This window comes from Terrabacter sp. NPDC080008 (assembly GCF_040702505.1).
In the GTDB taxonomy this organism is placed as follows: domain Bacteria; phylum Actinomycetota; class Actinomycetes; order Actinomycetales; family Dermatophilaceae; genus Terrabacter.
This window is the reverse complement of record NZ_JBFBLC010000003.1, coordinates 417,696-504,204: the sequence shown is the minus strand read 5'-3', so window position 1 is coordinate 504,204 and position 86,509 is coordinate 417,696. Positions and strand designations below refer to the sequence as shown.

The 86,509-nt window shown below is 71.7% G+C and carries 77 protein-coding genes (1 of these 77 running past the window's edge); 25 read left to right on the top strand and 52 right to left on the bottom strand.

Annotated features, from left to right (window positions below):
- Positions 1-85: 85 nt before the first annotated feature.
- Positions 86-874 (bottom strand): 4-hydroxy-tetrahydrodipicolinate reductase, encoded by a 789-nt coding sequence (gene dapB, locus AB0316_RS12500; protein WP_366273335.1) that lies wholly within the window; start codon positions 872-874, stop codon positions 86-88.
- A gap of 139 nt (positions 875-1,013) precedes the next feature.
- Between dapB and AB0316_RS12495 the strand changes: the two genes are divergently transcribed.
- The 4 genes from AB0316_RS12495 (at position 1,014) to AB0316_RS12480 (ending at position 5,958) form a co-directional block, all read left to right on the top strand.
- Positions 1,014-2,612 (top strand): FG-GAP-like repeat-containing protein, encoded by a 1,599-nt coding sequence (locus AB0316_RS12495; RefSeq protein ID WP_366273334.1) that lies wholly within the window; start codon positions 1,014-1,016, stop codon positions 2,610-2,612.
- Between the two features lie 89 nt (positions 2,613-2,701).
- The gene (locus tag AB0316_RS12490) at positions 2,702-3,547 is read left to right on the top strand and encodes a polysaccharide deacetylase family protein (RefSeq protein WP_366273333.1); all 846 of its coding nucleotides are present in this window, start codon (positions 2,702-2,704) and stop codon (positions 3,545-3,547) included.
- On the top strand, positions 3,544-4,824 hold the full coding sequence (locus AB0316_RS12485; RefSeq protein ID WP_366273332.1) for a hypothetical protein: 1,281 nt from the start codon (positions 3,544-3,546) through the stop codon (positions 4,822-4,824). Before AB0316_RS12490 ends, AB0316_RS12485 begins: the two co-directional genes overlap by 4 nt.
- 57 nt (positions 4,825-4,881) lie before the next feature.
- On the top strand, positions 4,882-5,958 hold the full coding sequence (locus tag AB0316_RS12480; RefSeq protein WP_366273331.1) for a cytochrome c oxidase assembly protein: 1,077 nt from the start codon (positions 4,882-4,884) through the stop codon (positions 5,956-5,958).
- 104 nt (positions 5,959-6,062) lie between these two features.
- Here the strand turns inward: AB0316_RS12480 and AB0316_RS12475 are convergent, their stop codons facing one another.
- Both AB0316_RS12475 and rpsO read right to left on the bottom strand, forming a co-directional pair.
- Positions 6,063-8,303 (bottom strand): polyribonucleotide nucleotidyltransferase, encoded by a 2,241-nt coding sequence (locus AB0316_RS12475; RefSeq protein WP_366273330.1) that lies wholly within the window; start codon positions 8,301-8,303, stop codon positions 6,063-6,065.
- A 174-nt stretch (positions 8,304-8,477) separates the two neighbouring features.
- Positions 8,478-8,747 (bottom strand): 30S ribosomal protein S15, encoded by a 270-nt coding sequence (rpsO, locus tag AB0316_RS12470; protein WP_020142650.1) that lies wholly within the window; start codon positions 8,745-8,747, stop codon positions 8,478-8,480.
- A 238-nt stretch (positions 8,748-8,985) separates the two neighbouring features.
- On the opposite strand from rpsO, the gene AB0316_RS12465 reads away from it, so the two are divergent.
- Positions 8,986-9,144, top strand: coding sequence for a DUF6131 family protein (locus AB0316_RS12465; protein ID WP_366273329.1), 159 nt, complete (start codon positions 8,986-8,988; stop codon positions 9,142-9,144).
- Between the two features lie 161 nt (positions 9,145-9,305).
- Here AB0316_RS12465 and lpdA read toward each other — a convergent pair whose 3' ends face one another.
- Entirely contained in the window at positions 9,306-10,703 is a 1,398-nt protein-coding gene (gene lpdA, locus AB0316_RS12460; RefSeq protein WP_366273328.1) for a dihydrolipoyl dehydrogenase, read from the bottom strand.
- 196 nt (positions 10,704-10,899) lie between these two features.
- Between lpdA and AB0316_RS12455 the strand changes: the two genes are divergently transcribed.
- Complete coding sequence (locus AB0316_RS12455; RefSeq protein WP_366273327.1) at positions 10,900-11,211, top strand: DUF3311 domain-containing protein; 312 nt, start codon at positions 10,900-10,902, stop codon at positions 11,209-11,211.
- Positions 11,208-12,884: a monocarboxylate uptake permease MctP gene (gene mctP, locus AB0316_RS12450; RefSeq protein WP_366273326.1), complete on the top strand. Its 1,677-nt coding sequence runs from the start codon at positions 11,208-11,210 to the stop codon at positions 12,882-12,884. The genes AB0316_RS12455 and mctP overlap by 4 nt, the downstream gene beginning before the upstream one ends.
- A 233-nt stretch (positions 12,885-13,117) precedes the next feature.
- Here mctP and AB0316_RS12445 read toward each other — a convergent pair whose 3' ends face one another.
- From AB0316_RS12445 to AB0316_RS12410, 8 genes are all read right to left on the bottom strand, one after another.
- The gene (locus AB0316_RS12445) at positions 13,118-14,254 is read right to left on the bottom strand and encodes an FUSC family protein (RefSeq protein ID WP_366273325.1); all 1,137 of its coding nucleotides are present in this window, start codon (positions 14,252-14,254) and stop codon (positions 13,118-13,120) included.
- A 69-nt stretch (positions 14,255-14,323) separates the two neighbouring features.
- Positions 14,324-16,354 carry a penicillin-binding protein 2 gene (gene mrdA / locus AB0316_RS12440; RefSeq protein ID WP_366273324.1) on the bottom strand — a complete coding sequence of 677 codons (2,031 nt, stop codon included), beginning with the start codon at positions 16,352-16,354 and terminating at the stop codon, positions 14,324-14,326.
- On the bottom strand, positions 16,351-16,851 hold the full coding sequence (locus AB0316_RS12435) for a rod shape-determining protein MreD (protein ID WP_366273323.1): 501 nt from the start codon (positions 16,849-16,851) through the stop codon (positions 16,351-16,353). Before AB0316_RS12435 ends, mrdA begins: the two co-directional genes overlap by 4 nt.
- On the bottom strand, positions 16,848-17,684 hold the full coding sequence (mreC, locus tag AB0316_RS12430) for a rod shape-determining protein MreC (RefSeq protein ID WP_366273322.1): 837 nt from the start codon (positions 17,682-17,684) through the stop codon (positions 16,848-16,850). Before mreC ends, AB0316_RS12435 begins: the two co-directional genes overlap by 4 nt.
- Before the next feature lie 4 nt (positions 17,685-17,688).
- Positions 17,689-18,723 carry a rod shape-determining protein gene (locus tag AB0316_RS12425; RefSeq protein ID WP_366273321.1) on the bottom strand — a complete coding sequence of 345 codons (1,035 nt, stop codon included), beginning with the start codon at positions 18,721-18,723 and terminating at the stop codon, positions 17,689-17,691.
- A gap of 18 nt (positions 18,724-18,741) precedes the next feature.
- On the bottom strand, positions 18,742-19,170 hold the full coding sequence (gene ndk / locus AB0316_RS12420; protein WP_366273320.1) for a nucleoside-diphosphate kinase: 429 nt from the start codon (positions 19,168-19,170) through the stop codon (positions 18,742-18,744).
- 20 nt (positions 19,171-19,190) lie between these two features.
- Positions 19,191-19,586 (bottom strand): DUF4233 domain-containing protein, encoded by a 396-nt coding sequence (locus AB0316_RS12415; RefSeq protein ID WP_366273319.1) that lies wholly within the window; start codon positions 19,584-19,586, stop codon positions 19,191-19,193.
- A 13-nt stretch (positions 19,587-19,599) separates the two neighbouring features.
- Positions 19,600-20,046 carry a hypothetical protein gene (locus AB0316_RS12410; RefSeq protein ID WP_366273318.1) on the bottom strand — a complete coding sequence of 149 codons (447 nt, stop codon included), beginning with the start codon at positions 20,044-20,046 and terminating at the stop codon, positions 19,600-19,602.
- Between the two features lie 277 nt (positions 20,047-20,323).
- On the opposite strand from AB0316_RS12410, the gene AB0316_RS12405 reads away from it, so the two are divergent.
- Positions 20,324-21,247 (top strand): TIGR03560 family F420-dependent LLM class oxidoreductase, encoded by a 924-nt coding sequence (locus tag AB0316_RS12405; protein ID WP_366273317.1) that lies wholly within the window; start codon positions 20,324-20,326, stop codon positions 21,245-21,247.
- Between the two features lie 75 nt (positions 21,248-21,322).
- On the opposite strand, the gene AB0316_RS12400 is transcribed toward AB0316_RS12405, so the two are convergent.
- The 3 genes from AB0316_RS12400 to ileS are packed head-to-tail and all read right to left on the bottom strand — an operon-like array spanning position 21,323 to position 26,576.
- Positions 21,323-22,714, bottom strand: coding sequence for a folylpolyglutamate synthase/dihydrofolate synthase family protein (locus AB0316_RS12400; RefSeq protein ID WP_366273316.1), 1,392 nt, complete (start codon positions 22,712-22,714; stop codon positions 21,323-21,325).
- Complete coding sequence (locus tag AB0316_RS12395) at positions 22,711-23,298, bottom strand: GNAT family N-acetyltransferase (protein WP_366273315.1); 588 nt, start codon at positions 23,296-23,298, stop codon at positions 22,711-22,713. Before AB0316_RS12395 ends, AB0316_RS12400 begins: the two co-directional genes overlap by 4 nt.
- Entirely contained in the window at positions 23,295-26,576 is a 3,282-nt protein-coding gene (ileS, locus tag AB0316_RS12390; protein WP_366273314.1) for an isoleucine--tRNA ligase, read from the bottom strand. Before ileS ends, AB0316_RS12395 begins: the two co-directional genes overlap by 4 nt.
- 358 nt (positions 26,577-26,934) lie before the next feature.
- Here ileS and AB0316_RS12385 point away from each other — a divergent pair, with 358 nt between their 5' ends.
- Entirely contained in the window at positions 26,935-27,477 is a 543-nt protein-coding gene (locus AB0316_RS12385) for an NUDIX hydrolase family protein (RefSeq protein WP_366273313.1), read from the top strand.
- A 62-nt stretch (positions 27,478-27,539) separates the two neighbouring features.
- Here the strand turns inward: AB0316_RS12385 and AB0316_RS12380 are convergent, their stop codons facing one another.
- The 10 genes from AB0316_RS12380 to AB0316_RS12335 form a co-directional block, all read right to left on the bottom strand.
- Positions 27,540-29,531, bottom strand: coding sequence for a TIGR03960 family B12-binding radical SAM protein (locus tag AB0316_RS12380; RefSeq protein WP_366273312.1), 1,992 nt, complete (start codon positions 29,529-29,531; stop codon positions 27,540-27,542).
- 40 nt (positions 29,532-29,571) lie between these two features.
- Complete coding sequence (locus AB0316_RS12375) at positions 29,572-31,434, bottom strand: AMP-dependent synthetase/ligase (RefSeq protein ID WP_366273311.1); 1,863 nt, start codon at positions 31,432-31,434, stop codon at positions 29,572-29,574.
- Between the two features lie 180 nt (positions 31,435-31,614).
- Complete coding sequence (gene rodA, locus AB0316_RS12370; protein WP_366273310.1) at positions 31,615-32,796, bottom strand: rod shape-determining protein RodA; 1,182 nt, start codon at positions 32,794-32,796, stop codon at positions 31,615-31,617.
- 13 nt (positions 32,797-32,809) lie between these two features.
- On the bottom strand, positions 32,810-33,781 hold the full coding sequence (locus tag AB0316_RS12365) for a bifunctional riboflavin kinase/FAD synthetase (protein WP_366273309.1): 972 nt from the start codon (positions 33,779-33,781) through the stop codon (positions 32,810-32,812).
- A 56-nt stretch (positions 33,782-33,837) separates the two neighbouring features.
- Entirely contained in the window at positions 33,838-34,782 is a 945-nt protein-coding gene (gene truB / locus AB0316_RS12360; RefSeq protein ID WP_366273308.1) for a tRNA pseudouridine(55) synthase TruB, read from the bottom strand.
- Positions 34,779-35,270 (bottom strand): 30S ribosome-binding factor RbfA, encoded by a 492-nt coding sequence (gene rbfA / locus AB0316_RS12355; protein ID WP_366273307.1) that lies wholly within the window; start codon positions 35,268-35,270, stop codon positions 34,779-34,781. Before rbfA ends, truB begins: the two co-directional genes overlap by 4 nt.
- Positions 35,271-35,445: 175 nt before the next feature.
- Complete coding sequence (infB, locus tag AB0316_RS12350; protein WP_366273306.1) at positions 35,446-38,343, bottom strand: translation initiation factor IF-2; 2,898 nt, start codon at positions 38,341-38,343, stop codon at positions 35,446-35,448.
- Positions 38,344-38,445: 102 nt separating this feature from the next.
- Positions 38,446-38,784: a YlxR family protein gene (locus AB0316_RS12345; protein ID WP_366273348.1), complete on the bottom strand. Its 339-nt coding sequence runs from the start codon at positions 38,782-38,784 to the stop codon at positions 38,446-38,448.
- A 104-nt stretch (positions 38,785-38,888) separates the two neighbouring features.
- Complete coding sequence (gene nusA / locus AB0316_RS12340) at positions 38,889-39,935, bottom strand: transcription termination factor NusA (RefSeq protein ID WP_366273305.1); 1,047 nt, start codon at positions 39,933-39,935, stop codon at positions 38,889-38,891.
- On the bottom strand, positions 39,935-40,504 hold the full coding sequence (locus AB0316_RS12335) for a ribosome maturation factor RimP (RefSeq protein WP_366273304.1): 570 nt from the start codon (positions 40,502-40,504) through the stop codon (positions 39,935-39,937). The genes nusA and AB0316_RS12335 overlap by 1 nt, the downstream gene beginning before the upstream one ends.
- A gap of 132 nt (positions 40,505-40,636) precedes the next feature.
- On the opposite strand from AB0316_RS12335, the gene AB0316_RS12330 reads away from it, so the two are divergent.
- The 6 genes from AB0316_RS12330 (at position 40,637) to AB0316_RS12305 (ending at position 48,024) form a co-directional block, all read left to right on the top strand.
- On the top strand, positions 40,637-41,650 hold the full coding sequence (locus tag AB0316_RS12330; RefSeq protein WP_366273303.1) for a hypothetical protein: 1,014 nt from the start codon (positions 40,637-40,639) through the stop codon (positions 41,648-41,650).
- Complete coding sequence (locus tag AB0316_RS12325; RefSeq protein ID WP_366273302.1) at positions 41,647-42,612, top strand: aminoglycoside phosphotransferase family protein; 966 nt, start codon at positions 41,647-41,649, stop codon at positions 42,610-42,612. Before AB0316_RS12330 ends, AB0316_RS12325 begins: the two co-directional genes overlap by 4 nt.
- Before the next feature lie 141 nt (positions 42,613-42,753).
- Positions 42,754-44,151 carry an MATE family efflux transporter gene (locus AB0316_RS12320; protein WP_366273301.1) on the top strand — a complete coding sequence of 466 codons (1,398 nt, stop codon included), beginning with the start codon at positions 42,754-42,756 and terminating at the stop codon, positions 44,149-44,151.
- Positions 44,152-44,232: 81 nt separating this feature from the next.
- Positions 44,233-45,084, top strand: a complete 852-nt coding sequence (gene asd / locus AB0316_RS12315; protein WP_366273300.1) for an archaetidylserine decarboxylase — start codon at positions 44,233-44,235, stop codon at positions 45,082-45,084.
- 77 nt (positions 45,085-45,161) lie between these two features.
- Positions 45,162-47,144, top strand: a complete 1,983-nt coding sequence (locus AB0316_RS12310; protein ID WP_366273299.1) for a thioredoxin domain-containing protein — start codon at positions 45,162-45,164, stop codon at positions 47,142-47,144.
- A gap of 88 nt (positions 47,145-47,232) precedes the next feature.
- The gene (locus tag AB0316_RS12305; RefSeq protein ID WP_366273298.1) at positions 47,233-48,024 is read left to right on the top strand and encodes a response regulator transcription factor; all 792 of its coding nucleotides are present in this window, start codon (positions 47,233-47,235) and stop codon (positions 48,022-48,024) included.
- 34 nt (positions 48,025-48,058) lie between these two features.
- Here AB0316_RS12305 and AB0316_RS12300 read toward each other — a convergent pair whose 3' ends face one another.
- The 7 genes from AB0316_RS12300 to AB0316_RS12270 all read right to left on the bottom strand — a co-directional run bounded on the left by AB0316_RS12300 (position 48,059) and on the right by AB0316_RS12270 (position 55,243).
- Positions 48,059-48,451 (bottom strand): hypothetical protein, encoded by a 393-nt coding sequence (locus tag AB0316_RS12300; RefSeq protein ID WP_366273297.1) that lies wholly within the window; start codon positions 48,449-48,451, stop codon positions 48,059-48,061.
- Between the two features lie 459 nt (positions 48,452-48,910).
- On the bottom strand, positions 48,911-49,714 hold the full coding sequence (locus AB0316_RS12295) for an FAD:protein FMN transferase (protein WP_366273296.1): 804 nt from the start codon (positions 49,712-49,714) through the stop codon (positions 48,911-48,913).
- Positions 49,715-49,763: 49 nt separating this feature from the next.
- Positions 49,764-50,303, bottom strand: a complete 540-nt coding sequence (locus tag AB0316_RS12290) for an FMN-binding protein (protein ID WP_366273295.1) — start codon at positions 50,301-50,303, stop codon at positions 49,764-49,766.
- Between the two features lie 95 nt (positions 50,304-50,398).
- On the bottom strand, positions 50,399-51,820 hold the full coding sequence (locus AB0316_RS12285; protein WP_366273294.1) for a ferredoxin reductase family protein: 1,422 nt from the start codon (positions 51,818-51,820) through the stop codon (positions 50,399-50,401).
- An 83-nt stretch (positions 51,821-51,903) separates the two neighbouring features.
- A complete protein-coding gene (locus AB0316_RS12280; RefSeq protein ID WP_366273293.1) occupies positions 51,904-52,686 on the bottom strand; it encodes a TSUP family transporter in 783 nt (260 codons plus the stop codon).
- A complete protein-coding gene (locus tag AB0316_RS12275) occupies positions 52,683-53,468 on the bottom strand; it encodes an HAD family hydrolase (RefSeq protein WP_366273292.1) in 786 nt (261 codons plus the stop codon). Before AB0316_RS12275 ends, AB0316_RS12280 begins: the two co-directional genes overlap by 4 nt.
- Complete coding sequence (locus tag AB0316_RS12270; protein ID WP_366273291.1) at positions 53,465-55,243, bottom strand: proline--tRNA ligase; 1,779 nt, start codon at positions 55,241-55,243, stop codon at positions 53,465-53,467. Before AB0316_RS12270 ends, AB0316_RS12275 begins: the two co-directional genes overlap by 4 nt.
- Before the next feature lie 171 nt (positions 55,244-55,414).
- Here AB0316_RS12270 and AB0316_RS12265 point away from each other — a divergent pair, with 171 nt between their 5' ends.
- Positions 55,415-56,218 (top strand): methyltransferase domain-containing protein, encoded by an 804-nt coding sequence (locus AB0316_RS12265; protein ID WP_366273290.1) that lies wholly within the window; start codon positions 55,415-55,417, stop codon positions 56,216-56,218.
- 53 nt (positions 56,219-56,271) lie between these two features.
- The gene (locus tag AB0316_RS12260) at positions 56,272-57,129 is read left to right on the top strand and encodes a GNAT family N-acetyltransferase (RefSeq protein ID WP_366273289.1); all 858 of its coding nucleotides are present in this window, start codon (positions 56,272-56,274) and stop codon (positions 57,127-57,129) included.
- Here the strand turns inward: AB0316_RS12260 and AB0316_RS12255 are convergent.
- From AB0316_RS12255 to AB0316_RS12220, 8 genes are all read right to left on the bottom strand, one after another.
- Positions 57,113-57,529: a MauE/DoxX family redox-associated membrane protein gene (locus AB0316_RS12255; protein ID WP_366273288.1), complete on the bottom strand. Its 417-nt coding sequence runs from the start codon at positions 57,527-57,529 to the stop codon at positions 57,113-57,115. The genes AB0316_RS12260 and AB0316_RS12255 overlap by 17 nt on opposite strands.
- Positions 57,530-57,554: 25 nt before the next feature.
- A complete protein-coding gene (locus AB0316_RS12250) occupies positions 57,555-58,400 on the bottom strand; it encodes a GNAT family N-acetyltransferase (protein WP_366273287.1) in 846 nt (281 codons plus the stop codon).
- 160 nt (positions 58,401-58,560) lie between these two features.
- A complete protein-coding gene (locus AB0316_RS12245; RefSeq protein WP_366273286.1) occupies positions 58,561-59,238 on the bottom strand; it encodes a uridine kinase in 678 nt (225 codons plus the stop codon).
- A gap of 1 nt (position 59,239) precedes the next feature.
- Positions 59,240-60,400, bottom strand: a complete 1,161-nt coding sequence (gene ispG / locus AB0316_RS12240; protein ID WP_366273285.1) for a flavodoxin-dependent (E)-4-hydroxy-3-methylbut-2-enyl-diphosphate synthase — start codon at positions 60,398-60,400, stop codon at positions 59,240-59,242.
- A gap of 91 nt (positions 60,401-60,491) precedes the next feature.
- The gene (locus tag AB0316_RS12235; RefSeq protein ID WP_366273284.1) at positions 60,492-61,838 is read right to left on the bottom strand and encodes a site-2 protease family protein; all 1,347 of its coding nucleotides are present in this window, start codon (positions 61,836-61,838) and stop codon (positions 60,492-60,494) included.
- Between the two features lie 109 nt (positions 61,839-61,947).
- Positions 61,948-63,150: a 1-deoxy-D-xylulose-5-phosphate reductoisomerase gene (gene dxr / locus AB0316_RS12230; protein WP_366273283.1), complete on the bottom strand. Its 1,203-nt coding sequence runs from the start codon at positions 63,148-63,150 to the stop codon at positions 61,948-61,950.
- Positions 63,151-63,177: 27 nt separating this feature from the next.
- Positions 63,178-63,699, bottom strand: coding sequence for a pyridoxamine 5'-phosphate oxidase family protein (locus tag AB0316_RS12225; RefSeq protein ID WP_366273282.1), 522 nt, complete (start codon positions 63,697-63,699; stop codon positions 63,178-63,180).
- A 96-nt stretch (positions 63,700-63,795) separates the two neighbouring features.
- Positions 63,796-65,085: an SRPBCC family protein gene (locus AB0316_RS12220; RefSeq protein ID WP_366273281.1), complete on the bottom strand. Its 1,290-nt coding sequence runs from the start codon at positions 65,083-65,085 to the stop codon at positions 63,796-63,798.
- 77 nt (positions 65,086-65,162) lie between these two features.
- On the opposite strand from AB0316_RS12220, the gene AB0316_RS12215 reads away from it, so the two are divergent.
- Together AB0316_RS12215 and AB0316_RS12210 are read left to right on the top strand one after the other, a co-directional pair.
- Positions 65,163-65,621 (top strand): ribonuclease domain-containing protein, encoded by a 459-nt coding sequence (locus AB0316_RS12215; RefSeq protein ID WP_366273280.1) that lies wholly within the window; start codon positions 65,163-65,165, stop codon positions 65,619-65,621.
- Entirely contained in the window at positions 65,618-65,965 is a 348-nt protein-coding gene (locus AB0316_RS12210) for a barstar family protein (RefSeq protein ID WP_366273279.1), read from the top strand. The genes AB0316_RS12215 and AB0316_RS12210 overlap by 4 nt, the downstream gene beginning before the upstream one ends.
- 94 nt (positions 65,966-66,059) lie before the next feature.
- Here the strand turns inward: AB0316_RS12210 and AB0316_RS12205 are convergent, their stop codons facing one another.
- The 8 genes from AB0316_RS12205 to AB0316_RS12170 all read right to left on the bottom strand — a co-directional run bounded on the left by AB0316_RS12205 (position 66,060) and on the right by AB0316_RS12170 (position 75,730).
- Positions 66,060-67,076, bottom strand: a complete 1,017-nt coding sequence (locus tag AB0316_RS12205) for a DnaB-like helicase C-terminal domain-containing protein (protein ID WP_366273278.1) — start codon at positions 67,074-67,076, stop codon at positions 66,060-66,062.
- Positions 67,077-67,148: 72 nt separating this feature from the next.
- On the bottom strand, positions 67,149-68,612 hold the full coding sequence (locus tag AB0316_RS12200) for an NAD-dependent succinate-semialdehyde dehydrogenase (RefSeq protein WP_366273277.1): 1,464 nt from the start codon (positions 68,610-68,612) through the stop codon (positions 67,149-67,151).
- Positions 68,613-68,686: 74 nt separating this feature from the next.
- Positions 68,687-69,934: a saccharopine dehydrogenase C-terminal domain-containing protein gene (locus tag AB0316_RS12195; RefSeq protein ID WP_366273276.1), complete on the bottom strand. Its 1,248-nt coding sequence runs from the start codon at positions 69,932-69,934 to the stop codon at positions 68,687-68,689.
- 4 nt (positions 69,935-69,938) lie between these two features.
- A complete protein-coding gene (locus AB0316_RS12190; RefSeq protein ID WP_366273275.1) occupies positions 69,939-70,742 on the bottom strand; it encodes an ABC transporter permease in 804 nt (267 codons plus the stop codon).
- 1 nt (position 70,743) lies between these two features.
- Positions 70,744-71,727 carry an ABC transporter permease gene (locus tag AB0316_RS12185; protein WP_366273274.1) on the bottom strand — a complete coding sequence of 328 codons (984 nt, stop codon included), beginning with the start codon at positions 71,725-71,727 and terminating at the stop codon, positions 70,744-70,746.
- A 5-nt stretch (positions 71,728-71,732) separates the two neighbouring features.
- The gene (locus AB0316_RS12180; protein ID WP_366273273.1) at positions 71,733-72,917 is read right to left on the bottom strand and encodes an ABC transporter ATP-binding protein; all 1,185 of its coding nucleotides are present in this window, start codon (positions 72,915-72,917) and stop codon (positions 71,733-71,735) included.
- Positions 72,918-72,920: 3 nt separating this feature from the next.
- Entirely contained in the window at positions 72,921-74,147 is a 1,227-nt protein-coding gene (locus AB0316_RS12175) for a spermidine/putrescine ABC transporter substrate-binding protein (protein WP_366273272.1), read from the bottom strand.
- Between the two features lie 134 nt (positions 74,148-74,281).
- Positions 74,282-75,730, bottom strand: a complete 1,449-nt coding sequence (locus AB0316_RS12170) for a gamma-aminobutyraldehyde dehydrogenase (protein WP_366273271.1) — start codon at positions 75,728-75,730, stop codon at positions 74,282-74,284.
- Between the two features lie 113 nt (positions 75,731-75,843).
- On the opposite strand from AB0316_RS12170, the gene AB0316_RS12165 reads away from it, so the two are divergent.
- The 4 genes from AB0316_RS12165 (at position 75,844) to AB0316_RS12150 (ending at position 79,190) form a co-directional block, all read left to right on the top strand.
- Positions 75,844-76,347, top strand: coding sequence for an Lrp/AsnC family transcriptional regulator (locus tag AB0316_RS12165; protein ID WP_366273270.1), 504 nt, complete (start codon positions 75,844-75,846; stop codon positions 76,345-76,347).
- A complete protein-coding gene (locus AB0316_RS12160; RefSeq protein ID WP_366273269.1) occupies positions 76,344-77,783 on the top strand; it encodes an aspartate aminotransferase family protein in 1,440 nt (479 codons plus the stop codon). Before AB0316_RS12165 ends, AB0316_RS12160 begins: the two co-directional genes overlap by 4 nt.
- A 178-nt stretch (positions 77,784-77,961) precedes the next feature.
- Positions 77,962-78,729 carry a hypothetical protein gene (locus tag AB0316_RS12155; RefSeq protein ID WP_366273268.1) on the top strand — a complete coding sequence of 256 codons (768 nt, stop codon included), beginning with the start codon at positions 77,962-77,964 and terminating at the stop codon, positions 78,727-78,729.
- Positions 78,730-78,818: 89 nt separating this feature from the next.
- Positions 78,819-79,190, top strand: a complete 372-nt coding sequence (locus tag AB0316_RS12150; protein WP_366273267.1) for a VOC family protein — start codon at positions 78,819-78,821, stop codon at positions 79,188-79,190.
- Positions 79,191-79,395: 205 nt separating this feature from the next.
- Here AB0316_RS12150 and AB0316_RS12145 read toward each other — a convergent pair whose 3' ends face one another.
- The gene (locus AB0316_RS12145; protein WP_366273266.1) at positions 79,396-80,334 is read right to left on the bottom strand and encodes an AEC family transporter; all 939 of its coding nucleotides are present in this window, start codon (positions 80,332-80,334) and stop codon (positions 79,396-79,398) included.
- An 81-nt stretch (positions 80,335-80,415) separates the two neighbouring features.
- Between AB0316_RS12145 and AB0316_RS12140 the strand changes: the two genes are divergently transcribed.
- On the top strand, positions 80,416-81,531 hold the full coding sequence (locus AB0316_RS12140) for a Rossmann fold nucleotide-binding protein (RefSeq protein ID WP_366273265.1): 1,116 nt from the start codon (positions 80,416-80,418) through the stop codon (positions 81,529-81,531).
- 87 nt (positions 81,532-81,618) lie between these two features.
- On the opposite strand, the gene AB0316_RS12135 is transcribed toward AB0316_RS12140, so the two are convergent.
- Both AB0316_RS12135 and AB0316_RS12130 read right to left on the bottom strand, forming a co-directional pair.
- Positions 81,619-83,538, bottom strand: coding sequence for a propionyl-CoA synthetase (locus AB0316_RS12135; protein WP_366273264.1), 1,920 nt, complete (start codon positions 83,536-83,538; stop codon positions 81,619-81,621).
- A 4-nt stretch (positions 83,539-83,542) separates the two neighbouring features.
- Positions 83,543-84,910, bottom strand: a complete 1,368-nt coding sequence (locus AB0316_RS12130) for an MFS transporter (RefSeq protein ID WP_366273263.1) — start codon at positions 84,908-84,910, stop codon at positions 83,543-83,545.
- A 71-nt stretch (positions 84,911-84,981) separates the two neighbouring features.
- On the opposite strand from AB0316_RS12130, the gene AB0316_RS12125 reads away from it, so the two are divergent.
- Positions 84,982-85,986: a helix-turn-helix domain-containing protein gene (locus AB0316_RS12125; protein ID WP_366273262.1), complete on the top strand. Its 1,005-nt coding sequence runs from the start codon at positions 84,982-84,984 to the stop codon at positions 85,984-85,986.
- A 16-nt stretch (positions 85,987-86,002) separates the two neighbouring features.
- Here the strand turns inward: AB0316_RS12125 and AB0316_RS12120 are convergent, their stop codons facing one another.
- Positions 86,003-86,509, bottom strand: partial view of a N(5)-(carboxyethyl)ornithine synthase gene (locus AB0316_RS12120; protein ID WP_366273261.1) — the 3' end only. The gene runs 690 nt beyond the window's last position; only the last 507 of its 1,197 coding nucleotides appear in the window; the start codon falls outside the window, past its right edge; it ends in the stop codon at positions 86,003-86,005.

Below are 86,509 nucleotides of genomic sequence, written 5' to 3'. Positions count from 1 at the left end.
GCACGAAGCCAGTCAGTCGAAGGGTCACACCCACAGCCGTCAGCCACAGCCCAGCACGATCAGGCTGCAGAAGCGATCCTCACAGTCAGTCGAGGCCGAGGTAGTGCTCGAGGCCGACCGTGACCCCGGGGTGGTCTGCCACGGCGCGCACCGCCGCCAGCACCCCAGGCATGAAGCTGCCCCGGTCGAACGAGTCGTGGCGCAGGGTCAGCATCTCGCCGGCGTTGCCGAGCAGGACCTCCTGGTGGGCGGTGAGCCCGCGCAGGCGCACCGAGTGGACGGGGATGCCGTCGACGCGGGCTCCCCGCGCCCCCTCCGGGTCGTGAGTGGTCGCATCGGGCACGGCGTCGCAGCCGGCGTTCGCGCGGGCCGCACCGATCATCGCGGCGGTCCGGGCCGCGGTGCCCGAGGGCGCGTCCACCTTGGCCGGGTGGTGCAGCTCGATCACCTCGACGGACTCGAAGAAGGGGGCGGCCTTGGCGGCGAACGACATCATCAGCAGCGCCCCGATGGCGAAGTTGGGTGCGATGAGCACCCCCACCCCGCCGCCGGACACGGCCGCCGGCGCGCCGGCCACCTGGCCGCGTAGCGTGTCGAGCCGGGCGTCGTCCCACCCGGTGGTGCCGACGACGACATGGATCCCACGCTCCACGCAGTGCGCCACGTTGCCGGGCGACGCGGCGGGGACGGTGAGCTCGACGGCGACGTCGGCGCCCCCGAGCTCTCCGAGGTCGTCACCGGAGCCGTAGGCGCCGACCAGGGACAGGCCGGGGGCCGCCTCGACCGCCCGCACCGCCTCGGACCCCATCCGGCCGCTCGCGCCGATCACGGCGACCTTCAGGCCGCCGGATGTCCCCTCCGTCGTCTCGCTCACCGGGCCAGCGTAACGAGCCCGCGACACGCCCTCGCGGCGCGTCCGGAGGGCATGCCTCGTCCGCCACAAAGCCCGTCGGCCCCGACTCCCCCGGCGCACACTGGACGTGACCGAGGAAGTGGTTGTCATGTTGGTCCGTGTGCCCTCCGTCCGTGTCGGGAGCCGGCTGCGCCGGCTGGCTCTTCTCCCGCTGGTGGCCCTCGGGCTGGCGCTCGGCCTGTGGTCGGCGCCGACGGCGCAGGCCGCGGTGATGTTCGGCAACGACATCTCCTGGCCGCAGTGCTCCACCTCCGTCGGTGGCTACGGCGAGCCGATGCCTCCCGACTCCACGCAGTTCATCGTCGTCGGCCTCACCAAGGGCCTGGCCTTCACCGAGAACCCGTGCCTGGCCAGCCAGGTGACCTGGGTCCGCGACCGCGCCAAGCCGGCCCAGGCGTACACGATGGCCACCTTCCCGACGGCGGCCCAGCAGACGGCATACGGCTCCAGCGGTCCGTGGCGCTCGACGACGCGCGCGGCGCGGCTCTCGAACGTCGGCTACGCCGAGGCCAGGTATGCCGTCGCGAGCCTCGCGAAGGTCGGCTGGCGTCCCCCGGTGGTGTGGGTCGACGTCGAGCCGCGGCCGGCGCAGCCGTGGCCGTCGAGCACCGCGGCGCAGCGGCTCGAGAACCGCTACGTCGTCGAGGGCCTGATGCGGGGACTGCGCGAGGCGGGGTACGCGTACGGCGTCTACTCGAACACCTCGGGCTGGCAGGCGATCACGGGGACCTGGTGGCTCCCGGGCGTCCCGGTGTGGGCGACGGCGGGCACGCTCGACTACCCGAACGAGGCGCTGGACCGGTGCACGCAGGCCAGCTTCTCGGGGGGCCGGGTCTACCTGTCGCAGTGGTGGGATGCCACGCGCGACTACGACCGCACCTGCGGCACCTACGCGTTCACGGCGCTGCCCATGCCGGTGGCGTCGCTGTCCAACAGCACCGCGGACTTCAACGGTGACTGGCGCAACGACGTCCTCGCCCGCTGGAGCAACGGAACGGTACGGCTCTACGCCGGCAACACCTCGGGCACCCTGTCCCCCGGTGTCGAGATCGCGCACAATTGGAACATCTACAACGCGATGGACACCGTCGGCGACGTCAGCGGTGACGGCGCGCAGGACGTCGTCGCCCGCGTCGCCTCCACCGGCGCCCTGGTGCTCTACAAGGGCAACGGCCGTGGCGGCTGGATCCTGCCGGGCACCACGATCAGCACCGGCTGGAACGCGTACAACGCGATCGTCGGCGTCGGTGACCTCAACGGCGACCAGCGCCCCGACATCGTCGTGCGGCGCACGAGCGACGGCAACCTCTACCTCTACCCCGGGACCGGCACGGGGTCCCTGAGCGCCCCCGTGCTCATCGGCCGCGGGTGGAACGTGATGAACGCCCTCGTCGGCGTCGGCGACTTCAACGGCGACGGCAGGGCCGACCTGCTGGCCCGGGAGCGCGCCACCGGCTACCTGTGGCTCTACCCCGGCAACGGCACCGGCGGGCTGCTGCCGCGGGTGCGCGTCGGAACCGGGTGGAACGGGATGACCGCCGTCGTCGGGGTCGGTGACCTCAACGGCGACCGCGTCGCCGACGTCGTCGCGCGCGACCGCTACGGACAGCTGTGGCTCTACCCGGGCAACGGCTCGGGTGGCATGACCTCACGCTCCTACCTCGGGAACGGGTGGAACATCGCGACGGTCATCATGTGAACGGACGAACGCGGGGCCGGCTGAAGTCGGCCACCTGCCTCGCGGCGTGGTCCCAGCCGCTGTCCAGATCCGCCCTGAATGATGTCCGGGTGCCCGAAGAGAACCCGACCGTCGGTCGCCGAGCCCTGATCGGCGGAGGCCTCGCCTCCGCCGTCGGGATCGGGATCGCAGCCTGCTCCACGAGCAGCCCCCAGCCGAACGGCTCCACCGGAGCCGGCGCCACCACCGGCGCCTCCACCGGGGGCGCCGCAACCTCCACGCCGGCTGCCACCGCGTCGCCGACGGGGACGTCTGCGACCGGCAGCCCTGATGCGGTGCCCGCGATCCTGCGCACCCCCGGGCCGGACGTGCGCCGCGGTCCGTCAGCGGTTCCCGCCGTCGCGCTCACCTTCCACGGCGCGGGCGACCCCGCCCTGACGCATCGCGCGCTGCAGGTCCTCGCCGACCACGGCGCACACGTGACGGTCTTCGCCGTCGGCACCTGGCTCTCCCAGCACCCGGAGCTCGGCCGCGCGCTCGTGGCCGCCGGTCACGACCTCGGCAACCACACCTGGTCGCACCAGACGATGCCTCGGCTCTCCGCCTCCGCGGCGCGGACCGAGGTCGAGAAGGGCGCCAAGGCGGTGGCTGCGATCGACGGTTCCTCCCCCTACCTGTTCCGCCCCTCGGGCACTCCGACATCCACGCCCACGATCCGGGCCGCTGCACGCGCCAGCGGCTACGCCCGGTGCATCTCCTACGACGTCGACCCCTCGGACTACCTCGACCCGGGAGCTGCCGCCGTGGCCTCGCGCACCCTCAGCGCCGTGCAGCCCGGCTCCATCGTCAGCCTGCACCTGGGCCACCCCGGCACCATCGACGCGCTCCCGACCATCCTGCGCGGTCTGGCGTCCCGGTCCCTGCAGGCGGTCCCGATGACTAAGTTGATGGCATGACCCGACTCAGACCCGCCCGCGCCCGCGCGCGCCTGGGCGGGGCCGCCGCGCTGGTGTCGGTCGCACTCTCGATGGTGGTCGCCGGGTGCACGAGCCCGCAGACCGGTGCCGACACCCAGACGTCGGTCAACCGCACCCCGGCCTCGACGGCCGGCCCCTCCTCGTCCGCGACGCCGACCACCAGGTCCACCACGGCCGTCGCCGACTCCCTCGCGCCCTACGCCCACACCGGTGCGGACCAGCTGACCGGCGCGGCCGTCCACGCCAAGCGCCTCGTCTACGTGCCCAACCAGGTGGCGGGCACCCTGCAGATCATCGATCCCGCCACGCACCGGATCATCAAGCGGGTCCGCGTGCCCAGCTCACCCGAGCACGTGGTCCCCAACTGGGACATGACCCGGCTGTGGGTCAACTCCGACAAGGGCGACGCCCTGACGCCGATCGACCCGGCCACCGGCGCCGTCGGCACGCCCGTCCACCTGCGTGACCCGTACAACCTCTACTTCACCCCCGACGGCAAGTACGCCCTCGTGATGGCAGAGCGGTTCCGCTCGATCGACGTCCGCGACGCGCACACCATGAAGCTCGTCCGGTCGCTGCACGTGCCGACGTGCGCCGGCGTCAACCACGGTGACTTCACCGCCGACCTCAAGACGTTCGTGGCCAGCTGCGAGTTCAGCGGTCGCCTGCTCGTCGTCGACTCCGACGCCACCCGGCTGGAGAAGGTCATCGACCTCAATTCGGTCAAGACCCCCGGCGCCACCCCGCCCGGCAGCGGCATGGGGGGTCCGAGAAGCGGACTGGTGATGGGCGCCAGCGCCATGCCGCAGGACGTGCGCCTGACCCCGGACGGCAAGTGGTTCATGGCCGCCGACATGCTGCGCAACGGGGTCTGGTTCATCGACGCCCGCACCTTCGAGATCGACCACTTCGTGCCGACCGCGATGGGCGCCCACGGGATCTACCCCTCGCGCGACGCGCGTCGGGTCTTCGTGTCCAACCGTGACGCCGGCTCGATCACCGTCTTCGACGCCGCGACGGACAAGCCGATGTCCACGTGGAAGCTGCCCGGGCACGCCACACCCGACATGGGTGGCGTGACCGCCGACGGCTCGCAGCTGTGGCTCTCGGGCCGCTACAGCTCGGAGGTCTACGTCATCGACACCACCGACGGACACCTCATCGACCGCATCCACACCGACGCCGGCCCGCACGGGCTGCTCGTGTGGCCGCAGCCGGGCCGCTTCTCCCTCGGTCACACCGGAAACATGAGGTGACGCCCGTGGCACCCGCACGTGTCGCCACGACACTGGTCGGTGCCGGCGGGTAGCGCTGTGAGCACCTTCATCCCGTCCGACCTGGTCACGGCGTGGACGTTCGACGTCGAGGGCATCGTGCTCTGCGTTCTCGCCGCCGTGCCGTACGTGCTCCTCGTGCGCCGGGCCGCCCGCGCCGGGCAGGGTCCCTCGAGCGGGCGCGTCCTGCTCTACGCGTTGCTGGGCGTCGGGACGCTCGCGTACGCCACATGTGGCGCGCCCGCTGTCTTCCGGGCCCAGGTCTTCTGGCTCGGGGCGATGCGGGTGGGCATCCTCGCGACGGTGACCCCGATCGGCCTCGCGCTCGGTGACCCCGTCGGGATGCTGCAACGGCTGCACCCGTCCGGTGACCACCTCCTGCTGCGGGTCGTGCGCGGACGCGTGGCCCGGGTGCTCACCTTCCCCGCCGTCAGCACGCTGCTGGCGACCGGCACGCTGCTCCTCGTCTTCGTGACGCCGCTCTTCGTCAGCTCGGTCACCTCCACGGGCGTGGGCATCGCCCTCGACCTCGTCCTGCTCGTCACCGGGCTCGTCTTCGTGGTGCCGTTGCTCGCCGAGGACCTGCTGCCCTCGTGGGCCACCGCCCCGGTGCGTGCGTTCCTGGCCTTCGCCGACGGCCTGCTCGACGCAGTCCCCGGGATCGTCGTCATGACCGCGCCGACGCTGCTGTCGCCGACCTACCCCGGCTTCTCCAGCGGCGTGAGCGGGCTCGACCCGCTCCTGGACCAGCGCATCGGCGGTGGCACCCTGCTCGCGGTGGCCGAGTCGGTCGGGCTGCCCGTCATCGCAGCGGTCTTCGTCGACTGGGTGCGCAGCGACGAGCGGGACGCCCGCGCCGCCGACCTCCTGGAGGACCAGGCCCTCGCGGCGGCCGCGCAGGCAGAGGCCCCGGAGCCGGCGGCTGCGCCCGATGCGCCTGCGGCTGCTCCCCCTCCTGCGACGCCGGCGGGCTCAGGACTCTGGTGGGAGCAGGATCCCCGCCTCGCCGGCCGGTTCGGCCGGCCCCCGGCCGGGAGCCGGCCGGTTCGGCCGGCCCCCGGCCGGGACCGAGGCCGGCGAACCCGACTGACACGTCCGACTGACACGTCCGACTGAGGCACCCACCCGACCGACGCACCCGCGCGAGTACGCGGAACGGCCCGCCACCCCGGAGGGTGACGGGCCGCTCGCGATCCGTTCGGACGTGGTGCCGTGTCGGCTCAGGCCTCGGCGGGAGCCTCGGCCGGCTCCTTGTCGCCGGCCTCGGAGCCCTGCTCGCCCTCGGGGAGGACCGCAGCGAGGCTGAGCTTGCCGCGCGGGTCGATCTCCTTGAGCTCGACCTGGACCTTCTGGCCGACCTTGACGACGTCGTCGACGCTGTCGATCCGCTTGCCGCCGACCAGCTTGCGCACCTCGGAGATGTGCAGCAGGCCGTCCTTGCCGGGCAGCAGCGAGACGAACGCACCGAAGGTCGTCGTCTTGACCACCGTGCCGAGGAAGCGCTCGCCGACCTCGGGCATCTGCGGGTTCGCGATGGCGTTGATCGCCGCGCGAGCCGCCTCGGCCGAGGGGCCGTCGACCGCACCGATGAACACGGTGCCGTCGTCCTCGATCGAGATGTCAGCGCCGGTGTCGTCCTGGATCTGGTTGATCATCTTGCCCTTCGGGCCGATGACCTCACCGATCTTGTCGACGGGGACCTTCACCGTGATGATGCGCGGGGCGTACGGGCTCATCTCGTCCGGCACGTCGATGGCCTCGGCCATGACGTCGAGGATGTGCAGACGAGCCTCACGGGCCTGGGTCAGCGCGCCGGCGAGGACCGACGCGGGGATGCCGTCGAGCTTCGTGTCGAGCTGGATGGCCGTGACGAACTCCTTGGTGCCGGCGACCTTGAAGTCCATGTCGCCGAACGCGTCCTCGGCACCGAGGATGTCGGTGAGGGCGGCGTACTGCGTCTCACCGTCGACGGTGTCGGACACCAGGCCCATCGCGATGCCGGCGACCGGGGCGCGCAGCGGCACACCGGCGTTGAGCAGCGACAGCGTGGAGGCACAGACCGAGCCCATGGACGTCGAGCCGTTGGAGCCGAGGGCCTCGGACACCTGGCGGATGGCGTACGGGAACTCCTCGCGCGTCGGCAGGACCGGCATGAGCGCACGCTCGGCCAGCGCGCCGTGACCGATCTCGCGGCGCTTCGGCGAACCGACGCGGCCGGTCTCACCGGTGCTGTAGGGCGGGAAGTTGTAGTTGTGCATGTAGCGCTTGCGCGTCACCGGCGAGAGGGTGTCGAGCTGCTGCTCCATCTTGAGCATGTTGAGCGTCGTGACACCCATGATCTGGGTCTCGCCGCGCTCGAAGATGGCCGAGCCGTGCACGCGCGGCAGGACCTCGACCTCGGCGCCGAGGGCGCGGATGTCGGCGAGGCCACGGCCGTCGATGCGGACCTTGTCGCGCAGGATGCGCTGGCGGATCAGCTTCTTCTGCACGGAGCGGAACGCGGCGGAGATCTCCTTGTCGCGACCGGCGAACTGCTCGGCGAGCTGGGCCTTGACGGCGGCCTTGATCTCGTCGAGGCGCTCCTCGCGCTCCTGCTTGCCCGCGATGGTCAGGGCAGCGGCGGTGTCGTCGGACACGGCGGCCTCGACGGCGGCATACACGTCGTCCTCGTAGTCGAGGAAGATCGGGAAGTCCTGGACCGGCTTGGCGGCCTCGGCAGCGAGCTGGGCCTGGGCCTCGCAGAGCTGCTTGATGAACTTCTTGGAGGCCTCGAGGCCCTCGGCCACGACCTCCTCGGTCGGCGCCTGCTTGCCCTCGTTCTTGACGAGGTCCCACGTCGACTCGGTGGACTCCGCCTCGACCATCATGATCGCGACGTCGTCACCGACCACGCGACCGGCGACGACCATGTCGAAGACCGAGCGCTCGATGTCGGAGAAGTTCGGGAAGGCGACCCACTGGCCGTCGATGAGCGAGACGCGCACGCCACCGATGGGGCCCGAGAAGGGCAGGCCGGAGATCTGCGTCGAGGCGCTGGCCGCGTTGATGGCGAGCACGTCGTACTGGTGGTCGGGGTTCAGCGAGAACACCGAGATGATGACCTGGACCTCGTTGCGCAGGCCCTTCTTGAAGGTCGGGCGCAGCGGGCGGTCGATGAGGCGGCAGGTGAGGATCGCCTCGGTGGACGGACGGCCCTCACGGCGGAAGAAGCTGCCGGGGATCTTGCCGATCGCGTACATCCGCTCCTCGACGTCGACCGTCAGGGGGAAGAAGTCGAACTGGTCCTTCGGCTGCTTGCCGGCGGACGTCGTCGACAGCAGCATCGTGTCGTCGTCGAGGTACGCGGTCACGGCGCCGCCGGCCTGCTTGGCCAGGCGCCCGGTCTCGAAGCGGACCGTGCGGGTGCCGAAGCTGCCGTTGTCGATGACGGCCTCGGCGAAGGTGATGTCTGGACCCTCCATGTGGGCCCTCGCTTTCTTTTTCTCATGTGCCCCGCACATCGTCGTTGTGTGCGTGGTTTCTTCTACTTCTTCGGGCCGGAGTGGCCCTGGTGCGGTTCCGACGGGGCGTCGGACCCCGCACCTACGACGAAAGGCGGTCTCCGCAGGACGCGGTGACCGCCTTTCGTCACGAGCTCATCGACGCAGGCCGAGTCGCTTGATCAGCGAACGGTAGCGCTCGATGTCGGTGGCCTCGAGGTAGCGCAGCATGCGCTTGCGGCGGCCGACCAGCAGGAGGAGACCACGACGGCTGTGGTGGTCGTGCTTGTGGGCCCGAGCGTGCTCGGTCAGGTCCTTGATGCGCTGGGTCAGCATCGCGATCTGGACCTCGGGAGAGCCGGTGTCGCCCTCGACCGTGGCGTACTCGGTCATGATCTGCTTCTTCACGTCAGCGTCCAAAGGCATGGATGACCGACTCCTTCTCGTTCTCGTTGCGCGGTGCTCCAGGGCTGGTCCACCTGGGCGCTATCGATCCGCGGCCGTTCGACGGCGTCTCCCAGCGTAACAGTGGGGGTCGGAGGGCCCTAATCGGCACGGTGTCCCGTGTGACCGTTTCGTGATCACTGCCTACGTTCGCGCCGGGATGGTTGCGGGTACGTAAGCCATCGCTCGGGTAACCCATTCGAAGGAGCTAAGCCCCACCATGATCGTTCTCGGCATCATCCTCCTCATCATTGGACTGCTGGTGAAGTCACTCAGCATCCTGGTGACGATCGGAGCAATCCTCCTGGTCATCGGCATCGTGCTCTTCGTGCTCGGCTCCACCGGCCGCGCCATCGGCGGTCGGAAGCACTGGTACTGACAGGCCCCGCCACCCAGCACCATCCAGACGCCCCCGCGGATCCCGCGGGGGCGTCTTGCCGTCCCCGCCCGCTCGGAACGTCCCCGAGGAGCACGTATGCCGCCCGCTCGAGGTGAGCGGACGGCATACGTCCTCGGGAGGGCGGGCCCGCGCCCGCGCGCTCAGAGGTTGATCATGTGCCCGGCGATGCCCTCGATGGCTTCCTTCATCGCCTCGCTCAGCGTCGGGTGGGCGAAGACGTTGCGGGCCACCTCGTCGGCGGTGAGGTCCCACTGCTGGGCCAGGGTCAGGGCGGGCAGCAGCTCGGTGACCTCGGGGCCGATCATGTGGGCGCCGAGCAGCTCGTTGTGCTCCGCGTCGGCGACGATCTTGACGAAGCCGACGCCCTCGGCCATGCCGCGCGCCTTGCCGTTGGCCGAGAAGGGGAAGCTGGCGGTCTTGACGTCATAGCCCTTCTCCTTGGCCTGGGCCTCGGTGTAGCCGAAGGAGGCGATCTGCGGCTGGCAGAAGGTCGCCCGCGGGATCATGTCGAAGTTGAGCTCCATCGTCTCGGCGTCGGCGATGGTCTCGGCGGCGACGACGCCCATGGCCTCGGCGGTGTGGGCGAGCATGAGCTTCGCGGTGACGTCGCCGATGGCGAAGACGTCGGGCACGCTCGTGCGGCCGCGCCCGTCGACCTTGATGGCACCGCGCTCGGTCATCTCGACACCGAGCGACTCGAGACCGTAGCCCTCGGTGCGCGGCGCGAAGCCGAAGGCCGCGAGGAACTTGTCGGCCTCGAGGACGGTCTCGTCTCCCCCGGCGGCCGGGGCCACGGTGACGCGCACGCCCGAGCCGGTGTCCTCGACGTTCTTGACGGCGGTCGAGAGCAGCACCTTGACGCCGAGCTTCTTGTACTGGCGCAGCAGCTCCTTGGACACGTCGGGGTCCTCGGTCGGCACCATGCGGTCGAGGAACTCGACGATGGTGACGTCGACGCCGAAGTTCTTCATGACGTAGGCGAACTCGACGCCGATGGCGCCCGAGCCGCCGATGATGATCGAGCCCGGCAGGTCGGCGTCGAGGATCTGCTCCTCGTAGGTCACGACGTTCTCGCTCACCTGCATGCCCGGCAGCATCCGGACCTGCGCGCCGGTGGCGATGATGAGGTTGTCGAAGCTGACCGAGCGCGACGAGCCGTCATTGAGGGCCACGTCCATCGAGGTGGCGGACGTCAGGGTGCCCCAGCCGTCGATCTCCTCGATCTTGTTCTTCTTCATCAGGTAGTGCACGCCCTTGGCGCTGGCGTCGGCCACCGAACGGCTGCGCGAGTGCGTCGGGCCGTAGGACATCGTCGCGTCGCCCTCGATGCCGAAGGTCTTCTTCTCGTGCGTGATGATGTGCGCGATCTCCGCGTTGCGCAGCAGCGCCTTGCTCGGGATGCAGCCGACGTTCAGGCACACCCCGCCCCAGTACTGCTTCTCCACCACGGCGACCTTCTTGCCGAGCTGCGACGCGCGGATCGCCGCGACGTAGCCACCGGGACCGGCACCGAGCACAACGAGATCGAAATCAGCCATGGGCGACAGCCTATCCGTGCGTGTACGGCCGTCCGCACGGCGGTCGACCGCAGGTCACGCCGGTCGGGCGCAGGTCACGATCTGAACCCCACTTCAGTTTCGGCTGTGTCGCTGTCCACATCGTCCGCCACCCCGGGAGTAAGTTTCCGCGACGCACGGCCGAACTTCTCCGGCCCGACCAACGGAGGTCACCAGCGTGAGTACCACTCCGCACCGCCACCAGGCGCCGCCGGCGAACAAGGGCCTGCTGGCCCTTGCCGCTGTGCTCCTCGCCATCCCGATCGTCGCCCTCATGCTCGTGGGCACCTACGCCAAGGACGGGCCCAGCATCGCGGGCTTCCCCTTCTTCATCTGGTACCAGTTCCTGTGGGTCGTCATCTGCTCGGTGCTGACCTACACGGCGTACCGCATCGTCCTCAAGGCCCGGCCGCACGTGCCGATGAACACCGAGGGTGACGAGTTCCTCGACGACGACCGCCGTGACCAGCGAGAGGACGGCCTCCGATGACCGCACTTGCCCCTGCCGCAACAGACGCGCACACCGGCGTCAACGGCGTCGCCCTCGCCGTCCTCATCTTCTTCTTCGTCGTCGTCGCGGGCGCCGGCTTCTGGGCCGCCCGCTGGCGGCGTCCGGCCAGCATGGAGAGCCTCGAGGAGTGGGGCCTCGGTGGCCGCTCCTTCGGCACGTGGATCACGTGGTTCCTGCTCGGCGGTGACCTCTACACGGCGTACACGTTCGTCGCGGTGCCCGCCGCGATGTTCTCGGCCGGGGCCGTCAGCGGCTTCTTCGCCGTGCCCTACACGATCGTCCTCTACCCCATCATCTTCGTCTTCATGTCGCGCATGTGGTCGGTCTCGCACCGACACGGCTACGTGACGCCCGCCGACTTCGTGCAGGGGCGGTCGGGCTCGCGCAGCCTCTCGCTGGCCGTGGCGATCACCGGCTTCATCGCCACGATGCCCTACATCGCGCTGCAGCTCGTCGGCATCCAGGCGGTCCTCGAGGTGGCTGGCGTCGGTGGCGGCGGCAACTGGCTGGCCAACGACCTGCCGCTCTTCATCGCCTTCCTCGTCCTCGCGCTCTACACCTATACCTCGGGCCTGCGCGCACCGGCGATCATCGCCTTCGTCAAGGACATCCTCATCTACATCGTCATCATCGTGGCGGTCATCTACCTGCCCTCGAAGGTCGGCGGTTGGGGCCACGTCTTCGACGCGGCGCAGGGCAAGATGGCCAAGCCGAACCCGGCGACCGGCAAGCCGACGGGCGTCTTCATCCCCGGGGCGAGCCAGTACTGGGCGTACGCGACGCTGGCCCTGGGCTCGGCCATGGCGCTGTTCATGTATCCCCACTCGATCACCGCGACGCTCTCGGCCAAGAACCGCACGACGATCCGCAAGAACGCCTCGATCCTGCCGGCATACTCCTTCCTCCTCGGCCTGCTGGCCCTGCTCGGCTGGGTGGCGATCGCCGCCGGCACCAAGCCGATCGGCCTCAACGGCAAGCCGAACCCGCAGCTCGTCGTGCCGCAGCTCTTCGAGGACTTCTTTCCCTCGTGGTTCGCGGGCGTCGCCTTCGCCGCGATCGCGATCGGCGCCCTCGTGCCGGCCGCGATCATGTCGATCGCCGCGGCCAACACGTTCACGCGCAACATCTACAAGGCGTGGATCAAGCCCGACGCGACCGTGCAGCAGGAGGCCAAGGTCAGCAAGCTCACCTCGCTGGTCGTCAAGGCGTTCGCGCTGATCTTCGTCCTCGCGCTCGACAAGCAGAACGCGATCAACTTCCAGCTCCTCGGTGGCATCTGGATCCTCCAGACGTTCCCGGCGGTGGTGTTCTACCTCTACACGCGCTGGTTCCACCGCCGAGCCCTGCTGATCGGCTGGGCCGTGGGCATGGTCTACGGCACGTGGACGGCCTACGGCGTGGCGAGCCCGCAGACGCCGCACTTCGGCGGCTCGATCGCCAACATGCCGGTCGTAGGGCAGCTCGGCTACATCGCCGTGACGGCGTTCGCCCTGAATGTCGTCGTGGCCGCGGTGCTGACGTTCGTCTTCCGCGCCGTCAAGGCCGACGAGGGTCGGGACGAGACCATCCCGGCCGACTACTTCGCCGACGCGGGTGACCCGCGCGTCGAGAAGCTGCCGGAGAGCCCGCACGAGTACACGCCGTCGGCGTAGCACTCCGAGCACGTATGCCGCAGGGCCGGGTCCGCACGGACCCGGCCCTGCGCTCGTCCCCGCCCACCCACACTCGAGAGCGCACTCAACAACACTCGAGAGCGCGCTTGACCACACTCGAGAGCGCGCTACAGCCCATGGGCCACATCGCTCATGCGACGCGTGAGACGGAACGCTCGCTCGACTGGGACGGAGCGCTCGCTCGAGTGGGACGGAACGCTCGCTCGACTGGGTCAGGGGCGGCGGTCGCGCTCGGGCGGGAGGGCGGCGATGGCGGCGTCGACGTCGAGGCCGGTGACCTGGAGCAGGTCGACCACGGTCGAGCGGATTTGGGCCAGCACCGTCTCGGTCGACAGGCTCGAGGTGCGCGGCACCTCCCCCGTCGCCGCCGCCACCTGCAGCAGCGCGGGCCGGCCCACCTCGGGCGAGGCGTTCTCCGACAGCGCCCGACCCATGACGTCGGCGGCGGCCGCGAGGTCCACGAGCAGCGACTCGTAGCCGGACGGCAGTGTCTCTCCCCTGCCCACCGCGATCGTGACCCGACGCACCAGCACGCGGGTGCTGCGCATCGCGCGGTCGAGCGGCTCGATGAGGTCGACCATCTTGCGGACGCCCGGGGCCTGGTGACGTTTGAAGGGCGAGGAGGTGAGTACCGAGAGCCCCTCGTCGGCTGCCGTGCGGAGCTCACGCAGCAGCGACTCGGTGCCGCGCGCCGATGCGAGGACCTCGGCGGCACCTTCGACGTCGCCCTCGCGGGCGCTGTCCGCCGCCCGGCGCAGCAGCTCGCCGATCTTGCGCACGACCTTCGCGGCCGCGACGCGAGGACGCCGAAGGGGGGCCTGCGGCACGACGCTGGCCGCCACGAGGGCGACGCCGCCGCCGACGAGCGCGTCGGTCCACCGACCGAGCGCCTGCCCGGGGCTGGCGACGAGCGCGACGATGACGGCGCTCTGCACCCCTGACTGCGTCACGATGACCGGGCTGCCGTCGAGCAGGGTCGAGAGCGCCATGGCGACGAGGATGACCGCGGTGATCTGCCACGGGCCGCTCCCGGCGTAGTGGACGAAGAGGTCGGCGGTGAACACCCCGACCGCGACGCCGAGGGCGACCTCGAACACCCGGCGCAGCCGCTGGCCGTAGGACATGCCGAGGCACACCACGGCCACCACGGGCGCGAAGAAGGCATTGCGGTGATGGAGGACGTCGGTCGCGAGCCACCAGGCCAGGCCCGCGGCCACGGCGGACTGGACGATGAGGAACCCACGCGAACGCAACCGGGCGAACCGCCCGCGGGCGCTGAGCCGGCTGCGGTCCCACGCCCGGTCGAGCGCCTCGATGACGCGTGCGTCACTGCGCAGGTAGTCGTCCACCCTCACGCCTCTCGGTCAGTGCCGCCCTGTCCCACGGACGCAGGGAGTCGGACGGCAGGTGGTGCGGGCTCACAGGCCCAGGGCAAGGATTGCATCGAAGATCTGCCGGACGGCGGGCGCGGCGACCTTCGAGCCCGAGCCGCCCTGCCCGACGACGACCACGACGGCATACTTCGGCTTCGTCGTGGGCCCGAAGCCGGCGAACCACGCGGTGGCCTGCTTGCCGAAGACCTCACCCGTGCCGGTCTTGCCCGCGACGGGGTAGCGGTCCTGCGGGAAGCCCTTGAACGCCGTGCCTGCGGAGCCGCCGGGTCGCGTGACGTCGGACAGCGCCGAGCGGACGTATGCGGCGACGTCGGGCCGCAGAGGCACCGTGCCCACCCGACGGGGCGGGATCGGCGTCGTGGCGCCCGACGCGCTGCGCAGGGCTGCGGCGACCTGCGGCTGCCACAGCGTTCCGCCGTTGGCGAGAGCGGCGTAGACGCCCGCCATCTGCAGGACCGTCACGGCCGTGTCGCCCTGCCCGATCGAGAAGTTCACGGCGTCGCCGGCGCGGTACTGGTAGCCGGCGGTGCAGTTCTCGACCGCGAGCTGCTTGAGGTAGTCGGCCCGCGCACGGTCGGTGCGCGCCACCTCCGGATAGCCGGTCTTCGCGCGCCGGCACGTCTCGTCGCGCGTCGCGAGCCAGTACTGCTCCTTCCAGGCCCGGTCGGCGACGCGACCGGGCGCCTCCCCCGGAAGGTCGACGCCCGTCCGGCGACCCAGGCCGAACGCCTTGGCCATCGACACGAACGGGTCCACGGCCGAGACGGGGGCGGCGAGGCCGCCCTGAGCGAGCCACGCGGCATACGCGAGCCGGTAGAAGACCGTGTCGCACGAGACGACGAGGGTGCGGTGCAGGTCGATGGGGCCGTAGCCGCGGGACTCGTAGTTGTTGAAGACGTGGCCGCCGATGGTCACGTTCGGCGAGCAGTCGTAGGTGCCGTGCAGGTCGGCACCGGCCTGCACGGCCGCCGGCACGGACACCACCTTGAAGGTCGAGGCGGGCGGGAAGGTCTCGGCGGTCAGCCGCGAGCGCAGCGGCGTGCCCCGCCGGTCGTCGGTGAGCCGGGCGAGGTCCGCGCTGCTGATGCCGCCGGCGAAGAGGGACGGGTCGTAGGTGGGGTAGCTGGCCGCTGCCACGACGGCGCCGTTCGTCACGTCGACGACGACAGCAGCACCGGTGTCGGCGGGCAGCTTCTGCCCCCGCGCCGAGGCCACCGCCCTGGCGAGCGCCGCCTCCGTGCGGGCCTGCAGCCGGGCATCCAAGTGGGTCACGACGTCACGACCGGGCACAGCCGGGGTGGCACCCACCGTGCGGGTGACGATGCCGCGGGGGTCGACGGCGACCACCGTGGAGCCGTTGGTGCCGCGCAGGACGTCGTCGTACTGCTGCTCGAGCCCGGCACGACCGACGACGTCCTCGGCGTCGATCCTGCCTTTCGCCGCCTTCACCTGGTCGGCGGACGGTGGGCCGACCCAACCGAGCAGGTGCGGCGCCAGCGCACCCGCGGGCTGCGGGTAGTCCCGGACCGGCTCGGTCGTGACGCCGACCCCGGGGAACTTCTCGGGCTGCTCGAGCAGGGTGAGCGCGCGCCGCGCGTCGACGCCGCTCGCCAGCGGGACCGGCACGTAGGGCGAGCCGTTGAAGCAGGCGGGCGGGGGCGGGGCGCCGGCTGTGCCGCACAGCATCGTCTTGCCCCACAGGCGCTCGAAGGGCAGGCCCAGCGCGGCAGCGACGCGGGTGACGAGGTCGCGACCGCCGTCCTTCGCGTCGACGAGCACCGAGCGCTGCACGGTCACGACGGTCTGGAAGCTGTTGGCGACGAGCGGCTGACCGGTGCGGTCGAGGATGCGGCCGCGGAGGGCCTGCTCGGTGACGGTGCGGGTGTTGAGGGTCGTGGCGGCGCGAGCCAGCTCGGGACCCTGCACGAGCTGCAGCTGCCCGAGGCGACCGACGAGCAGCCCGAAGAGGGTGACGAGCAGGACGAGCACCACCCCGGTGACGCCGGCGGCGGGCCGGCCCACCCGGCGGCGGCGCTGCACACGGACTCGCCTCATCCGAGCCTCCGGCGCACGAGGGCCCGGTCGAGGGCGATCAGGGCGGGCAGGAGCAGCAGTCCGGCGAGCATCGTCGCCGCCAGCCGTCGCAGGTCGGCGAGGAGCTCGACGTCGCCGTCGGCGAGCACCGCGGCGGCCAGGTCCCCGGCGAGCACGACGGCGGCTGCGACGAGCAGGGCGCCCAGCGGCCGAAGGAGTGATCGCGAGGACGGGCTGCGCAGCGACCCGGCGGCCAGCCCTGCCGCCATGAGCACCAGCGCGGTCAGCCCGAGCGGGCGGCCACCGGGCGGCACGAGCTCGACCACCCAGCCGGCGAGCAGCCCGACGAGCGCCCCGTGCACCGGCCCGCGCAGCACCGCCGTGGCGACGACCCCTACGAGCACGAGGTCGGGCACCGCTGCAGCGGGCACCCCGAGCCGCGGCAGCACCGTGGCCACGAGCAGCGCCGCGACGAGGACGTATGCCGTCCGCAGCACTCCCAGCAGCGTCGGCCTCATCGCGTGGCTCCCGTCGTCGGAGCCGCGGGTCGCGGTGTCGTGCGCGACGAGGGCAGCACCACGGCCACGACGTCGATCGCGTCGGGGTCGACGGCCGGGCGCACGGTGGCCGTGCGGGAGCCCTGCCCCCGGTCCGGGTCGACGTCGGTCACGGTGCCCACCACGATCCCGGCGGCATACGGCTTCTCGTCGACGCTGCCGAGGGTGCGCACGAGGTCGCCGACGACGGGTGCCGCGGGCTGGACCAGCGACAGCCGCAGCGTGCCCCGCGGTCTCGGCTGCGCATCGCCGGCCGCGGGCGCCGAGACGGTGCCGAGCGTGCCGGCCGGCCCGACGCGTACGCCGACGACCGAGCCCGCGCTGCCGAGCACCTGAACGTCGCTGGTCCACGGCGTCACCTCGACCACCCGTCCCACCAGCCCCTCCGCGGCCACCACGGTGGAGTCGGCTCGCACCCCGTCACGGGTGCCCACGTCGAGGGTCACGCTGCGACCACCACCCAGCGGGCTCACCCTCGTGGCGACGACCCGCGCCGCCACGACGGTGCGCCCGGACGTCGACGAGGACGAGAGGAGACGGTCGAGCCGGCCCAGCTCGTCCAGGCGGTGCTGCTGGTCGGCGACGAGGGCCGCCAGCCGGGCGTTCTCCTCCGCCGCCTCGGCCAGGTCGGCGTGCGGCGCGCCGGATAGCACCCGCTGCACCGGCCCGAGCACGACGCCGCCCGCACGGCGCACGGCGTCGGCGCCCCGCCAGCCGGCCAGGTCGGCGACGAGCAGCACGAGGGTCAGCGCGGCGAGGACGACGAGGAGACGGCGGCGGGTGAGCGACGGCATACGGCTAGAGGCGGTGGTCCCCGACGAGGAGGCGCTCGAGTCCGGCGAAGTCGTCGACGCACCGGCCGGCGCCGCGGGCGACGGCGCGCAGCGGGTCGTCGGCGACGCGGACCGGCACGCCGAGCTCGTGGCGCATCCGCTCGTCGAGGCCGCGCAGCAGCGCTCCCCCGCCGGTGAGGGTGATCCCGCGGTCGAGGACGTCGCCGGACAGCTCGGGCGGGCAGACGTCGAGGGTGGCGCGGACGAGCTCGATGATCTGCAGCACCGGGCCCTCGATGGCGCGGCGCACCTCGGCAGAGCCCACCTGCACGGTCTTCGGCAGGCCGGTCACGAGGTCGCGGCCGCGCAGCCGGGTGGTCAGCTCCTCCCGAAGCGGGAAGACCGAGCCGACAGCGACCTTGAGCTCCTCGGCGCTGCGCTCGCCGAGCAGGAGGGAGTACTCGCTCTTGACGTGGCTGACCAGCGCCTCGTCGATCTCGTCGCCGGCGATGCGCAGGGAGCTGGACGTGACGATGCCGCCGAGGCTGATGACCGCGACGTCGGTGCTGCCCGCACCGATGTCGACGACCATGCTGGCGGCCGTCTCGTGGACGGGCAGGCCGGCGCCGATCGCGGCCGCCATCGGCTCCTCGACCATGTAGACCCTTCGCGCGCCGCACCGCGTGGCGGCGTCCTCGAGGGCGCGGCGCTCGACTCCCGTCACCTTGCTCGGGATGCACAGCACCATGCGCGGGCGCACGAGCCGAGAGCTGCGCACCCTGTCGACGAACCAGCGCAGCATCAGCTCGGTCTCGTCGGCGTCCGACACGACGCCGTCGCGCAGGGGCCGCACGGCGCGGATGGTGCCGGGGGCGCGCCCGAGCATCTCCTTGGCGCGAGAGCCGGCGGCCACGAGCCGACCGGAGCCGACGTCGACGGCGACGACCGAGGGCTCCTCGAGCACGACGCCCTGCCCGCGCACGTGCACCAGGGTGTTGGCCGTGCCGAGGTCGATCCCCAGGTCACGCCCGAGGGGGCGCAGCCTGGGTCGCGGGGTCATGCCGAGATCATGCCCCGATCAGGCCGCCAGATCGGGGAACCAGATGCCGATCTCGCGTGTGGCGGACTCGTGCGAGTCGGACCCGTGGACGATGTTCTGCTGGACCTTGGTGCCCCAGTCGCGCCCGAGGTCGCCGCGGATGGTGCCGGGCGCGGCCTCGGTCGGGTTGGTGGCGCCCGCGAGGCTGCGGAAGCCCTTGACGCAGTCCTGGCCCTCGATGACGACGGCGGCGACGGGACCGGAGCTCATGAACTCGACGAGCGGCTCGTAGAACGGCTTGCCCTCGTGCTCGGCGTAGTGGGCGGCGAGCTGCTCGCGCGTGGGCGTGAGGATCGACAGCGCCACGAGGCGGTAGCCCTTGGCCTCGATGCGGCGCAGGACCTCTCCGGTGAGGCTGCGGGCGAAACCGTCGGGCTTGACGAGGACGAGGGAGCGTTCGGTGGTCACGCGCTCACCCTATCGGCCGGTCACTCCTGCCCGGCGGCGGCTTCGCGCCGGGCCATCTCGGCATCGATCGGGCCGCCCTTGACGAGACAGGTGACCCAGAGGGCGAGGAAGAAGAGGCCGACGACGAACATCATCGGCACGACGAGGCCGCTCAGCAACGTGAGGGCCTGCACGACCCAGCCGAGCGTGACGCCCCACGGCCGGCGCATGAGCCCCGCCGCCACGATGCACAGCGCGCCGAGCCCGAGGCCGACCCAGAGGTAGGCGGTGCTGGTGGCAGTGCCCTGGTTGGTGGCCGCGAGGGCGCGGGCGACGAGGGCACCGAGCAGGATGCAGATGGACTGGCCGCCGAGGACGGTCGCCAGCATGCGGAAGGTGAACTTGCCGGTGCGGCCGTAGAAGACGATGGATCGCATGTGATGGTCTGCCTCAGTAGTCCTGTGCGGTGTCCCAGGTGCGGATGATGGCCTGCGCCTCGGACGCGCTCGCCCCGGTCGCCTCGGCGTAGAGGCTCATCGCGTCGGCCCTGCGCCCGGCCAGGACGAGCTCGCTGATGCGGGCCCGTGCCTCGTTGGTCAGCCGTCCCTCGGTGAAGGACGCCGCGGCGTCGCGCACCCCGGGCCCGTGTCCCGGGACGAACCAGCCGTCCACGGCTCTCTTGGCGTCCGTCAGCGGGGCCCCGGTCGCCTCGCGGTAGATCTTGATGGCGTTGACCTTGTGCCCGGCGCTGATCTCGCGGCTGACCTTCGCTCGCACCGCCTCGGTGAGCCCGGTGAGCTCGCGGTCCGGGTCCTGGCGCCCCATGAGGCGTCCCCACATCACGTAGGCCACGGCCAGGACGACCAGGATGAGCACGAGCTTCGCCAAGGGGGGCATGGTGCCAGCCTACGGGCGCCGGCCGTGGCCCCAGAACCGCACCGTGGGCTCCCTCGCGACCACGCCAGGCGTGCGCGCTCACCGCGTTCGTGCGGGCTCAGCGCAGGAGTGCGCGTTCGAACGCGCACTTGTGTGGCACGGGTGAACTCCCCGGGCCGAAGGGTACGTATGCCGCGCCGCCGGGTGAACGATGTGACCGGCGTTCGCTGGTCGCTCCACCCCCATCCGACCACCACCGTGCCGCGCCGGCGCGCGCGGCGCACTCCCAGGAGGAACCGTGCTTCTCGGCCTGCAGCTCATGCCCACCCACGCCGGCGAGCACGGCAACGAGGCCGACACGGCCCTTGCCCTCGTCCGGGCCTGCGACGAGGCCGGGCTCGACTCCGTGTGGGTCGCCGACCACTTCATGTTCGTCGACGAGGAGCACCCCGAGCGGGAGGTGCCGATCCTGGAGTCGTTCGTCACGCTCGGGGCGATGGCAGCCGTGACCGAGCGCATCCGCATCGGCCAGCTCGTCGTCGGTGCTCCCTACCGCAACCCCGCCCTGCTCGCCAAGGCGTGCACCACGCTCGACGTCCTCAGCCACGGCCGCAGCATCATCGGGCTCGGCGCCGCGTGGCACGAGCCGGAGTTCGTCGCCTACGGGTGGCCCTTCCCACCGCTGCGCGAGCGCTTCCAGATGCTGGAGGAGGCCGTGCAGGTCGTCGACCGGATGCTGACCCAGCGACCGGCGAGCTTCTCGGGCAAGCACTTCACGATCGCCGACGCCTACAACGACCCCCGTCCTGTTCAGCAGCCGCGGCCTCCGATCCTCATCGGTGGCAGCGGCGAGAAGGTGACGTTGCGGCTGGTCGCCGCCTACGCCGACATGTGCAACGTCGCCGGCGACCCCGCCGAGGTGCAGCGGCTCTTCGGGGTCCTCGCCGCCCACTGCGAGGCCGTCGGCCGGCCGGTCGACCAGATCACGCGCTGCAACCACGTCTCGATCCTCATCGCCGCGGACGAGGAGGAGCTGGCGGCCAGGCAGGAGGCGCACCCGGACTTCGCCGGCATCGCCGGGACGCCCGAGACCGTCGCCGAGCGCCTGCGCGAGTACGCCGCGGTGGGCTCGGAGTACGTGACCTTCACACTCGCGGACCCGCAGGACGTCGAGGCGATCCGGCTCATCGGCAAGGTCGTGCCGGAGGTCGCCGACCTCTGAGCGTGCGGCCGGTCCGGCGCGGACGGGTGGGACCGGAGGGCCGGCCGGTGGGTGCCACCGGCCGGTCCCTCCGGCTCACACGTCGGTGAGGCCCAGGAGCATGCGCACCTCGGCGGCCGTGATGACCGAGCCGGTGGCGATGACGCCGGCGCCCATGCCGTCGGACTCGGCGAGCGTCACGGCCTCCTCGAGCGCATCGGGCAGGTCGCGCACCACGGTGACGCGGGACTCGCCGAAGATCTCCACGGCCAGTGCGCCCAACTCCTCGGGGCGCATCGCGCGCGGCGAGGAGCTGCGGCTGATGACGACGTGGTCGAGGACGGGCTCGAGCACCTCGAGCATGCCGGTCGCGTCCTTGTCGGCGACGATGCCGATGAGCCCCACCAGCCGGGTGAAGGCGAACGACTCCTCGAGGGCGGCCACGAGCGACCGTGCGCCGTGCGGGTTGTGCGCCGCGTCGACGAGCACGGTCGGCGACCGGCGCACGATCTCGAGACGACCGGGCGAGCTCATCCCGGCACACGCCGCGGAGAGCACCTCCGCGTCGATCGGGTGCTCGCCACCGCCGAGGAACGACTCGACGGCCGCGACGGCGGTCGCGAGGTTGCTCGCCTGGTGCGCGCCGTGCAGCGGCAGGAAGAGGTCGGTGTACTCCCCCGCCAGCCCGCGGATGGACACCTGCTGGCCCCCGATGGCGACCTCGCGCGCGAGCACTCCGAAGTCGTTGCCCTCGAAGACGATCCGGGAGCCGCCGACCTCCTCGACCCGGTCGAGCAGCACCCGGGCGACGTCCTCGTCCTGCACCCCGGACACGGTGACGGAGTCGGCCTTGATGATGCCGCTCTTCTCCTCGGCGATCGACACGACGTCGTTGCCGAGCAGGTTGGTGTGGTCGAGGTCCACGGGCGTGAAGACGGCGACCTGAGCGTCGATGACGTTCGTGGCGTCCCACGAGCCGCCGAGCCCCACCTCGATGATCGCGACGTCGACGGGAGCGTCGGCGAAGGCGGCGTAGGCGAGCGCGACCAGCACCTCGAAGAAGTTCATCCGGCGACCGCCGGACTCCAGCGAGCGGGCGTCGACGAGCTCGACGAGCGGGGCGATCTCCTCGTACGCGGCGATGAACCTGTCGCGCGGGATCGGCTTGCCGGCGAGCGTGATCCGCTCGCGGATGTCGTGCAGGTGCGGTGAGGTGAAGCGGCCGGTCGACAGCCCCGCCTCGCGCAGGATCGAGTCGATCATCCGGCTCGTCGAGGTCTTGCCGTTGGTGCCGGTGAGGTGGATCGAGGGGTAGCTGCGCTGCGGGTCGCCGGCCAGCTCCATGACCGCGCGGATCCGGCCGAGGGAGGGTCCGATGTCGTTCTCGGGAGCGCGGGCGAGGATCTCCTCCTCGATCTCGCGCATCCGCTTCATCTCCTCGAGGTTGCGCGCCGCCTCGATGGCGGCGGCGTCGGGGCGGCCGTTCATGCCTGCTCCTCTCCATCCAGCTCGCGCGCCATCCAGACGCTCTCGGGCAGCCCGGAGCCGGGCGTCTCGCGGTGGGTCTCGGTGAAGCCGTGCTTGCCGTAGAAGCGTGCGGCCTGGTCGTTGCCCTCGAGGTAGGACAGCGTGATCCGTCGGTGGTCGCTCTCGACGGCGCGTCGCACGACCTCGTCGAGCAGCCGCGAGCCGATGCCCTTGGCGTGGTGGCCGGGCAGGACGTAGAGCTTCCAGAGCACGACGGCGTCGTCCTGGTGCCCGTACGTCGCGACCCCGACGACCTCGTCGCCGTCGACGGCCACGAGGGTGCGGCCCTTGCGGATGGAGTCGGTGACGACGTCGCTCGTCCACCACTTGGCCAGGCCCATCGCGACGTACTCCGGCCCGGCGATCGGCTCGTAGGTCGCGAGCCACGTGCGGTGGCCCACGGACAGCACCCCGGCGAGGTCGTCGCCCACGGCGCCGCGGACCAGGACGTCCTGGCTCCCGGGGGTCGGCGGGGTGGTCTCGTGCTCGGGGGTCGTGCTCACGTCGGCGGCCTCCAGCTCGTCCTCGCGGTTCGTGGCTGTCATCGCTTCACCACCAGGATCCTGGCCGGGTGGTTGTCGCCGACGACCACGTCCGTCGGCGTGCCGGCGAGCCCGGCGGGCAGGGGGTGCTCGAGCCCGGCGGACGCGAACTGGGTCGCCAGCGTCTCACCGACGATGAGATCGCGGTGCGTGACGGTGGCCTCGAAGACCTCGGGGCCGCCCTGGACCGTCAGGCTGATCCGGTCACTGACGTGCAGGCCGGTGTCGCGGCGGGCCTGCTGGACCGCCCGGACGAGGTCGCGGGCCAGCCCCTCGGAGGCGAGCTCGGGCGTCACGGTCGTGTCGAGCACCACGAAGCCACCAGAGGGCAGCATGGCGGTGGCGCCGGCACCGTCGGCCTCCCCGGCGACCACGGTCTCGAGGGTGTACTCCCCCTCGACGAGGGCGAGGCCGCCCGCCGTCACGGTGCCGTCGGGCTCGACCGACCAGTCGCCCGACTTGCTGCCCTTGATCGCGAGCTGGACGTCGCGGCCCAGGCGCGGGCCGGCCGCACGCGCGTTGACGGTCAGTCGCTGGCTCACCCCGAAGTCGGCCTCGCTGGCCGTGGCGACGTCGAGCAGGGTGAGCTTCTTGACGTTGAGCTCGTCGGAGATGATGCCGCGGAACGGCTCGAGGCGCTCCGGCTCGCTCGTGACGACGGTCAGCTCCGCGAGCGGCAGTCGGGCCCGCAGTCCCCGGGCCTTGCGCAGGCTGGAGCCGGTCGAGCAGATCTCGCGGGCGCGGTCCATCGCCACGACGAGCTCGTGGTCGCCCGGCAGGTCCTCGACCAGCGGGTAGTCCGTCAGGTGCACCGAGCGCTCGCCGGTGAGGCCGCGCCAGATCTCCTCGGTGACGAGCGGCAGCAGGGGCGCCGTCGCCCGCGTCACGGTCTCGAGGGCCGTCCACAGCGTGTCGAAGGCCGCGAGCGACTCCTCGCTCTCCCCGCCCCAGAAACGGTCACGCGAGCGCCGGATGTACCAGTTGGTCAGCACGTCGAGGAAGCCGCGCATGGTGTCGCAGGCGGCCGCGATCTCGTACGCGTCGAGCTGCTCGGTCATGTCGCCGACGAACTCGCGCAGCTTGGCCAGCAGGTAGCGGTCGAGCACGTCGGTGGAACCGGTGGAGCGCTTGGCCTCGTAGCCCTCGCCGCCACGCGCGGTGTTGGCGTAGAGCGCGAAGAACGACCACGCGTTCCACAGCGGGATCATCACCTGGCGCACACCGTCGCGGATGCCCTGCTCGGTGACGATGAGGTTGCCCCCGCGCAGGATCGGCGACGACATGAGGAACCACCGCATGGCGTCGGCGCCGTCGCGGTCGAAGACCTCGGAGACGTCGGGGTAGTTGCGCAGCGACTTGCTCATCTTCTGGCCGTCGGAGCCGAGCACGATGCCGTGGCTGACGCACGTCTTGAACGCGGGTCGGTCGAAGAGGGCCGTCGCGAGGATGTGCATCGTGTAGAACCAGCCGCGGGTCTGCCCGATGTACTCGACGATGAAGTCGCCCGGGAAGTGGTGCTCGAACCACTCGGCGTTCTCGAACGGGTAGTGCACCTGGGCGAAGCTCATCGAGCCGGAGTCGAACCACACGTCCAGGACGTCCTCGACGCGGCGCATCGTCGACCTCCCCGACGGGTCGTCGGGGTTGGGCCGGGTCAGGCTGTCGATGAACGGCCGGTGCAGGTCCTTGACCTCCACGCCGAAGTCACGCTCGAGCTCCTCGAACGAGCCGTAGACGTCGATGCGCGGGAACTCCGGGTTGTCGGACTTCCACACCGGGATCGGGCTGCCCCAGAAGCGGTTACGTGAGATCGACCAGTCACGGGCGTTGGCGAGCCACTTGCCGAACTGCCCGTCCTTGATGTGCGAGGGCGTCCACTCGATCTCCTGGTTGAGCTCGAGCATGCGCTCCTTGATCTTCGTGACCTCGACGAACCACGAGGAGACCGCCATGTACATCAGGGGCTCGCGGCAGCGCCAGCAGTGCGGGTAGCTGTGGTCGTAGGTCTCGCGGCGCAGCAGCACCGTGCCGGGCGTGACCGACCCGGTCTCGCCCTCGCCGCGCGTGGCGGCCTTGAGGTGGTCGATGATGTGGGCGTTGGCGTCGAAGACGTGCATGCCCTCGTAGTCGGTGACCGGCCACAGGAAGCGGCCGTCGGCGCCGACGGGGATGACCGGCTCGATACCGGCCGCGTCGGTGACGATCTTGTCCTCCTCACCGAAGGCGCCTGCGGTGTGGACCAGCCCGGTGCCGTCCTCGGTGGTGACGAAGTCGGCGGGGAAGACGCGGTGGGCACGCTCGTGCCCGAGGTAGTAGGAGAACGGCGGCGTGAACGCGCGCCCGAGCAGGTCGCTGCCCTTGAGCCGCTCGACGATCCGCGACTGCGGGTCGACGTCGGCGCCGAAGAGCTCCTTGGCGTAGGCCGCGAGGCGGGCCTCGCCGATGACGTAGCGCTCCGTCGTGCCGGTGAAGTCGGACTCGACGACGACGTAGTCGATGTCGGGGCCGACCATGATGCCGAGGTTGGCCGGCAGGGTCCACGGCGTGGTGGTCCACACCAGGGCCAGCTCTCCGGTCTCGAGGCGCAGGCCGACCGTGACGGCGGGGTCCTGGCGCATCTTGTAGACGTCGTCGTCCATGCGCAGCTCGTGGTTGGACAGCGGCGTCTGGTCGTTCCAGCAGTAGGGCAGCACGCGGAAGCCCTCGTAGACCAGGCCCTTGTCGTGCAGCTGCTTGAACGCCCAGATCACCGACTCCATGTAGTCGGGCTCGAGCGTCTTGTAGTCGTGGTCGAAGTCGACCCAGCGCGCCTGGCGGGTGACGTAGTCGCGCCACTCGCCGGTGTACTTCAGCACCGAGCTGCGGCAGGCGTCGTTGAACTTGTCGATGCCGAGCTCGACGATGTCCTGCTTGGTCTTGAGGCCGAGCTGGCGCTGCGCCTCGAGCTCGGCAGGCAGGCCGTGGGTGTCCCACCCGAAGCGGCGCTCGACGCGCTTGCCGCGCATCGTCTGGTAGCGCGGGACGATGTCCTTGACGTAGCCGGTGAGCAGGTGGCCGTAGTGCGGCAGGCCGTTGGCGAAGGGCGGGCCGTCGTAGAAGACGAACTCGTTGTCGCCGTCCTTGCCGGCGTCGCGGTTCTCGACCGACGCGAGGAAGGTGCCGTCCTCGTCCCAGTACCTCAGCACCCGCTGCTCGATCTCGGGGAAGCGCGGGTTGGAGGGCACACCGCCGGCAGCGGACTGCCCCGCGTCGTCGTTCGTGGTGACCTTGGGGTAGGTCATTCGTGGTCTCCTGCGTTCGCATCGTTGGTCACTCGCCTGCACGAGGACGACGTCTCCTGCCGGAGGTTGCCGCGGTACCACCCCGTTTGCCGCACGTCCGCGCCCACTGGGCTGACGGCGTACGACCGCTCTTGTCCGAGGCTGTGACGGGCCCACCCGTCCGGGTCTAGTGGGAGCTTGCGCTCTGTTCTTCCGGAGGCTCGCCGCTGATGACGGCTCGAACGCCTGTGCGCGCCAGTCTAGCCTGACCGGGCGTCCACCCCGGCCCGAGTGCCGCCCCGGTTCGTGTGCGTATGCCGTGTGCCGCCGACGCGCCGTCCGTGGACCGCCCGGCCCGGGGCCGCGGGCGTTTGGCAGGATGACGCCCATGAGCGAAGTGGACACGGCAGGTGCGTGGCTGAGCCGCGAGGATCTCGACAGCGCCCGGGACCGGCTGCCGATCCTCTACGTCCACGCGATCCCGGTGCGGGTCGACGACCGTGGCACCGTCACCCACCTGGGCCTGCTGCTGCGTGCCGACAGCGACGGCGGCATCGGCCAGGAGGTCGTCGGTGGGCGCGTGCTCTACCACGAGCGCGTCCGTGACGCCCTCGTGCGGCACGTCGAGAACGACCTCGGCCCGATGGCGCTGCCGCGGATCCCCCTGTCGCCGCAGCCGTTCACCGTGGCGGAGTTCTTCCCCACGCCGGGCGTGACCCCGTTCCACGACCCGCGCCAGCACGCCGTGTCCCTCGCCTTCGTGGTCCCGGTCATGGGCGACTGCCGTCCTCAGCAGGACGCCCTCGACCTGTCGTGGGTGACCTGTGAGGAGGCCGCGTCTGCATCGTTCCGCGCGGAGATGCCGGGCTCGCACGGCGTGCTCGTGCGCCAGGCCCTGGCGCACGTCGGCTTCCCGGTCTGAGACGCTCCCACCCGCTGCCGTATGCCGTGGGGGCGGGCACTCGCGTGCCGCCCGGGCAGGCGTCAGTGCTGGTGCTCGAGCAGGTCCTGACGACCCGAGCCGAGGACCGTGAGCGGCAGCAGGGTCTTGCCGGTCGGGCCGATCTCGATCTCGGTGCCCATCTGAGGACACACGCCGCAGTCGAAGCACGGCGTCCAGCGGCAGTCGTCGACCTCGGTCTCGTCGAGGGCGTCCTGCCAGTCCTCCCACAGCCAGTCCTTGTCGAGGCCGGAGTCGAGGTGGTCCCACGGGAGCACCTCGGCCTGGCCGCGCTCGCGCGTGGTGTACCAGGCGACGTCCACGGGCAGGTCCGCGAGCGCCTCGTCGGCGCAGCGCATCCAGCGCTCGTAGGAGAAGTGCTCGCTCCAGCCGTCGAAGCGGCCGCCGTCGCGCCACACGGCCTCGATGACCCGGCCGACGCGGCGGTCGCCGCGCGAGAGCAGGCCCTCGACGAGGCCCGGCTGGCCGTCGTGGTAGCGGAAGCCGATCGAGGAGCCGTAGCGCTTGTCTGCGCGGATGGCCTCGCGCAGCTTGAGCAGGCGGGCGTCGGTCTCCTCCACGCCGAGCTGGGCGCACCACTGGAACGGCGTGTGCGGCTTGGGCACGAACCCGCCGATCGAGACGGTGCAACGGATGTCGCGGCGGCCGGACACCTGGCGCCCGGTCTCGATGACCCGCTTGGCGAGCTCGGCGATCTGCAGCACGTCCTCGTCGGTCTCGGTGGGCAGCCCGCACATGAAGTAGAGCTTCACCTGGCGCCAGCCGGCGCCGTAGGCCGCGGCGACGGTGTTGATGAGGTCCTCCTCGGACACCATCTTGTTGATCACCTTGCGGATGCGCTCCGACCCACCCTCGGGGGCGAACGTCAGGCCCGAGCGTCGGCCGTTGCGGGTCAGCTCGTTGGCGAGGTCGATGTTGAAGGCGTCGACGCGAGTCGACGGCAGCGACAGACCGGTCTGCGTGCCCTCGTAGCGGTCGGCGAGGCCCTTGGTGAGGTCGGCGATCTCGGAGTGGTCGGCCGAGCTCAGCGAGAGCAGGCCCACCTCCTCGAAACCCGTTGCGGCCAGGCCCCGCTCGACCATCTCGCCGATGCCGGTGATGGAGCGCTCGCGCACCGGGCGGGTGATCATCCCGGCCTGGCAGAAGCGGCAGCCGCGGGTGCAGCCGCGGAAGATCTCGACCGACATGCGCTCGTGCACCGACTCGGCCAGCGGCACGAGCGGCTGCTTCGGGTAGGGCCACGCGTCGAGGTCCATCACGGTGTGCTTGGACACGCGCCACGGGACGCCCGGGGCGTCGGACGAGGGCGCGACGCGCTGGATGCGCCCGTCGGGCAGGTAGGACACGTCGTAGAAGGCCGGGACGTAGACGCCGCCGGTGCGGGCCAGGCGCAGCAGCACCTCGCGGCGGCCGCCGGGGCGGCCCTGCGCCTTCCACTCCCCCACGATGTCGGTGATGGCCAGCACCGCCTCCTCGCCGTCGCCGATGACGGCGGCGTCGATGAACGAGGCGATCGGTTCGGGGTTGAACGCGGCATGGCCACCGGCGACGACGATCGGGTCGTCGAGACCCCGGTCGACGGCGTGCAGCGGGATGCCGGCGAGGTCGAGAGCCGTCAGCATGTTGGTGTAGCCGAGCTCGGTGGAGAAGCTGAGGCCGAAGAGGTCGAAGTCGCGCACGGACCGGTGCCCGTCGACGGTGAACTGCGGCAGGCCGGCCTCGCGCAGCTGGGCCTCCATGTCGGGCCACACGGCATACGTGCGCTCGGCGAGGGCGTCGTCACGCTCGTTGAGGACCTCGTAGAGGATCATGACGCCCTGGTTGGGCACCCCGACCTCGTACGCGTCGGGATACATCAGCGCCCAGCGGGTCGTCAGCTCCTCGCCGGCAGGGCCGTGGCCGCCGACGTGCCAGTCCTTGACCGTCGAGTTGAGCTCGCCGCCGACGTACTGGATGGGCTTGTTGACCCGCTCCAGCAGGGGCTCGAGGGCGTTGAAGAGTGACTCACCGGGCATCCCGTCATGGTACGTGGGCGGCTACCCCACGCGAAAACGCTCACCCCTCCGCGTACATCGCCTCGAGCTCGGCCTGGTGCTTCTCGGTCACGGCCTTCCGGCGCAGCTTCATGCTCGGGGTCAGGTCGCCCGCCTCGATCGTGAGGTCCTCGGGGAGGATCGTGAACTTCTTGATCGTCTCCCACCTGTTGAGGCCGGAGTTGAGCGTGTCGACGTAGCCCTGCACGAGGGCCCGCGCCTGCGGTGACGAGACTGCCTCGGCGTAGGAACGGCCCTCGAGGCCCACCGTCGGCGCCCAGGCGGCGATCGCGTCGGGGTCGAGGGTCACGAGCGCCGTGGCGTAGTTGTGGCCGGCGCCGTGCACGAGGAACTGGCTGACGAACGGGCACAGGCCCTTGAACCGGGCCTCGATCTCCGCGGGCGCGATGTACTTGCCACCCGAGGTCTTGAAGACGTCCTTCTTGCGGTCGGTGACGTAGAGGAAGCCGCGGTCGTCGATGCGCCCGATGTCGCCGGTGTGGAACCAGCCGTCCTCGGTGAGCACCTCAGCCGTCGCCTCCGGGTTGTTGTGGTAGCCGCGCATGACGCCCGGCCCGCGGACGAGGATCTCGCCGTCCTCCTCGGCGATGCGCACCTCGGTGCCGGGCATCGGCCAGCCCACCGAGCCGTACGCGTACGACCCGTGCTCGGGAGCGTTGACGGTGGTGCCGGACGACGTCTCGGTCAGGCCGTAGCCCTCGAGGACGAGCAGACCGACGGCGCCGAACCACCGGGCGACGTCGGCGCCCAGCGGGGCGGACCCGCTGATCATGAAGCGGACGCGGCCGCCGAAGCGCTCCTGCACCTTCTGCAGGACGAGCCGGTCGGCGAGGGCGTGCTGGGCCCGGAGGACGGGTGAGCCCTGCTCGCCACGGGCGAGGACGTCGCGCATCTCGCCGCCGACGCCGAGGGCCCAGTCGATGAGGCGCTTCTTGACGCCAGTCTCCCCAGCGAACATCAGCGCGATGCGGCCGTGCGCCTTCTCGAAGATGCGGGGCGGGCCCGCCATGAAGGTCGGCTTGACGACGGCCATGTTGTCGACGATCTTGTCGACCCGCCCGTCCACGGCCGTCGGGAAGCCGATCTGCAGCCCGGTCGCGAGGAGCATCTTGCCGAAGACGTGCGACAGCGGCAGCCACAGGAACTGCAGGTCGTCGGGGGTGAAGGTGCCGAGCGCGTCGATGACGGCGCCCTCGTAGACGACGCTGTCCTGCACGAGGCGCACGCCCTTGGGCCGGCCGGTGGTGCCGGAGGTGTAGATGAGCACGGCCAGGTGCTCGGGCCCCAGCTGGTCGATGCGGGAGTCGACGAGACCGGGCGTCTCGGCGAGCCGCTCGCGGCCCCGCCGGGCCAGCTCGTCGGTGGTGATGACCCAGCCGTCCTCGCTGCCGGGGCCCGTGAGCGCGATGACCTGGCGCACGCCCGGGATCTGCGAGCGCACCTGCTGCAGCTTCGCCACCTGCGCGGCGTCCTCGGCGAACACGATGCCGCTGCCTGAGTCGGCCAGGATGTAGGCGACGTCCTCGGCGATCGTCGTCGGGTAGACGGTGGTCGTCGCGCCGCCCGCGCAGATGACGGCGAGGTCGGCCAGCACCCACTCCACCCGGGTGGTGGACGCGATGGCGACGCGGTCCTCCAGCTTCACCCCGAGGCCGACGAGGCCGGCCGCCCACTGCTCGACGACCTCGTGCGCCTGGGCCCACGTCAGGGTCGTCAGCTCGCTCGAGCCCTCCTCGAAGTAGAGGTAGGCGGGCGCGTCCGGCGTCGCACGCACCCGGTTGCGGAAGAGTGCGCCCACGCTGGGGGCGCGCCCGTCGAGGACGTCCTGGTCGACGTCGCGGTCGGCGAGTGCCTGCAGGGGCATGTGGACTCCTTCGTCACTGCGGTCCCCGTCATCGGCGTCTGCGGGCGACCGCCCTGCCCGGATGATGTCAACAACCCCGCGCCAAGTCACGGACCCGTCGACCTTTCACATCGAAACGTGACCCAGCGTCCAGGATGAGCGGGCGTATGCCGTGGGGTGGCGGGGCGCGACCGGGCGGGCTCAGCGCGACCGGATGCCGCGCGTACGCGCCCCGGTGCCCGCGGCGACGTTGCCGAGGAGCCCCAAGGCGATCCACGAGGCGATGAGCGAGGATCCCCCGCTCGAGACGAACGGGAGCGGCAGCCCGGTGACCGGCATGAGGCCGAGGTTCATCCCGACGTTCTCGAAGGCCTGCACGCCGAACCACACGGCGACCCCGGTGGCCACGAGGCGCCCGAACGCGTCGGCACGTCGCGCCACGACGAGGCAGCGCACGACGACGAAGCCGAGGAGCACGACGAGCCCGGCGGCCCCGAGGAAGCCGAGCTCCTCCCCCGCCACCGAGAAGACGAAGTCGGTCTCCTGGAACGGGATGAAGCCGCCCTGCGTCTGCCGCCCCTCGAAGAGGCCCTGCCCCGTCAGGCCGCCGGAGCCGATCGCGATCCGGACCTGACGGGTCTGGTAGCCGATGCCCTGCGGGTCGATGGACGGGTCGAGGAAGGCGCGCAGCCGGTTGCGCTGGTAGCCGGCGAGGACCGGCGTCAGAAAGGCGGCCGCGACCGCTGCGGCCCCGGCGAGGCCGACGCCGAGCGTCCAGAGCGGAGGTGCGCCGGCGGAGGCGAGCACCACCACCGCCATGGCGACGAGGACGAGTGCCGAGCCGAGGTCGGGCTGGGCGAGCACGAGCAGCACGGGGATCCCGGCCACCACCCAGGCGAGGGCGACATCGCGGTGGCGCTGGCGCAGCAGCTGCTCGGCGCGGTCGGCCAGCAGCATGGCGAGCCCGATGGCGAGGGCGACCTTCATCAGCTCGGACGGCTGCAGGCTGAAGCCGCCGGGAAGCCTGATCCACGAGCGGGAGCCGTTGACGGTGGACCCCACCGGCGACACGACCGCCGCGAGCCCGAGGACGGCGAGCACGTAGACGACCGGCGCCACGGCCCGGATGGTGCGCAGCTCGACCCGGGTCACGACCGCAGCACAGCCCAGGCCGACCACGAGCGCGACGAGCTGCTTGAGCCCGGCACTCGCACCGACGGAGGCGCGGGTGGCCGACCACACGAGCACGCATCCCAGCAGGGAGAGCCCGAGTGCGCCGACGAACAGCCCCAGGTCGATCCGGAGCCACGCGGGCTCCGCGGTGCGCCGCCCGGGCCGCCCCGGCCGCCCCGTGCGTACGACCGGCCGGCCGGCGACGGTCACGGGCGCGCCCTCGTCAGGAGGGGACGATCGCCGAGAGGATCTCGCGGCACCGGACGACGTCCTCGGCCATCTGCTCCACGAGAGCCTCGATGGAGTCGAACCTCAGGGTCGGGCGCAGGTGCGAGACGAACTCCACGACGACCCGCTCGCCGTAGAGGTCGAGATCGGTGCGGTCGAGGACGTAGGCCTCGACCCGGCGCTGGGCGCCGTCGAAGGTCGGGTTGCTCCCCACGGAGACGGCGGCCGGCAGGGTGCGGTCGAGGTCGGCCGGGTCGGCGTCGAGGCGCACGAGCCAGCCGGCGTAGACGCCGTCGGCCGGCACCAGCCCTTCGTGGTCCTGCGACAGGTTGGCCGTGGGGTAGCCGAGCTCGCGGCCACGGTGGTCGCCGTGCACCACCGTCCCGGTCACGCGGTGCGGGCGGCCGAGGATCTGGGCCGCGTGGCCGACGTTGCCGGCGAGCAGCTCGGTGCGCAGCTGCGTGGAGCTCCAGCGGGCGCCCTGGTCCGAGCCCTCGCCGATGTCGTCCAGCGCGATGACCTCGAACCCGTGCGCGTCGCCCAGCTCGCGGAGCGTGTCGACGTCGCCCGAGTTGCGCACGCCGAAGCGGGTGTCCTTGCCGACGACGACGGCGCACGCGCTGAGCGCCTCGACGAAGGTGCGTCGCACGAACTCCTCGGGAGTCTGCTGCGCGAACTCGCGCGTGAACTCGAGGACCACGACGGCACCGAGACTGACCGACTCGAGGGCGTCGAGGCGCTGCTCGAGCGACATGACGGCCACCGGGGCGCGCTCGGGGTAGAGCACGGCGATCGGGTGCGGCTCGAAGGTGACGGCGACCGGGGTCGCCCCGCGCTCGGCCGCCTCGCGCACGACGCGGTTCAGCACCTCCCGGTGCCCGCGGTGCACCCCGTCGAAGTTGCCGAGGGTGACGACGGTGCGCCCGAGGTCGGCCGGGATGTCGTCGAGTCCGTACCAGCGCTGCACGGCGCCCACTGTAGTGGGCGGGCCGTCGGGCGAGCCGTCCGGCGTGCCCACGGCGCTCATGCCTTCGCCGGAGCGGGCGCGAAGACGACCTTGGCGCGCGCGGTGGCCCGGGTCTCGTCGAGCACGGCCACGAGCTGCCCGTCGGGGTCGATGGCCGCGACGGCCTCCACCCCGCGCACCGAGCTGGCGATGCGCTGGCCGTAGCCGAGCGCACGTGCCTCCTCGGCCGTCACCTCGTGCACCGGCAGCTGGGCCCGCGCCGCCTCCGCGATCGGGAGCAGGGGTATGCCGTCTGGCCCCTCGGACGCGGCCGCGAGGTCGTCGAGCGACACCGCGTCGCTCAGCGTGAAGCGGCCCACGCGCGTACGCCGCAGCGCCGTCAGGTGGCCGCCCACGCCCAGCGCGTCCCCCAGGTCGCGGGCGAGCGCGCGCACGTAGGTGCCGGAGGAGACGTCGACCTCGACGTCGACGTCGACGACCTCCATGGGCAGCCCGAGCTCGGGCGCCACGGTGCGCGGGCGGACCGCGAGCACCTCGAACCGGCTGACCGTGACGGGGCGCGCTGCGAGCTCGACCGTGTCACCCTGGCGCACCCGGGTGTAGCTGCGCACGCCCTTGACCTTGATCGCGCTGACCGCGCTCGGCACCTGCTGGATGGAGCCCGTCAGTGCCGCCACGGCGGAGGGCAGGGCCGCCTCGAGGGCCGGCAGGTCGGCGACGCCGACCGCGCGCGTCGCCTCCCCCTCGGCGTCGTCGGTGAGCGTGGCGACCCCGAGACGGATCGTGGCGGCATACGACTTGTCGCACCCGACGAGGAAGGTGAGCAGCTTCGTGCCCCGCTCGACCCCGAGCACGAGCACCCCCGTCGCCATCGGGTCGAGGGTGCCGGCATGGCCGACCCGGCGGGTGCCGCAGAGCCGGCGCGCCCGCGCCACGACGTCGTGGCTCGTCCAGCCCGCCGGCTTGTCGACGACGAGCAGGCCACCCGGAGCGTCGGTCATCGTGCGTCGGCGTCCACCTCGGCCGCGATGTCGTCGCGGGTGTCGGTGTCGTCGTCGTCCTCGGTGCGGTCCACCGGCTTGCGGTAGGGGTCGGGGTCGCCGGCCGGCTTCGCGTGGGCGGCCGCACGGGCGAGCTCCTCGTCGCGGGCGCGGGTCTGCGCCACGAGGTCCTCGAGGTGCGCAGCGCCCTCGGGCAGGGCGTCGGCGATGAACTCGATCGACGGGGTCAGCCGGATGCCGATGCCCTTGCCGACCGCGGAGCGGATGCGGCCCTTGTTGGCCTCGAGCACCTCGGCGGTCGCCTGGCGCTCCTCCGTGCTACCGAAGACGGTGTAGAAGACGGACGCGTGCTGCAGGTCGCCGGTGACGCGGGCGTCGGTGATGGTGACGAAGCCGAGGCGTTCGTCCTTGATGCGGAACTCGAGGTACTCGGCGACGATGACCTTGATCCGGTCGGCGATCTTGCGGGCGCGGGCGGGGTCAGCCATGACTGTCTCTGCTTTCGTGTGACGTTCGGTCGGGCGAGCCGAGTGGCAATCACCCTAGTCGCGGGCACCGGACGGGGCAGGGCCCGGCCCGCGGGTCTGCGGGGTCCCCAGGACCTCGCGCAGACGGCGGCGGCGCCGACCCCCGGAGGGACCGGCGCCGCCGATGCTGCCGCACTCAGGCGCGCGGCTTCTCGCGCATCTCGTAGGTGGCGATGAGGTCACCGAGCTGCAGGTCGTTGTACGACCCGAGGTTGATACCGCACTCGTAGCCCTCACGGACCTCCGTGACGTCGTCCTTGAAGCGACGCAGGCCGGCGATCTCGACGTTCTCCGAGACGACCACGCCGTTGCGGGTGATCCGCGCCTTGGAGCCGCGCTTGATCTCGCCGCTGCGCACGATCGAACCGGCGATGTTGCCGAACTTGCTCGAACGGAAGATCTCGCGGATCTCCGCCGTGCCCAGCTCGACCTCCTCGTACTCCGGCTTGAGCATGCCCTTGAGCGCTGCCTCGACCTCCTCGATGGCCTGGTAGATCACCGAGTAGTAGCGGATCTCGACGCCCTCGCGCTCGGCGTAGTCGGCGTTCTGCCCCTCGGCGCGAACGTTGTAGCCGATGATGACCGCGTTGGAGGCCATCGCGAGGTTGATGTTGTTCATCGTGATCGCACCGACGCCGCGGTCGATGATGCGCAGGTCGACCTCGTCGCCGACGTCGATCTTGAGCAGCGCGTCCTCGAGCGCCTCGACCGAACCCGACACGTCACCCTTGAGGATGAGGTTGAGGGTCTCGACCTTGCCCGCCGCGAGGGCCTCGTTGAGGTCCTCGAGCGAGATGCGCTTGCGGGCCTTGGCCAGCACGGCCTGACGGTCGGCGGCCTCGCGACGCTCGGCGATCTGTCGGGCCGTGCGGTCGTCCGGCGCCACGACGAACGTGTCACCGGCGCGCGGCACCGAGGAGAGGCCGAGGACCTGCACGGGACGGGACGGACCCGCCTCGTCGACGTTGTTGCCGTGCTCGTCGAGCATGGCTCGGACGCGGCCGTGCGCCGAGCCGGCGACGATCGAGTCACCGACGTGCAGCGTTCCGGTCTGGACGAGCACCGTCGCGGTGGCGCCGCGGCCACGGTCGAGGTTGGCCTCGATCGCGACGCCGCGAGCCTCCTTGTCCGGGTTGGCCCGCAGGTCGAGGGCAGCGTCCGCCGTGAGGAGGACCGCCTCGAGCAGACCGTCGATGTTCTGACCCTGGCGGGCCGAGACGTCGACGAACATCGTGTCGCCGCCGTACTCCTCGGCGATGAGGTTGTACTCGGTCAGCTGCTGACGCACCTTGGCCGGGTTGGCACCCTCGACGTCGATCTTGTTGACGGCCACGACGATCGGCACGTCGGCAGCCTGCATGTGGTTGAGCGCCTCGATCGTCTGCGGCATGACGCCGTCGTCGGCGGCGACCACGAGGATCGCGATGTCCGTGACCTTGGCACCACGGGCACGCATGGCGGTGAACGCCTCGTGACCGGGGGTGTCGATGAAGGTGATCGCGCGGTCGACGCCCTCGTGCTCACGGTGCACCTGGTAGGCACCGATGTGCTGGGTGATGCCGCCGGCCTCGCCCGCGACGACGTCCTCGTTGCGGATGGCGTCGAGCAGGCGCGTCTTTCCGTGGTCGACGTGGCCGACGACGGTGACGACGGGCGGACGGGCCTCGAGGTCCTCGTCGTCCTCGCCCTCGATACCGGTCTCGAGGTCGATGTTGAAGGAGTCGAAGAGCTCCTTCTCCTCCTCCTCCGGGGAGACGACCTGGATGTCGTAGCCGAGCTCGGCGCCGAGCACCTTGAAGGTGTCCTCGTCGAGGGACTGCGTCGCCGTGGCCATCTCACCGAGGTGGAAGAGCACGGTGACGAGCGATGCCGGGTTGGCGTTGATCTTGTCGGCGAAGTCCGTCAGCGACGAGCCGCGGCGCACGCGGATGGTCGTCTTGCCGTCGCCACGGGGGACGGTGACGCCACCCAGGCTCGGCGCCTGCATCTGCTCGAACTCCTGGCGCTTGGCGCGCTTGGACTTGCGTCCGCGGACCGGACGACCGCCACCGCGGCCGAAGGCACCTGCCGTCGATCCACGACCACCACCGCCACCGCGGGGGCCGCCGAAGCCACCGGGACGACCGCCGGCGGCGCCGCCGGGACCACCGCCGAAGCCACCGCGGCCACCTGCGCCGGGACGGCCGGGGCCGCCGGCCGGGCGCTGGCCGGGACGGCCGACGGTGCTGCGCTCGGGCATCATGCCCGGGCTCGGACGGGGACCGCCCGGACGCGGGCCGGCACCGGGAGCACCGGGACGTGCGCCGGCCGGGGCACCGGGGCGCGCGCCACCGGCGGGAGCGCCGGGACGCGGACCACCAGGACCGCCGGGACGCTGCTGCGGCCGCGGCATGCCCTGGCTGGAGCTGAACGGGTTGTTGCCCGGACGCGGACCGGCGTCGCCACCGGGACGAGGCGCACGGGTCTGGCCCATGCCCTGGCTCGGCGCGAACGGGTTGTTGCCGGGACGCGGCTGTCCGGGACGGGGCGCCGGACGCGGCGACGCGGGGACGCCGGAGGTCTGCTTGCCCTCGTCACGGCTGGACTGGACCCGCGAGGGGGCCGGAGCCGAGGCAGCGGGGGCGGCCGGGGCCGGAGCCTTGGGCGCCGGAGCGCTCGGGGCCGGCGCCGACGGGGCCGGTGTGGACGGGGCGGGGGCTGTGCTGCGAGCCGCCGGAGCCGCGGGCATGGGGGCCGACGGACGCGCCGGCGTGGCAGTGCCGGTCGAGGCCGGGGCTGCCGGCGCAGCGGGGGCAGGCTTGCGAGGCGCGGACGGAGTCGCGCCGGTGGGGGCGGCCTTGGGCGCCGCCTGCTTGGTGTCGCCGCCGGTCGCGCCGTCCCGGGGGAACGTCTCGATGATCTTGCGGACGACGGGGGGCTCGATGGTCGACGACGCCGACCGGACGAACTCTCCCTGGCTCTTCAAATGTGCGAGCAGTGTCTTGCTCTCGACTCCGAGCTCCTTGGCGAGCTCGTAGACCCGGACCTTAGCCACATCTCTCCTGTTCCTGGTCCGGCCTGAACAGGATGTGGCCGAACCGTGGGTTATTGCTGGGGCTTGCTCATCGCTGAGTACTCATCGGGTGCTCATAGCGTTTCAACCCGCCTTGTGGTTCGTTGACTGATCTCTGACTGATCTGGTGCGTCCCGTTGCCGGGCTGGGCACCGAAGGCTGCTGCTCGGGCTGCAGGCCCAGGTGCTGGGCCACCGCGCTGACGTCGAGCGCGACCTGCAGGCGCAGGGCTCGTCCGAACGCCTTTCGGCGCATCGCCAGCTCGAAGCAGTCCGGTGTCGGGTGCAACCAGGCACCTCGTCCCGGCATCCGATGCCGTGGGTCGGGCCGGAGGGTGACCGGCGAGCTCTCGCCGGCGCCTTCGTCCGTCGCCGCGACCACTCGCAGCAGGGCCGACCAGCTATCCGATCCTCGACATCCCACACAGGTGCGGGATGGCTCGTCGCGGAGTCCAGTCCGGTCGGCCACAGACGAGTCTACCGCGTCCGGGCCGCTCTCCGCTCCACCGGGCACCACCGGGGGCAGGCTCAGGCGTCGCCGGAGCGGGCGCTGCCACCTTCGGCAGCCGGAGCGGCGGCCTCGGTGTCGGGCCGGATGTCGATGCGCCAGCCGGTCAGCTTGGCGGCGAGGCGGGCGTTCTGCCCCTCCTTGCCGATCGCAAGGCTCAGCTGGTAGTCGGGCACGACCACCCGGGCCGTGCGTGCCGCGGCGTCGACGATCTCGACCGACTGCACGCGAGCCGGCGACAGCGCCGCGGCCACGAAGGTCGCGGGGTCGTCGGAGTAGTCGACGATGTCGATCTTCTCGCCGCGCAGCTCGGTCATCACGGCCCGGACGCGGGCGCCCATCGGGCCGATGCAGGCGCCCTTGGCGTTCACGCCCGCCACCTTGCTGTGCACGGCGATCTTGGTGCGGTGGCCGGCCTCGCGGGCCAGGGCCGCGATCTCGACCGTGCCGTCGGCGATCTCGGGCACCTCGAACTTGAAGAGGGTGCGCACGAGGTTGGGGTGGGTGCGGCTGAGGCCGACCTGGGGACCCTTGGGGCCGCGCTTGACGCTGACGACGAAGCAGCGCAGCCGCTCCCCGTGGACGTAGCGCTCCCCCGGCACCTGCTCGGCGAGCGGCAGGATGCCCTCGAGCGTGCCGAAGTCCACGAGCACGTTCCGGGGGTCCTGGCTCTGCTGGATGATCCCCGAGATCACATCGCCCTCACGCCCCTTGAAGTCGCCGAGGATCGCCTCGTCCTCGAGGTCGCGCAGGCGCTGGACGATGACCTGGCGGGCCGTGGACGCGGCGATGCGGCCGAAGCCCTCCGGGGTGTCGTCGTACTCGGGGCCGGGCTCGCCGCGCTCGGGCCGCTCGCCCTCCTCGGCCGGAAGCAGCTCGCCCTCCTCGCGGGCCCAGACGATGACGTGCCCGGTCTTGCGGTCGAGCTCGACGCGGGCGAGCCGCTGGCTGCCGTCGGTGCGGTGGTAGGCCACGAGCAGGGCCTGCTCGATCGCCGGGATGAGCACGTCGAGGCTGATGTCGCGCTCCCGTTCGAGAGCGCGCAGGGCTGCGAGGTCGATGTCCATCAGTGGTCCCCTTCTCGGGCGGACGTGTCGTCCGGTGCGTGGGTGTCGTCAGTGGGCTCTGCCCCGGGGCGCGTGAACTCGACCTGGACCGTGCCCCGCTGAACGCCGTCGATAGCCAGGTGCACGGTGCGCTCCGGAGTCTTCTTCGTGGCCGGGACCTCGAGGGTGAGCGTGTCGGCGCCGACCTCCACGAGGCGGCCGGTGTCGGTGCCGTCGCGGTGCACGACCTCGAGCAGGCGCCCCACCTGGCGGCGGAGCTGGTCGCGCGAGGCGAGCGGGCGGCCGACACCGGGCGAGGAGACCTCGAGCACGTAGGGGCTCTGGCCCATCACGTCGCCGGCGTCGAGCTCGTCGCTCACCGCGCGCGTGGCGTCGGCCACGGCATCGAGCGACAGCGGCGGGACGACGCTCGTGCCGTCGGACGCGTCGAGGCCGCTGATGTCGGAGTCGACGAGCACGCGGACGAGTCGACGCTTGCCGGCGGGAGACACGGAGACGTCCTCGACGACGAGCCCGAGGGGCGCGAGCACCGGCTCGAGCGTCGCTCTGATCTCCTGGGCCGTGCTCATCAGTCGACGCCTCCTGCTCTTCTCGAATGTCCGGTCGGGCGCCCCGAAGGGCGGTGCCTGCACCGCGTGCCCACCACTCTATCGGCGCAGCGCGGTCCTCGCGGACAGCCGACCCCGTGCGAAGATCTCGCCATGGACGGCGACACCCGTGGGCTCGGGTCACGGGCGGACAGGGGTGCCGGACATCCGACACGGCGGCTGCTCGTGCTGGGTGGCGCCGCAGCCGGGCTCGCCCTGCTGGTCGACCACGGCCTGCGGGTCGAAACCCCGCAGCCTCCCCCTCCGGTCCCCACCCGCCGTCCCGCCCCGGACGAGGCCCTGCTGCTGTCCGCCCTCGCGGGGCTGGAGCGCTTGCGCCGGTCCGAGACCGCCGTGCTCTCCGCCCGCGAGGACGCCCTCGTACGCCGGTTGCGCACCCTCGGGGACGAGCAGGTGCGCGTGCTGCGCGGCCGGCTGACGAATGCCGGCGTGCCGACAGCGGTCATCGACGCCGCCGTGACGAGCTCCCCGGACACGGCCCCGACCACGTCTCCCACTGCGTCCTCCATCGTGACCACCACGCAGTCCTCCCCGGCGTCAGGGAGCGGCGACGTGCGTACAGACACCGCGCTCGCGCAGCTGATGGTCGAGTCACTCCGCGCCGAGGACTGGGAGGCCCTGGCCGCGTCGACGGCGGGGACCCGCCAGCTCCTCGCAGCCGCCTACGCGCAGCGCCTGGCCGGCGCGCTGCTGCTGGGAGCCGCCCTGCCACCGTCCCCGACGAGCCCGGTGCGGCCGCAGCTGCTGGGCCGCACGCAGTCGCTGTTGTACGCCTTCGAGGTGGTCGCCGCGCAGAGCACCGGCGCCCAGCGCCGCACGGCCCAGGCGACCCTCACGGGGCTGGGCCGGCTGGAGGACACCCTGACCAGCACCAGCTCCACCGAGGTCGCCGGCTGGTCGCTGCCGTATCCCGTCACGACGGCGCAGGCCGCACGGCGCCTCGCCACCGACACCCTGTCCTCGGCCGTCGACGCCGCCGCCGTCCTGGGCCGCTCGGACCCGTCCGCTCCGTCCCTCGAGGACGCGGCGCACTGGAGCGCGCGCCTCCAGGCGCTCGCCGTCGACTGGAACCTGCCCCTGACCGCCTTCCCCGGAGCGAGCACGTGACCTACGACCCGATGTACGACCTCATCCCCGCACTCTTCGCGCACGAGGTCAGCGGCTACGAGGCCGACGGCTACGTCTCGGGCGAGGACTGGATCGACGACCTGCCGGGGCTCATCACCGACCTGCTCGCCGAGTGGGAGCTCGAGCCCATCGGGCGACCGTCCAGCGGCGTCTGCGCGGTAGCCATCCCGGTGCGCCTGCTCGGCGCCGGCCGCGACGTCGTCGGGGTGAGCGGCGAGGGCATCCTCAAGATCTCCTGGCCCCACCCCGAGGCAGCGACCGAGCACCTGGCCCTGCAGGCGTGGAACGGCCGGGGGGCCGTCCGGCTCGTGCGCGCCGACCCCACCCGGTTCGCGCTGCTGCTCGAGCGCCTGCACCAGCGCGACCTGACGCGGCTCGACATCGACAACGCGTGCGGCGTGATCGGTGACCTCCTCGCGGTGCTGCGCCGCCCGGCGCATCCCCGCGTCCCGCGCCTCACGGCATACGCCCTCAGGCAGGCGGAGGAGCTGCGCCGCGCACCCGCGGTGCTCCCCCGGCGCTACCTCGACCAGGCGGCTGGGCTCGCGGCCGAGCTCGCCGAGCGCTCGGCCGACGAGGACCGCCTGCTGCACACCGACCTGCACTACACGAACGTGCTCGGCGCCTACCGCTCGCCGTGGCTCGCCATCGACCCCAAGCCGATGTCCGGAGACCCGGCGTTCGAGGTGGCTCCCGCACTGTGGAACCGCGCCGACGAGCTGGGCACCGGGTCACAGGTCAGGTGGTCGCTGCGCCGCCGCCTCGAGATCATCTGCGAGCGCGCCGGCATCGACGAAGCCCGCGCCCGGGCGTGGACCATCGTGCGCGAGGCCGACAACGCCGTCGACGCGGCTGAGCGTCTGTCGGGTGGCCGAGACGATCCCGCCGCGCACGACCGGATCAGCCTCGCCGTCATGGTGATCAAGGCGATGAACGACTGACCGCAGCCGGGCACGGCGCGGACGAGGTGTCCGAATCGTTTGATCAAAACGTTTCGACTCGAGGTCCTTGAAGCCTTAGCCTTGTGCGGCACCCCCACCCCTTTTGTCGGAAAGACGCCTGCCCGCATGCCTCGCCTCGCCATGCCCACGCTCCGCGGACCCCGCGCGAACGCCGCCGAACCCACCCCAGCCCGGGAGATCGCGCGCATCGCGGTGCCGGTCAGCATGGAGTTCGTCCTCATGCTGGTGCTGAACTTCGTCAACCAGATTGTCGTCGGCAGCCTCGGCGCCACCGCCATCGCCGCCGTGGGGTTCTCCAACAGCCTGACCTTCATCCTCGCCGTCACCCTAGGCTGCTTCGGCACGTCGGTGAGCATCCTCGTCGCACGGGCGCACGGCGCCGGGCGGCGCGGCGAGCTCGACCACACCGTGACGGCGGCCATCCTCGTGGCCGGCAGCCTCGGCGTCGTCGTGTCCGTGGTGCCGTGGTTCTTCGCCGACCACCTGCTCTCGCTCGTGGGCGCGTCGCCCTCCGTCGCCGGTGTCGGCACCGACTACTTCCGGCTCACGGTCCTGTCCACGCTGCCGGTGATGCTGAGCGCCATCCTCTCCGGCGTGCTGCGCTCGGCGGGGCGGCCCACGAGCCCGATGATCGCCACGATGGTCACGGTCGTCGCGAACTCGGTGATCGCGTACTCCCTCGTCGTGGGCGTCGGTCCGCTGCCCTCGCTCGGCGTCGCGGGCGCCGGGTGGGCCACCCTCGTCACGGCCGTCGCCAAGGCGCTGATCCTGCTCTGGATGACGCTCGGGCGCCGCGGCGTGGTCGGGTGGAGCCTGCCCGACTCGGTGCGGCAGTGGCGCGCCGTCATCGTCCCGCTCGTCGTGCTCGCGCTGCCGCTGGGCGTGACCGAGCTGTTCTGGACGGTCGGCACCTTCCTCTACAACGTGGTCTTCCAGAAGCTCGGCGACCAGGCCCTCGCCGCCGCGCAGATCGTCACGACGATGGAAGGCGTCTTCATCGTCGGCAGCATCGGGCTGATGAGCGCGACCACGACCCTCGTGGGCCGGTCGGTGGGACGAGGTGACGTCAGCGACGCCACCGCCTGGGTCCGCCGGCTGACGCGGGCAGGCCTCGGCACCGCCGCCGTCTTCGGCGTCCTCTTCGCCGCCTCGGTGCTGCTGCTCGACGTCCTCTTCGGCGAGGCCGGCCGCGACGTGCGCACCATGGCCGGCGTCGGCATCCTCGTCAACGCCGCCTTCCAGGTGGTCAAGGTGCGCAACATGATCGTCGGAGCCGGGGTGCTGCCCAGCGCCAACGACGTGCGCGGCGTCATCATGGGCGACGTGGTCAGCGCCTTCGTCGTGGGCCTGCCGCTCGCAGTCCTCCTCGGTCTGCACACGCCGCTCGGCTACGTCGGGATCTTCGCGGCCCGCGTCATCGAGGAGCTGGCGAAGCTGCTGATCTTCAGCTGGCGTGCCCGGCGGATCCGCTGGGAGGCGCTCGTGCCGCACCGCTCCGAGGTCGCGACAGCGGCCTGAGGACGCGACAGCGGCCTCAGCGGCGACCGCCTGGGCCCGGGCACGGCATACGTCGTCGGTCCGCCTTGTTAGGGTCCAGGCGTGCTCGGACGACTCCTCATCCTCCTGCTGTCCGTGCTCCCCAAGCACGGCCTGAGCCGTGGCGCCGGGTGGCTCGCCACCCGCTCGATCCGCAAGGGCTGGCGTGCCCCCGTGCACCGCGGCTACAGCCGGGTCTTCGGTGCGCGGCCCGAGGAGGCGGCGCTGCCCCTCGAGGACTACCCGACGCTCAACGCCTTCTTCACGCGGACGCTGCGCCCCGGCCTGCGCCCGGTCGCCGCCGGGTCGCTCGTGTCGCCCGTCGACGCGACCGTGGGCGCCTACGGCACGGTGGAGTCCGACACCCTGGTGCAGGCCAAGGGACGCAACTACTCCCTGGCCGCCCTGCTGGGCAGCCGCGAGCTGGCCGACCGGTTCGACGGCGGCACCTACACCACGCTCTACCTCTCGCCGAAGGACTACCACCGCATCCACGCGCCGGCGACCGGGTCGGTCGCCGCCGCCACCTACATCCCCGGCGAGCTGTGGCCCGTCAACGTGGCTGCCGTCGCCAACGTCGCCAACCTCTTCGCGGCCAACGAGCGCATCGTCGTCGAGCTCGACGTCGATGGCGGCGGTCGCCTCGCCCTCGTCGCGGTGGGCGCGACCATGGTCGGCATGACGCGCCTCGTCTTCGACGACGAGCTGCACACCAACGCCCGCCGCAGGCAGGTCCAGCACCGCCGGTATGACCCGCCGGTCCGGCTCGACGCCGGGGCGGCGTTGGGCCACTTCGAGTTCGGCTCCACCGTCGTGCTCGTGTGCTCCCCCGACGCCGGCACCATCGACCACCTCGAGCTCGGTGCGACCCTTCGCATGGGAGAGCGGATCGGCACGCCCTCCCCCGCCGGCTGAGCCGTTTGCCGCCGCCTGGCGCCGCTGGGTACGGGCACGGCGTCCGCCAGACCTGCGTCGCCCGGGAGGATGTCCTCATGACCAACCGACTCGCGGCCGCGACGAGCCCCTACCTCCTGCAGCACCGTGACAACCCAGTGCACTGGCAGGAGTGGGGCGACGACGCGTTCGCCGAGGCGCGTCGGCGCAACGTGCCCGTCCTGCTGTCCGTCGGCTACGCCGCCTGCCACTGGTGCCATGTCATGGCGCACGAGTCGTTCGAGGACGAGACGGTGGCGGCCGTGCTCAACGAGCGGTTCGTGTCGGTCAAGGTCGACCGCGAGGAGCGCCCTGACATCGACGCCGCCTACATGTCGGCCGTCACCGCGACCACCGGCCACGGTGGGTGGCCGATGACGGTCTTCCTGACGCCCGAGGGCGAGCCCTTCTTCTGCGGCACGTACTTCCCGAAGGACCACTTCCTCCACGTGCTCGCCGCCCTCGACGAGGCGTGGCGCACCCGCGAGCAGGACGTGCGCGCCTCGGGGACCCACATCGCGACCACCCTCGCCGCCTCCCTGCGCCCGCCGACGCCGTATGCCGTCGAGCCGGCCGCACTGTCCTCCGCGGTCGAGCGCCTGTCTCGTGAGTTCGACGACGTCTCAGGCGGTTTCGGGGGTGCACCGAAGTTCCCGCCGTCGATGGTGCTCGAGTTCCTGCTGCGCCACCACGCTCGCGCCGGCGAGCGGACCTCCCTGGCGATGGCCGGTCGCACGCTGGAGGCGATGGCGCGCAGCGGCATGTACGACCAGCTCGCCGGTGGCTTCGCCCGCTACGCCGTCGACGCCCGGTGGGTGGTGCCGCACTTCGAGAAGATGCTCTACGACAACGCCCTGCTCCTGCGCGCCTACACCAGCTGGTGGAAGGTCACCCGCGATCCCCTGGCCGAGCGAGTGGTCACCGAGACCGTCGACTTCCTGCTCCGTGACCTCGCCACGCCCGACGGCGGCTTCGCCTCCTCGCTCGACGCCGACGCCGCTGGGGTGGAGGGGCTGACGTACGCGTGGACGCCCGACCAGCTGCGCGATGTCCTCGGCGACGCAGACGGCCGCACGGCCGCTGCCCTCCTTGTCGTCACCGAGGAGGGCACCTTCGAGCACGGCGCCTCCACCCTGCAGCTGCCCGTCGACGCCTCCGACCCGTCGTGGTTCGAAGGCGTGCGGTCCCGGCTGCTCGCAGCGCGAGCCGACCGCCCCCAGCCGGGTCGTGACGACAAGGTGGTCACGTCGTGGAACGGGCTGGCCCTGTCCGCCCTCGCGGGAGCAGGCGCGGTGTTCGAGCGGCCCGACTGGGTCCAGGCGGCGCGCCGGTGCGCCGCACACCTGCTCGAGGTGCACCTCGTGGACGGGCAGCTGCGGCGCGCGTCACGCCACGGCACCGTCGGAGCCGCCCGGGCGGTGGCAGACGACCACGGCAACCTCGCCGAGGGCCTGCTCGTCCTGCACCAGGTGACGGGCGAGGTGCAGTGGCTCGAGGCCGCCCGGGGCATCTTGGCGACCGCCCGAGCCTTCGCCGCCGACGACGGCGGCTTCCACGACACGGCCTCGGGCGCCGAGTCGCTCTACCTCCGGCCGCGCAGCGCCGCGGACAACGCCGAGCCGGCCGGACAGTCCGCCCTCGCCGGCGCGCTCGTCACCCTCGGGGCCCTCAGCGGCGACGCCCGGGCCCTGGAGGACGGTGCCCGCGCCACCGCCGCCGGCCTCGGGCTGGCCGTGCGGGAGCCGCGGTTCGGCGGCTGGTCGCTCGCGGTGGCCGAGGCGCTCGTCGCCGGCCCCCTGCAGGTCGCGGTGGTCGGGGGCGGGCCGGACGCGGACGCGCTGGAGCGAGTGGCCCGACGCTCCCCCAGCCCCGGGCTCGTCGTGGTCCGTGGAGAACCGGACGCGCCGGGCGTCCCCCTGCTCGCCGACCGCCCGCTCCTCGACGGGCGGGCAGCCGCCTACGTCTGCCGCGGGATGGTCTGCGACCTGCCCGAGAGCAACGCCGAGGCCCTTGCTGCCCGGCTGGACGTGCCCGGCACGTGACGTACGGATCCCGCTGTCCAGGCGCCCGCGACCTGCCGACCATCCCGTTCTGCCCAGTCCAAGCCGCGCATTCTGCAACAATCGCGGCATGATGAGCCCCACCCGCACCGCCGTCGTGGTCGAGGACGACGACGACATCCGCGAGCTCATCACGCACAGCCTGACGATGCAGGGCTTCGACGTGTCCGCGGCCGCCTCGGGCCAGGCCGGACTCGAGCTCGTCGGGTCCGTCGACCCCGACCTCGTCACACTCGACCTCGGACTGCCCGACCTCGACGGCATCGAGGTGTGCCGGCGCGTCCGCGACGTCAGCCAGGCCTACGTCGTCATGATCAGCGCCCGCACCGACGAGATCGACCGCCTGATGGGCCTCGAGATCGGGGCCGACGACTACCTCACGAAGCCGTTCAGCCCGCGCGAGCTGCAGGCTCGGGTCAACGCGATGTTCCGCCGCCCGCGCACCGGTGCATCCGGCGCGGCTGACGTCGCAGCAGCCAACGGTGCCGGCGGACCGACGGGCGGGCACGTGTCGCCGGCCGCCACCGCGACCGTCGAGGCGGAGCCGGCCCTCGTGCGCCACGGACGGATCACGGTCGATCCCGAGAGCCGGGTCGCCATGGTCGACAGCCACGAGGCCGACCTGACCCGCACCGAGTTCGACCTGCTGACGACCCTGATGAGCGCGCCCCGGCGCGTCTGGTCCCGGGCCGTGCTGCTCGAGAGCCTGTGGGGGCCGGGGTGGTCCGAGGAGCACCTCGTCGAGGTGCACGTGGGCAACCTGCGCCGCAAGCTGACCCGGCTCGGACCGGCCGGCATGCGGGCGCCGATCCGCACGGTGCGCGGGGTGGGCTACCGCATGGAGGAGCCCGACTCCTTCTGAGGCTCACCCTCCGGCGCGCGGTGGCGTCCTCGGGTCAGGTGACGACAGTCAGGCCCGGCCGCTCGAGGTGCGACCTGAGCGCGGAGCGTGCGCGGTCCGCGAGGCCGAGCATCCAGCTGCCCCGCTCGCGGGCGAGGTCGGCCTCGCCGCGTCGCACGGCGTCGATGACCTGGAGCGCGGCCGCCTCCAGGCCGACGAGGCCCACGGTCGCCGACGAGACGCGCAGGCTGAGGAGCACGTCCATCGCGGCGACCTCGTCGCGGTCGGCGAGCGCCGATGCGGCACGCGCGAGGCGCACGTCGAGCATCCGGAGGTAGGTCCCGGCGATCGACCGGGCGAGCTGCTCGCTCTCGAGCTCGGAAGCGAGCCGGCTCAACGCCGTGGGGTCCAGGTGCTGCTCGCCGCTCCCGGCCGGCTCAGCGGCCACGCTGCACCCGCAGCACGCGCAACGTGCGGAGCAGCTGGCCGGCGTCAGGGCCGGGGGCCCGAACCAGCAAGACAGGCTGCGCGCCGCCCCCGGCAAACGGCAGCGGGGCGGACCAGCCTCCCACCAGCTGCTCCGCCCCGTCCCGGTTCTCTCCCCCCAGCACGTCCTTCGAGGTGGCCCGCCGTCCGTGGGGTGTCCGCTGACCGCGCACCGGCACTGCAGGGTCAATGCGAGTGCTGCTGGTCATGACGCCCCCACGGATCGGCGGGCTCTCGCCCGAAGGTCTTCCGTCAGCGGGTGGTCCCCCAACCGGTCCTGCTGACAGAGACAACTCTGCCCGGGCTCCTGCAAGAGGCGAGGCGCCTGGCGCGCACGGTTTGCTCAAGAAACGCGCAAGCAGGTTGGGTCTGTCTCCCGACGCGACCGCACCGGCAGCTCAGCACACCTCGAGCAGGGGCCTCACAGCTCCGTCGCGCTGTAGCCGGCCGCCTCGAGCTCGAACGCCGCGCGGGTCTCGGCCGAGCCGACGAACAGGGCCGTGGCCCAGATGTCCGCCCACAGCAGGGTCGGTCCCGTCACCGTCACAGATCCGGGCCGGCCGATCATCGCACCGACGACGGGGTCGTACAGGTGTGCACCGCGGGCGGCGGTTCCGGAGGTGGCGACCGCTCCCCGCACGAGGGTCAGGGTGTGGCCGATGCGTTGCCGGTCGCGGGGGTCCTCCACGCCGACGCGCCAGGTGATGGCCGCCGGCCCCGCCGTGGGCAGGTCCGGGTGGGCGCCCACGAGCACGTCGCCGCCGGCGCTGATGCAGAAGGAGATCCCTTCGAGCTCGACCAGCGGGGCGGAGGCTCGGTCGACGGCCCAGCCCTTCACGAGACCGGTGGGGTCGAAGGCCAGGTCCCCGTCGCCGGTGGGCAGCAGGGTGGTGAAGGCTCCGCGGGTGACGGCCTCGGCCTGCTGTCCGATGGCCAACGCCTCCTCGAGCAGGGGGCTGCACTGCGAGACCGGCACCTCCTCGCGACGCAGCCGCATCAGGTCGGAGTCGTCGCGGTAGGTGGAGAAGATCGCATCCATCTCGCGGAGGACGGCGAAAGCCTGCGCCACCGCGCGCTCGGCCCGCTCGCCGTCCACCTCGGCTCCCCGCAGGTGGATCGAGATGGGCATCCCCATGATCTGCTCGACCCACGCGCGGCGCGCCGGCGCCGTGGGAAAGGGCGGCTTGGCGGTCACACCTGAGGGCCTGTCTCCTGGGCCTGTCATGGGCTGCTCCTCCTCGTACGCGTGCGGTGCTCGGCCGCTCTGGTGGGTCTCACAGGTGCGCTGCGTCGATCGCGGACTGCAGCGACTGCGTGTAGCCCTGCCAGGTGTAGGTCGCACCGGAGACGACGTCGATCTGCGCCGACTGGGCGCTGACGGCCTCCTGGTTGTAGACCGGCACCGCCATGGAGTTGATCATCTCGTCGTGGCGGTCCTCCATGGGGACCTGGAGCACGTCCACGGCGGTGATCTTGCCGCTCTTGACGGTGATCTGCACTTGCACGTTGCCGTAGCGGGTCATGATCGCGTCACCGGCGTACGTCTTCGCCGCGGTCGAGGTCCTCGCCGAGGACGACGAGGACGAGCCCGAGGAGCCGGAGCCCGAGGACGAGCCCGACGTCGCGGAGGCCGACGTCGGGTCCTGTCCGGCGGAGTCGGCCGAGGAGGCGGCGGACGAGCCAGAGCCGGACCCCGTGCTGTCGGAGGTCTTGCTGCTCGTGGTGACCGGGCGGGTCTCCGCCGCCACGATCGCCGTCGAGCTGCGCGAGGTGTGGTAGCTGAAGAGCAGGACGAGCACGGTCAGGGTGCTCATGGCCCAGAGGACGATACGGCGCATGGTGAGGCTCGATTCGCGAAGTGGGTCGGACGGTGACGAGGGTCGTGGGTGCGGAGGCGGCGCCACCGCGATCAGTAGGTGAAGCGCTCGTGGTGGACGGCGTCGGCCGGCACGCCGGCCTCGCGGGCGGCTGCGATGACGGCGTCCATCCAGGCGGGGTTTCCGCAGACGTAGACGTCCCGTTCGGCGACATCGGGGACGATCCGTCGCAGGGCCTCCGCGTCGCCGATGTGCCCAGCCTCCGCGGGCAGCCAGCTGTCGCGCTCGCGGTTGCGGTGGCCGACGACCGCGACGACGCGCCCGCCCTTGGCCCGGGTGAGGTCGAGCAGCTCGTCCGCCAGGACGATGTCCGACTGGCTGCCGACGCGGTAGATCACGACGACCCCGTCGGGGGCCGCGGGCAGCTCCTCGAGGATCGCCCGCAGCGGCGTGATGCCGATCCCGGCGGCGATCAGCACCGCCTTGTGCCTGGTGCGCACTCCGGTGTGCATCCGGCCGTAGGGCCCTTCCACCACCACTCTCGTGCCGGGTCGCAGCCGGGCGAGCCTGGAGCTGGAGTCGCCGACGGCCTCGGCCGTGATGCGCAGCGACCGGCCGTCGGGAGCCGCCGAGAGGGAGTAGGGGTTGCCGCGTGTCCAGCCCGACCCGTCGAGGAAGCGCCACTGGAAGAACTGGCCGGCGCGGACGGGGAGCCGATCGAGCCGGCGACCACGCATGACGACCGACGTGACGGTCGGCGACTCCTGCACCACCTCCGTGACGACGAGGCGGTGGCGCGCGGAGCGGGCGATCGGCAGGCCCACCCGGTAGACGAGCACGGACACGAGGGCGAAGGCGTACAACCCCCACCAGAAGACGGTGGCGACGGTGTTGGTCTTGAAGTCCTGGCCGGTCCAGAGCTGGTGCGGCAGGGCCAGACCGGCGCCGAGATAGGCGTAGAGGTGCAGCAGGTGCCACGACTCGTAGCGCAGCCGGGCCCGCGCCTTCTTGACCGACGTGACGACGACCATGACGAGGGCCACGGTTCCGGCGAGCGCCAGCAGCATGCCGGGCGAGTGCAGCACCTGGTCCACGAAGGTGGCCACGACGCCCAGGGCCGTGCCGGCGCTGTACCCCACGGTGATGAGCACGATGTGGGCCACCATGAGGTTGAAGGAGGTGAAGCCGACGACCCGGTGCACCCGGGCGAGCTCGTCCTGGCCCCAGGCCTGCTCGACCATGGGGATCCGTGCCATGAGGAGCACCTGCAGCAGCATCAGCACCGAGGCGACCAGGCCGGTGAGTCGGCCGATGTTGGTGACGCCCTCACCGAGGGAGCCGAAGGCGCTCAGGCCTCCCCCTGCCACCCAGAGGGCGACGACGAAGAGCGTGACGCCCCACGCGAACACGGCTGTCGCGTCCCGCCACCAGCGCGGGGTGTGGGCGAGAGCCCGGCGCCGCGACGCCACACCGCCCACGCGGTCCTGGCTGTCGGGCAGCGCGAGAGAGGTCATGGTGCTCAGGTTCGGGCCGGCTGCTGTGCGTGGGCTGTGGCCCGGTTCGTGCTCTCGTGTGAGGTGCTGCGCGATCTCTGGGCCTACGGCCACCAGCCGAGCAGGCTCCCGCCGATCTTGACGACGAAGGCGGCGACGATGACGACGAAGAGCGCTCGGACGAAGCCACTGCCTCGTGCCACCGCGGTGCGCGCGCCGACGTAGCCGCCGAGCAGGTTGGCGGCGGCGATGACGACGCCGACCTTGAGGATGACCAGGCCCATCGGGGCGAAGACCGTGAGGGCCCCGAGGTTGGTGGCGAAGTTGGCGATCTTGGCCTTGGCGCTGGCCTCGAGGAAGTTGTAGCCGAGCAGGCCGACCAGCGTGAAGACGAGGAAGCTGCCGGTGCCGGGGCCGAGCGCGCCGTCGTAGCCGCCGATGACGAAGCCCGTCAGCATCGCGAGCACGGTGTGCCGGGCGCCGTGGAAGCGTCGGATCGACTCCTTGCCCAGGTCTGGCTTGAAGAGGGTGTAGGCGCCGACGAGGACGAGCAGCACGAGGATGATCGGGTTGAACGCCGACTTGGGGATGTGCAGGCCGATGAGGGCCCCGCCGATCGACCCGACGTAGGCGACGGCCGCCATCGGCAGCGCGGTGCGCAGGTCGGGCTTCACGCGCCGGTAGAAGGTGACCGAGCTCGTCGCGGTGCCGAAGATGGAGCCGAACTTGTTCGTGGCCAGCAGCTGGGCGGGCAGGGCGCCCGGGAGGCCGACGAGCAGCGCCGGCAGCTGGACGAGCCCGCCCCCGCCGACGACGGCGTCGATCCAGCCGGCGACGAAGGCAGCCGCGGCCAGGAACGCCAAGGTCGTCAGGGTGGGGTCGCTCACGCCTCGTCGTCCGCCCGCGCCTCGTGGTTCCAGAGGGCCACGATGCCGGCGACGTCGAGCAGCTCCTCGGCGACGGCGTCCGGGCGGGCGACGACGGTCGACCGCTGCCCGGCAGGGATGTCGGAGTGGGGCACGAGGATGGCCCGCATGCCGACCTGGTGCGGACCGTGGACGTCCTCGAAGAGGCGGTCGCCGACGTAGACGGCGCGCTCCGGGGCGACACCGAGCGCGTCGCAGGCGGCATGGAACGCCTCCGGGTGCGGCTTGACCACGTGGATCTCGGACGAGTAGACGTCGGCGTCAAGCAGGTGCAGCACGCCGTCGCGCTCGAACACCTCGCGGTGGTAGTCCCGCGTCCAGATGGTGTTGGACAGCACCCCGATGCGGATCCCCTTGCGCCGCAGCGACTCCCACAGGGGTCGAACCTGCTCGTCGGTGTGGGTGTGCGGCTCCCAGAAGCGCTGGTAGGCCGCGAGCGCGAGGTGGTGCCGGTCGTGGGCCGGGTCGACCCCGGCCTCCTCGAGGATGGCGGCGAGCGATGCGCTCTCGTGCGTCTCGCGTCCGCGACGCCAGGCGCGCTCCTCCGCCTCGTGGATGCGCAGCGCCAGCGAGTCGGCCTCGGCGAGGTCCTCCACGGGCATGTCGGGGTCCTCGACCGGCAGGCCGTGCACGGTGCGGGCGAAGACCCGCCACTGCTGCGGCAGGTCGACCTCGTGCCAGGGCGTGAGGGTGCCACCCCAGTCGAAGACCACCGCCTCGACCGGGCGCGCGCCACCCCTCACGAGCGCTCGACCTCGGCCGTCACCTCGGCCGTCAGGGCGGCCACGACGTCGTCCACCGCGACCTCGCGCCGCTCCCCCGACCGGCGGTCCTTGATCTCGACCTTGCCGTCCGCGAGGCCGCGCCCGATGACGAGGATGGTCGGGATGCCGATGAGCTCGGAGTCCTTGAACTTCACGCCGGGGCTGACGCCCTTGCGGTCGTCGACGAGGACCATGAGGCCCTGCACCTCGAGCTCGCGGGCGATCTCCTCGGCCTTGACGAAGAGCGCGTCGTCCTTGCCGGCGGCGACGATGTGCACGTCGGCCGGGGCGAGCTCGCGCGGCCAGATGATGCCGGACTCGTCGTGGTTGCCCTCGACCACACACGCCACGGCGCGCGAGACGCCGACGCCGTAGGAGCCCATGACGACGGTGACGAGCTTGCCGTTCTGGTCGAGCACCTTGAGGTCGAGAGCCTCGGCGTACTTGGTGCCGAGCTGGAAGACGTGGCCCATCTCGATGCCGCGGGCGGCGGACAGCGTGTGGTCGCAGTTGGGGCACGGGTCGCCGGGGCGCACCTCGGCGGCCTCGATGGTGCCGTCGGCGGTGAAGTCCCGGCCGGCGACGAGGTCGATGACGTGCTGGCCGGCGACGTTCGCACCGGTGACCCAGCGGGTGCCCTCCGCGACGCGCGGGTCGAGCAGGTAGCGGACGCCGGAGCTGCCCTCGAGGCCCAGGGCGCCGGGACCGATGTAGCCCTTGACGAGCGCCTGGTTGGCGGCGAAGTCGGCCTCGGTGAAGGCCTCGACCTCGGCCGGCTCGACCTGGGCGCCGAGCCGCTTCTCGTCGACCTCGCGGTCGCCGGGCACGCCGATGGCGAGCGGCTCGCGGGCGCCGTCCGGGTGCACGAGCATGACGATGACGTTCTTGAGAGTGTCACCGGCCACCCAGGACCGGTCCTCGCGCGGGAAGCGTTCGTTGAGGTGGGCGACGAGCGTCTCGATCGTCGGGGTGTCGGGCGTGTCCTCGGCGTGGGCGGCAGGCACGCCGTCCCACCCGATCGGGTCGGGGGCGGGCACGCGTACGGCCTCGACGTTGGCGGCATACCCGCAGCTCGTGCAGTGCACGTAGGTGTCCTCGCCGACCTCGGCCGTCGCGAGGAACTCCTCGCTCTTGCTGCCGCCCATGGCGCCGGCCATCGCCTCGACGATGACGTAGTGGAAGCCGAGGCGGTCGAAGATGCGGACGTAGGCCTCGCGGTGCAGCTGGTAGCTCTTGTCGAGCCCGGCGGCGTCGACGTCGAAGGAGTAGCTGTCCTTCATGACGAACTCGCGGCCGCGGAGCACGCCGGCGCGGGGACGCGCCTCGTCGCGGAACTTCGTCTGGATCTGGTAGATCGACAGCGGCAGGTCCTTGTAGGAGCTGAAGAGGTCCTTGACGGCGAGGGTGAACATCTCCTCGTGCGTCGGGCCGAGCAGGTGGTCGGCGCCCTTGCGGTCCTGCAGGCGGAAGATGTTGTCGCCGTACTCGGTCCAGCGGCCGGTCGCCTCGAAGGGCTCCTTGGGCAGCAGCGCCGGGAAGAGCAGCTCCTGGGCGCCGATGGCGTCCATCTCCTCGCGGACGATCCGCTCGACGTTGCGCAGCACGCGCAGGCCGAGCGGCAGCCAGGTGTAGACGCCGGGGCTGACGCGGCGGACGTAGCCGGCGCGCACGAGGAGCCGGTGGCTCGGGACCTCTGCGTCCGCCGGGTCCTCGCGAAGGGTTCGCAGGAACAGGGACGACATGTGCAGGGCCACCGGGACTCCTCGGCTGACTATGGGACTCAGGTTGCTGGCGGTGTCGCCGCAACCTCGGCAGGATATCGGGGTCCACGGGCCGGCTCACGACGTGCTGGCGCGGACGGGCCCCGGGTGGTCGCGGAGCGGACGTCGCGGCGCCCGGGGGCGCCCCCGGCGTACGGTCCCGGCATGGCAGACGTCTACCTGCACGGGCACCACCCGAGCGTGCTCGCCTCGCACGGCGCGCGCACGGCCGCGGACTCAGCCGCCTACCTGCTTCCCCACCTCCACGAGGGCCTGCGGGTCCTCGACGTGGGCTGTGGCCCGGGCACGATCACGCTCGACCTCGCCGAGGCGGTGGGCCCTTCGGGTGAGGTGGTCGGGATCGAGAACGTCGAGGGACCGCTCGGCGAGGCCCACCGCACCGCTGCCGCCCGCGGTGACGAGCGGACGCGCTTCGAGCTCGCCGACGTCATGACGCTGCCGTATGCCGCCGCGTCCTTCGACGTCGTGCACGCCCACCAGGTGCTCCAGCACCTTCCCGACCCCGTCGGCGCCCTGCGCGAGATGGCGCGGGTGACCCGCCCCGGCGGGCTCATCGCCGTGCGCGACGTCGACTACGCCTCGATGGTGTGGCACCCCGCGTCCGAGGGGATGACGCGCTGGCTCGACCTCTACCGGCAGCTGGCCCGCCTCAACCACGCCGAGCCCGATGCCGGGCGCCACCTCGTCGCGTGGGCGCATGCCGCCGGCCTGACGCAGCTCACTCCGTCGGCGTCGCTGTGGACGTACGCGACGCCGGAGCAGTGCGCCTGGTGGGGCGGCGTCTGGGCGCGGCGGGCGCTCGAGTCGACGTTCGCGACGCAGGCGCTCGAGCGCGGGCTCGCGAAGCGCGAGGACCTGGAGGAGATCAGCACGGCCTGGCTCGCGTGGTCGCGACACCCTGACGCGTGGTTCGCCATGACCCACGCCGAGGTGCTCGCCCGCGTCTGACCGACGGCGGAACCGGGTGGCCGCAACCGTGCCGACTTTGCCAGTGTTGGCGTATGCCGTCCGCCTCCCTTGCGTTCACCCTCCTGACGGACCCTGCCGAGGCCCAGGACCGCTTCGCCGGCCTCGTCGCGCGAGAACCCGAGGCGATGAGCGTCGTTGCGAGCGTGACGCGCTCGCTGGTTCTCGACCCTGGCCGCTACGTCGGGCCCCGGTGGTGGGCCGGCACCTCCCCCTCGGGCGAGGTGGTGGCCGCGTTCATGCACACGCCGCCGCACCCCCTGCACGTCGCGGTCGCCACGGACGCCGAGGCCCGGGCCCTCGCCGCCGAGCTCGCTGCGCTCGCCGAGGCGGGCGACGCACTGCCCGGTGTCGGGGGCACGCGCGGTCCGGCCGAGGCCTTCGCGGCGGAATGGTCCGAGCGCACCGGCGCGACCGTGACGGTGACGATGGAGGTCGGTCGCTACGACCTTCCCACCCGGCCGGTGCTGCCGTTCCGGGTGAGCGGAACGTTCCGGGTCGCGGGGGTCGCGGACACGGAGCTGCTCGACGCGTGGCACCAGCAGTTCATCGACGCCGTCGACGGCAGCGGCCGCAGGGCCGCTCCCCTCACGCAGCAGCTCGCGGACGGACGGGTCGGGCTGTGGGAGGACGGCGGGCGCCCGGTCTCGATGGCCTACGCCTCACCGGCGAGCGGCGGCATCACACGCATCTCCGGGGTGTGGACGCCGCCGGAGCTGCGCGGGCACGGCTACGCCAGCGGCGTCGTCGCGGCGCTCAGCTCGGCCCGCATGGATGCCGGCGAGGCGTGCATGCTCTACACCGACCTGGCCAACCCGACGTCCAACGCGATCTACGCGGCGATGGGCTACCGCCGGGTCGGCGACAACATCCAGCTCAGCTTCGGCCGCTGACTCCAGCGGCCCGCAGCGCCATGCGGATCATCGGCCACTGCAGCGGCAGGCGCAGGAGGGTCGCTGCCAGGTAGGCGCGGCGACGCGGGTCCCCGGGCCGCCGCGCCAGGCGACGCCTCGCTCCCGTCGCCATCGACACGTTGGCCGGGAACACGGCGACGAGCACGGCCGCCGAGGCGATCCCGGCGGCCCGCCGGGTCGGAGGCGCGAGCAGGCCTGCCGCACAGGCGAGCTCGGCCGCGCCCGAGGCATACACCAGCGCCCGGTGGGCCGGCAGCTGCTTCGGGACGATGGCCTCGAACACCTGCGGCCTGACGAAGTGCAGGGTGCCCGACAGGGCGAAGAGCCCGGCCAGCGCGGCGGCGTCCTTGCGAAGTGGTGCTTTCGGGCCGGTCCTCATTGGCTCACCCTAGGTCCCGGCCGGGTCAGAGCAGCACCGTGGTGAACGAGCCCACCTCGCGGAACCCGCAGCGGTCGTAGGTGGCCCGGGCCGGGGTGTTGAAGTCGTTGACGTAGAGCGACACCTCGTCGGCCATGGTCGTGAGCACCAGCTCCACGACGCTGGCCATCGCCGGCACGGACAGGCCCCGGCCCCTTAGCCGCGGGTGCAGCCAGACACCCTGGACCTGCGCACACCCGAGGGCGAGCGAGCCCACGTCGGCCTTGAAGACCACCTCGCCGTCCTCGACCTTGACGAAGGTGTGACCGGCCCGGATGAGCGCCGCGATGCTCGCCCGGTAGCCGCGGTCGGACCCGAAGTACGGCGGGTAGCCGATCTCCTCGGTGAACATGTGCGCCGCGGCCGGCAGCACGAGGTCGACCTCGTCGAGGCGGGCCGGTCGGATGTCGGGATCGAGGTCGAGCCCGAGAGACGACGGCCGGATCGTGGTCGTCAGCAGCGGCTGGTGGGTGCGGATGGCGCGCGCCGGACCCCATGTCGGGCCGAGACGCTCCCACAGCCCGGCGACCTGTGCGCTCGGGCCGAAGATCGAGGCGCACTGGCGTCGCATCCGCATGATCCGCGACGCCACGGCCGCCAGGCCGTCGTCGTCGAGCTCGACCGGGACGACGTTGGCGCTGACCCACGCGAGCCCGCGCAGCTGCCCCTCGTTCCAGTGCCCGAGCAGCGCGCCCGGCGACGTGCGCAGCGCGCCCTCGACGATGCGGGCCGCGACGAACGCGTTCGCCACGCGGTTGCGCGCGCAGAGGGCGAGCGCTGCGTCGTGGTCGGCCGACGAGAGCGGCCGCACGGGAAGGCGTTGGCGGAGCACCTCCCCAGACTGCCCGTCCGCGGCGCGGGTGTCACCTTGGCGCGCCTCGCGGCGACTCCGGACGTGCGCTCGTGGCGTCCGAGCGGGGCCTTGAGGCGGCGCCAGGGTGTCGCCGTGCACGGCCGCGGTGGGCGGCAGGAGGCGTACGCGGGCGGCCGGCTCAGCGACGCCGGTGCAGCACCGGGTGGGCCAGGTCGGTGTTGTCGAGCACCCAGGTCGCACACGCGCGCGGGTCGGCGGCAGCGAGGTAGAGTCGCTGGCCCTGGACGTAGCGCCGGTTGGACTCGGCCTCCGGGTCGGCGTCGTGGTCTCCGGGGAACCGCCCGTTGCCCCGCGGCACCGACACGGCGAAGGGCACGTCGACGAAGACGGTCGCGTCCCACTCGCCCGCCAGCTCGGGCCGCTGGAGGAAGATCCCGTCGACGAGCAGGACCGTGTCCTGTCCGACCGGGACCGGTTCGGGGTGGACCGGCCGGTCGGCGTCGACGTCGTGCACGGCCGGTGTCACGGGCTCACCACGGCGGAACGGCTCGAGCACGACGCGGCGGAAGGTGTCGTAGTCGTAGGAGTCCTCGTAGAACGTCTCGGGCCCCCGGCCGCGGGCGGTCCGCTGGGCCCTCGGCCGGTGGAAGCCGTCGATCGAGACGCGCACCACGTGGCGCCTGATGTCGAGGCCGGCGACGACCTCGGCCAGCTGGTCGGCGAGGACCGTCTTGCCGGCCCCGTCGACCCCGTCGATCGCCACGGCGACCCGCTCCCCCGGGCGCACGGCCACGACCTGCTCGGCGAGCTCCCGCAGGACCTCGAAGCGCCGGGTCGAGGTGACGGGCGGGCGCACCTCAGCCGACGGTGACGCTGGGGGACCCGGCCGAGTCCTCGTCGACGGGCTCGCCCATCTCCTCGGCGAGGCGCATGGCCTCCTCGATGAGGGTCTCGACGATCTGCGCCTCGGGCACGGTCTTGATGACCTCGCCCTTGACGAAGATCTGGCCCTTGCCGTTGCCCGAGGCCACGCCGAGGTCGGCCTCGCGGGCCTCACCGGGGCCGTTGACGACGCAGCCCATGACGGCGACGCGCAGCGGCACGGTCATGCCCTCGAGGCCGGCCGTCACCTGGTCGGCGAGGGTGTAGACGTCGACCTGGGCGCGACCGCACGACGGGCACGAGACGATCTCGAGCTTGCGCGGGCGCAGGTTGAGGCTCTGCAGGATCTGGATGCCGACCTTGACCTCCTCGACCGGCGGGGCCGAGAGGGAGACGCGGATGGTGTCGCCGATGCCGCGCGAGAGCAGTGCTCCGAACGCGGTCGCCGACTTGATGGTGCCCTGGAAGGCGGGCCCCGCCTCGGTGACGCCGAGGTGCAGCGGCCAGTCGCCGCGCTCGGCGAGCAGCTCGTAGGCGCGGACCATCACGACGGGGTCGTTGTGCTTGACGGAGATCTTGAAGTCGTGGAAGTCGTGCTCCTCGAAGAGGCCGGCCTCCCACACGGCCGACTCGACGAGCGCCTCCGGGGTGGCCTTGCCGTACTTGGCCAGCAGCCGCTTGTCGAGGCTGCCCGCGTTGACGCCGATGCGGATGGAGACGCCGGCGTCCTTGGCCGCGCGCGCGATCTCCTTGACCTGGTCGTCGAACTGGCGGATGTTGCCCGGGTTGACGCGCACGCCCGCGCAGCCGGCGTCGATGGCCGCGAAGACGTACTTCGGCTGGAAGTGGATGTCGGCGATGACCGGGATCTGGCTCTTGCGGGCGATCGCCGGCAGGGCCTCGGCGTCGTCCTGGCTGGGGCACGCCACACGGACGATGTCGCAGCCGGCGGCGGTCAGCTCGGCGATCTGCTGGAGCGTCGCGTTGACGTCGGTCGTGGGCGTCGTCGTCATCGACTGCACCGAGACGGGGAAGTCACTGCCCACGCCCACCTTGCCGACCTGGATCTGGCGGGTCTGACGCCGGGGGGCGAGGACCGGCGGGGGCGCGGACGGCATACCGAGGGAGACGCTCATGGCGCCATTATTGCTCGCTCCGCGACCGCACCCTGCGTGGGCAGGTCGCCGCGGGGTTGCGCGGGGGTCGCTCTGGGTGGGCCCGCCGGGCTCAGCCGAAGGGCTTGATCGGCTTGACGATGTCGGCGTAGATGAGCAGCACCGACATCGTGATGAGCACGAGGGACATGCCGTAGGCGATGGGCAGGCCCTTGGCCACGTCGACGAAGCCGGGGTCGGGGCGGTGCCGCAGCCGCGCCCAGCCCCGCTTGATCGCCTCCCAGATGGCCCCTGCCACGTGCCCGCCGTCGAGCGGGAGCAGCGGGATCAGGTTGAAGACGAAGAGCGCCAGGTTGAGCGAGGCGATGATGAGGACCAGCTGCGCCAGCTTGACCCAGTTGCCGCCCTCGTCGGCGGGGATGTCGAGCGCAGCGACCTCGCCGCCGATGCGACCGACCCCGACCACCGAGATCGGCCCGTTGGGGTCACGCTCCTGCGAGCCGAACGCTGCCTGGACGACGCCCGCCATCTTCTGGGGGATGTTGACGATGATCGAGGCGGTGTCGACGACCCGGTCCCAGACGAAGACCGGCGCCTGTGTGATCGGCGTCTTGACGAGCTCCTGCGTCGGCGTGATGCCGGCGAAGCCCATCGACGCCAGCACCGGCTTGCCGTCCTTGGCGACCGGGTTGCCCTTGGCGTCGTAGGTGGCGCGGTCGATGACCGCCGGCTTGATCGAGATGGTGACCTTGCGGTCGCCGCGCTGGACGACCCACGTCATCGGCTTGCCGTTGCTGTCGCGGATGGCCGCGGTGACCTGGTCCCAGCTGCTGATGGGCTCGCCGTCGACCGACAGGATGCGGTCGCGCTCCTGCAGGCCGGCCGCCTTGGCCGGGGCGACCGGGTCCCCCGGCTTGCACTGCGGCTGCGGCACCTGCAGCGTCGGGGTCGCCGTCGGCACGCACGGCGAGAGCAGCCCGACCTTCGGGGCGACCTGCGGCAGTCCGTAGAGCGTGATGACACCGGTCAGCAGGACGGCCGCGATGATCAGGTTCATGATCGGGCCGCCGAGCATGATGACGATCTTCTTGCCGGGGCTCAGCCGGTAGAAGACGCGGTCCTCGTCGCCGGGCTGGACCTCCTCCATCGAGTCGGCCCGTGCCTGGTCGACCATCTGGCTGAACCGCCCCGTCGAGAGGGTGCGCAGCTCACCCGGCTTGTCACCGGGACGCGGCGGCAGCATGCCGATCATGCGGACGTAGCCGCCCAGCGGGATGGCCTTGATGCCGTACTCTGTCTCGCCACGCCGGCGCGACCAGATGGTCGGCCCGAAGCCGACCATGTACTGGGTGACCTTGACCCCGAACTTCTTGGCCGGGACGAGGTGTCCGATCTCGTGCAGCGCGATGCTGAGTGCCACGCCGACGACGACGACCAGGACCCCTAGGAAGAACAGCACCCGCTCATTGTCACATCCCCTCGCTGTGGTCCCGGTTCGATGTGGCTAGGCGCCCGCTTGGAGGTGATCCGCGACCGGATGCGGTCGCCGATCACCTCGATCCGCGCGCTCAGGCGGGGATGGTGCGCGCCGCCGCCGCTCGGGCCCAGGCGTCGGCGGCCAGCACGTCGTCGAGCGTGAGCTCACGCGCCTGCGCGCCCGGCTCGGCGGCATACGCGTCGACGACCCTCGCCACGGTGTCGACGATGTCGACGAAGCCGATGCGACCGTCGTGGAAGGCGTCGACGGCCACCTCGTTGGCGGCGTTGTAGACCGCCGGCCACGTGCCGCCCGCCTCCCCCACCCGGCGCGCCAGGGCGACGGCCGGGAACGCGTCGTCGTCGAGCGGCTCGAACTCCCACGACTGGGCCCTCGTCCAGTCGACCGGCACGTCGGCGTCGGCGATGCGCTCGGGCCAGCTCATCCCGAGCGCGATCGGCACGAGCATGCGCGGCGGCCCGGCCTGGGCGATCGTGGAGCCGTCGACGAACTCGACCATCGAGTGGATCATCTGCTGCGGGTGCACGACGACGTCGATGCGCTCGAACGGGATGTCGAAGAGCAGGTGCGCCTCGATCACCTCCAGCCCCTTGTTGACGAGCGTCGCCGAGTTGGTCGTGATGACGCGGCCCATCGAGAAGTTGGGGTGGGCCAGCGCCTGCTGCGGCGTCACGTCGGCGAGCTCGGCGCGGCTGCGACCGCGGAAGGGACCACCGCTGGCGGTCACCACGAGTCGGCGCACCTCCTCTGCCCGTCCCCCGCGCAGGCACTGCGCGATGGCGCTGTGCTCCGAGTCGACGGGGACGATCTGGCCCGGCGCCGCGAGCGCCTTGACGAGCGGGCCGCCGATGATGAGCGACTCCTTGTTGGCCAGCGCCAGCGTCGTGCCCGCGCGGAGGGCAGCGAGCGTGGGCTCCAGGCCGATCGCGCCCGTGATGCCGTTGACGACGACGTCGGCTTCCCGCGCCGCCAGCGCCGTGCTCGCTCCCGGACCGACGAGCAGCTCCGGGTCGTATGCCGTGACGCCGGCCGCGTCGGCCGCGCTCGCGACCGCTCGGGCGAGGGCCTCCTGCGTCGCGCTCGCCGCTGCGACCACGGGCACCTGCAGGGCGACGGCCTGCTCGGCGATCAGGTCGAGGTTGGACCCGGCGGAGAGCCCGACGACCTGGAACCGGTCACGGTTGCGGTGGACCAGGTCGAGGGCCTGCGTGCCGATGGAGCCGGTGGAGCCGAGCAGGACGACGCGGCGGGGACGCTCGGAGGTGTCAGTCACCCGCGCATTCTTCCGCAGCGGCGCCGGCTACGTCGCGATGCCCCGCTGGGCCAGCAGCTCGTCGCGCTGGAAGGCGTAGGCGACAGCCCACGCCATCCTCAGGCGGTACATCCGGATGTCGTCGCCCCAGGAGAGTGGGCTGCTGCCGTAGTGGGCGGTCCAGTGCGCGACGACCTCGTCGAGGTCCGGCCCCGGCTGCAGCAGCTCGGCCTGGCCGTGGCTGAAGAGGGCGAGCTGCTCGCCGTCGATGTGGGCCACGCTGACCGCCGGTCGGCGTTCGAGGTGCCTCGCCTTGGCCGACGAGCCCGAGGTGCCGAAGGTCCACGTGCCGTGGAGGAAGTGACCGTCGAGGGCGCTGATGCGCGGCTCGCCGGAGGCCGTCACGGTCGCGACCGACAGCACCTTCATCCCCGTCAGCAGGGCGACCAGCTGCTCGGCGGTCAGGGTGCGCTCGTCGTCGATGATGCTGCGCAGGTGACCGGTCGCCCGCGCGTGCGAGGCGTCGAGGAGCGCCTGCAGGGCTGCCGTCTCGTCGGGTGTCTCGAGCATCCTCCGACGCTAGCGCCGTGCACCGACACCCGGGCCGGTTCGCGCGTGCCGGTCAGTCGCGCCTGCCGGTCACCCGCGGGGTGTCGGCTCCCCCGGTCACCACCAGAGCAGGTCGGCCGCCGTCGCGAAGCCATCGACTCCCCAGACGGGCCACGGCCCGAAGTCGTAGGCCGCCGCGGGCGCCGCGACGTGTGGTGGCGGGAGCAGCACGCTCGAGGGAACCGAGGCGACCACCGAGGCGGCCGGCACCGACTCCTGCACCGACTCCTGCACCGACTCCTGCACCGACTCCTGCACCGGCTGCTGGCCCGGCGGCAGGAAGCCCGTGAGCGGGTCACGCTGCGGCAGCGCCCCGGCCTCGGCGAGGCTCTTGGCGACGGCCAACCTGGTGCGCATCAGCGCTGCGATGCCCGAGCCGTCGACGACGCGACCGGGGCCGGCCGGCAGCCAGCCGGTGAACGTCTCGGTGAGGCGTGCCCCGAGCTCGCACGGCTCGATGGTCGTCACCACGTCGGCCTCGTGCGACGACGTCAGGTCGCGCTCGACGATCCGGGCGGCCGGGGTGGCCTCGACGACGAGCGAGACCGAGACCGCGCGCCGTCCGTCGTCGTGACGGTGGACCGCGAGCACGTGCTCGCGGCCGGGCTCGTCGGCGAGGTCCAGCCGGACGAGCTGCTCCAGCGAGGGCTTGAGCAGCTGCTCGGACGAGGGCTGGCCCAGCACCTCCCAGAGCTGGGCGGGGGTGACGGCGATGTCGACGGAGGCCGTCTCGTGCACCGGCAGCACCCCGGGCACCCCACCCGATGCGGGGCCGTGACCAACGAAGCCGCTCGAGGCCGCCTCGTCGACCGGCTCCTCGGCGGCCATGTCCCGGGTGCGTCCCCGTGGGCTTCCCTCGACGTCCGCCTTGAGACCCAGCAGCGCCCGGGCCATCCACGCGCGGGCGAACTCGGCGACCGGGTCGCTGGGCGCCAGCCCCGTGAGCTGCTGCTCGACGACGCACCCGCCGTCGAGCGGCTCGAGGGTCGTGGTTACCGTCAGGTCCGCCGCGCCGTCCTGCGCCCGGGCGACGACCCGCACCCCGTGGTCCACGTCGACGATCGTGCTGAGGCCCACCCACAGCCGTCCGTTCGGCCGCCGCCAGACCCCGACGAACTCCGGCAGGCTGCCGGGCTCGCGGACGCCCGCAACCGCTGGCACGGGCGTGACGCGGACGCAGTCCACCCCCAGCTCCGCCCCGGGACCGGGCGTCACGAGGTGCGGCCAGACGTCCTCCGGCGCACGCTCGATGAAGACGCGGTGCCCGACGTCGCGCACCACGACGGCCGGGGCCGGCTCGGAGCGACGGCCGGCCCGGTCCCCGAAGAGGCCGCGCAGAAGGCTCACGCCCGAGAGTCTGCCGTCGCCGCGGGCGACGCGTGAGCGGATTCGCGGCATTGCGCCCCGACGGCGAGAATGGTCCGGTGAGGACGCGCGGGTCACGCCAGACGGCACTGGCCGTACTCGCCGTCGTGGTCGTGGTGCTCACGTGGCTCGTCGTCCGGGCCGGGCAGGTCCCGCCCGCGCCGGGAAGCCAGCAGGCCTCGGCCACCGCGACCTACACCCCTGGCCCCGGAGCCACCGACCCCACCTCCGGCCTGCCGTGGGTGCCCGAGTCCTCCCTGCCGCCCGAGGCCCGCCACACCCTGGCGCTGATCCGGGCCGGTGGACCGTTCCCCTACCCGCGCAACGACAACCAGACCTTCGCCAACCGTGAGCGGCTCCTGCCGGCCGAGCCGCGCGGCTACTACCGCGAGTTCACCGTCGTGACACCGGGATCGCCGGACCGCGGTCCCCGCCGGATCATCACCGGCAGCGGCGGCGAGAAGTACTGGACCGCCGACCACTACGCCTCGTTCGACCGGATCCGGGAGGGCACGTGACGACGTTCCTCGGCCGGCACAGCGAGCCGGACGACCACATCGAGCAGCTGCGGTGGCTCGGGCACGACGTGCGCGTCGTCTCCGGGGGCACCGACAAGGTGAGCGTCCTCGAGGCGTTCGCCACCGGTCTCGACCTGCCGGACTGGTTCGGGCGCAACTGGGACGCGCTGCTCGACGCCCTGCGCGACCTCGACCCCTCGCGCGACGGCCCGATCGAGCTCGTCTGGGACCACGCCGGGGCGCTGCGCGAGCACGACCGCGAGAGCTACGACACCGTGGTCGACATCCTCGAGCAGGCCGCCGAGGAGCGCGACGACCTCCTGGTCACCGTCGTCACCCGTTAGCCCGGGGCAGCCCGCCGCCGTATGCCGTCACGCCACCCCGCGCACGAGCCCGCGGGCCCGGGGTGCGCCGCGGACGGCATACGCCCTCGGGTGCTCAGGAGACGAACACGCGGTCGTCGATGAGGCGCTCGCTGACCTCCTGGCCCTCCGGGTGGAAGCGCCCGTGCTCGAAGTCCTTGGCGAACTCGAGCTCGACGTGGGCCTTGCCGTGGCGGTTCTTCTCGATGCTGACGACCGACCACCCGCGGAACCGCTCGATGTTGCCGAGGTTGTAGACGAGGTGCTCGCGCGAGACCACGTCGACCTTGTCGTTGACGATGAGGACGACGTCGGCCTCGAAGGCGAGCGCCGAGGAGCCACGCAGGTCGTGGGTGCGCATCCGGTGGCCCGAGGCCAGCGCGTCCTTGTCCGCGGCCGAGATGGCGACGACGGGCACGCGCGCCGAAAGGGCCAGGTCCTTCAGTCCCTCGGCCGCCGCAGTGACCCGCTCGTCCTCGCCGGGACGGTCGACCGGCACCTTCTGGATGTAGTCGAGCAGCACGAGCGGCGCCTGGCCGGTGCTCTCCGTGACACGGGCGACGGCCTCGCGCACCTGCTCGAGGGTCGTCGTGACGCCGGAGGACTCGTGGATCTGCAGCCGGTCGGCGTAGCCGACGAGGGCGGCGTGCGCCCCGGCGCCGCCGCGGAGCGCGGCGAGCACCGACTCGAGCGACTCCCCCCGGTCGGCGGTCTCGAGGGCACGGCGCACGTCGATGACACCCGCGACCTCGCCCGGGTCGGCCTCGGCCGCCTCGAGCGAGATGAGCCGCTCGAGGAGGGTGTGGCTCTCGTGCTCGTAGGAGAAGACGAGGGCGCAGCCGCCGGCCGCCACGGCGTTGCGTGCCACCTGCATCCCGAGCGTCGTCTTGCCGTGGCCGGCCGGACCGCCGAGCAGCACGAGCTCGCCGGAGCGCAGGCCCCCGGTGAGCACGGTGTCGAGGGCCGGGAAGCCGGTCGACCACACCCGCGCACCGGCGGGCGTGCCGCGTCTCAGGACCTCGTCGGTCTCGGTCAGCAGGGCGTCCAGGGGTCGCAGCGACCCCGCGTCACGATGGCCGTCTGGTGTCCCCATGCGCCGATTGCACCACAACGTTCCCCGGCGCCGGAGCCCTTCGGGGGAATCCGGCGCCGGTCGACGGTGGCGTCAGAGGGCGATGCCGACGTACTTCGTCTCGAGGTACTCGTCGATGCCCTCGAAGCCGCCCTCGCGGCCGACACCGGAGGCCTTGACGCCACCGAACGGCGCGGCCGGGTTGGACACGATCCCCTGGTTGACGCCGACCATCCCGAACTCGAGCGCCTCGGAGACCGTGAGGGCGCGCGACAGGTCGTTGGTGAAGAGGTAGGCGACGAGGCCGTACTCGGTGTCGTTGGCCATCGCGATGGCCTCCTCGTCGGTGGTGAAGGTCGACACCGGCGCCACCGGGCCGAAGATCTCCTCGCGCGTCAGGTCGGCGTCGGCCGGCACGTCGGTGAGCACGGTGGGCTGGTAGAACCAGCCGGCGCCGTCGCGGGCGGAGCCGCCGACGACGACGCGCGCGCCCTTCTCGACGGCGTCGTCGACGAGGGCCGACACCTTGTCGCGCGACTTCTCGTCGACCAGGGGCCCGACGTCCACACCGTCCTCGGTGCCGCGACCGAGCGTGAGAGCACCCATCCGCTTGCCGAGCTCGGCCGAGAACTCCTCCGCGATCGACTCGTGGACGTAGAAGCGGTTGGCGGCGGTGCAGGCCTCGCCCATGTTGCGCATCTTGGCGAGCATCGCGCCGGTGACGGCCTTGTCGACGTCGGCGTCACCGAAGACGAGGAAGGGCGCGTTGCCGCCGAGCTCCATCGAGACGCGCAGGATCTGCTCGGAGGCCTGCTCCATGAGCTTGCGGCCGACCGGCGTCGAGCCGGTGAAGGTGAGCTTGCGCAGGCGCGGGTCGCGGATGAGCGGCTCCATGACCTCGCCGGTGCTGCTCGTCGTGACGACGTTGAGGACGCCGTCGGGCAGGCCGACCTCGCGGAGCAGGTCGGCGAGGGCGAGCATGGTCAGCGGCGTCTGGCTGGCCGGCTTGACGACCATCGTGCAGCCGGCCGCGATGGCGGGACCGATCTTGCGGGTGCCCATGGCCAGCGGGAAGTTCCACGGCGTGATCATCAGCACCGGGCCGACGGGCTGCTTCATCGTCATCAGGCGCGTGGCGCCGTTGGGCGAGGTCGCGTAGCGACCACCGATGCGCACGGCCTCCTCCGAGAACCAGCGGAAGAACTCGCTGCCGTAGGCCACCTCGCCGCGCGACTCGGCGAGCGTCTTGCCCATCTCGAGCGTCATGAGCATGGCGAACTCGTCGGCCCGCTCGGTGATCTTCTCGTATGCGGCCCGCAGGATCTCCGCGCGGTCGCGCGGTGTCGTGCGTGCCCAGTCCGCCTGGGCCGCGACGGCCGCGTCGAGCGCGGCCGTGCCGTCCTCGACGCTGGCGTCGGCCACGTGCGTCAGCACCTCGCCGGTGGCCGGGTCGTCGACGGCAAGGGTCTTGCCCCCGCTCGCGTCGCGCCACTGACCGCCGATGAAGAGCCCCTTGGGGACCGACTCGAGAACTGACTCCTGCGTCACCGTTGCCATGCCTGAAACCCTAATCCTGTCGTCGTGGTCGTCATCGAGGCCCCTGCGGGCGACCGCCGGGGACCTGCTGCTGCTCAGCGTTCGTCCATACCCCACGGGGAGCCGTAGCCCTCCGGCTTCGGCGCGGCGAGCAGGTCGAGGAAGGGCACCGCGTCGAACGCCTCCGGCCCGAGGACCCCGGCTCCCTTCCAGGTGCCGCGTGAGAGCAGCTCCAGCGCGACGACGGGGTTGACCGCGGTCTGCCAGACGACGCACTGGGCGCCGTAGGCGGCCATGGTGTCGGCGTTGTCGACGACGTGGTAGAGGTAGGTCCGCCGCGGGCGGCCGTCCGTGCCGGTGCCGGTCACGAAGAGGCCGGCGCACGTCTTGCCCGTCATCCGCGGCCCGATGGTCGCCGGGTCCGGCAGCACGGCGGCGACGACGTCGCGCGGTGAGACCGGCACGCCCTTGACCGACACCGGGTCGGTGCGGTCGAGGCCCAGGGAGTGCAGGACCTTCAGCACGTTGATGAACTCGTCGCCGAGGCCGTACTTGAAGGTCACCCGCCGGGCGTCGACCCAGCGCGGCATGAGGAGCACTTCCTCGTGCTCGACGTTGACGCACTCGACCGGCCCGATGCCCTCCGGGAAGTCGAAGACCTCCGGCTCGCTGAACGGCGGTGTGGTGAACCAGCCGCGGTCCTTCTCCCAGACCACTGGAGGGTTGAGGCACTCCTCGATCGTCGTCCACATCGAGAAGCTCGGGGCGAAGATCTCGTTGCCCTCCTCGTCGTGCACGACGAGGTTGGCCCCGTCCCGGGTGCCCAGCTCGTCGATCTGCGAGAAGAGGTGGTCGGCGGCATACCTCGCGAAGACGTCCGACAGGCCAGGCTCCACGCCGATGCCGACGAGGGCGAGGCGGCCCTCGTCCTCCCACTGCTCCGCGACGGCGAACTGGTCGTCGCCGAGCTTGACCCCCGTGACGGCATACGGCTGCTCCGGGTGGGGGTGCGAGAGGCTCATCGCCATGTCGAGGTAGTCGGCCCCTGCAGCCCTCGCGCCCTCGAAGACCGACATCGTGAACTTCGGGTCGACGGCGTTGAAGACGTGCGTCGCCCCGTGCTCGCGGGCCAGCGCCGCGACGGCACCGGCGTCGGAGGCGTCGACGCGGGCGGCGACGAAGCGCGTCTCCCCCGGGTGCCGCTCGGCCACGGCCGCGACGGTGCGCTCGGCGCGGGCGAGGTCGTAGTCGGCGACCACCCACTGCTCGAAGAACTCTCGCTCGGCGGCGATGCGCGCTGCGGCGTCACCGACGCCACCGGAACCGATCATCAGTACTCGCACGGTCTCACGCTCTCTGCCGAGATCGTCGGGCACCGACCAGCTGACCGCCGACGACGACCAGCAGGGCGATGAGGAACATCACCGTTCCGATGACGTTGATCTGCACGGGCGTGCCGCGCTGCGCGGCACCCCAGACGTACATCGGGAACGTCACGGAGTCGGGGCTCGCGTTGAAGTTGGTGATGATGTAGTCGTCGAACGAGAGCGAGAAGGCGAGCAGCGCGCCCGCCGCGATGCCGGGAGCGGCCAGCGGCAGCGTCACCCGCATGAACGTCGACACCGGCCCCGCCCCGAGGTCGGCAGCCGCCTCCTCGAGCCTCGGGTCCAGCGTCGCGACGCGCGCCTTGACGGCGACCACGACGAAGCTGACGCAGAACATGATGTGCGCGATGAGGATCGCGGTGCGCCCGGTCGACAGGCCGATGTTGAGGAAGAGCGCGAGCAGGCTCGCACCCATGACGACCTCGGGGGTCGCCATCGGCATGAAGACGAGCAGGTTGGTGCCGGCGCGGCCCCGGAAGCGGTGCCGGCCCAGCGCGAAGGCCACCATCGTCCCGAGGATCGTCGCCACGATCGACGCGGTGATGCCGATGTTGAGCGAGAGCCCCAGCGAGTCGCAGATGCCGGGGGTGCCGCACGGGTTGGTCCACGCGTCGAGCGAGAACTTCGTCCACTCGATGTTGAAGCGCCCGTTCGGCTTGTTGAACGAGTAGACGAGCACGATGAGGTTGGGCAGAAGCAGGATCGTCATCGTGAACAGCGCCGCGGCGGTCAGCAGGTGACGCCGGAACCATCGGACCAGTGACATCTCAGACCAGCTCCTCGGTGCCCGCACGGCGCACGTAGATCATGACGAGGGCGAGGATGATGATGAGCAGGATGAACGACAGCGCCGAGGCGAGCGGGTAGTCGAGCACCCGCAGGAACTGGCTGTCGATGACCTGCCCGATCATCACGGTGTTGGTGTTGCCCAGCAGCCTCGAGTTGATGAAGTCGCCCGAGGCGGGGATGAAGGTCAGCAGCGTGCCCGAGACGACGCCCGGCAGCGACAACGGCCAGGTGACGTGCCGGAAGGTCTCGCGCGGCGTGGCGTAGAGGTCGCCGGCAGCCTCGAGCAGCCGGCCGTCCAGCCGGTCGAGCGAGGTGTAGAGCGGCAGGATCATGAACGGCAGGAAGTTGTAGGTCAGGCCCCACACGACCGCCCACGGCGAGTAGAGGATCTCCCCGTTGGGCGAGGCGCCGATCCACTGGAGCACGTTGCCGAACCAGTCGAAGAGGAAGCCGAGGTGCAGCCAGTTCAGGATCGTCGTCAGCGTGCCTCCCTCGCTCGAGAGGAACGTCTGCCAGGCCATCGTCCGGATCAGGAAGCTGGTGAAGAACGGGGCGATGACGAGGACGAGCAGGATGTTCTTCATCCGCCCGCGGCGGCTGGCGATGAAGTACGCGAGCGGGTAGCCGAGCACGAGCGCGAGCAGCGTCGCGATGCCCGCGTAGAACAGCGAGCGCAGCAGCTGCGGCCAGTAGGTGCTGAGGGCGTGGGCGAAGATGGCGACGTTGCCGGTGAACGTGTAGCCGTCGTCGACGTTGCCCTCCTGCATCGACAGCGAGGCTGTCGTGACCATCGGGGCGATGTAGAAGACGATGAGCCACAGCAGGCCCGGGGCGAGCAGCAGGTAGGGCACCCAGCTGCGCCGGGGACGGCGCCGGCGGGGGCGCTGGTGCACGGGGAGCGACGTCGCGGGCCGGACGGGTTCGGCCGCTCCGCTCGGTGCGTCGACGGTGGCCTCGGCCATGGGGCTCAGAGCTCCTCGATCTGGGCGCCGGCGGCCTGGTCCTGGTTCTGGTCCAGGACGAACTCCTGGCCGGGCTCCCAGGAGACGGTGACCGTCTCGCCGACGGTGGCGCGGGCCGACCCGTCGTTCTGCTGGATCAGCATGACCTCGAAGCCCCACGGGAGCCGGATGAGGTACTGGGTCGCCACTCCTGTGAACGACGCGTCGGTGACGACGCCCCGCAGCCGGTTGGACCCCTGCTCGCCGAGGCGCAGCTTCTCGGGGCGCACCCCGATCCATACGTCGCGTATGCCGTCCGGCACGTGCTCGGCGGCGACGTGGACGTCGTTGCCGTGCGTGGTCGCCGGCATCAGACCGTTGCTCGCGGGTCCCGTGATCGAGGCCAGCAGCAGGTTGGACTGCCCGAGGAAGTTGGCCACGAACGTCGACGTGGGCCGTTCGTAGAGCGCGGCCGGGTCGGCGAGCTGCTCGATGCGCCCGGCGTTCATCACGGCGATGGAGTCGGCCATGGTCATGGCCTCCTCCTGGTCGTGGGTGACGTGGATGAAGGTGAGGCCCACCTCCTGCTGGATGCGCTTGAGCTCGATCTGCATCTGCCGGCGCAGCTTGAGGTCGAGGGCGCCCAGGGGCTCGTCGAGCAGCAGCACGTCGGGCCGGTTGACCAGCGCACGGGCGAGCGCCACGCGCTGCTGCATGCCACCGGAGAGCTGCGCGGGCTTCTTCTCGGCGACGCCCCCGAGCTCGACGAGCTCGAGCGCCTCCTTCGCCTTGCCCATCGCGTCCTTGTCGCGCTTGCGCTTCAGCCCGAAGGCGACGTTCTCGAGCACGGTCATGTGCGGGAACAACGCATACGACTGGAACACCGTGTTGACGTTGCGCTGGTAGGGCTTCGAGCCGGTGATGTCGCGCTCGCCGATGAAGATCTGGCCGGTGGTCGGCTGGTCGAGGCCGGCGATCATCCGCAGGGTCGTGGTCTTGCCGCAGCCCGAGGGGCCGAGGAGGGCGAAGAAGGAGCCGCCCGGGACGGTCAGGTCCATCGGCTGGACGGCCGTGAAGGCCTCGAACTCCTTGCTGACGCCGAGCAGGCGCAGGTCGGGTGTGACGCTCGAGGCGGTCGAGGTGCTCGAGGCGGCCGTCGAGGACGTGGAGGAGGCGGTGGTCATCGTCTCGGTGGTCGGTTCGGTCGTCATGGGTCAGCCCGCCGTCAGCTCGGAGAACGCCTGGTTGAACTTGGTCTCCTCGGCGGCCGTGAGGCCGCGGAAGACGTGCGCCTTGGACAGCGTCTTCTGGTCCGGGACGATGAGCGGGTTCTTGGCCACTTCCGGGTCCTCCTTGGCGAGGATCGCCTTCGTGCCGCGGACGGGCGAGATGTAGTTGACGTAGTCGACCACCTGCGCCATCACCTCCGGCTCGTAGTAGTAGTTGATGAGCTTCTCGGCATTGGCCTTGTGCCGGGCCATGCCGGGGATGACGAAGTTGTCGGACCAGAGCGTGCAGCCGGTGGAGGGCAGCGTGTAGCCGAGCGACGGGTTGTCGGCCTGCAGCTGCACGACGTCGCCCGTCCAGGCCATGCAGGCCGCGGTGTCGCCGGAGCTGAGGGGTTTGCCGTACTCGTTGCCGGTAAAGCCCTTTATCTGGCCGGCGTCCTTGGCCTTCTTGATCTCGTCGATCGCCGCCATGAAGTCGGCCTCGGTGAAGTCCTCGAGCCTCTTGCCCATGGCGAGCATGACCAGCCCGACGGTGTCGCGCATCTCGGTCAGCAGGGTGACCTTCCCCTTGAGCGCGGGGTCGGTGAGCAGCTGGTCGACGGACTCGACCTTCTTGCCCCCGGTCGCCTTGGGGTTGTAGGCGATTCCCGCGAAGCCCGACTGCCACGGCACCGAGTAGAGGCGGCCGGGGTCGAACTCGACGGTGACGAGGCTGTCCTCGATGTTGGCGTGGTTGGGGAAGTTCGCGAGGTCGATCTTCTGCACGTAGCCCTGGCGGATCAGGCGAGCCACCATCCAGTCGGTGCTGCACCAGACGTCACGGCCGGTGTCCTTGCCGGCGGCGAGCAGCGGCCGCACCTTGGCGTAGAACTCGTCGTTGTCGTTGTAGTCCTCGGTGTAGTTGACCGTGATGCCGTAGCGCTTCTTGAACTCGTCGAGGGTGGGGCGGGCCTGCGTCTTGTCGTTGACGTCGATGTACTCGGGCCAGTTGCTCCAGTTGACGATCTTCTCGGCGGCCGACTGGTCGGGTGCCGACTTGGCGACGGGCGCCGCGGCCGCGGCGGAGCCGGCGCCGGGGTTGCGGCCCTTGACGCTGCAGCCGGCCAGGGCGGCCATGCCGAAGCCGCCGAGTCCGAGCACGACGCCGCGTCTGCTCACCATCCCGCGGGCAAGGGCTGCCCGGAAGGCGAGGTTGTCGTGGCTGTCCGTCATGGGTCCTCCTGAGGGGCTGAGTGGGGACGGAGGGTGCAGGTGGCAGACGCGGTCGTCAGCGGAACAGGTGCGAACCGGCCGCGCGGGGGGTGGTGGCCGCCCCCGAGCGGCCGGTCACGTCGGGTCTCGTCGGGTCACGACTCGATGTTGGCCATGACGTGCTTGATGCGGGTGTAGTCCTCGAGGCCGTACATCGACAGGTCCTTGCCGTAGCCGGAGTGCTTGAAGCCGCCGTGTGGCATCTCGGCGACGATCGGGATGTGCGTGTTGATCCACACGCAGCCGAAGTCGAGCTTGCGGCTCATGCGCATGGCCCGGCCGAAGTCCTTGGTCCAGACCGACGAGGCGAGGCCGTACTGCACCCCGTTGGCCCAGGCCAGGGCCTGCGCCTCGTCGGTGAACTGCTGCACCGTGATGACGGGCCCGAAGATCTCGCTCTGGATCTGCTCGTCGTCCTGGCGCAGGCCCGACAGCACGGTGGGCTCGAAGAAGTAGCCCTCGCCGAGGCCGTCGGCGCGGCGCCCACCGGCGGCCACCTGGGCGTGGTCGGGCAGCCGGTCGATCATGCCGGACACGTGCGCGACCTGGTTGGGGTTGTTGACCGGGCCGAACAGCGCGTCGGGGTCGTCCGGCAGACCGACCTTCGCCTCGTTCTTCGCGTACTCGGCGAGCGCCGCGACGAAGTCGTCATGGATTCGGGGCCCGGCGAGCACGCGTGTGGCTGCGGTGCAGTCCTGGCCGGCGTTGAAGTAGCCACCGACGGCGATGCCCTCGACGGCGGCCTCGAGGTCGGCGTCGTCGAAGACGACGACCGGAGCCTTGCCGCCGAGCTCGAGGTGCACGCGCTTGAGGTCGCGTGAGGCGCTCTCGGCCACCTGCATGCCGGCGCGCACGGAGCCGGTGATGGCCACCATCGCCGGGGTGGGGTGCTCGACGAGCATGCGCCCGGTCTCGCGGTCACCGGTGACGACGTTGAAGGTGCCCTCGGGCAGGAACTCGGAGGCGAGCTCGGCGAGCAGCAGCGTCGTCTCGGGCGTGGTGTCGGAGGGCTTGAGGACGATGGTGTTGCCCGCGGCGAGCGCCGGGGCGATCTTCCACATCGCCATCATCATCGGGTAGTTCCACGGGGTCACCTGGCCGACGACGCCGATGGGCTCGCGGCGCACGAAGGAGGTGTGCCCCTTCATGTACTCCCCTGCCGACTTGCCCTCGAGGACGCGGGCCGCACCGGCGAAGAAGCGGAGCTGGTCGAGCATCGGCGGCACCTCCTCGCTCTCGGTGAGGGCGTGCGGCTTGCCGGTGTTCTCGGACTCGAGCCGGACGAAGTCGTCGGCGCGGGCCTCGATGGCGTCGGCGAACTTCAGCAGCGCGGACTGCCGTTCGCCGGGGGTCGTGTCACCCCAGGTCTCGAACGCCTTGGCGGCGGCGGCATACGCCCGGTCGACGTCGGACTGGCTGCTGACGGGAGCCTTGGCGACCACCTGGGCGGTGGACGGGTCGACGATGTCGACGGTCGCGTCGCCCTCGGGGTCGACGTACTGGCCACCGATGAAGTTGCGGAGCTGGCGCGGCTGCGAAGTCATGCCGGAATGCTAAACACAGTCCTTCGCAATCAGGAAGGGTTGTGGCAATAATTCTTCGGATTCCGTTGTGACAGCACTTGCCAACACCGCGTTCCACAGGTCAGTATCGGCACATGACGACCATCCGAGGCGTGGCAGGCAACGGGGGCGACGGCACCCGCAAGCCCTCGGTCAACCTCGACGAGGTGAGCAAGACCATCATCGAGCTGCTTCAGCACGACGGCCGCAAGTCGTACGCGTCCATCGCGCAGGAGGTGGGCCTGTCCGAGGCTGCCGTGCGCCAGCGCGTGCAGCGCCTGCTCGAGGCCGACGTCATGCAGATCGTCGCGGTGACGGACCCCCTCCAGGTGGGCTTCCAGCGCCAGGCGATGGTGGGCCTGCGCGTGTCCGGTGACATCACGCCGGTCACCGAGGCCCTGTCCGGCATCGAGGAGGTCGGCTACGTCGTCACGACGGCAGGCAGCTTCGACGTGCTCGCCGAGGTGGTCTGCGAGAACGACGACCACCTGCTCGAGCTGCTCACCGGCCGCATCCGCAAGTTGCCGGGCGTCACGGCCACCGAGACGTTCGTCTACCTGAAACTCAACAAACAGCTCTACAACTGGGGTACACGATGACCACCAACCCGAACGACGTCTGGGAACCCACCTCGGACCACCGCACGCCCGCGGGCACGCTGCACTCCGAGGCCGCGCGCGACCACCTGTGGATGCACTTCACGCGCCACTCGGTGTTCGAGGACCCCGGCGACGGCGGCCTCGGCCACTCGGTCCCCATCATCACCAAGGGCAAGGGCTGGCAGATCTGGGACGACCGCGGCAACGAGTACATCGACGGGCTCGCGGGCCTCTTCGTCGTCCAGGCCGGCCACGGGCGTGAGGAGCTCGCCGAGGCGGCGGCGAAGCAGGCCAAGGACCTCGCCTTCTTCCCGCTGTGGAGCTACGCGCACCCCAAGGCCATCGAGTTGGCCGAGCGGCTCGCGAGCCACGCGCCGGGCGATCTCAACCGCGTCTTCTTCACGACCGGTGGCGGTGAGGCGGTCGAGACCGCGTGGAAGCTGGCCAAGCAGTACTACAAGCTGACCGGCAAGCCGACCAAGCACAAGGTGATCAGCCGCGCGGTCGCCTACCACGGCACCCCGCAGGGCGCCCTCTCGATCACCGGCATCCCGGCGGCCAAGGAGATGTTCGAGCCGCTCGTGCCCGGCGCCCACAAGGTGCCCAACACCAACATGTACCGCGCCCCCGAGCACCTGCGCGACGACGAGAAGGCGTTCGGCCGCTGGGCCGCCGACCGCATCGCCGAGGCCATCGAGTTCGAGGGCCCCGACACCGTGGCCGCCGTCTTCCTCGAGCCGGTGCAGAACTCCGGCGGCTGCTTCCCGCCGCCGGCCGGCTACTTCGAGCGGGTCCGCGAGATCTGCGACGAGTACGACGTGCTGCTCGTCTCCGACGAGGTGATCTGCTCCTTCGGGCGCATCGGCTCGATGTTCGCGTGCGACGACTTCGGCTACGTGCCCGACATCATCACGTGCGCCAAGGGCATGACGAGCGGCTACTCCCCCATCGGCGCGATGATCGCGAGCGACCGCCTCTTCGAGCCGTTCCGCAAGGGCACCACCTACTTCCCGCACGGCTACACCTTCGGCGGCCACCCGGTGTCCGCGGCGGTCGCGATGGCCAACCTCGACATCTTCGAGCGCGAGGGGCTCAACGACCGCGTCAAGACGAACGCCCCGGTCTTCAAGGCCACGCTGGACAAGCTGCTCGACCTCCCGCTCGTCGGTGACGTCCGCGGCGCCGGCTACTTCTACGGCATCGAGCTCGTCAAGGACAAGGCCACCCGCGAGACCTTCGACGACGACGAATCCGAGCGGCTGCTGCGCGGCTTCCTCTCCAAGGCGCTCTTCGACGCCGGTCTCTACTGCCGGGCCGACGACCGTGGCGACCCGGTCATCCAGCTCGCGCCGCCGCTGATCATGGGCCCCGAGCAGTTCGACGACATCGAGTCGCGACTGCGCTCGGTGCTCGTCGAGGCGGAGAACCACCTCTGAGACCAACCACCGCCTGCGTATGCCGTGAGGCGCGCAACCACGAAGCCACCCGTTCCGCGGGTGGCTTCGTGCTTCCCGCGACGGATTCGGGGGCCGCGCACCTGCGGAACGCACGGGCCGGCCGTTCGTTGGGGTAGGTATCCGATGACTGCGACGCCGACGCACAAGGAGCAACGACATGGGATTCCTCGACCGCCTGCTGGGCCGCGAACCGCTGCAGCAGCAAGCCACCCCGCGAACCCAGCAGCCGCCACCCACCGGGCAGCCGTATGCCGTTCCGAGCCCGCGAGGAGGCGCCTCCAGCGAGGATGAGCGCGCCATCGCCCGCTACCGGTACCTCCTGCGCACTGCCGACCCGGAGGACATCGAGCGCGTGCACGCGGACGCCTTCGCCAGGCTCTCGCCCGAGCAGCGTCAGATGGTGCTGCAGCGCCTCACCGAGGACCTGCCCGAGAGCGAGCGTCCCCGCAGCGACCAGCCGGTCGACCTGGCCCGCAGCGCGACCCGCGCCGAGATGAGCCGGCCTGGCTACCTCCAGGGCGCTTTCGCCGGCGGCCGTTTCGGCGGCATGGGCGGGATGGGAATGGGCGGGATGTTCGCCGGCTCCATGCTCGGCACCATCGCCGGCGTCGTCGTCGGATCCGCGCTGGCGGACATGATGCTCGACGGTTTCGACTCCTCGCCGGAGGCTCACGAGATGGGCGACTACGGCAACAACGACGACGGCGGCAACGGTGACAACGGTGGCGACTCCGGGTCGGGCGACTCCGGTGGCGGCGACGACGCCGGCGGCACCCAGGACGCAGGAAGCTTCAACGACAGCAGCTCCGTCGACGGCGGCTCCGACCTGGCCGGCGGTGACTACGGGAGCGGCTCGGACTTCGGCGACTTCGGCGGTGACTTCGGTGGAGGGGACTTCGGGGGCGGAGGCTTCGGCGACTTCTGAGCGGCGAGTGGTGTCGGGATTGTCCAAGACAGGGCCCGCGCCGAGGGGCACGCTTGCGTTGACACCCTCCCCGACGAAAGGCGCAGGCCATGGCGATCGCCGCCCTCAAGATGATCAACCTCGACAGCTCCGACCCCCGGCGCGACGCGGCCTTCTGGTCGGCCGTGCTCGCCTGGGAGGTGGCGCACGTGCAGGACGAGTACGCCATGCTGACCGGACCCTCCGGTGTCGCACTGGGTCTTGGTCTCGTCGAGGACCACGAGCCGCCGAGCTGGCCCAACGAGCACGGCACCAAGCAGTTCCACCTCGACCTCGCCGTCGACGACCTCGACGCGGCCGCTGCCGAGTGCGTGCAGGCGGGTGCCACCCTGCCCGAGGAGCAGCCCGGCGAGACGTGGCGGGTCCTGCTCGACCCCAGCGGCCACCCCTTCTGCCTCACCCAGGCAGCCAACTGGGCCTGAACTCCACCCACACGAGAGCGCGCTCAGTCCCACACGAGCGCGCTCAGTCCCACTCGAGAGCGCGCTCAGTCCCACACGTGTGAGACTGGGCGCTCTCGACTGTGGCGGGACACGCTCTCGACTGTGGCGGGACGCGCTCTCGACTGTGGCGGGACGCGCTCTCGACTGTGGCGGGACGCGCTCTCGAGGGGACGCGGACGGCGGCTCAGACGCCGGCGAGGGCGTGGAAGAGCGCGGCGATGCCGAGGATGACGGGCACGGAGGCGAAGGTGCTGACGAAGATGACGTCGCGGGCGAGCGCCACCTCGCGGCGGTAGCGGACGGCATACGTGAAGATGTTCTGCGCCGTCGGCAGGGCAGCCGTCACGACGACGGCGAAGAGCGGCTGCCCACGCAGGCCGAGTGACATGCCGATGGCCAGCGCGACGGCAGGCATGACGAGCGTCTTGAGGACGACGATCGACCACACGTGGCCGGCCGAGCTGCCCGATGCCGGGCGCGGCCCACGGCGCAGCGAGATTCCGAACGCCACGAGCATCGAGGGCACCGCCATGGCGCCGAGCAGGTCGATCGGGGCGGCGACGACGCGCGGCAGGTGCAGATCGAGCACCGCGATGAGCAGACCCGCAACGGCACCGAGCGTGATCGGGTTGCGGAACATCCGACCGAGGCTGCGCCCCAACGTCGGCCGCTCACCGCGTGCGTCGCTGTCGAAGAGCGCCATGGAGACAGGGGTGATGAGCAGCAGCTGCATCAGCAGCGTGGGAGCCACCCAGGCGACGTCCCCGAGGACGTAGAGCGCGATGGGGATGCCGAGGTTGCCCGCGTTGACGTACGCCGCGGAGAGACTCCCGATGAGGCGTGACCCGAGAGTGCCCGCGGCCCAGCGCAGCCGGACGAGCAGCAGGTAGAGGCAGACGACCACGAGGAAGCTCAGCAACGAGGTCACCAGGTTGGCCGACAGCACCGCGCCGAGGGGGGTTCGCTGCATGACGGTCAGCAACAGCGCCGGTGACGCGACGTAGAAGGCGAGGCGCGAGAGGTTGACCTGGGCCGACTCGTCGAGGATCCGGCGGTCCGCGAGCACCCAGCCGACCGCCACGATGACCGCGATCGTCGCGAACCCCTCCAGCACCCCGACCATGGGCAGATCCTTGCAGCGGGCACGGGCCGCACCACGCGCGGGTCCACGTCCGGTGCCCCTCCGGCGGGCAGGATGAGCGGCATGGAGATCGAGACCCTCGCCGAGCTGGACGACCACCTGGCCTCGGGCGAGAGCCTGCGTGGCGTGCGGCTGCAGGACCTCGACCTCACCGGCTACGGCGACCGGCTGGCGGCCGACGGCGACCTGACCGGCCTCGTGGTGCTCGGCGGGAAGGTCCCCCTGCCGGTCGCGCACCTGCTGCTCGAGCGCGGCGCGATCCTCTTCCCGGGCATCGCCGACGCACCCGTGGACCCGTGGCGCGGCCTCTACTTCGCCTCCGACCTCTACGAGGGGCTCGAACACGGCTACGCCCACACCCGCGATGCCAAGGCGTATGCGTGGTTCGTCGACGCGCGCCTGCGCACCGACGCGTACTGCACCCTCGTCCGGGCGATCCATGACGACTCCGTGACGGACCACCTCGACGAGTTCGTCTTCGGCCGCTCGGTGGTCGGGATCATGGGCGGGCATGCGCTGCAGAGGGACTCGGCGGCATACGCGAGCGCCGCGGACCTCGGTCACACACTCGCCGAGGAGGGGCACCTCGTGGCCACCGGAGGCGGCCCGGGCGCGATGGAGGCGGCGAACCTCGGCGCCCTGTGCCGCAGCCGGCCCGCTGTCGAGGACGCGATCGGTCGCATCGCGACGGTCCCGGGCTTCCGCTCGGACATCACCACGTGGGCCGAGTCGGCGCTGTCGGCCAGGCTTGCGGTCGTCGGGGACGAGCCGCCGGTCCCTTCGGACACGTTGGGCCCGAGCGCACGGTCGCTCGGCATCCCCACGTGGTTCTACGGCCACGAGCCGCCCAACGTGTTCTGCGACGTGATCGCCAAGTACTTCTCCAACGCCATCCGTGAGGAGGGCCTGCTCGCACGGTCCAACGCCGGTGTCGTCGTGCTCGGCGGCGCCGCCGGCACCGTGCAGGAGATCTTCCAGTCCGTGACCCCGCTCTACTACGCCGCCGACGAGGGGCCGCTGCCACCGCTCGTGCTCGTCGGCAGGGAGCACTGGACCGAGCGCGTGCCGGTGTGGCCGGTGCTGACGGCCATCGCGGCCGGACGCCCGATGGCGGAGGCGATCCACCTCGTCGACGAGATCGACGAGGTGCTCGCCCTGCTGCCCTCCCCCACCCCCTGAGCTTCCTCACCGAACGCGGCGTTCGGTGCCGAACGCACTGTTACAACACGTGGTTCGCAACCGAACGCCGCGTTCGAGAGGTGCAGGTCAGGCGGACGGCCCGCGCAGCACCGGGGTCAGGGTCTCGAGGACGGCCGGGTCCTCGATGGTCGCCGGGACCGCCGGGGTGTGGCCGTCGGCGAGCTCGCGCATCGTCTTGCGCAGGATCTTGCCCGATCGGGTCTTCGGCAGCGCCCCGACGATGTCGACCTGGTGCAGGGCGGCGACCGGGCCGACCTCTGCGCGCACCCGGGCGACGAGCTCGCGCTTGATACGGTCGCCGTCGCCGTCGGCGTCGACGCCGGACTTCAGCACGACGAGCGCCCGTGGCACCTGCCCCTTCAGGTCGTCGTGCACACCGATGACGGCGCACTCGGCCACCGCCTCGTGTCCGGCGAGGGCCGCCTCGAGCGAGCCGGTGGAGAGCCGGTGCCCGGCGACGTTGAGCACGTCGTCGGTGCGGCCCATGACGTAGAGGTAGCCGTCCTCGTCGAGGTAGCCGCCGTCGCCCGTGAGGTAGTAGCCGGGGTAGGCCGACAGGTAGGAGCTGACGTAGCGGTCGTCGTCGCCCCACAGCGTGGGCAGGGTGCCCGGCGGCATCGGCAGCTTGATGCAGATGGCTCCCTCGACCCCGGGCGCCACCGGGTCGCCCGACCCGTCGAGCACCTGCACGTCGTAGCCCGGCACGGCGACGGTGGGTGAGCCCGCCTTGATGGGCAGGAGCTCGATCCCCTCGGGGTTGGCGGCGATCGGCCACCCGGTCTCGGTCTGCCACCAGTTGTCGATGACCGGCTTCCCCAGGGCTGCCGAGGCCCATTCATACGTGTCGGGGTCGAGCCGCTCCCCCGCGAGGAAGAGCGCCCGGAATCGCGAGAGGTCGTGCTCGGCGAGCTTGGAGGCGGTCGAGTCCTCCTTCTTGATGGCGCGGAAGGCGGTCGGGGCGGTGAAGAGGCAGACCGCGCCGTACTCCTCGATGACGCGCCAGAACGCCCCCGCGTCGGGCGTGCCCACCGGCTTGCCCTCGTAGAGGACCGTCGTCGCCCCGGTGAGCAGTGGCGCGTAGACGATGTAGGAGTGCCCGACCACCCAGCCGACGTCGCTCGCGGTGAACATCGTCTCGCCGGGCGCCACGTCGTAGATGTTGGCCATCGACCACCGCAGCGCCACGGCGTAGCCGCCGCTGTCGCGGTAGATCCCCTTCGGCTTCCCGGTCGTCCCGGAGGTGTAGAGGATGTAGAGCGGGTCGGTCGCCGCGACGGTGGTGCACTCGGCTGCCGGCGCGTCGGCGTACACCTCGTCCCAGGTCATCTCCTCCCAGTCCGTGTCGCGTTCCCCCACTTCGGCCGGCGACTGCTCACGCTGCAGCACGATGACCGACTCGGGCTTGTGGCTGCTGCGGCGCAGCGCCTCGTCGAGCATGGGCTTGTACTCCACGATGCGGGAGGGCTCGACCCCGCAGCTGGCGCTGACGACGACCTTCGGCTCGGCGTCCTCGATGCGCGCCGCGAGCTCCTGCGGGGCGAAGCCACCGAAGACCACGGAGTGCACGGCGCCGAGCCGTGCGCAGGCGAGCATGGCGACGACCGCCTCGGGCACCATCGGCATGTAGATGACGACCCGGTCACCCTTCTCGACGCCGAGCCCCTCGAGGGCACCGGCGAAGCGCGACACGCGGTCGAGCAGCTCGGCGTACGTGATCGTCGCCTTGGTGCCCGTCACCGGTGAGTCGTAGCGGATCGCGGGCTGGTCGCCGCGCCCGGCGAGGACGTGGCGGTCGACGGCGTTGAAGCACACGTTGAGCTCGGCGTCGGGATACCACCGGTAGAAGGGCGGTCTCGTGTCGTCGAGGATGCGCGTCGGCGTGGTCACCCAGTCGATCGCGCCGGCGGCTTCCCGCCAGAACGCCTCCGGGTCCCGCAGGCTCGCGTCGTAGATGCTCTGGTATGCCGTCGCCGCGCCGTCGCTCATGGGCTCACTGTGCCGCCGAGTCGTCGAGCGCGCCAGAGCGGCTGCGTCGAGGTGACGCATCTGACAGACGAGCCGCCGTGATCGCGACGCACATCCCGGCGGCCGCGAGGCAGAGGGCGCCCGCCACGTACCAAGCAAGCGTGTAGGTGCCGAGGTGGTCACGGACGAGCCCCGCGCCGAGTGCTGCGGCGGCGGCACCGAGCTGGTGGGAGGCGAAGACCCAGCCGAAGACGATCGGCGCCCGGTCGCCGTAGGCACTGCGGCACAGGGCGATCGTCGGCGGCACCGTCGCGACCCAGTCGAGCCCGTAGAAGAGGACGAAGGCGAGCATGTTGACGTGCATGGTGTCGCTGAACAGCGACGGGAGCAGGAACAGCGACCCGCCGCGGAGCGTGTAGTAGGCCGCGAGCAGGACCCGGGGGTCGACCCGGTCGGTCAGCCAGCCGGAGAAGATCGTGCCGACGACGTCGAAGATCCCGACGAGCGCGAGCAGGCTGGCGGCCGTCGTCGTCGGCATGCCGTGGTCGTGCGCGGCGGGGATGAAGTGGGTGCCGACGAGGCCGTTGGTCGAGGCTCCGCACACGGCGAAGCTCCCGGCGAGCAGCCAGAAGACCCGGGTGCGGGCGGCGTGGCGCAGCGTGTCGAGGGCAAGGCGAGCGGGGTGACCCGTGGGGCGGGGCGGACGTGCCACCGGTGTGCCGGTGCGCGCCCCGAAGGCGGTGAGGCCGAGCACGCTGGGGTGGTCGTGCAGCTTCCACAGCACGACGGGGACGACGGCCATCGCCGCGGCGGCCGTGGTGACGGCCGCGCTGCGCCAGCCGTGGTGCGCGGCGAGCCAGGCCAGCACGGGCAGGAAGACCAACTGGCCGGTCGCTCCGGCGGCAGTGAGGATGCCGGTGACGAGGCCGCGCCGTTCGACGAACCAGCGTCCCGTGACGGTCGCGACCAGGCCCATCGACATGGCACCGGTGCCGAGGCCCACGACGATGCCCCAGCACAGGACGAGCTGCCACGACTGCGTCATCCAGATCGGCAGCAGCGACCCGACGCTGACGAGGACGAGCGCGACGGCGATGACACGCTGGATGCCGAGACGCTCCATGAGGGCTGCCGAGAAGGGCGCCGCCAGCCCGAAGAGGACGAGGTTGACGGAGACGGCACCCCCGATGACGCCCATGGGCCAGCCGAACTCGTCGTGCAGCGGCGTCATGAGGACGCCCGGGGCCGACCGGAACCCGGCCGCTCCGATGATGGTCAGGAACGTGACGACCGCGACCCACCACGCCGGGTGGATGCGGTGTCGTGGGGTAGGAGGCTGCAGGCCGCCGGGGAGGGTCTCGTCGGCGGCGGGCTGTCGGTTCGTGAGGCTCACAGGCCCCATCCTCAGGCCTGCCTGCCCGGCAGACGAGTGGCCAGACGGACATCATGTGCAAAGATCTGGCCATGCGACACGAGCCCGGCCCTCCTCACCTCGTCGTGGTCCTGGCCCTCGACACGGCCATCGCCTTCGAGGTCGGTCTCCCCCACCGGTTCCTGCGCGCGAGTGCCCTCGACCCGGGCTGGCCCGGACCGGCCACGGGCGCCCCGGCCCCCTACGACGTACGCCTGGTGACGCTCGACGACGGCCCGGTCACGACCTCGGCGGGGTATGCCGTCCTGCCGACCCACCGGAACACCGAGATCGCCCGCGCCGACACCATCGTCGTGCCCGGCATCAACGGCGAGATCGTCGCCACCGGGGCCCTGCCCGACGAGCTGCGCGCCCTCGCCGCGACGGCCCGACCGGACGCGCGCTGGCTGTCGATCTGCACCGGCGCCTTCGTCCTCGCGGCGCTCGGCAAGCTCGACGGGCGCGAGGCCACGACGCACTGGTGCCACGCCGACGCGTTCCGGCGACACTTCCCGCAGGTGCAGCTGAACCCCGACGTGCTCTACGTCGACCACGGTGACGTGCTCACCTCAGCCGGCAACGCCGCCGGCATCGACCTGCTCCTCCACGTGCTCCGCTCGGACCTCGGCACCGAGGCCGCCAACCGTGTCGCCCGCGGGGCGGTCGTGGCGCCGTGGCGGGCCGGCGGCCAGGCCCAGTTCATCGACCGACCCGTCCCGCGCGAGTCGGACGCGGGCACGGGACCGACCCGCGCCTGGGCGCTGGAGCATCTCGACGAGCCGATCAGCTTGCGCGACATGGCTCGTCACGCCGGGACGAGCGTCCGGACCTTCACCCGGCGCTTCCGCGAGGAGACCGGCGAGACGGCGGGCGCGTGGCTCGCCCGGGCCCGGGTCGACCGGGCGCGACACCTGCTCGAGACCACCGACCTGCCCGTCGACCGCGTCGCTGCCGCGGCCGGCTTCGGCACCAGCGCATCACTGCGCCAGCACCTGTCCGTGGCGGTCGGCCTGTCCCCGCTGGCCTACCGCCGCACCTACAGGGCGGAGCCGGCCTGAGCCGGAGAGCCACTGGTCACGTGGCGAGCGGCAGGTGTGGGTGGACGGGCGAGCGGCCTTGGAACGACAGGATGGCCGGGTTCTGGACGACGCCGCCCCGGATCTCGATGGCGCGGCGCATCGTCGGGGACCGGTCCCACGCATCGGGGCCGCCCATCACGACGGGCAGGAAGGGCAGCAGCGCCTCGCTGATCTCCCACGTGGCGGCGTCCCACAGGTAGGAGGGGCTGTGGTCGACGGCGTAGTAGAGCACGTGCTCGCCCACCATGAAGGTGGGGTCGGCGAAGCTCGTCGGGCGTGCCCAGCTGAAGCCCATCCCCTCGTCGCAGGACACGTCGATGACGATGCTGCCCGGTGCCATCCGCTTGAGGTCGTCGTCGGTCATGAAGAGCAGCGGCGCGTCGGTGTCCTGGAGCACGCAGTTGACGACGATGTCGTGCTCGGCGAGGAACTCCCCGAGGACGACGGGTCCGTGCTCGGTGTCCGCGTGCCCGACGCGCCCGCCCGTACCGTCGGTGTCGAA

What these genes read in the sequence shown, in the direction of transcription:
- ispG (WP_366273285.1), bottom strand. Translation starts at nt 60,400, where the DNA reads ATGAGCGTCTCCCTCGGTATGCCGTCCGCGCCCCCGCCGGTCCTCGCC.
- AB0316_RS12380 (WP_366273312.1), bottom strand. Translation starts at nt 29,531, where the DNA reads ATGCCCGGTGAGTCACTCTTCAACGCCCTCGAGCCCCTGCTGGAGCGG.
- AB0316_RS12165 (WP_366273270.1), top strand. Translation starts at nt 75,844, where the DNA reads ATGACGACCATCCGAGGCGTGGCAGGCAACGGGGGCGACGGCACCCGC.
- nusA (WP_366273305.1), bottom strand. Translation starts at nt 39,935, where the DNA reads ATGGACATCGACCTCGCAGCCCTGCGCGCTCTCGAACGGGAGCGCGAC.
- AB0316_RS12475 (WP_366273330.1), bottom strand. Translation starts at nt 8,303, where the DNA reads ATGGAGGGTCCAGACATCACCTTCGCCGAGGCCGTCATCGACAACGGC.
- mreC (WP_366273322.1), bottom strand. Translation starts at nt 17,684, where the DNA reads ATGCCGTCGCTCACCCGCCGCCGTCTCCTCGTCGTCCTCGCCGCGCTG.
- AB0316_RS12155 (WP_366273268.1), top strand. Translation starts at nt 77,962, where the DNA reads ATGGGATTCCTCGACCGCCTGCTGGGCCGCGAACCGCTGCAGCAGCAA.
- AB0316_RS12410 (WP_366273318.1), bottom strand. Translation starts at nt 20,046, where the DNA reads ATGCCCCCCTTGGCGAAGCTCGTGCTCATCCTGGTCGTCCTGGCCGTG.
- AB0316_RS12175 (WP_366273272.1), bottom strand. Translation starts at nt 74,147, where the DNA reads ATGACGGACAGCCACGACAACCTCGCCTTCCGGGCAGCCCTTGCCCGC.
- truB (WP_366273308.1), bottom strand. Translation starts at nt 34,782, where the DNA reads ATGACCGACGCTCCGGGTGGCCTGCTCGTCGTCGACAAGCCGGCGGGC.
- AB0316_RS12385 (WP_366273313.1), top strand. Translation starts at nt 26,935, where the DNA reads ATGACGCCCATGAGCGAAGTGGACACGGCAGGTGCGTGGCTGAGCCGC.
- rbfA (WP_366273307.1), bottom strand. Translation starts at nt 35,270, where the DNA reads ATGGCTGACCCCGCCCGCGCCCGCAAGATCGCCGACCGGATCAAGGTC.
- AB0316_RS12180 (WP_366273273.1), bottom strand. Translation starts at nt 72,917, where the DNA reads ATGACGACCGAACCGACCACCGAGACGATGACCACCGCCTCCTCCACG.
- AB0316_RS12190 (WP_366273275.1), bottom strand. Translation starts at nt 70,742, where the DNA reads ATGTCACTGGTCCGATGGTTCCGGCGTCACCTGCTGACCGCCGCGGCG.
- mrdA (WP_366273324.1), bottom strand. Translation starts at nt 16,354, where the DNA reads ATGAGGCGAGTCCGTGTGCAGCGCCGCCGCCGGGTGGGCCGGCCCGCC.
- AB0316_RS12145 (WP_366273266.1), bottom strand. Translation starts at nt 80,334, where the DNA reads ATGGTCGGGGTGCTGGAGGGGTTCGCGACGATCGCGGTCATCGTGGCG.
- AB0316_RS12265 (WP_366273290.1), top strand. Translation starts at nt 55,415, where the DNA reads ATGGCAGACGTCTACCTGCACGGGCACCACCCGAGCGTGCTCGCCTCG.
- AB0316_RS12375 (WP_366273311.1), bottom strand. Translation starts at nt 31,434, where the DNA reads ATGCCCCTGCAGGCACTCGCCGACCGCGACGTCGACCAGGACGTCCTC.
- AB0316_RS12395 (WP_366273315.1), bottom strand. Translation starts at nt 23,298, where the DNA reads ATGACAGCCACGAACCGCGAGGACGAGCTGGAGGCCGCCGACGTGAGC.
- AB0316_RS12185 (WP_366273274.1), bottom strand. Translation starts at nt 71,727, where the DNA reads ATGGCCGAGGCCACCGTCGACGCACCGAGCGGAGCGGCCGAACCCGTC.
- mctP (WP_366273326.1), top strand. Translation starts at nt 11,208, where the DNA reads ATGACCGCACTTGCCCCTGCCGCAACAGACGCGCACACCGGCGTCAAC.
- AB0316_RS12335 (WP_366273304.1), bottom strand. Translation starts at nt 40,504, where the DNA reads ATGAGCACGGCCCAGGAGATCAGAGCGACGCTCGAGCCGGTGCTCGCG.
- AB0316_RS12400 (WP_366273316.1), bottom strand. Translation starts at nt 22,714, where the DNA reads ATGAACGGCCGCCCCGACGCCGCCGCCATCGAGGCGGCGCGCAACCTC.
- AB0316_RS12260 (WP_366273289.1), top strand. Translation starts at nt 56,272, where the DNA reads ATGCCGTCCGCCTCCCTTGCGTTCACCCTCCTGACGGACCCTGCCGAG.
- AB0316_RS12140 (WP_366273265.1), top strand. Translation starts at nt 80,416, where the DNA reads ATGGAGATCGAGACCCTCGCCGAGCTGGACGACCACCTGGCCTCGGGC.
- AB0316_RS12285 (WP_366273294.1), bottom strand. Translation starts at nt 51,820, where the DNA reads ATGACCTCTCTCGCGCTGCCCGACAGCCAGGACCGCGTGGGCGGTGTG.
- AB0316_RS12310 (WP_366273299.1), top strand. Translation starts at nt 45,162, where the DNA reads ATGACCAACCGACTCGCGGCCGCGACGAGCCCCTACCTCCTGCAGCAC.
- AB0316_RS12205 (WP_366273278.1), bottom strand. Translation starts at nt 67,076, where the DNA reads ATGGGGACACCAGACGGCCATCGTGACGCGGGGTCGCTGCGACCCCTG.
- AB0316_RS12200 (WP_366273277.1), bottom strand. Translation starts at nt 68,612, where the DNA reads ATGGCAACGGTGACGCAGGAGTCAGTTCTCGAGTCGGTCCCCAAGGGG.
- AB0316_RS12485 (WP_366273332.1), top strand. Translation starts at nt 3,544, where the DNA reads ATGACCCGACTCAGACCCGCCCGCGCCCGCGCGCGCCTGGGCGGGGCC.
- AB0316_RS12170 (WP_366273271.1), bottom strand. Translation starts at nt 75,730, where the DNA reads ATGACTTCGCAGCCGCGCCAGCTCCGCAACTTCATCGGTGGCCAGTAC.
- rpsO (WP_020142650.1), bottom strand. Translation starts at nt 8,747, where the DNA reads ATGCCTTTGGACGCTGACGTGAAGAAGCAGATCATGACCGAGTACGCC.
- AB0316_RS12290 (WP_366273295.1), bottom strand. Translation starts at nt 50,303, where the DNA reads ATGAGCACCCTGACCGTGCTCGTCCTGCTCTTCAGCTACCACACCTCG.
- AB0316_RS12255 (WP_366273288.1), bottom strand. Translation starts at nt 57,529, where the DNA reads ATGAGGACCGGCCCGAAAGCACCACTTCGCAAGGACGCCGCCGCGCTG.
- AB0316_RS12160 (WP_366273269.1), top strand. Translation starts at nt 76,344, where the DNA reads ATGACCACCAACCCGAACGACGTCTGGGAACCCACCTCGGACCACCGC.
- AB0316_RS12465 (WP_366273329.1), top strand. Translation starts at nt 8,986, where the DNA reads ATGATCGTTCTCGGCATCATCCTCCTCATCATTGGACTGCTGGTGAAG.
- AB0316_RS12415 (WP_366273319.1), bottom strand. Translation starts at nt 19,586, where the DNA reads ATGCGATCCATCGTCTTCTACGGCCGCACCGGCAAGTTCACCTTCCGC.
- lpdA (WP_366273328.1), bottom strand. Translation starts at nt 10,703, where the DNA reads ATGGCTGATTTCGATCTCGTTGTGCTCGGTGCCGGTCCCGGTGGCTAC.
- AB0316_RS12305 (WP_366273298.1), top strand. Translation starts at nt 47,233, where the DNA reads ATGATGAGCCCCACCCGCACCGCCGTCGTGGTCGAGGACGACGACGAC.
- AB0316_RS12425 (WP_366273321.1), bottom strand. Translation starts at nt 18,723, where the DNA reads ATGACCCCGCGACCCAGGCTGCGCCCCCTCGGGCGTGACCTGGGGATC.
- AB0316_RS12225 (WP_366273282.1), bottom strand. Translation starts at nt 63,699, where the DNA reads ATGCTCGAGACACCCGACGAGACGGCAGCCCTGCAGGCGCTCCTCGAC.
- AB0316_RS12135 (WP_366273264.1), bottom strand. Translation starts at nt 83,538, where the DNA reads ATGAGCGACGGCGCGGCGACGGCATACCAGAGCATCTACGACGCGAGC.
- AB0316_RS12125 (WP_366273262.1), top strand. Translation starts at nt 84,982, where the DNA reads ATGCGACACGAGCCCGGCCCTCCTCACCTCGTCGTGGTCCTGGCCCTC.
- ileS (WP_366273314.1), bottom strand. Translation starts at nt 26,576, where the DNA reads ATGACCTACCCCAAGGTCACCACGAACGACGACGCGGGGCAGTCCGCT.
- AB0316_RS12295 (WP_366273296.1), bottom strand. Translation starts at nt 49,714, where the DNA reads ATGACAGGCCCAGGAGACAGGCCCTCAGGTGTGACCGCCAAGCCGCCC.
- AB0316_RS12330 (WP_366273303.1), top strand. Translation starts at nt 40,637, where the DNA reads ATGGACGGCGACACCCGTGGGCTCGGGTCACGGGCGGACAGGGGTGCC.
- AB0316_RS12150 (WP_366273267.1), top strand. Translation starts at nt 78,819, where the DNA reads ATGGCGATCGCCGCCCTCAAGATGATCAACCTCGACAGCTCCGACCCC.
- AB0316_RS12320 (WP_366273301.1), top strand. Translation starts at nt 42,754, where the DNA reads ATGCCCACGCTCCGCGGACCCCGCGCGAACGCCGCCGAACCCACCCCA.
- AB0316_RS12435 (WP_366273323.1), bottom strand. Translation starts at nt 16,851, where the DNA reads ATGAGGCCGACGCTGCTGGGAGTGCTGCGGACGGCATACGTCCTCGTC.